This window comes from Shewanella sp. SM73 (assembly GCF_025653795.1).
Taxonomy (GTDB): Bacteria; Pseudomonadota; Gammaproteobacteria; order Enterobacterales; family Shewanellaceae; genus Shewanella; species Shewanella oncorhynchi.
This window is the reverse complement of sequence record NZ_JAKKRY010000002.1, coordinates 57,672-173,014: the sequence shown is the minus strand read 5'-3', so window position 1 is coordinate 173,014 and position 115,343 is coordinate 57,672. Positions and strand designations below refer to the sequence as shown.

92 protein-coding genes (2 of these 92 cut by a window edge) are annotated in these 115,343 nt (G+C 45.9%); 42 read left to right on the top strand and 50 right to left on the bottom strand.

Going from position 1 to position 115,343, the window contains the following annotated elements; translation table 11 throughout:
* Both L5M51_RS03945 and L5M51_RS03940 read left to right on the top strand, forming a co-directional pair.
* A protein-coding gene (locus tag L5M51_RS03945) for a TonB-dependent receptor (RefSeq protein ID WP_263171697.1) crosses the window boundary here: on the top strand, positions 1-1,233 show its 3' portion. 729 nt of this gene lie to the left of the window's left edge; 1,233 of the gene's 1,962 nt are visible here — the last part of the coding sequence; its start codon lies beyond the left edge, outside the window; it ends in the stop codon at positions 1,231-1,233.
* A 279-nt stretch (positions 1,234-1,512) separates the two neighbouring features.
* Positions 1,513-2,241 carry an HDOD domain-containing protein gene (locus L5M51_RS03940; RefSeq protein ID WP_105250172.1) on the top strand — a complete coding sequence of 243 codons (729 nt, stop codon included), beginning with the start codon at positions 1,513-1,515 and terminating at the stop codon, positions 2,239-2,241.
* Between the two features lie 80 nt (positions 2,242-2,321).
* On the opposite strand, the gene L5M51_RS03935 is transcribed toward L5M51_RS03940, so the two are convergent.
* A complete protein-coding gene (locus tag L5M51_RS03935; RefSeq protein WP_263171696.1) occupies positions 2,322-3,227 on the bottom strand; it encodes a LysR family transcriptional regulator in 906 nt (301 codons plus the stop codon).
* 200 nt (positions 3,228-3,427) lie between these two features.
* Between L5M51_RS03935 and metE the strand changes: the two genes are divergently transcribed.
* Complete coding sequence (metE, locus tag L5M51_RS03930) at positions 3,428-5,698, top strand: 5-methyltetrahydropteroyltriglutamate--homocysteine S-methyltransferase (RefSeq protein WP_263171695.1); 2,271 nt, start codon at positions 3,428-3,430, stop codon at positions 5,696-5,698.
* Positions 5,699-5,791: 93 nt separating this feature from the next.
* Here metE and queG read toward each other — a convergent pair whose 3' ends face one another.
* The gene (gene queG / locus L5M51_RS03925) at positions 5,792-6,994 is read right to left on the bottom strand and encodes a tRNA epoxyqueuosine(34) reductase QueG (RefSeq protein WP_263171694.1); all 1,203 of its coding nucleotides are present in this window, start codon (positions 6,992-6,994) and stop codon (positions 5,792-5,794) included.
* 174 nt (positions 6,995-7,168) lie between these two features.
* Here queG and L5M51_RS03920 point away from each other — a divergent pair, with 174 nt between their 5' ends.
* The gene (locus tag L5M51_RS03920) at positions 7,169-7,966 is read left to right on the top strand and encodes a substrate-binding periplasmic protein (RefSeq protein WP_263171692.1); all 798 of its coding nucleotides are present in this window, start codon (positions 7,169-7,171) and stop codon (positions 7,964-7,966) included.
* On the opposite strand, the gene L5M51_RS03915 is transcribed toward L5M51_RS03920, so the two are convergent.
* The gene (locus tag L5M51_RS03915; RefSeq protein ID WP_411569242.1) at positions 7,963-9,819 is read right to left on the bottom strand and encodes a diguanylate cyclase; all 1,857 of its coding nucleotides are present in this window, start codon (positions 9,817-9,819) and stop codon (positions 7,963-7,965) included. The two genes, L5M51_RS03920 and L5M51_RS03915, sit on opposite strands and share 4 nt — an antisense overlap.
* A 220-nt stretch (positions 9,820-10,039) precedes the next feature.
* On the opposite strand from L5M51_RS03915, the gene L5M51_RS03910 reads away from it, so the two are divergent.
* Together L5M51_RS03910 and L5M51_RS03905 are read left to right on the top strand one after the other, a co-directional pair.
* A complete protein-coding gene (locus tag L5M51_RS03910) occupies positions 10,040-10,564 on the top strand; it encodes a phosphatase PAP2 family protein (protein WP_113939058.1) in 525 nt (174 codons plus the stop codon).
* 31 nt (positions 10,565-10,595) lie between these two features.
* Entirely contained in the window at positions 10,596-11,030 is a 435-nt protein-coding gene (locus L5M51_RS03905; RefSeq protein WP_105250165.1) for a DUF3069 domain-containing protein, read from the top strand.
* Positions 11,031-11,162: 132 nt separating this feature from the next.
* On the opposite strand, the gene L5M51_RS03900 is transcribed toward L5M51_RS03905, so the two are convergent.
* The 4 genes from L5M51_RS03900 to L5M51_RS03885 form a co-directional block, all read right to left on the bottom strand.
* On the bottom strand, positions 11,163-12,851 hold the full coding sequence (locus L5M51_RS03900) for an NAD-dependent malic enzyme (protein ID WP_263171689.1): 1,689 nt from the start codon (positions 12,849-12,851) through the stop codon (positions 11,163-11,165).
* 269 nt (positions 12,852-13,120) lie between these two features.
* Positions 13,121-13,585, bottom strand: coding sequence for a DUF1456 family protein (locus L5M51_RS03895; RefSeq protein ID WP_168824742.1), 465 nt, complete (start codon positions 13,583-13,585; stop codon positions 13,121-13,123).
* A 140-nt stretch (positions 13,586-13,725) separates the two neighbouring features.
* Complete coding sequence (locus L5M51_RS03890; RefSeq protein ID WP_263171688.1) at positions 13,726-15,000, bottom strand: Nramp family divalent metal transporter; 1,275 nt, start codon at positions 14,998-15,000, stop codon at positions 13,726-13,728.
* A gap of 134 nt (positions 15,001-15,134) precedes the next feature.
* The gene (locus L5M51_RS03885; RefSeq protein WP_263171687.1) at positions 15,135-15,674 is read right to left on the bottom strand and encodes a PH domain-containing protein; all 540 of its coding nucleotides are present in this window, start codon (positions 15,672-15,674) and stop codon (positions 15,135-15,137) included.
* Positions 15,675-15,916: 242 nt separating this feature from the next.
* On the opposite strand from L5M51_RS03885, the gene L5M51_RS03880 reads away from it, so the two are divergent.
* On the top strand, positions 15,917-18,502 hold the full coding sequence (locus L5M51_RS03880; RefSeq protein ID WP_263171686.1) for a TonB-dependent receptor: 2,586 nt from the start codon (positions 15,917-15,919) through the stop codon (positions 18,500-18,502).
* A 128-nt stretch (positions 18,503-18,630) separates the two neighbouring features.
* On the opposite strand, the gene L5M51_RS03875 is transcribed toward L5M51_RS03880, so the two are convergent.
* The 5 genes from L5M51_RS03875 to L5M51_RS03855 form a co-directional block, all read right to left on the bottom strand.
* On the bottom strand, positions 18,631-19,131 hold the full coding sequence (locus tag L5M51_RS03875; protein WP_168824748.1) for a DUF4447 family protein: 501 nt from the start codon (positions 19,129-19,131) through the stop codon (positions 18,631-18,633).
* Positions 19,132-19,161: 30 nt separating this feature from the next.
* Entirely contained in the window at positions 19,162-19,569 is a 408-nt protein-coding gene (locus L5M51_RS03870; RefSeq protein WP_113939053.1) for an SMI1/KNR4 family protein, read from the bottom strand.
* Positions 19,570-19,742: 173 nt separating this feature from the next.
* Positions 19,743-20,528: a RelA/SpoT domain-containing protein gene (locus L5M51_RS03865; RefSeq protein WP_263171684.1), complete on the bottom strand. Its 786-nt coding sequence runs from the start codon at positions 20,526-20,528 to the stop codon at positions 19,743-19,745.
* A 205-nt stretch (positions 20,529-20,733) separates the two neighbouring features.
* Complete coding sequence (locus L5M51_RS03860) at positions 20,734-22,818, bottom strand: M13 family metallopeptidase (RefSeq protein WP_263171681.1); 2,085 nt, start codon at positions 22,816-22,818, stop codon at positions 20,734-20,736.
* 261 nt (positions 22,819-23,079) lie between these two features.
* The gene (locus L5M51_RS03855; RefSeq protein WP_263171678.1) at positions 23,080-23,634 is read right to left on the bottom strand and encodes a sugar O-acetyltransferase; all 555 of its coding nucleotides are present in this window, start codon (positions 23,632-23,634) and stop codon (positions 23,080-23,082) included.
* Between the two features lie 77 nt (positions 23,635-23,711).
* Here L5M51_RS03855 and rsuA point away from each other — a divergent pair, with 77 nt between their 5' ends.
* Positions 23,712-24,464 (top strand): 16S rRNA pseudouridine(516) synthase RsuA, encoded by a 753-nt coding sequence (gene rsuA / locus L5M51_RS03850; protein ID WP_263171674.1) that lies wholly within the window; start codon positions 23,712-23,714, stop codon positions 24,462-24,464.
* A 71-nt stretch (positions 24,465-24,535) separates the two neighbouring features.
* On the opposite strand, the gene L5M51_RS03845 is transcribed toward rsuA, so the two are convergent.
* From L5M51_RS03845 to L5M51_RS03835, 3 genes are read right to left on the bottom strand one after another with little or no spacing between them, the layout of a single operon-like run.
* Positions 24,536-25,492 carry a DUF4097 family beta strand repeat-containing protein gene (locus tag L5M51_RS03845; RefSeq protein ID WP_263171672.1) on the bottom strand — a complete coding sequence of 319 codons (957 nt, stop codon included), beginning with the start codon at positions 25,490-25,492 and terminating at the stop codon, positions 24,536-24,538.
* The gene (locus L5M51_RS03840; protein ID WP_105250153.1) at positions 25,489-26,073 is read right to left on the bottom strand and encodes an anti-sigma factor; all 585 of its coding nucleotides are present in this window, start codon (positions 26,071-26,073) and stop codon (positions 25,489-25,491) included. Before L5M51_RS03840 ends, L5M51_RS03845 begins: the two co-directional genes overlap by 4 nt.
* Entirely contained in the window at positions 26,073-26,606 is a 534-nt protein-coding gene (locus L5M51_RS03835) for an RNA polymerase sigma factor (RefSeq protein ID WP_105250152.1), read from the bottom strand. The genes L5M51_RS03840 and L5M51_RS03835 overlap by 1 nt, the downstream gene beginning before the upstream one ends.
* A 439-nt stretch (positions 26,607-27,045) precedes the next feature.
* Between L5M51_RS03835 and L5M51_RS03830 the strand changes: the two genes are divergently transcribed.
* A complete protein-coding gene (locus tag L5M51_RS03830) occupies positions 27,046-28,908 on the top strand; it encodes a methyl-accepting chemotaxis protein (protein WP_173496755.1) in 1,863 nt (620 codons plus the stop codon).
* 185 nt (positions 28,909-29,093) lie between these two features.
* On the opposite strand, the gene L5M51_RS03825 is transcribed toward L5M51_RS03830, so the two are convergent.
* The 3 genes from L5M51_RS03825 to lolB form a co-directional block, all read right to left on the bottom strand.
* Positions 29,094-30,041, bottom strand: coding sequence for a ribose-phosphate pyrophosphokinase (locus L5M51_RS03825; protein WP_006080255.1), 948 nt, complete (start codon positions 30,039-30,041; stop codon positions 29,094-29,096).
* 112 nt (positions 30,042-30,153) lie between these two features.
* On the bottom strand, positions 30,154-31,008 hold the full coding sequence (gene ispE / locus L5M51_RS03820; RefSeq protein WP_173242894.1) for a 4-(cytidine 5'-diphospho)-2-C-methyl-D-erythritol kinase: 855 nt from the start codon (positions 31,006-31,008) through the stop codon (positions 30,154-30,156).
* A 1-nt stretch (position 31,009) separates the two neighbouring features.
* Positions 31,010-31,654, bottom strand: a complete 645-nt coding sequence (lolB, locus tag L5M51_RS03815) for a lipoprotein insertase outer membrane protein LolB (RefSeq protein WP_173242897.1) — start codon at positions 31,652-31,654, stop codon at positions 31,010-31,012.
* A 253-nt stretch (positions 31,655-31,907) separates the two neighbouring features.
* Here lolB and hemA point away from each other — a divergent pair, with 253 nt between their 5' ends.
* Genes hemA through prmC form a run of 3 tightly spaced genes read left to right on the top strand, consistent with a single transcriptional unit; the run spans position 31,908 to position 35,115 of the window.
* Entirely contained in the window at positions 31,908-33,158 is a 1,251-nt protein-coding gene (hemA, locus tag L5M51_RS03810) for a glutamyl-tRNA reductase (protein ID WP_028761678.1), read from the top strand.
* A 14-nt stretch (positions 33,159-33,172) separates the two neighbouring features.
* Positions 33,173-34,264, top strand: a complete 1,092-nt coding sequence (gene prfA, locus L5M51_RS03805) for a peptide chain release factor 1 (protein ID WP_113939045.1) — start codon at positions 33,173-33,175, stop codon at positions 34,262-34,264.
* Positions 34,265-34,266: 2 nt separating this feature from the next.
* Complete coding sequence (prmC, locus tag L5M51_RS03800) at positions 34,267-35,115, top strand: peptide chain release factor N(5)-glutamine methyltransferase (RefSeq protein ID WP_113939044.1); 849 nt, start codon at positions 34,267-34,269, stop codon at positions 35,113-35,115.
* Between the two features lie 369 nt (positions 35,116-35,484).
* Here prmC and L5M51_RS03795 read toward each other — a convergent pair whose 3' ends face one another.
* Positions 35,485-36,036, bottom strand: a complete 552-nt coding sequence (locus tag L5M51_RS03795; RefSeq protein WP_173242900.1) for an outer membrane beta-barrel protein — start codon at positions 36,034-36,036, stop codon at positions 35,485-35,487.
* A gap of 651 nt (positions 36,037-36,687) precedes the next feature.
* On the opposite strand from L5M51_RS03795, the gene L5M51_RS03790 reads away from it, so the two are divergent.
* The 3 genes from L5M51_RS03790 (at position 36,688) to L5M51_RS03780 (ending at position 40,618) form a co-directional block, all read left to right on the top strand.
* Positions 36,688-37,575, top strand: a complete 888-nt coding sequence (locus tag L5M51_RS03790) for a pirin family protein (protein WP_113939042.1) — start codon at positions 36,688-36,690, stop codon at positions 37,573-37,575.
* 327 nt (positions 37,576-37,902) lie between these two features.
* Complete coding sequence (dbpA, locus tag L5M51_RS03785) at positions 37,903-39,279, top strand: ATP-dependent RNA helicase DbpA (RefSeq protein ID WP_113939253.1); 1,377 nt, start codon at positions 37,903-37,905, stop codon at positions 39,277-39,279.
* A gap of 289 nt (positions 39,280-39,568) precedes the next feature.
* On the top strand, positions 39,569-40,618 hold the full coding sequence (locus L5M51_RS03780) for a hypothetical protein (RefSeq protein WP_263171667.1): 1,050 nt from the start codon (positions 39,569-39,571) through the stop codon (positions 40,616-40,618).
* A 180-nt stretch (positions 40,619-40,798) separates the two neighbouring features.
* Here L5M51_RS03780 and L5M51_RS03775 read toward each other — a convergent pair whose 3' ends face one another.
* Positions 40,799-42,343: a DEAD/DEAH box helicase gene (locus tag L5M51_RS03775; RefSeq protein WP_113939041.1), complete on the bottom strand. Its 1,545-nt coding sequence runs from the start codon at positions 42,341-42,343 to the stop codon at positions 40,799-40,801.
* Positions 42,344-42,996: 653 nt separating this feature from the next.
* Here L5M51_RS03775 and L5M51_RS03770 point away from each other — a divergent pair.
* A complete protein-coding gene (locus tag L5M51_RS03770; RefSeq protein WP_173496758.1) occupies positions 42,997-44,043 on the top strand; it encodes a DUF3626 domain-containing protein in 1,047 nt (348 codons plus the stop codon).
* Between the two features lie 135 nt (positions 44,044-44,178).
* Here the strand turns inward: L5M51_RS03770 and L5M51_RS03765 are convergent, their stop codons facing one another.
* The gene (locus tag L5M51_RS03765) at positions 44,179-44,697 is read right to left on the bottom strand and encodes a type II secretion system protein (protein WP_263171664.1); all 519 of its coding nucleotides are present in this window, start codon (positions 44,695-44,697) and stop codon (positions 44,179-44,181) included.
* Positions 44,698-44,976: 279 nt separating this feature from the next.
* Here L5M51_RS03765 and cydD point away from each other — a divergent pair, with 279 nt between their 5' ends.
* The 3 genes from cydD (at position 44,977) to cyaB (ending at position 49,353) form a co-directional block, all read left to right on the top strand.
* Positions 44,977-46,926, top strand: a complete 1,950-nt coding sequence (gene cydD / locus L5M51_RS03760) for a heme ABC transporter permease/ATP-binding protein CydD (RefSeq protein ID WP_263171661.1) — start codon at positions 44,977-44,979, stop codon at positions 46,924-46,926.
* A complete protein-coding gene (cydC, locus tag L5M51_RS03755) occupies positions 46,923-48,674 on the top strand; it encodes a heme ABC transporter ATP-binding protein/permease CydC (RefSeq protein WP_168822540.1) in 1,752 nt (583 codons plus the stop codon). Before cydD ends, cydC begins: the two co-directional genes overlap by 4 nt.
* Positions 48,675-48,765: 91 nt before the next feature.
* The gene (gene cyaB / locus L5M51_RS03750) at positions 48,766-49,353 is read left to right on the top strand and encodes a class IV adenylate cyclase (RefSeq protein WP_168822542.1); all 588 of its coding nucleotides are present in this window, start codon (positions 48,766-48,768) and stop codon (positions 49,351-49,353) included.
* A gap of 318 nt (positions 49,354-49,671) precedes the next feature.
* Here the strand turns inward: cyaB and L5M51_RS03745 are convergent, their stop codons facing one another.
* The 6 genes from L5M51_RS03745 to L5M51_RS03720 all read right to left on the bottom strand — a co-directional run bounded on the left by L5M51_RS03745 (position 49,672) and on the right by L5M51_RS03720 (position 57,218).
* Positions 49,672-49,848, bottom strand: a complete 177-nt coding sequence (locus L5M51_RS03745) for a helix-turn-helix domain-containing protein (RefSeq protein WP_006082937.1) — start codon at positions 49,846-49,848, stop codon at positions 49,672-49,674.
* A 93-nt stretch (positions 49,849-49,941) separates the two neighbouring features.
* The gene (locus L5M51_RS03740) at positions 49,942-50,685 is read right to left on the bottom strand and encodes a DUF599 domain-containing protein (protein WP_131524297.1); all 744 of its coding nucleotides are present in this window, start codon (positions 50,683-50,685) and stop codon (positions 49,942-49,944) included.
* A gap of 308 nt (positions 50,686-50,993) precedes the next feature.
* Positions 50,994-54,188, bottom strand: a complete 3,195-nt coding sequence (gene putA, locus L5M51_RS03735; protein ID WP_263142682.1) for a bifunctional proline dehydrogenase/L-glutamate gamma-semialdehyde dehydrogenase PutA — start codon at positions 54,186-54,188, stop codon at positions 50,994-50,996.
* Positions 54,189-54,445: 257 nt separating this feature from the next.
* Positions 54,446-54,997, bottom strand: coding sequence for a TIGR04211 family SH3 domain-containing protein (locus L5M51_RS03730; protein ID WP_263171897.1), 552 nt, complete (start codon positions 54,995-54,997; stop codon positions 54,446-54,448).
* 224 nt (positions 54,998-55,221) lie between these two features.
* On the bottom strand, positions 55,222-56,511 hold the full coding sequence (locus L5M51_RS03725) for an inorganic phosphate transporter (RefSeq protein WP_113939029.1): 1,290 nt from the start codon (positions 56,509-56,511) through the stop codon (positions 55,222-55,224).
* A 26-nt stretch (positions 56,512-56,537) separates the two neighbouring features.
* Positions 56,538-57,218 carry a TIGR00153 family protein gene (locus tag L5M51_RS03720; RefSeq protein ID WP_105251552.1) on the bottom strand — a complete coding sequence of 227 codons (681 nt, stop codon included), beginning with the start codon at positions 57,216-57,218 and terminating at the stop codon, positions 56,538-56,540.
* Positions 57,219-57,449: 231 nt separating this feature from the next.
* Here L5M51_RS03720 and L5M51_RS03715 point away from each other — a divergent pair, with 231 nt between their 5' ends.
* The gene (locus L5M51_RS03715) at positions 57,450-58,946 is read left to right on the top strand and encodes an inorganic triphosphatase (protein ID WP_263171658.1); all 1,497 of its coding nucleotides are present in this window, start codon (positions 57,450-57,452) and stop codon (positions 58,944-58,946) included.
* 83 nt (positions 58,947-59,029) lie between these two features.
* On the opposite strand, the gene L5M51_RS03710 is transcribed toward L5M51_RS03715, so the two are convergent.
* The 8 genes from L5M51_RS03710 to L5M51_RS03675 form a co-directional block, all read right to left on the bottom strand.
* A complete protein-coding gene (locus tag L5M51_RS03710) occupies positions 59,030-59,854 on the bottom strand; it encodes an ion transporter (protein WP_105253058.1) in 825 nt (274 codons plus the stop codon).
* A 155-nt stretch (positions 59,855-60,009) separates the two neighbouring features.
* Positions 60,010-60,339: a hypothetical protein gene (locus L5M51_RS03705; RefSeq protein WP_028761837.1), complete on the bottom strand. Its 330-nt coding sequence runs from the start codon at positions 60,337-60,339 to the stop codon at positions 60,010-60,012.
* Positions 60,340-60,440: 101 nt separating this feature from the next.
* The gene (locus tag L5M51_RS03700; protein WP_028761836.1) at positions 60,441-61,094 is read right to left on the bottom strand and encodes a hypothetical protein; all 654 of its coding nucleotides are present in this window, start codon (positions 61,092-61,094) and stop codon (positions 60,441-60,443) included.
* A gap of 164 nt (positions 61,095-61,258) precedes the next feature.
* The gene (locus L5M51_RS03695; RefSeq protein WP_028761835.1) at positions 61,259-61,948 is read right to left on the bottom strand and encodes a PspA/IM30 family protein; all 690 of its coding nucleotides are present in this window, start codon (positions 61,946-61,948) and stop codon (positions 61,259-61,261) included.
* An 11-nt stretch (positions 61,949-61,959) separates the two neighbouring features.
* Positions 61,960-62,373: a YjfI family protein gene (locus L5M51_RS03690; RefSeq protein ID WP_105251554.1), complete on the bottom strand. Its 414-nt coding sequence runs from the start codon at positions 62,371-62,373 to the stop codon at positions 61,960-61,962.
* Positions 62,374-62,451: 78 nt separating this feature from the next.
* Positions 62,452-64,176, bottom strand: a complete 1,725-nt coding sequence (locus tag L5M51_RS03685; protein ID WP_263171656.1) for a polyamine aminopropyltransferase — start codon at positions 64,174-64,176, stop codon at positions 62,452-62,454.
* Between the two features lie 4 nt (positions 64,177-64,180).
* Positions 64,181-65,080, bottom strand: coding sequence for a DUF350 domain-containing protein (locus L5M51_RS03680; protein WP_113939026.1), 900 nt, complete (start codon positions 65,078-65,080; stop codon positions 64,181-64,183).
* A gap of 13 nt (positions 65,081-65,093) precedes the next feature.
* Entirely contained in the window at positions 65,094-66,065 is a 972-nt protein-coding gene (locus tag L5M51_RS03675) for a hypothetical protein (protein WP_105251557.1), read from the bottom strand.
* Positions 66,066-66,303: 238 nt separating this feature from the next.
* Between L5M51_RS03675 and glnE the strand changes: the two genes are divergently transcribed.
* Positions 66,304-69,159 carry a bifunctional [glutamate--ammonia ligase]-adenylyl-L-tyrosine phosphorylase/[glutamate--ammonia-ligase] adenylyltransferase gene (glnE, locus tag L5M51_RS03670; protein ID WP_263171654.1) on the top strand — a complete coding sequence of 952 codons (2,856 nt, stop codon included), beginning with the start codon at positions 66,304-66,306 and terminating at the stop codon, positions 69,157-69,159.
* Positions 69,160-69,276: 117 nt separating this feature from the next.
* Complete coding sequence (locus L5M51_RS03665) at positions 69,277-70,248, top strand: sensor domain-containing diguanylate cyclase (RefSeq protein ID WP_263171653.1); 972 nt, start codon at positions 69,277-69,279, stop codon at positions 70,246-70,248.
* 77 nt (positions 70,249-70,325) lie between these two features.
* Here L5M51_RS03665 and L5M51_RS03660 read toward each other — a convergent pair whose 3' ends face one another.
* Positions 70,326-71,285, bottom strand: a complete 960-nt coding sequence (locus L5M51_RS03660; protein ID WP_263171651.1) for a sodium-dependent bicarbonate transport family permease — start codon at positions 71,283-71,285, stop codon at positions 70,326-70,328.
* A 138-nt stretch (positions 71,286-71,423) separates the two neighbouring features.
* Between L5M51_RS03660 and L5M51_RS03655 the strand changes: the two genes are divergently transcribed.
* Positions 71,424-72,422, top strand: a complete 999-nt coding sequence (locus L5M51_RS03655; protein ID WP_263171649.1) for a LysR family transcriptional regulator — start codon at positions 71,424-71,426, stop codon at positions 72,420-72,422.
* A gap of 123 nt (positions 72,423-72,545) precedes the next feature.
* Here L5M51_RS03655 and L5M51_RS03650 read toward each other — a convergent pair whose 3' ends face one another.
* Together L5M51_RS03650 and zapE are read right to left on the bottom strand one after the other, a co-directional pair.
* Positions 72,546-74,171 carry a methyl-accepting chemotaxis protein gene (locus L5M51_RS03650; protein WP_168822572.1) on the bottom strand — a complete coding sequence of 542 codons (1,626 nt, stop codon included), beginning with the start codon at positions 74,169-74,171 and terminating at the stop codon, positions 72,546-72,548.
* Between the two features lie 582 nt (positions 74,172-74,753).
* Positions 74,754-76,040 carry a cell division protein ZapE gene (zapE, locus tag L5M51_RS03645; RefSeq protein WP_263171646.1) on the bottom strand — a complete coding sequence of 429 codons (1,287 nt, stop codon included), beginning with the start codon at positions 76,038-76,040 and terminating at the stop codon, positions 74,754-74,756.
* Positions 76,041-76,327: 287 nt separating this feature from the next.
* Here zapE and L5M51_RS03640 point away from each other — a divergent pair, with 287 nt between their 5' ends.
* Positions 76,328-77,125: a polymer-forming cytoskeletal protein gene (locus L5M51_RS03640; RefSeq protein ID WP_263171896.1), complete on the top strand. Its 798-nt coding sequence runs from the start codon at positions 76,328-76,330 to the stop codon at positions 77,123-77,125.
* Positions 77,126-77,169: 44 nt separating this feature from the next.
* Here L5M51_RS03640 and L5M51_RS03635 read toward each other — a convergent pair whose 3' ends face one another.
* Together L5M51_RS03635 and L5M51_RS03630 are read right to left on the bottom strand one after the other, a co-directional pair.
* Entirely contained in the window at positions 77,170-78,735 is a 1,566-nt protein-coding gene (locus L5M51_RS03635; protein ID WP_263171644.1) for a M16 family metallopeptidase, read from the bottom strand.
* Entirely contained in the window at positions 78,732-80,150 is a 1,419-nt protein-coding gene (locus L5M51_RS03630; protein ID WP_263171643.1) for a M16 family metallopeptidase, read from the bottom strand. Before L5M51_RS03630 ends, L5M51_RS03635 begins: the two co-directional genes overlap by 4 nt.
* Before the next feature lie 216 nt (positions 80,151-80,366).
* Between L5M51_RS03630 and L5M51_RS03625 the strand changes: the two genes are divergently transcribed.
* Complete coding sequence (locus L5M51_RS03625) at positions 80,367-81,194, top strand: M14 family metallocarboxypeptidase (protein WP_105251567.1); 828 nt, start codon at positions 80,367-80,369, stop codon at positions 81,192-81,194.
* Positions 81,195-81,286: 92 nt separating this feature from the next.
* Here L5M51_RS03625 and L5M51_RS03620 read toward each other — a convergent pair whose 3' ends face one another.
* The gene (locus L5M51_RS03620) at positions 81,287-82,201 is read right to left on the bottom strand and encodes a L,D-transpeptidase family protein (RefSeq protein WP_263171642.1); all 915 of its coding nucleotides are present in this window, start codon (positions 82,199-82,201) and stop codon (positions 81,287-81,289) included.
* 895 nt (positions 82,202-83,096) lie between these two features.
* Here L5M51_RS03620 and L5M51_RS03615 point away from each other — a divergent pair.
* Entirely contained in the window at positions 83,097-84,827 is a 1,731-nt protein-coding gene (locus L5M51_RS03615) for a potassium/proton antiporter (protein ID WP_105251569.1), read from the top strand.
* 91 nt (positions 84,828-84,918) lie between these two features.
* Here L5M51_RS03615 and L5M51_RS03610 read toward each other — a convergent pair whose 3' ends face one another.
* Positions 84,919-85,845: an LpxL/LpxP family Kdo(2)-lipid IV(A) lauroyl/palmitoleoyl acyltransferase gene (locus tag L5M51_RS03610; RefSeq protein ID WP_263171641.1), complete on the bottom strand. Its 927-nt coding sequence runs from the start codon at positions 85,843-85,845 to the stop codon at positions 84,919-84,921.
* A gap of 103 nt (positions 85,846-85,948) precedes the next feature.
* Between L5M51_RS03610 and hldE the strand changes: the two genes are divergently transcribed.
* The 4 genes from hldE (at position 85,949) to L5M51_RS03590 (ending at position 89,587) form a co-directional block, all read left to right on the top strand.
* On the top strand, positions 85,949-87,379 hold the full coding sequence (hldE, locus tag L5M51_RS03605; RefSeq protein WP_028761811.1) for a bifunctional D-glycero-beta-D-manno-heptose-7-phosphate kinase/D-glycero-beta-D-manno-heptose 1-phosphate adenylyltransferase HldE: 1,431 nt from the start codon (positions 85,949-85,951) through the stop codon (positions 87,377-87,379).
* Positions 87,376-88,203 (top strand): hypothetical protein, encoded by an 828-nt coding sequence (locus L5M51_RS03600; RefSeq protein ID WP_263171639.1) that lies wholly within the window; start codon positions 87,376-87,378, stop codon positions 88,201-88,203. The genes hldE and L5M51_RS03600 overlap by 4 nt, the downstream gene beginning before the upstream one ends.
* A gap of 151 nt (positions 88,204-88,354) precedes the next feature.
* The gene (locus tag L5M51_RS03595; protein ID WP_006082899.1) at positions 88,355-88,834 is read left to right on the top strand and encodes a TetR family transcriptional regulator; all 480 of its coding nucleotides are present in this window, start codon (positions 88,355-88,357) and stop codon (positions 88,832-88,834) included.
* Between the two features lie 168 nt (positions 88,835-89,002).
* The gene (locus tag L5M51_RS03590) at positions 89,003-89,587 is read left to right on the top strand and encodes a hypothetical protein (protein ID WP_131524277.1); all 585 of its coding nucleotides are present in this window, start codon (positions 89,003-89,005) and stop codon (positions 89,585-89,587) included.
* A 196-nt stretch (positions 89,588-89,783) separates the two neighbouring features.
* Here L5M51_RS03590 and L5M51_RS03585 read toward each other — a convergent pair whose 3' ends face one another.
* The 3 genes from L5M51_RS03585 to L5M51_RS03575 all read right to left on the bottom strand — a co-directional run bounded on the left by L5M51_RS03585 (position 89,784) and on the right by L5M51_RS03575 (position 93,408).
* Entirely contained in the window at positions 89,784-90,164 is a 381-nt protein-coding gene (locus L5M51_RS03585) for a hypothetical protein (protein ID WP_263161552.1), read from the bottom strand.
* Positions 90,165-90,385: 221 nt separating this feature from the next.
* Positions 90,386-91,870: a Re/Si-specific NAD(P)(+) transhydrogenase subunit beta gene (gene pntB, locus L5M51_RS03580; RefSeq protein WP_105251576.1), complete on the bottom strand. Its 1,485-nt coding sequence runs from the start codon at positions 91,868-91,870 to the stop codon at positions 90,386-90,388.
* Between the two features lie 11 nt (positions 91,871-91,881).
* Positions 91,882-93,408 (bottom strand): Re/Si-specific NAD(P)(+) transhydrogenase subunit alpha, encoded by a 1,527-nt coding sequence (locus tag L5M51_RS03575; protein ID WP_263171637.1) that lies wholly within the window; start codon positions 93,406-93,408, stop codon positions 91,882-91,884.
* A 419-nt stretch (positions 93,409-93,827) separates the two neighbouring features.
* Here L5M51_RS03575 and L5M51_RS03570 point away from each other — a divergent pair, with 419 nt between their 5' ends.
* From L5M51_RS03570 to L5M51_RS03550, 5 genes are all read left to right on the top strand, one after another.
* Positions 93,828-95,627: an assimilatory sulfite reductase (NADPH) flavoprotein subunit gene (locus L5M51_RS03570; RefSeq protein ID WP_263171636.1), complete on the top strand. Its 1,800-nt coding sequence runs from the start codon at positions 93,828-93,830 to the stop codon at positions 95,625-95,627.
* 99 nt (positions 95,628-95,726) lie between these two features.
* Positions 95,727-97,424: an assimilatory sulfite reductase (NADPH) hemoprotein subunit gene (gene cysI / locus L5M51_RS03565; RefSeq protein ID WP_263171634.1), complete on the top strand. Its 1,698-nt coding sequence runs from the start codon at positions 95,727-95,729 to the stop codon at positions 97,422-97,424.
* Complete coding sequence (locus tag L5M51_RS03560; RefSeq protein ID WP_263171630.1) at positions 97,417-98,199, top strand: phosphoadenylyl-sulfate reductase; 783 nt, start codon at positions 97,417-97,419, stop codon at positions 98,197-98,199. The genes cysI and L5M51_RS03560 overlap by 8 nt, the downstream gene beginning before the upstream one ends.
* 757 nt (positions 98,200-98,956) lie before the next feature.
* Positions 98,957-99,742, top strand: coding sequence for a monofunctional biosynthetic peptidoglycan transglycosylase (mtgA, locus tag L5M51_RS03555; RefSeq protein ID WP_105251581.1), 786 nt, complete (start codon positions 98,957-98,959; stop codon positions 99,740-99,742).
* Between the two features lie 402 nt (positions 99,743-100,144).
* Positions 100,145-101,881 (top strand): hypothetical protein, encoded by a 1,737-nt coding sequence (locus L5M51_RS03550; protein ID WP_263171628.1) that lies wholly within the window; start codon positions 100,145-100,147, stop codon positions 101,879-101,881.
* 61 nt (positions 101,882-101,942) lie between these two features.
* Here L5M51_RS03550 and L5M51_RS03545 read toward each other — a convergent pair whose 3' ends face one another.
* Together L5M51_RS03545 and L5M51_RS03540 are read right to left on the bottom strand one after the other, a co-directional pair.
* Positions 101,943-103,499 carry a S41 family peptidase gene (locus L5M51_RS03545; protein WP_263171627.1) on the bottom strand — a complete coding sequence of 519 codons (1,557 nt, stop codon included), beginning with the start codon at positions 103,497-103,499 and terminating at the stop codon, positions 101,943-101,945.
* Between the two features lie 233 nt (positions 103,500-103,732).
* Positions 103,733-104,617 carry a phospholipase A gene (locus L5M51_RS03540; protein WP_113939007.1) on the bottom strand — a complete coding sequence of 295 codons (885 nt, stop codon included), beginning with the start codon at positions 104,615-104,617 and terminating at the stop codon, positions 103,733-103,735.
* Positions 104,618-105,059: 442 nt separating this feature from the next.
* Between L5M51_RS03540 and cobA the strand changes: the two genes are divergently transcribed.
* The 5 genes from cobA to cysC all read left to right on the top strand — a co-directional run bounded on the left by cobA (position 105,060) and on the right by cysC (position 110,840).
* Positions 105,060-105,905 (top strand): uroporphyrinogen-III C-methyltransferase, encoded by an 846-nt coding sequence (gene cobA, locus L5M51_RS03535; protein WP_263171625.1) that lies wholly within the window; start codon positions 105,060-105,062, stop codon positions 105,903-105,905.
* A 91-nt stretch (positions 105,906-105,996) separates the two neighbouring features.
* Positions 105,997-106,905 (top strand): sulfate adenylyltransferase subunit CysD, encoded by a 909-nt coding sequence (cysD, locus tag L5M51_RS03530; RefSeq protein WP_263171624.1) that lies wholly within the window; start codon positions 105,997-105,999, stop codon positions 106,903-106,905.
* A gap of 82 nt (positions 106,906-106,987) precedes the next feature.
* Positions 106,988-108,430 carry a sulfate adenylyltransferase subunit CysN gene (gene cysN, locus L5M51_RS03525; protein ID WP_263171895.1) on the top strand — a complete coding sequence of 481 codons (1,443 nt, stop codon included), beginning with the start codon at positions 106,988-106,990 and terminating at the stop codon, positions 108,428-108,430.
* Positions 108,431-108,433: 3 nt separating this feature from the next.
* Complete coding sequence (locus L5M51_RS03520) at positions 108,434-110,158, top strand: SLC13 family permease (protein ID WP_263171623.1); 1,725 nt, start codon at positions 108,434-108,436, stop codon at positions 110,156-110,158.
* Between the two features lie 64 nt (positions 110,159-110,222).
* On the top strand, positions 110,223-110,840 hold the full coding sequence (gene cysC / locus L5M51_RS03515; RefSeq protein WP_105251589.1) for an adenylyl-sulfate kinase: 618 nt from the start codon (positions 110,223-110,225) through the stop codon (positions 110,838-110,840).
* A 102-nt stretch (positions 110,841-110,942) separates the two neighbouring features.
* Here cysC and L5M51_RS03510 read toward each other — a convergent pair whose 3' ends face one another.
* Positions 110,943-111,782 (bottom strand): TIGR03899 family protein, encoded by an 840-nt coding sequence (locus tag L5M51_RS03510; RefSeq protein WP_028761753.1) that lies wholly within the window; start codon positions 111,780-111,782, stop codon positions 110,943-110,945.
* Positions 111,783-111,926: 144 nt separating this feature from the next.
* Entirely contained in the window at positions 111,927-113,135 is a 1,209-nt protein-coding gene (locus L5M51_RS03505; RefSeq protein ID WP_168822615.1) for an MFS transporter, read from the bottom strand.
* A gap of 476 nt (positions 113,136-113,611) precedes the next feature.
* Here L5M51_RS03505 and hemG point away from each other — a divergent pair, with 476 nt between their 5' ends.
* Positions 113,612-114,133: a menaquinone-dependent protoporphyrinogen IX dehydrogenase gene (hemG, locus tag L5M51_RS03500; RefSeq protein WP_212599409.1), complete on the top strand. Its 522-nt coding sequence runs from the start codon at positions 113,612-113,614 to the stop codon at positions 114,131-114,133.
* A 107-nt stretch (positions 114,134-114,240) separates the two neighbouring features.
* The gene (locus L5M51_RS03495) at positions 114,241-114,768 is read left to right on the top strand and encodes a cytochrome b/b6 domain-containing protein (protein ID WP_263171894.1); all 528 of its coding nucleotides are present in this window, start codon (positions 114,241-114,243) and stop codon (positions 114,766-114,768) included.
* A gap of 106 nt (positions 114,769-114,874) precedes the next feature.
* Here the strand turns inward: L5M51_RS03495 and L5M51_RS03490 are convergent, their stop codons facing one another.
* Positions 114,875-115,343, bottom strand: the 3' portion of a protein-coding gene (locus L5M51_RS03490) for a DsbA family protein (RefSeq protein ID WP_263171622.1). 287 nt of this gene lie beyond the right edge of the window; 469 of the gene's 756 nt are visible here — the last part of the coding sequence; the start codon falls outside the window, past its right edge — the gene reads right to left on this strand; it ends in the stop codon at positions 114,875-114,877.

Here is a 115,343-nt window from a genome sequence, read left to right as displayed (position 1 = left end):
CGTGAAAATCCGGGCTCGCTTACTGAAAAGCAATTTAAAGACGATCCCCGTGCTTCATCAAATAAGGTAGAGTATGCCCACGAGATGACCACTGCGGCGCGAACGGGTTACCAGCATCAGTTTAATCAAAACTGGGCGCTGGCGGCGGATTTAGATTACAGCGATACCTTAGTGTCTTCTCTTAATTGGGGGGCGAACAGCCATAACACACGCTCACTGTTAATGTTTAGCCCTAAAGCGTTAGCGAATTACAGTACGCGTCAAGGCGAGCTAAACCTAGTTACTGGCTTAGATATCAGCCGTGGCAAGGCTGATTTTGACACTATGGCGCGCAGTAATGTGCAGCAAATGCAAAGCGCCTATCTACAAGCTACAGTGCCTTTAAGCCATACTTTAAGTTACGTTGTGGGTGGCCGTTATGCGCGTGTGACCGACGAGTTAGTCGATGGCAATGTCTATCCTAATGGCATGGATTTAGACGAAAATGCCCACGCATTCGAACTGGGTTTAAATTACCGCCCAACTGCGGAGCACAGACTCTATGTGCGCGCTGATGATAACTTCCGTTTTGCCAAAGTGGATGAGCAAGCTTATACATCGCCGGGCGTATTTGGCTTAAAGCCGCAAACAGGCCGTTCCTATGAGGCGGGTTGGGATTGGGCTGTCGCTAGTCAAACCCTGCGAGTCAGCCTATATCGTCTCGATTTAGAGGATGAAATTGTTTATGACTCGAGTGCAGTTAAACCCATAGGTGGAAATTTCAACGGTGCAAACGTAAATGCCGACGCTTCTCGTCGTTATGGCGCGGGTGCCGATTGGGATTGGCAGATCACTAAAGCGCTGCAACTCGGGCTAGAGTATAACTATACCGACGCCGAATTTACCGATGGTGCTAACGATGGCAAAGAGCTGTCTTGGGTGGCAAAACATACTGGGCGCGGTTATGTCAGCATGGATTTTGCTGAGCATTTCCAAGTATTTGCCGAAGCTATCTACACGGGGGATCGTTTTATCGAAGGCGATAACGCTAATCAAGGTGATAAGCTAGCAAGTTACGTGCTTGGTAATTTAGCCTTGAATTATAATCGTGATGCTTGGCTTGCCAGTCTGCGTATCGATAATGTATTCGATAAAGATTATGTCAGTGCAGGTTATTACGGTGGCGATTGGGGGGATAGTTACTATTCTGGTCGAGGCCGTGATATTCGTTTCACTGTGGGCTACCGCTTCTAAATATTAATGAGCTATTTAATAACAAAGCCAGACTCAGTCTGGCTTTTTATTTTTTACGTTGAGTTCAAAGAATAAATTTTAAAATAGGTATAGTCTTGAATATCGTTTTAGTAGAGTGGTTTAATTGTCGTTATCTATAGTGTTAGCGGACAGTCATTACTAAATAGGAGTAATTTATATTTTACTCTGCTGTTTATGGCTGAAATTCTTAGTATTTTAGGTATGATGTGAGCTGTAACCGAATCATCTTATTGTTAATAAACAGGTGTAAAGTGTCTTATGACTGATCTTGAGCAACAGGTTTTTACTCAAGTTAGAGCTATCATAGCGAACGAAGAGCAAGTGATTGGCCGCCGAGGAATTCTAATTCCACTCAAAAAAGCGATCCTTGCTGAAGGCGACATTCGTAATGTGATTGACATTATCTCGAGCGATCCCGCATTGGCAGCGCACATGCTTATGCGCAGTAATTCCGCGCAGGCTGCTGTAGTGGAAAATCACAAAACTCGCTCGTTGAAAGAAGCTTTGATCCGCTTAGGTCAAGTTAATATCTATCGCTACGCCTTTACGTTCTATTTAAAAGAACGCCTCGATGAACTGCCACAGCCCTATAAAAAGTTGGTCCAAGGTTATTGGAAGCTGACTGAAGATATTGCAACGGATGCGGTAGATAGCTTAGCGGATATGGAAGGTGTGGAGGTTGATGCTGACGAAGTGCAAACCTTAGCTCTGTTCAGTGTGTTCGGCCAAATTATCGCACTGACCGCATTTGCCTATTTAAATGCTAATGCCGAACAGTCATTTCCTTTAAGTGTGATTAAGTCATTGATTGATAATCAACAACAGACCTTAACCATCGAAGCGTTCGAGGCGTTAGATCTCGATCAGGATCTGCGTCAAGAATTTATGATCGCCCATAATTTGCGTCAGACCCGTAATCCTAATTCATCAGGGTTGATACTGCGCCGTGTCTTGTCTATGCGTGGATTGTTGATGAATCCGCTGTAATTTGTCGATGCTATGAAATAGTCATTTGACTCAATAAACAAGCCTGCATTCGCAGGCTTTTTTACTCAATGTCACCCGCATTAATTCGTCTTCTGCTGGCGGGATAAACCTTCCCTCGCCACCAGTTGTAACCAATTTTGGATCAATGCAGAGTTAGCACTGTGGCGGCGATAGGCACCAAATAGCGGTCGTTTCAGACCTTCTTGGCCGAGTTTTACCGTAGCGAGACTCAGTCCATGTCCTTCATTAATCGACCAACTTGGCAGTGCGGCTATGCCGTCTTTACAGGCGATGCGTTGCAATAACATCATGGTTAAATCACAGGTTTTTTGCTCGCCTGCCTCTATGCCCGCAGGTTCTAAAAAGTGGCGATAAATATCTAAACGTGTCAACGGCACTGGATAACTGATAATAGGCAAGTGTGCTAATTGCTTAGGGGTGACATAGGCTTCTTTTGCTAGAGGATGATCTTTTGCAACCACTAGCTTCACTTCAAAATCAAACAAATGCTGGTAGGCGAGTGAATGCCCAGGCACAGGATCTGAGGTTAATACAATATCCAGTTCACCTATTTCTAAGGCATTGAGCGAGTCGAATAGGTGACGGCTCGACAAGTCTAACTCGGCTGCCGGATGATCTTGCCTAAATTGCTCCATTACAGGCATTAACCAGCGAAAACAGCTATGGCACTCAATGCCGACACGCAACTGATTGGTTTCGGTTTCCAGCCCATTCTTCAAATCTGTCTCGGTTTCTAACACCTTAGGCAAAATCTCTTCGGCCAGATGCAGCAGGCGTGCACCTTCTTGGGTGAATGACAGTGGCTTACTCTTACGCACAAAAATGGGCGAGTTAATCCTTTGCTCCAACTCCTTAATTTGGTGTGAGAGGGCGGATTGAGTGACAAAACGTTTTTTGGCTGCGCCCGCCAAACTGCCGCTTTCTTTCAGGGCCATTAATGTTCGCAGGTGTCTTAGTTCGATCATGTTCACTCCAAGTGAATTTCGCTCATGTTGTGCTTGAAATCAATTCGGTTGCTGGGATAGAGACTAACACAATAAACTTCTAGACGTCCAGACGCCCATTGTTATTTATCAAGGCTGAAGTGCTGAAAAGTGCCAAGAGAAAACAATCTGGTGGGTGCAAGTGCCGAATGTGGCTTATCTCAAATAAAGGAAGATAGAGTATGCAATTAAATAGTCTTGGGTTTCCCCGTATTGGGCGTCGTCGTGAATTGAAATTTGCCTTAGAAAAATACTGGCGTGGTGAGAGCACTCAAGCGGAATTACGTGAAGTGGCGAGTGAACTTCGCCGTACCCATTGGCAGTGGCAAGCTGCTGCTGGCATTGAGCAAGTTCCCGTAGGTGATTTTGCCTTTTATGATCAAGTGCTGACCTTAAGCGCGACTTTAAATGCCATTCCTGAGCGCCATCGTGGTGAAGGGGCAATCGAACTAGATACTTTATTCCGTGTTGCCCGCGGCAGAGCGCCAACGGGTCAAGATGCGCCAGCCTCTGAAATGACCAAGTATTTCAATACTAACTATCACTATCTGGTACCTGAGCTCAGCCAAAACCAAGAGTTTTCGATTGCCTATGAGCAGTTCTTTGATGAAGTCAGCGAAGCGCAGTCCTTAGGTTATAAAGCAAAACCTGTGCTACTCGGCCCTGTTAGCTACTTGTTCCTTGCTAAAACCGTGGGCCAAGAGTTTGATAAGTTAAGCTTATTACCCAATTTATTAGCTGCTTATGCTGACATTTTGGCGCGTTTTGCTGCTCAGGGAGTGCATTGGGTACAGCTCGATGAGCCCATTCTCGCATTGGAATTGGATGGCGAATGGCAAGCGGCGATCACTGAGGCGTATCAAGCCCTCAGCATTACGAAGGTGAAGATCCTTCTTACCAGTTATTACGGCGGTATCGCACACCATCAAGCGCTGGTATCGGCCTTGCCGGTCGCGGGGTTGCATGTCGATTTAGTCACAGCGCCGGATCAATTGGCAGTCTTTGCCAATGCGCTTGGTCAAGATCAAATTCTGTCGGCGGGTGTGGTCAATGGCCGCAACGTGTGGGCGGCAGAGGTGGATTTGATTGCCGAACGTATAGGCGCGGTTGCCCGTGATCTCGGAGATCGCTTGTGGATCGGTACTTCTTGCTCACTCCTGCACAGCCCTGTGGATTTAGAGGTGGAAGCCACGCTTGAGCCCGCGCTGCGTCAACAACTCGCGTTTGCGAAGCAGAAATTACTCGAACTGGCCAATGTGCGCCAATTGCTACTGGCACCTGAATCGGTCGCGGCAAAAGAGATTGTGCAAACCTGTTTGGCGCGCCGTGAGGCGAAAGCGCAGGCCGCCGACAGTCAAGTGATTGCCCGCGTTGCCGCGTTGACATCTGCCGATTATGAGCGCGTCAGTGATTTCAGCGTACGCCAAGCAGTGCAGCAGCAGAAATACCGTTTACCTCTGTTGCCGACCACCACCATTGGCTCCTTCCCACAAACACCAGCAATCCGTGGACTACGCAGTCGTTGGCGCAAGGGCGATCTGAGTGATGCACAATATACAGAGCAATTACAACAAGTCACCCGCGATACTATCGACCGCCAGCTTAAACTCGGTATCGATGTACTGGTTCATGGTGAGGCCGAGCGCAACGATATGGTGGAATATTTTGGTGAGCAGCTTGCGGGCGTTGGCTTTACCAAAAATGGTTGGGTGCAAAGTTATGGTTCACGCTGTGTTAAGCCACCGTTGATCTATGGTGATGTTAGTCGTCCAAATGCGATGACGGTTGATTGGGCCGAGTTTGCCCAAAGTCTCACCGACAAGCCTGTAAAAGGCATGCTGACTGGCCCTGTGACGATTCTGCATTGGTCATTCGCCCGTGAAGATATCGGCCGCGATGTGATTGCGACTCAGCTGGCGCTGGCGATTCGTGATGAAGTGGTGGCATTACAAAATGCCGGTATTGGCATTATACAAATCGATGAGCCCGCCTTCCGTGAAGGTCTGCCATTAAAACAAAGTGAGTGGCAAACCTATTTAGATTGGGCGGTTAATGCCTTTAAACTCAGCGCTGCTGGCGTGACTGATGAGACTCAAATCCACACCCACATGTGTTACAGCGAGTTTAACGACACGATTGCTGCGATTGCCGCCATGGATGCCGATGTGATTACTATCGAGACTTCGCGTTCACGGATGGAGTTACTCAACGCCTTTGAAGATTTTGAATATCCAAATGAAATTGGCCCAGGAGTGTATGACATTCATTCGCCAAACACCCCAAGTGTGGAGGCCATGGTGCACTTAATCGAGAAAGCGGCGCAAAAAGTGCCCGTACGTCAGCTATGGGTTAATCCAGATTGCGGCCTAAAAACCCGTACTTGGGATGAAGTTGAACCCGCACTGAAAAACATGGTCGATGCCACGCGAGAACTACGTCGCCGCCTTGGTTAATATTATGCTTGAGTGAAATATTTTTTTACTGCGTTTATTGAGTTAGTAACAGCGGATGCTTATGCATCCGTTGTTTATTGCTTGCCGATTGACTTAAGCATCTCGCGGTAAGCCTTTTTCGATAATGCGCACCATGCGCTCGGTTTTGCGGCGGGCTTTTTGTTGTTCAGTTGTGGTGCTTTCAGCAAGGCGCGATTGCTGGGCATTAAGCGCCCATTCAATATGCTCACGCACTATCTCATCGATATCTTCGCTGTGATTGCGGGCGTTAAGTGCGGCAATAATGCTTGGGCTTGCGGGAGCGTTACCCAGTGCTACTGCAATATTACGTAGCCAACGTTTATGTCCAATGCGACGAATGGCGCTGCCTTCAGTTTGTTTAAGAAACTCGGCCTCGCTCCAAGCAAAAAGGCTGAGAAGGTCAGGTTGCTTTAACTGCGGACGAATATGAAAGTCAGTTTCTTCAGTCAGCGGCGCTTGGCGATTGATGGGACACGCGAGTTGGCAATCATCGCAGCCATAGATGCGATTGCCCATGAGTGGCCTAAATTCTTCGGGAATAGCGCCCTGCAGTTCAATGGTGAGATAGGAAATACAGCGTCTGCCATCGACCACATAAGGTTCTACGATTGCACCCGTTGGGCAGGAGGTGATGCAGGCGACACAAGTGTTACAGCCTTCTTGAATGGGAATATCCACAGGTAGAGGCAAATTGATCAGTAGTTCACCTAAAAAGAACCAACTGCCAGCCTCATGGTTGAGTATGAGTGAGTGTTTACCTGTCCAGCCTATGCCGGCTTTTTCGGCTAAGGGGCGCTCAAGTACTGGCGCTGAGTCAACAAAGGGGCGAAAGTCAGCTGCATCGAAACCGAGAGCAACTAACTCCGCACTGATTTGATCTCCGAGCTTTTTAAGCCGAGCGCGGATCAACTTGTGGTAGTCGCGACCTCCTGCATAACGGGAAATATAACCTAAGTTGGGATCGGTGAGATTCGTTGCAAAGCCAGCTTCGGGTGGTAAATAGTCCATCCGTACGGAGATCACCCGCACTGTGCCCGGATGCAGTTCTTGCGGGCGAGCGCGCATCATGCCATGGGTAGCCATATAGGCCATTTCGCCATGAAAACCTTTGTCTAGCCATGCTTGGAGTTTGGCTTCTTCAGCGGTTAAATCCGTATCGCAAATGCCAACCTGCGCAAATCCGAGTGCTTTTCCCCACGTTTTAATTTGCAGAGCGAGCCGCGACAGCATGCTGGCATAGGATTGGCTGGGGGTTTGATTGGCTAAAGTTGACATGAATTGATGGCAGCGAGGCTCTTGGCTAGGTGGCAATATGATAGCAGTTTTCACTTATTGAGGACGAGTTTACTCAGAAGGGGGCGTGAGGCGATATTTTCTTTGGGGTATTTGTTTATTTGCAGTTGGGATTGAGTCTATGATTAGGTCTAATGTTTATCGTTTGGTATTCGTATGCTGAGTGCGTTTCCCCTTAGGGCGTGTTTTCTTGCGATGAGCTTATTAGGCCTGATGCCTAATCTTGTTTTTGCGGCGCCTGACAAGTTGAAATTGGTGACCGAAGCTTGGCCTCCCATGAGTTACGAGCAAAATGGTGTGCCGCAAGGTTTTGCGGTGGACTTAGTCAATACTTTGCAATCAAGACTGGGTCAGAGTGAAAAAATTGATGTGTTACCTTGGGCTCGGGCGTATTCGATTGCCAATACCTCAGCGAACGTTTTACTTTTTGCTACGTCAATTAATGATGAGCGAGCTGAGCAGTTTGATTTTATCGGTCCTATTGCGACCAGCAAAATTGCATTGTACGCAAGGGCGGCAGATCCCATCGCTCTCGATCAACTTGCTGAACTTCAATCGACAGATATTGTGGGGGTTTATCGGGAATCGGCGGGTGCGCAGTTGCTACAACAAGCGGGCGTGGATAATTTGCTGGTGGCGAGTTTTCCACAGCAATCGGCGAAACAGTTGCTGTTTTCTCGAATTCGTTTTTGGTGCCAGGCGGATCTTGCGGTAAAGCAGATACTCGAAGAAGTGGATGCGAGTGAGACAGATATCCGCCAAGTGTTTGTAGTATCGGAGATTAATCTCTATTTAGCTTTTTCTAAAGGGACATCGGCGGCAACCGTTATCAGTTGGCAAACAGAGCTTGAGAAAATGAAAGACTCAGGTGAATTTAGTCGTTTGTATCAGACATGGTTTGGCACTTTGCCACCGCCATTACAACATCAAGTGTTTTGGCATAAGGCCGTTTAATTCTCTCTTAAAGCCTCATTCTTGGCTGATTTCACACAATTTCTGCCCGCATTTTTAGCCTCATAAAGAGCATTGTCGGCCCGCTTTAGCAAGGTGGCAAAATCTTTATCTTGATATGCATCTTCAGTATTATTTTGTGGTTCTAAAGTGGCGACACCAGCGCTAACGGTCAATTTGAGTTCTGCTGGTAAATTCTGTGCGCTAAGGCAGCTAATATGGTTCTGCAATTGATGCGCCAGCGCTAACGCACCTGTGGCATCAGTGTTAGGCAATAGGATTAAAAACTCTTCACCACCGATGCGGCCAACGAGGTCTTTATTACCCGATAAGGCTCGGCCTGCATTTGCAATGGTCATAAGGGCGCGATCGCCTAATTCATGGCCGAAGCTATCGTTGATTTTTTTGAAGTGATCCGCATCAAAAATAATTACTGAAAAAGGGCTTTGATGTTTTAAGGCTTGCTGAAAATATTTCGCGGCTTGGGCATAAATATGCCGACGATTAGGGAGTTTGGTAAGGTAATCCGTGAGGGCAATAACTTGCAGTTGGCGATTTCTATGTACTTGTTTATAAGCGAATATAGACACTATCGTCAGGATAAAGCCCGCTAGTAATAGGATAATGTGTTGCAGTGATTTGTTCTTTTCGAGTAGCGCGAGCTCTTGTTCTTTAAGGTTTTGGTTTTCAATCAAGCGTTGATTTTCAGATTCAATCCGACTGGTATCAAACTTGACCTTTAATTCTGTCGTATGATGGGAGAGAGAATTGCCATCGACTTTTTTTGTTAGGGTAACAAATTCTTGCAGCGCTCCGTAGGCGGCAGATAAATCATTCATCGCCACATATATGTTACTTTTAAGCTGCAGCAGTTGAGTGAGTCCCCGATTATTCTGCAGAGTGCGAAAGGCTTTTTCCCCTTGCTCAAGTTCGGTAAGCGCCTCTTTATAGCGAGCTTGTTGAAACTTTATATCGGCCATAAAAAGCTTCATGAAGCTGTAATCGGTCAGATCTTTTTCATTAATAACAGTATCGGCTTCGATTAAATACTTTTCGGCTTCGTTTAGACGATTGAGTTTGATTAAGCTGTAGGCAATATTCGTTGCCATAGTTGCTGCCACTTTTTCCTGCTGATGTTCCTTGAAGTATTGATAACTTACTAAGAAATTATCTACGGCCTGTTGATGTTCACCGAGTTCATCTAAGGCAAGGCCAATGTCCGAGTTGACATACATTGCCTGTTCTTGGTTATTGTTTTTTAGATAGAGAGCTTTGAGTTTGGTGTAATAGCGGATTGCACTTTGGGGATCGCCATAACGTCTAAAACTGGTAGCAACATCGGCAAGGTTAATGTTAGCCCAACCGCTTAAATTGAGTGATTCATAGAGATCTTGTGCAGTGACGAGATCGTCTAATGCCGCAGAAAAATCGCCAATATAAGAGTAAAGTGCGCCGCGAATGCTGCGCGAGTCGGCGATTAGCTTAAGGTCTTCATGCTCATAGGCACGTTTAACACTGAGATTATAGCCTTCCATCGCGCCATCCATATCACCACTTAATTGCAGAAACCAAGAGCGGCAGAGCGTGAGGTCGGTAATGAAATGGGGGGAGGCGGTTGGCGGAATATTGCTCAGTGCTTGGTTAGTATTTTTAAGTGCCAGTGCAATAGCTGTGTCGTTTTCTGTATTCTGATCCCAGCATTTAAGCAGTTGCAGCTTTTCATGACGGGTGACATCGTCAGTCGAAATTAGTTTGCTTAATAACACTAGATTGCTTTCGATTTCTTCACGGGTCATAGGGACGCCGCTTTCAAATCTTGCAAATATTTTATCAACCTGAGTCTTTTCTTCTGCCATAGCGTTGCTGAGCGGCAGTAGAAGCAGCAATAAGGAGAATGATAAATACCTAAGTTGATGTAGCAAAAAAGATTCCTGTTCGCATTAAAATCAATAGCTAATTATTAGCTTAGCATAACTTGTTTGTTCATTTTTAATATAGATGTATAGCAATTTTGCATTCGGTTAATGATCAAGGTATAAACTCCGCCTTGGTTATTATCCCACAAAGGAATCACCCTTGAAGAAATTACTCTGTGCTGCATTATTCATGATGAGTGGCACTAGTTGGGCAGGCTCAGATTTAGAAACCTCTGGCGATGTATTGCATTTATTATTACCCGCTACTGCGATGGGTGCGACCTTGTTTTATGAAGAGGGTTATGATGGTAGTTGGCAGTTAATTCAGGCAGCGGTGTCGAGTCGGTTAATTGTTGAAGGTCTTAAGTATGGTGTGAGTAAAGACAGGCCAGACGATAGTGGCGATGATTCGTTTCCATCGGGTCATACCTCAGACAGCTTTATGGCGGCGACGTTTATTCAGCAGCGCTATGGTTGGCAATATGGTTTACCTGCCTATGTTGCCGCATCTTATGTTGGCTATACCCGAGTGGCGAGTGACCAACATTACCTCGAGGATGTGTTAGCTGGCGCGGCGATTGGCGCGCTAGCGGGTTGGTATTTTACTCAACCCTATGAGGGGATTACAGTTACGCCGATTGCGGGTAACGGCGTTTATGGTTTATATGTGAGTGGCCAGTTTTAAGTCTATTTTTGGGATGCGAATCGAGATTTTTATGAGTGAATTATCAGCTGTTTACCGTGAAACTGCCGAGCAGATTTCTTACAATGTTGCGAATAAAGTGTTACCAATGGCGAAATTACCGGGTGACTTATTAGCAGCGTACCAAGGTTTGTGTGCCGAACTGTTGGAAGACAGGGAAGGTAAATTTAGCCAAGCTTGGGCATCTTTACCTGCCAGTGCGCGTAATCTAATGGAACAAGCCGCATTCCACGGTTTCTATATCGCGAATGCTTGGTTGCAATTGAGTCGTGTCGCCCAAGAAATTTCTGAGCAAGCCGATACCGATAGTGCAATCCAAGAGCAAGAATATAATGGCATTTTTACGCGTTTAGCCGATGAATCGCTCAAAGAAAGCCTACGTAAGTTGAAGAAAGCGCGTACCGATCGCGCTTTGCTCAATAGCTTTAAACAGGTGATGGCGCCTTAGTTTTTATTGAAATAAGCGCTGAGTCTGAAAATCAAAAAGCCCGTCACTTTGCAATGACGGGCTTTTTGTTGGCACAAACGCTTAGCTAAAGCTGCTTTGCCACGACTTAAGTCGCGGCAACGCTATCTATGCTTAGAACGAAGTGCGTTTGTAACGGCGATATTCTGGACTCCAGAAATTGCCTTCAATCGACTGCTGTAAGATCTCATCGCTCATTGGCAGCGTTAACCCTTGTTCAACTGCGACTTTACCTACGGCGAAAGCAATATGCTTACTCACCGCATGGATATCTTCCAGTTTAGGCAGTAGTGGACCTGTACCATTGATTGCCAGTGGCGAACATTCGGCAAGTGCGCGACTTGAAGCCATTAGCATGGCATCGGATACGTGACGTGCGCCAGAAGCTAATACGCCTAAGCCAATACCTGGGAAGATAAAGCTGTTGTTGCACTGGGCAATTTCATAGGTTTCACCATCGACAACCACAGGCTCGAATGGGCTGCCCGTAGCGACGAGTGCTTGACCTGAGGTCCAATGCAAAATGTCCTTCGGTGTCGCTTCTACGCGGCTGGTGGGGTTCGACATAGGGAAAATAATCGGGCGAGCACAATGGCTGTGCATAGCGCGGATGATTTCTTCGGTGAAGAGACCCGGAACGCCAGATACCCCAATCAGCACTGTCGGCTTGGCGTTGTTAACCACATCGAGCAGTGAAATATTGTCGCTGAAATTGCTCCAATTTTGGATGTTGGTGCATTTCTGCGCCAATTTTTGCTGGAATGGCAACAGGTTAGGCATGTTGTCCAGCAATAAGCCCCAACGGTCAACCATACACACTTGAGTGCGAGCTTGCTCGTCGCTGATCCCTTCAGACACCATTTGTGCCACGATAGCTTCGGCAATACCGCAACCGGCACTACCAGCACCGAGGAAGGCGATACGTTGTTGATTCAATTCAGTGCCGGCAGCCTTACACGCGGCGAGCAAGCAACCAACGGCAACCGCAGCAGTGCCTTGAATATCATCGTTAAAGCAGCAATAGCGATCCTTATAACGCTCTAGGATCGGCATGGCATTCTTTTGGGCAAAGTCTTCGAACTGGATCAAAGTGTCTGGCCAACGCACATGTACAGCTTGCATAAAGGCTTCGATAAACTCGGCATATTCTTCGCCACCGATGCGTGGATGGCGCCAACCCATATACATAGGATCTTCTAACAACTGCGGATTATCTGTGCCTACATCTAAGGTAATAGGCAGGGTATAAGCCGGACTGATACCGCCACAGCTAGTGTAGAGTGACAGCTTACCGATAGGGATCCCCATGCCGCCAATACCTTGATCGCCAAGGCCTAAAATACGTTCACCATCAGTGACTACGATAATTTTAACTTTTTGACGAGTCGAGTTATTGAGGATGTCATCGATCCTATCTTTGTTTGGATAGGAGATAAACAAACCACGGTTGCGGCGATAGTTTTTCGAGAAACGTTCACAAGCTAAACCTACCGTCGGCGTATAGATGATGGGCATCATCTCGCTGATGTTATTTTGCACTAAACGATAAAATAAGGTCTCGTTTGTGTCTTGGATATTACGTAGGTAAATATGCTTGTCTAAGTCGTTATTGAAACTTCTAAATTGATCGTAGGCGCGAGAAGCCTGCTCCTCAATCGTTTCAATGGCATAGGGGACTAAGCCTTCGAGGTTAAAGAAAATACGCTCTTCTTCAGAAAATGCACTGCCCTTGTTAATCAGTGGGGCTTCAAGAATGGCAGGTCCTGCAAACGGAAGATAGAGGGGGCGTTTATTATCGTCCATGGGTAACCTTTTGAGTTATTGTTTAAGTGGTCAATACGTGCTGTAAGTCACGTAAGGTTATCATGAAATGTGATCTTTGTTGTCCGTGGAACGAGGTATTTGTGGTTTTTTTTGCAGCAGTAAAAAAGTCAGCTGTTTTAAACAGGATTTCTGAGGTTGTTGAGATGGAATTGTTAAGGTCTTGTTTATATCCAAACAAGCTCAGGTGTAGATAAAAACGGATATAAAAAAACGCAGCCTAAGCTGCGTTTTATGTCATAAGTTTAGCGTTATACGCCGCGATACTTAAGTGATAAGCCGCGGATAAAGTTACGCAGTATTTGATCGCCACACTCTTTAAAATTCTTGTGGTCTGGATTGCGGAACAGGGCGCTTAGCTCTGATTTTGACATTTGCACTTCGGCTAAAGCCAAAGCTGCTACTATGTCTTCTTCACGCATTTCGAGGGCAACTCTCAGTTTTTTAAAGATGAGGTTGTTGTTTAAACGTGAAACGGGCGCTGGAATTTCTGCACCTTCACGTAGACCGCGCTTCTCTATGATAAGACCATCTAAAAACTGACATAAGGTCGTGTCGTTACAAGCTTTATAACCTTCTTCCTCTTCTTTACGTAGAAGATCAATCATCTCTTCGACAGGCACTTCTCTTCCAGCTTTAGCAAAAATTTTAATCATTTTTGCATTGCTAAAATCAAACACGAAGCGCAAACGGCGCAAAATATCATTATTAATCATGGTCATCTCTTGGCGCGGCTGCGCTGTCTGGTTTAAGAGCCCGCATTATATACCCAAACCACCTTAATTGCAGAATTCAGCGGGAATTTAATGGCAGTTAGTTAAGGCCATTTATTGCTCCGGCATAAACATTCTGGCAATTAACCTTTAATGATGTTGTACCAATAGATAAACAGTGCCGCGAAAATCAGTAGATAAATCAGGCCAAACCAAGAGAGTAGTTTCATCTTAGCGCCGTATCTATCGGCCTCGGGGAGCTGTTTGCTGGTCATTAAGCGGTAATTTAACCAAGCAAAAATGACTGTGGTCATAAAGGCCAAGATCATCACAAACTCGAGTAACGGTAAGAGTGCACCTTTAAAGAAGAGGAGCAGCAATAAGCCAAAGGCACTGATGGCGAGCATGATCCCTGTGAGACGTTTGTCTGAACTGGCCTTTGAGGTGAGTAACTGCCAGCCCATATCTAAGGTACGGCTATAGCCATCAATCACTGTAACTGTTGTGCTGAAAATACACAGAAATGCCACAATACCAATAAGATAACGACTCTCGCCGCCCATCACTTGGCTGTAAAGATTAATCAATTGATTAGCAAACTGCGCGCCGGAATCTGAAAAGTGTTCGCCACTGCCGTGCATCACTAAAGCGCCCAAGGACAAAAACACGATCGCGAGGATCGCGGTGATGATGTAGCCTAAGTTAAAGTCGAGCAGTGCCTGCGCTTTCGTGACCGTCTGGCTTTTTTGTTTTTCGAGCAACCAGAGAGAATTCCAAGCGCTGACTTCAATCGGTGCTGGCATCCAACCCATCATGGCGACCAAAAATCCCACATGGGCCCATTGCCAAGGTGAAGGAGAGACAAAATTGCTCGCTAATGGTTGAGCGTGATCCCAAGCCAAGGCCACGGCAATTAAGGTGGTTAAGGTTAGGGCGAACATGATGATCTTAGTGAGTCTATCAAGCAGTTGATAATGGCCTAAAATCAGTAAAGCCAATGAACTCAGCAATACCAGTAGGGCTAACCAATCGATGGGGAGCGGAATAAATTGGGTCAACATAGCGGCGGTTAACATGCACACCCCTGCTGTACTGGCAATGGCGGCGATCACATTGAGCCCAGTAAACAGCAGTAAGTAACCTCGGCCCTGTTTTTGGTAGCCGTGCAGTAGACTCTCCCCTGTGGCAGCTGTGTAGCGTGCGCCAGCTGCAAAGAAGGGATACTTAAGTAAATTTACCCCAAGAATAACCCAAGCCAGTTGCCAACCAAATTCGGCGCCCGCCCGAGTCGAGGCGACTAAATGGGATGCGCCAATCGCCGCGGCAGCCATAAGAACACCTGGGCCCATGGCTTTAATGCCGAGAGTTAGGTGTGTCATCCAAGAGGATGAAGGAGAAGTTACTGAAGATTCTGTCATGTCGTTATTAAAAATGCCTGTTGAAAATTAATCTGGGGAATCGAATAAGCCCTCATGCTAAAGCCGCGCTAACGCTAAGTGAGTGGCTCAACATTAAAGGTAAAGTGATTGAACTAAAAGTCGTTTTATTCAATTTATCTGTTTAATTTTTGGCTGAGTAAAGTTTCAATGCGTTTTAAGCTTGCAGCCATTTCGACTACGATTTGTAATAGCGTATTATCTGGCTGTGCCGATGGGATTGTTGGGTGCAAGGGTTGGGTAAGCCGTTCTTTTTGTTCTAATACGCGGGCTCTAAATCGAGGCGCATCGACTATGCCGACTAAGCTTATCAATGCGCCTGCGCCCGATTGCCCTGCGGTTTCTACCGTGAGTTTATGCAGACCAAATAGGCGCATAATTGGGCCTTGGATCAATGCCATATCGGTAATTTTGTCCAAAGGCACTGTGTTTTCAGTACGAGTTAATATGCCCCTCCTGACAATAAGTTTATTGCTGGTGAGCTCGGCACTCATATTGCGAATATAGCGGCGAGTCCCCCAGAGCCCGATTGGAAACCAAAGTAATAACAAGGGAATACCTATTATGCTTAGGCTGAAATAGGCGGCGCCTGAAAGCAACCAATACCAACCTAAATGGGTTTCAAACTCTGCTTGATAAATAATCTTGTCTTCCATATTTCTTCCTTTAATTCTGATATTCAAATACTGCGACTTGTCTTGTAGGTTGAATTTTTAGTGCTTAGACCTTCTTTGATTCTCGTATGAGGAAAATACACTGCCTCAAATGTAACAAAAGCTTAACTTTTATTTCTCTGCCATTGACTTTGGTTTGTAACTCATTACCTTGTGTATTGTTAATTTAGGGTTTTCTTATTGTTAAAATAATTTTAATGAGATAAATAAAACAAGGGAAATGTATGAACAGACCTCAGATTCTACCCAGTGCTTGTGCAATCGCAATTGCTATGGCATATGCGCCAACAGTGGCCCATGCTGCCGATAAAGGTGCAGAAAAAGTTGAACGTATTGAAGTAACGGGTTCCCGTATTAAACGTACCGATATTGAAGGCCCTTCCCCTATTCAATCGATCAGTAAAGACGATATTGCCAATATGGGATTTGATAACCTGCAGCAATTACTTGAACGCATGCCTGCCAATGGTGCTGGCGCGTTTTCTACCCGAGGAAACAGCCAAGATTCAACCGCCAACGGCGGCGCATCTATCAGCCTACGTGGTTTAGGCCCAGACGCGACCTTAGTGTTAATTAACGGTCGTCGTGTTGCGGCGAGTGCTTTTGCCGAAGGTATCACTAATTCCTTTGTTGATATCAATAATATTCCGGTATCAGCTATTGAACGTATCGACATACTGAAGGACGGTGCATCGGCTATTTATGGTTCTGATGCGATCGCGGGTGTGGTTAACATTGTTCTGAAAAAAGATATTGAAGGCATTGAGGTCAATCTTGGCTACGGTGATGCTTCAGGCACTGGCTACGATGAAACGACAGCGAATATGGTGTGGGGGATGAAGTCCGATAAGGGCAGTGCTTCCGTTATCCTCGACTATTTCAAAAATGATACTTTAGCTGCGACTGATTTAGGACGTTTTGGTGTTTCAAATCAATCACCTTATGGTGGTGAAGATTTTCGTTCTTCCCGTGGTTTTCCTGGGTATTTCTATGTTGATGGTGTTAAAACTATCGATCCTGCTTGTCCTGCTGATAGTGCAACCGCGAGTGGAAGTTGTTTATTTGAGTACGGCTCATACAATTTTGTTGCGCCGGCTGCGGAGCGCGTAGGGGCTATTGGCCAATTTGACTATCATTTTAATGATGATTTAACAGCATTTTTAGAGTTAGCGGCGCAGCACAATACCTCAATCGCAGGTGGAGCACCGACACCACTTGACGAGGATGCTGGTTTAACTGTACCTGGATCTCACCCGAATAATCCTTGGGGGAAAGATATTGAAATTGGTCGCTTCCGTACGGTTGATGCGGGGGCGCGACGTTGGGATATTGAATCTGATAGTTTACGTTTAGTTGCTGGTTTACGTGGTGTAGTAAAAGAGTGGGATTGGGAAGCTTCTGTTCAAAAAGGTCGCAGTGAGTCGACTCAAACGGGTGATCGCAGCCAAGGCTGGGTAAGAACAGATTATTTGCAACGTGAAATTGATGCGGGTCGTTACAATCCTTTCGGCGGCACGATGAACTCACAAGAGGTCATTGACGCTATTACCACCAGTTTAGTACGCCAAGGTTTGTCAAACATGACATCTTATGCGGCTAACATATCTGGTCAAGCATTTACCTTGGCTGGTCGCGACATTATGATGGCGGCGGGAGCTGAATATCGCGAAGAAGATGTCAGTGATGTGCCCGATGAGCAATTCCAACGTGGATTGATTTTTGGTACTGAAGCTGTCTCTGCGGCAGCATCCCGTGAGCAATATGCCGCTTATATGGAATTATCTATTCCAGTCACGGATAACTTCGAGTTGCAACTCGCTGGTCGATATGATCATTACAGCGATTTTGGTTCAACGACTAACCCTAAAGTTGCCTTTCAATGGGGAGTGACCGACGAGTTAACGGCGCGTGCGTCTTGGTCAACAGGCTTCCGTGCACCCTCGTTAGCGCAGATAGGTCTTGGTCCATCTCGCGAAAGTAGTTTCTTTGTCGATACTTACCGTTGCGCTGCCGATAATGTTGATTGTGAAGCCTTAGATTACAACACTGAATTTGAAGGTAACTCTGAGCTGGATGCTGAAGAATCCGAAACTTGGAACGTCGGTATGATCTGGGCGCCGAGTCAGACGTTTGATGTGGGTTTTGATATCTTTAGCATCACGCAAGACAACAAAATTGATAAACAGCCATTAGGCGATATCTATACTGCAAATTGTAACGATCAAAATAGCACTGTGTGCGAGCGCTTAGCGCCACAGCTAGGTCAAACTTTAGGACCGATCAGTATTATCCATTCAAGCTTTATCAACTTAAGCTCTCAAGATGTACAAGGGATGGATGTCTCTAGTCATTATGGTTTTGAGTTAGATAGCTATGGGGATTTGAAGTTTGGCTTAGAGTACAGCTACTTACATAATTTTGAGAAAGATGGTCTGGATTACACGGGGGAGTATAAGTTTCCTCAACATCGCTGGTTACTCACCACTAACTGGACTATGGATAATTTTGCCGCCAATATTAATTTGAGTTACATCGGTGAATTTGAAGATACCCCAGATCTCAATTTCGATGGTGTACTTGATTTTGAAAGTAATAAGTCTCGTATGATCGACTCTCAATTATTGGTCGACATGTCTGGTACTTATCGCTTCAATGAAATGTTCAAGCTGACACTAGGCGTGAACAACGTATTTGATGAAGAGCCACCATTTGCTATCGGTGACGGTGATACGGATCTCTACGGCTATGTTATTTCAGTACATAATCCTATGGGCCGCTACATTTACACTAAATTCACGATGAACTTCTAACTACCGCTTAGCGTCATTTCATTCGGAATGGTGCGTCATTTATGATGGGTGGTGTGATCTCTAATAAAAAAGGCCAATAATGATATTGGCCTTTATTTTTATAGGGTTAAAACTTGTGACGGTTGAGTTTATAACTGAGTCGCTGCCCACTTTGCGCGACTTTCGCGGCTTTCACTCATTTTGGTCGGTTCACGGAAGGCTTTGTAGGCCTCCACGTCGAGAGCCACTAGGCTGACGTCGACTTCTAGGACCAGTTTGCACTCTTTCTTAATGCGCCAAGCTGCCGTGTTGTACAGCTCAGTAAAAGGCAGTGAACTTAAGAATTCGGGGTTGTATTGTGTGTAAACCGCTTGAGTGGGGTAGACCACGAAGGCTAAGTGACGCTTAGGTTCTTTCTTAAATAGTTCTTCGATACCATCGCAGGTGTTGAGCACTTGCATCTCAATGATGTCATCAATATCAAGCAGTTTCTTTTGCGCCAGATCAGGTGCCAGTTGTTCACCGCTTTCCCAGGCGAGTACATCGGCTTCGCTATGGTTAGTCAGAGCACCAACTTGAGCCGCGCTTAAGCTGAGTGACTGGCGTAAGTAGCTCATTTCGATGGCATTCAAGCCAATGTTCTTAGACATAATCGTGTTCTCAATGCAATAAAAGTAAAATTAGTATTTGATCTTTAACCAGATTTCTTCAACCCATTCCCAAAACGACTCCCAATAGATATCGGTAAAGTCGCCGTTTTTCCAGAAATGTACTTGACCATCTTGGTCGATACAGTAAAAAGCATCACCTTGCTGACAAATGGCAATCATGTCCCTTGGCATACCGATGGACCACGCATAGCAAGTCACTTCGGGCAGGTAGGTGTGCGAGTAGGGATCCGATGCTGTTACTGGCTCTATCGTGCCGTAAATCACATCACTGGCATACAGCAGGTATTCTTTTAGCTCCCTTGGCAATGAAATCAGGATTTGCTCTTCGACTTCGACGAGCTGCTCAAATGTGGGTAATTCGAGTGGTACAGGAACAGTTTCGCTGCGTTCTTGGAGTTGCTCAATAATGTCGTGCATGGCATTTCCTGCTGATAGGGCTATGGCGCGGGATTATATACTTAAAAAGACGTTCGATGCGAGAGAGTGCATTTTTCAGCTTATTTTTAATATGTTTTTTCAGGCACTGTAAAATATAAAAAAAGGCGCTGGCACCTTTACAGATAACCAGCGCAAGAGTGGAAGCTTTTTAGTTAAGCGACTGAGGCTCTTAATAAACTGGCTTCATCAACCCGTTTATAGTTAAGCCATGCCTTGTGGTACAACTTATGTGATTCTTGACGTAATTGGGCAATCTGCGCGAGTTCAAACTCACTTAGTGAACGTTGTTGTTTACGAGCATTGGCCTCAATCCTTTGTACTTTTTCATATACCTTGTGTTCAGGACCATTTTTGATATCAGCGATATCCTGTAGGTGTAACTGCACTTCAGCAATCATGCCTGATTGGGGTAAGCGTACCAGTAGATTGAGATCGCGATAGCCGGAGGCTTTAGGTTCGGCAAAGCGGTTTTTTTGTTTCACAACTTGGGTGTGCTCATTCAAAGTTTGGTAGGCCTGCATCAGATCTTGAATGCTGTCGGTCACAATACTTGCCCTTGCAAGGTCGGTAATTTGGCTGGCATCACCGTTAAATTTTGTGGCCACTTTATCGGCTGCTCTTTGGTAACTCTTTACTGGCGGAACAATCACTTGTGCCTGTGAATAATGGGCAATCTTGGTGAGTAATTGAGCGAGCTCAGCTTGTGCATCATAGGCTTGGTGATGGAGCACGGATAAGTCATTCGAGGATTGATGAGGCGCATCGAAGGTCTGACTGCTGAGTGCATATAGACCTTGTAGGTCATGGCTTGATGCCTGTTTTGCACTGTAATTACCACGTTCTGCTTTACTGTCACTGATGTCGAGAGGATTTGCTACACCAGCGCGGCTCGATAATAAGAGTAGAAAAATAAAAAAGGTACGAAATAACTTAGTCATGCGGCCTACTTCCTTATGGGTGAGTTATTCAGGTCACGCATCCACCATAGGCTTCTATTGCTTAATTAAAGCTGAACCAACCATGAAGACTTGTTCATCTTGCGCATGGGGCTCAGTGGTTTAAGGAAATAAAAATGGCGCCACCTGTAACAGTGAGCGCCATTGTTGGTCAGCTTATGCCGCTGAACAGTGATTTAAATTTGGCTTACCAAATTTTTACGCGTTTCTCTGGTGCGATATACATGGCATCGCCAGGTTTTACATCATATGTAGTGTAGAACTCAGGCATGTTAGATAGTGCACCCAGTGCGCGGAATTCCGCAGGTGAGTGTGGATCGGTCGCTACGCGGTTACGCATGGCTTCTTCTTTGGCTTTTGCGCGCCAAATTTGCGTGAAGCCTATGAAGAAACGTTGATCGCCCGTTAAGCCATCGATAACGGGTGCATCTTTACCGTTAAGCGATTTCTTATAAGCACGATAAGCGATAGTCACACCTGACAAGTCACCAATGTTCTCGCCTAAGGTTAAGCTGCCGTTGACATGCAGATCATCAAACACTGCATAACCATCGTACTGTGCGATTAGTGCTTTGCCGCGAGCAGAGAACTCTTTCAAGTCTTGCTCTGTCCACCAATCACGCATGTTGCCTTCGCCATCGAATTTAGCGCCTTGGTCGTCAAAACCGTGGCCCATTTCGTGGCCGATTACCGCACCAATACCACCGTAGTTGACTGCATCGTCAGCCGCCAAATTGAAGAAGGGTGGTTGCAGAATTGCAGCAGGAAACACGATTTCATTCATGGTTGGGTTGTAGTAAGCGTTAACCGTTTGTGGCGTCATGTGCCATTCGTCTTTATCGATTGGCGCGCCCAGTTTGGCTAATGATTTAGCATGTTCAACTTCGCTGGCACGCATAGCGTTACCGACTAAGTCGTCTGCCTTGATGGTCAGCTTACTGTAATCTTCCCATTTGTTCGGGTAACCGATTTTCGGGTTGAATTTTGCTAATTTATCCGCAGCAGCCACTTTAGTGCTGTCGCTCATCCAAGTTAATTCTTTGATGCTGTCGCCGTAAGCACCACGCAGGTTTTCAACCAGTGCTTGCATACGGTCTTTGGCTTCTGGAGTGAAGTGACGTTTGACATACACTTTACCCACAACTTCACCAAGAACGCCATTGACGGCTGCAACGCCACGCTTCCAACGAGGTTCTTGTTCTTCTTGACCATTTAAGGTTTTAGAGAAGAAAGCGAAGTTTTCATTGTCTAACGCTTCACTTAGATTGCTCGCCGCGTGCGTCAGCACTTGCCATTGCATATAGGTTTTCCAAGTGGCTAACTCAGTCGTTTTTAAAACTTCGTTTAACCCTTGGATATAGCTAGGTTGGTTAACTATGATATCGGTTTGCTTGTCAGCGCCAAGAGCGGCTAAGTAGCCTGCCCAATCGATATCCGGTGCCAGTGTTGGCAGATCTTTGACTTGATATAGATTGTAGGTCTTAGTGCTGTCGCGGTTTTCAACCACATCCCAGTGCTTGGCAGCAATCGCCGTTTCTAAGGCTAAAATAGCTTCAGCACTGGCTTTAGGGTTAGCAAGACCCGCAAGGGTAAACATTTTTTCGATATGGGAGACATATGCCTTACGGATATTAACGAAGCGTTCTGATTCGTTAAAGTAGTAGTCTTTCTCTGGCAGGCTTAGGCCATATTGATAGAGATGCGTTGCGTAACGGCTAGAGTTTTTCGCATCGATATCGATATAAAATGCTATTGGGGTACCCGCGCCAGCGATTTGGCTGTGGGCGAAGTACTTCACTAATTCCTTCTTATCTTTTAAGGCATTAATAGCATCAAATTCGCCTTGGATTGGTGTGACTCCCAGTTTATTGAGTGTCTCAGTATCCATAAATGAACGATATAAATCGGCCACTTTTTGCTCGTCTGTACCAGCGGCGAGATTGGGTGTTGCAGCCACTTCTTCGATAATGGCTTTTACGTCGTCACGTGATTTTTCACGTAAATCGTAGAAAGCGCCAATGCTAGTGCGATCGGCTGGGATCTCAGTGTTTTTTAGCCAAGTGCCGTTAACGTATTTATAGAAATCGTCTTGTGGACGAATCGCTTTATCAAAATTAGCAAATTCAATTCCAGAACCTAGTGCTTGAGTCACTGCCGCTGCGGTGGCTGTTTTAGCAGTTTCAGGTGCTTTAACTTCGGCAGCCTTGTCATTACAGGCAGTCAGGCCTGCGATAAGTGAGGCACACAGTCCCCCAATGAGTACTTTTCTCATGTTGTTTCCTTCGAGTTTATTATTGTGCCCATTATTGGGGCTGTTATTTTGGCAAAATGGGATTGCTTCAGGCGCAATGAACTATGTTAATGCCTTACTAGGAATCGAAACAAGGTCATTACAGTGTTTATCGTGGATTTATCTTGAGTGATATGTAACTAAAGGTTACCAGTTAGCATATTTAAGTCAGTAGCTGCAAAGTTACCGTATGCAGGCCTTTTCAGGTAAGCGAGCACTTCGATTTATCATTTTAAAATAGGGTTAATTCAGTTGCCTAATTAGTTTTGCAGGGTTACCTGCAACCACTGTTTTGGCTGCGACATTTTTAGTCACTACGGCGCCAGCACCGATGACGGCATCATCACCAATATTGATTCCTGGCATTATGATTGCGCCGCCGCCAATCCATACCCGTTTACCGATGTGAATCGCTTTAGCGGTTTCCAAACCTGAGCAACGTAGCTCGGCATCAAGTGGGTGACTTGAGGTATAAAACTGTACATTGGGGCCAATCATAGTCTGTTCATCAATAAAAATGGGGGCATTATCCTGCAAGGTGACATTCACATTAATGAACACTCTGTCAGCAAGAGTAAGATTGATGCCATAACTGATAAAAATCGGCGTGGAGATAGTTGCGACTGGCGATTTAAGGGGCAGAAGTTGTTGGCAGAGTTGTGTGTACTCAGTGCTATTTTGAGCAATCGTTTGATTTAATTGTCGATTCAGTCGCTGCTGTTGTGCTCTTAAACTTAAGAGTTCGCTGTCAAGACAATCATATTCTTGGCCTGTGATCATCTTTTGGAATTCAGTCATAGCATCTTTCCCTATGGTGATTGCTGTCAATGCGTAAGGGCTAAATAGAAACACAGCTCACGTTGAGCAGCAATTCTTTGCCCTTTGAACTGGTCGGCTTCATAATACGGCAGTTTTCTTTATTGAAGTTGAGTATTAACGTGCGTTTAGACAAATTTATCTGTGAGAGTACCTCGCTGACTCGCTCATTAGCGAAAAAAGCCCTGCACCGCGGTGATATTACTTGTGATGGCTTAGTCGTTAAAGACTCGGGTTTTAAAGTGACTGAAGGTATGTGTGTTTGCCTTGAAGGCGAGCCGATTGTCTTAGTGGGCGAGCGTTATTTAATGCTTAACAAACCGGTAGACACTATTTGCTCGACGATAGATGAAACCTACCCTTCGGTATTGAGCTTAGTGGATGTGCCTAAGCCAGAAACTTTGCACATTGCTGGTCGTTTAGATGCCGATACTACAGGTCTCGTGTTGATTACCAGTGATGGCCAATGGTCGCATAAGATCACCTCACCGAAGAAAGAATGTGGCAAACGCTATTTAGTGCAACTCGCTGAGCCTGTGGATGCTAGTTTGATTGCGGTATTTGCCGCTGGCGTTGAATTGCGCGGTGAAGATGGTCTAACTAAGCCGGCGTTACTGGAGATTATTGATCCACAATTAGTGCGATTAACCATCACCGAAGGTAAGTATCATCAAGTGAAGCGTATGTTTGCCGCTGTGGGCAATCATGTGCAAGGATTGCATCGTGAAAGTGTAGGGCAAATTGAATTAGACCCCACCTTAGCACTGGGTGAATGGCGATATTTGACGGCTGAAGAGATAGCTTCAGTCTAACGAGTTTGATATAAAAAATGCCGCCCGAGTTTTGCTTTGGCGGCATTTTTATTTGTGCTAAATAGCTTTTATTACTGTTTCTTTAAAATCAGATTACCGCTGATGGTATTCATCTTCACGTTGGCAGCGCCAGAGCCTGTTTGGAATGATAACTCTGTGCTTGGTACATATTTTTGTTTTTGCGGTACATCTTGGGTTAAACCGTTGTTGATTTTTCCACCAGGACCCCCATCTAAGTTGAAGCTTGCATCGGGAACATCATTAAAGATCACGGTAATATCGCCACTCACACTTTCAAAATTTGCTTTGTTGAAGTTTTTAGCGAGTGACACTTGTGAATCTCCGCTGACGGTTCTGAGCTCGATTTCCTTGGTGACGCTAAAGTTAGCATTCACTTCACCTGAGACTTGTTCAATCGTGACTTTTTCTGCTTGAGTGTGGCTTTTTAAGTCACCGCTAACGAGGCGATAATTCATTTCTCCTTTACTGTCAGTGTCCTGAATCGTGCCGGATACGGTTTCTAATTTGATTTTTCCATCAAGTGCTTTGGTCGTGATATCGCCAGAGACTGTATGTAACTCAGGTTTACCACTTAAGTTGTTGGCGTTGATATTGCCGCTTACCGTATTCAAATCTAGTTCACCTTGAGTTTCGGCAACTTGCAGATTGGCAGAGATGGTATCTGCACTGAGTTTAACCGTCTTTGGGACTTTAATGGTGAGCTGTGATCCTTTGTCATTATTGCCATTATAGTGGCGAGGCATCTTGTCTTCGATATTGAGATTATTTCCCTGTTGCTCAAACACAAAGCCTTCGCTCAATTCATCTAATGTGCCAGTGACACTCACTTCACTCTTGTCCCATGTTTGAATGGTCACATCACCGCGTTGGACTTTGATCTGCAGTTGAGTGTCGCTGCTGACACTTAACTGTTTATCAACGCTTTGTGCTGCTAACACATTGCCCATTAAGCCTAAACAGAGTGTCGAAACCAATAGGCTAGCTTTAGTGAGATTGCGGTTACTCATAGGGTGTTTCCTTGTGTCGAGTTTCTAATGGGTAATTTTTGGCCCTGTTGTAATAGGTCGAGCTCACGCTGCTGCACCCAAAGCCACAGTTGCCAAAGTTGTTTATCGGTTGGATTCGCTTGTAAAGCTTGGTAAATCTGTGTTGCCGCGAGCCTTAGCTCAGTTAAACCTTGCTCAACGGGTGCGCTGAAGCTGCTCGTTTGCCACATTAGCGCATTTGGCGCCTGTTCTAGGTTGTCCACTTGCGCTTGGTGTGATGTTGCAATTTGGGTTAGTAATAAATGTAAGGCCGCATCCCCTGGTTGCTCTGGCATAGCTTGGTTCTGGGCAAGCTCTGTCTGCTGCATTATGAATGAGTTGAAATAGGGCAATTGGGTATATCCCAATGCCGCTAGAATAATAAACGAAGCCGCTATCGCCCAAGCGTGACTCTTCTGGGATTTGTACGTTTGGGCTATCAGCGTTTTATCCATGCGTTTTTCAATGCCTTGCCACAGATCATGTGTAGGCGACATCTCTTTGGGCGCGCTATTGATCAATTGCTCAAGCTGTTGTTCACGGGAAAGCGGCGTTAACGTCATTACAGCATCTCCTGTAGTAGTTGCTTAGCTCTATGGTATTGGGTCTTGCTGGTGCCGACGGCAATACCAAGTAAGTCAGCGATTTCATCATGTTGATAACCTTCGATTGCACAGAGTACGAAAACCATGCGAGCGCGTTCTGGCAGTTTGAAAATTAACTTATCTAATCCGCTATAGCTGCTATCAGAGCTTAAGGGCTCAGTTTCATGTTCCAGCGGAATAAATCGTGACCAAAAGGACTTTTGTTTACGAATGCTGCTCAATGCTTGATTGACACAAATACTGTGTAACCAAGTGGAAAACTGACTCTCACCTCGAAATTGTGGCAACTTCTGCCACACTAAAATAAAACACTCTTGGGTAATTTCTTCGGCCATAGCGCTATGGCCGCAAAGGCGCAGTGATAGGGCGTAAATACGTTGGTAATGGCTTTGATACAGCAACTTGAAGGCAGTTTTGTCTCCTTGGCTCGCTAAGGTGACCAGTTCAAAGTCAGACATTGAGCCATTGAGTGGGAGGATCCCTGCTGTCACTGTAATTTCCTGCCATAATGATTGAGTGTTGTAGTTTTGACGCAGTGGGCGCTACAAAAGGTTTGGAACCTTAAAAAATATATTTTATTTAGATCAATTATCCAGCGTAACATTTTTGTAATTTGTAGTAGAATTCGCCCGAAAAAGTACTGCTAAGCTAATGAAGTAATTCATTTTATATCAATTGATATTATGACACTTACATCTGCTTTGAGACGGTATATTTAACGTAATTAAAACGAAATACTTTGTAGTAACGGTAGGGTATCACCCTGAAGAACTAAGTTAAAAATAATGCGGTACTCACAGTATGGGAGCTTAAATCGACAAGCTATCAAAGTATTTGATGTGAACTTTTAATGTATTGCTATGTTTGCGCTGTTAAAGGCTTAATTTCCAGCTATCTTTTTAAGATAGATTATATATTCGGGGACTTTCTATGCTAATCCGCTCAAAGTTGTTACTCAGTGCTGCAGTGTCTATTTCGGCACTAATTGCCATGTTTGGATTACAACTCTATTCAAATTCGGTGAAATCGGAACTTTCTAACGCGGCTCAAAGTGTGCTTGATTTAGAGCGCGACGTCTTAATTTTGCGTAAAAATGAAAAGGACTTTTTCGCTCGCAAGGATTTGAAATATGTCGAGCTGCATAAGCAAAGCCACATGGCAATCGACAGTATTGTCCCTGAGTTAGAGAAAGTCTTTAAAGAATATGGGGTATCGACTGCCTCACTTGAAAGTTTTGACCGTAATTTAAATCAGTATCAAGCCGCTTTTTCTGAAGTGGTGCAGCTACAACAAGAGATTGGCTTAACACCTAAAACAGGTTTGTACGGTACGTTACGAGCTGCGGTGCATAACGTTGAAACGCTACTCAAGGAATTTGATCAGCCCGCACTCGAAGCCGCAATGCTGCAACTTAGGCGTAACGAAAAGGATTTTATGCTGCGTCGTGAGCTAAGTTATGTCGAAACCTTCGATACTAATATTAGTAAGTTTAATGACAAGCTTCATGCCTCGAGTATCGATATTGATACTCAACGAAAAATTGAAGAGCTTATTACTCAATATCAAAAGGATTTCAAAAGCTTAATTAATAAGGAACAGCAGCTTGGTTTGACCGAAAATGACGGTACTATGGCGCGAGTTTTAGCTGCAAACCAGCAAACTGAGAGCAGTACGAGTGACTTGAAAAACTTGGCTCTTAAGGCCATTGATGATGCTGAGAGTAGTAGTGTTAATGTCGGTATTACTGTGTTTATCTTTATTGCGTTACTACTATCAATCATTACCTACTTGATTATCCGCAGTATTATCGCGCCTGTTGAGCGTATCACGCAGATCATTTCTCGCATCGAGGTGAGTAAAGATCTGACATTGAGGTGCGATGCCTCCACCCAAGACGAACTTGGTGAAATTGCACAGCATTTCAATAGCATGGTGAGTAGCTTCCAACAGCTGATTGAGCAAGTGATTGAGTCGGTCGCAACGATTAACACTTCCTGTAAACGTGTTTCAGAAAATGCCATGCTCGCCTCCGAAGGTGTGGGCCAACAACTTAATGAGACCGACATGGTCGCAACAGCAATCACTGAGATGGGCGCAACGATTGAGGAAATCGCTAAAACAACCGAATTAGCGGCATCAAAAGCGGGTCAGACCCACGATAATGCCCAAAGTGGTCAATTAGAGGTTGAGCAAACGATACATAAAATCCAGTCACTTGCTGAGCAGTTGAATAGCTCTGCAGCGGTCGTTAATGAATTGGAACGTGACAGCGAGACTATCGGTAGCGTGTTAGATGTGATCCGCGGCATTGCTGAGCAGACTAACCTTTTAGCCTTGAACGCCGCGATTGAAGCGGCGCGTGCGGGTGAGCAGGGCCGTGGTTTTGCTGTGGTTGCCGATGAAGTGCGTAACTTAGCGATGCGGACGCAATCGTCAACCCAAGAGATTGCTAACATCATTCAAACGCTGCAGACGCGTACCCGATCGATTGTGCAATTGATGGAATCTAGCCAAAAACAAGGCGTTGAAAGCGCTGAACAAGCGGCAAGTGCTGGCGCTTTATTGAAGCTTATCAATAACGACGTGCGTAATATTATGGACATGAGCACTCAAATTGCGGCGGCTATTGAAGAGCAAAGTATGGTGGCGGCTGAAGTGAACAAGAACGTGGTGGTGATCCGCGATATCGCTGAGGAGTCATCCCATGCGGCAGATGCAAATGCGTCCGCATCGGATGAGCTTAAGGCGCAGGCTGAGTTCTTATTCCGTGCGGTGAGTAATTTTAAAATCTAATGTGTAGAAGCCAGTTTACATCTGATGATCAGAAGCTGGCTTAAAAAATACACTAACAAAAACGCACTCCGAGGAGTGCGTTTTTATGTCTGAGTGGTTAGCTCTGCAAGCTTAGTGATTCGTTAAAACAGTAAGCTGTGCATTGGAACCACTCAGATTAGTCAGAACGTTCAGTAACAGAACTATTAGTGACGGAACATGGCAGAAATAGACTCTTCGTTGCTTACGCGACGAATTGCCTCTGCCAGTACCGCAGACATAGTTAACTGAGTCACTTTAGCCACTTTCAACATTTCTGGGCTTAAAGGAACAGTGTCAGTCACAATCACTTCATCAATCACTGAGTTAGCGATATTTTCAGCCGCTTTGCCTGAGAAGACTGGGTGAGTTGCGTAAGCAAATACGCGGTTCGCACCATGTTCTTTTAAGGCTTCAGCCGCTTTACACAGAGTGCCGCCTGTGTCGATCATATCGTCAACGATAATGCAGTCACGACCTTGAACATCACCAATGATGTGCATAACTTGCGCAACGTTCGCTTGTGGGCGACGTTTATCAATGATCGCTAAATCAGAATCATCCAACAGTTTTGCTACTGCGCGAGCGCGAACAACACCACCGATGTCTGGAGAAACAACGACTGGATTATCTAAGTTCTTCGCTAACATATCTTCTAGCAGCACTGGGCTACCAAATACGTTATCAACAGGAACGTCGAAGAAACCTTGGATTTGCTCAGCGTGCAGGTCACAGGTCAGAACGCGGTCAACACCCACGCTAGACAGGAAATCGGCAACCACTTTTGCAGTAATAGGTACACGGGCGCTACGAACGCGACGGTCTTGACGAGCATAACCAAAGTAAGGAATAACAGCTGTGATACGGCCAGCAGATGCACGGCGCAGCGCGTCAACCATCACGATGAGTTCCATCAGGTTGTCGTTTGTCGGCGCACAAGTGGATTGGATGATGAACACATCGGCTCCACGTACATTTTCGTTAATTTGGACACTGATTTCACCATCGCTGAAACGACCAACCACTGCGTCTCCGAGTTTGCAAAATAGACGATCGGCTATCTTTTTAGCGAGACTGGGGGTGGCGTTCCCAGCAAAGAGCTTGATGTCGGGCACTGTATGAACCTCAGGCGTTTGCTTTATATTTTAGTGGCTAGAGTAACGACGATGTAGGGACGGGAGGAACCCGAGGCGTTATCGTTAAGTGGTTACTCTAGAAGAAAGTAGTTTAAGGGTGACTGAGTCGCGTGATGAGCGGCGAAAGATTCATCCCTTGTGCAACAAATCCTTGCATTTCAGACGGTAATTTCGCCAAGGCTGCGAGAGCTTGTTGCTTTTGTGTGAATTCCCCGAACACGCATGCGCCTGTTCCTGTCATTCTCGACGGCGCATATTCTAGCAGCCAGCCTAATGCCTTGGCAACTTGAGGGTATTTAGAAACGACTAGTTTTTGACAATCATTTGCCCAAGGTTGGTTCATTAGGGTATCTATGGCCAGTTTCGGGGTATCACGTGGTAAAAGTGGATCTTGGAATACTTCAGCGGTGGAAACATGGGCATCGGGTGCGATGATTAAGTACCAAGGCTCACTCGGATTTACCGCTTGCAAGCGTTCACCTACACCTTCGGCAAAAGCGGCGAAACCATGAATAAAAACAGGAATATCGGCACCCAATTTAAGGCCGATTTTAGCCAGTTCTTCGGTCGATAATTGGGTGTTCCATAACGTGTTCAGTGCCACTAAGGTGGTGGCAGCATCTGACGAGCCGCCACCTAAACCTCCGCCCATGGGTAGACGTTTATCCAACCAGATTTCGGCGCCGCCAGTAAAGCCTGTGATTTGTTGTAATGATTTTGCGGCTCGCAGAATTAAGTTATCGCTATCGGCGACAACATTAGAGATATTGGAGTGCAAAATCAGTTCTGCGGTTTCAGTGACCTTAAAATCGAGCATGTCACAGTAATCAATAAACTGAAATAAGGTTTGCAGTTCATGATAACCATCTGCGCGGCGACCATTCACGTGTAAGAATAAGTTAAGCTTGGCTGGTGCTGGCCAATGGCGTGAAATTGCTGCGGGCATGCTAAGGTTTCTCTTCGAGTATGATTGCAGGCTTGCCGAGGGCTTGCCATTGATTCAATTGTAGTTTGAGTTGTAAGTCACCACGCTCAAGCTTTAATTGATGGGGCACGTTGGCGCCGCTCTGGGATTGCCAACTTAAAAATGTGACCTGCCAAGGCGGTGGGGTTTGAGTGTTCGTGAGCTGTTTAGGTTTGCCTTGGCTATCGCTTTCAAGTACTTGATCATTCAGGCCAACTTGACCAGTGATCCACAAAGGTAAATCGGCCAAGGGGATGGACCAACCGCTGACGCGCTCGAGTAAACGCTGGGCATTATCGTCGCGAAAATCTTTGCCATCGATATGTAAATGGGCAGAGTTCGAGGTTGAATTAAGCGTCAACACAGTTGTACCTAGCATAGTCGTGAGTGTGAGTTCATCGCGATCTTCACTGTGGCGCCAGTAGATATTGGCACTGAGTTTATCGTCGGGAGTTTTTATCGCTAGTTTTCCCTGTAATTCCCAAGCTTTGGCTTGGCGCGCATCATTGACTGTGATTGGGCTTAAGTCAGTCATCGGCGGCAAGGTTTCACACCCCGCCAGCAAGAGTAGGGCGCTTAAGGTAAAACAAGAGAAAATGGTTTTTGTGAGGCGCTTCAAATTATTCATCTATGACTGATATACCAAAGTCCTTATGATACGAGGGCTTGGAAAGAATACCAATGCCAAACGTAAAATTTCCATCGGCGGTCACTTAGATTTGCTCCCTTGGGACAAATTTTGCCTTACCTATTATTGATAGAAAATTTAGGTAAGAAGTTAGACCTTTATTCGGTTTTGTTAAGCGTATTCTGTTTTTAGTTGGGCCAATTCAGTAGAATGCCCTTATTAAGAGAGTCGCCAAGAATCTAGAAAGAGTCAGATGAGCCTTGTAGCAATCGGTATTAACCATAAAACAGCCACGGTAGACCTGCGTGAGAAAGTCGCCTTCTCTCCGGACAAAATTCATGATGCTATGAAGAGTCTGGCCAGTCGTACACGCTCGGGTGAAGCCGTTATTGTCTCGACCTGTAATCGCACTGAGTTGTATTGCAACAACGGCGATGAGGCCGACATTATTGCGTGGCTTGAAGAGTATCACGGCCTAGATCATGAGGATGTAGCACCTTGTCTCTATAACTATCATGGTCAAGATGCCGTCAGGCATTTGATGCGCGTAGCCTCTGGGCTCGATTCTTTGATCCTTGGTGAGCCGCAGATTCTCGGTCAAGTAAAGCAAGCGTTCGTTAAGGCCAAAGAGGCTGGTACGGTTGCGCTAACCATAGATAGACTCTTTCAGAATACTTTTTCAGTCGCTAAGAAAGTCCGCACTGACACTGAAATTGGCGCCGCCGCAGTTTCAGTGGCATTTGCCGCGGTAAGCATGGCGAAACATATTTTCTCATCGATATCGACCACTAAAGTACTGTTGATTGGCGCAGGTGAAACTATAGAACTGGTTGCGAAGCATCTTAAAGACAACGGTGTGGCTTCAATGGTCGTAGCAAATCGGACGTTAGAACGTGCCCAAGGCATGTGTGAGGAGTTTGGCGCAACAGCAATTACACTGGCGCAGATACCAGATTATCTCCCAAAAGCCGATATCGTGATATCCTCTACCGCCAGCCCTCTGCCTATCTTAGGTAAAGGCATGGTCGAAAAAGCGCTAAAGCAGCGTCGCCATCAACCTATGTTATTGGTTGATATAGCAGTTCCCCGGGATATTGAGCCGGAAGTCGCCGATTTGGATGACGCGTTTCTGTATACAGTGGACGACCTGCATAGCATTATTGAACAGAATATGGCTTCTCGAAAAGAAGCCGCCGAGCAAGCTGAAGTAATTACTGAAGAACAATCTTTCCTATTTATGGATTGGATCCGTTCTTTAGAGTCGGTCGACAGTATTCGCGAGTATCGCAGCCAGAGCATGGCGGTAAAAGATGAGTTAGTGGAACGCGCCTTGAATAAATTAGCTCAGGGCTCAGACACTGAGCAGGTATTGATTGAACTAGCCAATCGCCTGACCAACAAACTTATCCACGCACCGACACAGGCCCTCACGGCAGCGAGTCGTCAGGGCGATTTGAATACTCTCGGTCAGTTAAGATCAGCGCTTGGATTAGATAAAAACTAAGGTTAGCGAGTTAAATGAAGGAATCCGTTATCCGCAAGCTGGAAGGCTTGCTCGAGCGCAATGAAGAAGTCATGGCTTTGCTGGGTGATGCTAGCGTCATTTCCGATCAAGACAGGTTTCGTGCGTTATCGAAAGAATATGCCCAGTTAGAAGACGTTGTTGCTGGCTTTAAAGCTTATCAGCAAGCGCAGGCCGATCTCGATTCTGCCAAAGAAATGCTGGAAGAAGACGATGCTGAAATGCGTGAAATGGCGCAGGAAGAGATGAAGGCCGCTAAGGCCAAACTCGAGCAGCTCGAAGACGAATTGCAAATTCTATTACTGCCAAAAGATCCTGACGACGATAAAAATGCCTTCGTTGAGATCCGCGCTGGTGCAGGCGGTGACGAAGCGGCTATTTTTGCCGGTGACTTATTCCGCATGTACAGCCGTTATGCTGAAGCGAATCGCTGGCAGATCGAAATCATGAGCTGTAACGAAGGCGAACATGGTGGCTTTAAAGAAGTGATCATGAAGGTCAGCGGTGAAGGCGTATACGGCAAACTTAAGTTTGAATCCGGCGGCCACCGTGTACAGCGTGTGCCAGAAACCGAATCCCAAGGACGTGTGCATACTTCAGCGGTTACTGTTGTGGTACTCCACGAAGTGCCTGAAGCTGAAGCGATTTCAATCAATCCAGCCGATCTGAAAGTCGATACTTATCGTTCATCAGGTGCGGGTGGTCAGCACGTTAACAAAACTGACTCAGCTATTCGAATCACCCATATTCCTACCGGGATCGTGGTGGAATGCCAAGATCAACGTTCGCAGCATAAGAACCGTGCCCAAGCCATGAGTGTACTGGCCGCACGTATTCAAGCTGTTGAAGACGAAAAACGCCGTAGCGCCGAAGAATCGACCCGTCGTAGTCTGGTTGCCAGTGGCGATCGCTCCGAACGTGTGCGTACTTATAACTTCCCGCAGGGCCGCGTGAGCGAACACCGCATCAACTTGACCTTATATCGCTTGAACGAAGTGATGGAAGGCGATCTCGATGCTATTTTATTGCCTCTGATGCAAGAGCATCAAGCCGATCAGTTAGCCGCACTGGCTGACGAGCAGGGGTAATTTTGTCAGATCAATCTAGCATAGCCGAAGCCCTGCAATGGGCTTATGTGCAGTTAGCATCAACCTCTGAATCCGCTCATCTGGATGCAGAGGTTTTGTTGTTATATTGCCTCAATAAAAGCCGCAGCTATTTGTATACTTGGCCTGAAAAATCCCTAACGGTTGAACAGTGGAAACGCTTCCAGCAAATGGTACAGAAACGCCAAAAAGGCGTACCTGTGGCACATATTGTCGGTGAGCGCGAATTTTGGTCGTTGCCTTTTATCGTCAACGACACCACTTTGATCCCGCGTCCTGATACTGAAATTTTGGTCGAAACCGCCTTGAACATGCCGCTTTCCACCTACGCCAAAGTGCTCGATTTAGGCACTGGCACTGGGGCAATTGCGCTGGCGTTGGCGTCTGAGCGTGAGTCATGGCAAATCACCGCGGTCGATAAAGTCGATGATGCCGTGGCTTTGGCTATCGCGAACCGCGAGAACTTAAAGCTGCCACAGGTCGAAATTCTCCAGAGTGACTGGTTCAGTGCCGTAAAGTCGCGGGACTTTGATTTAATCGTCTCAAATCCGCCCTATATTGATGAAGCTGACGAACACTTACACCAAGGTGACGTGCGTTTCGAGCCCCAAAGCGCGTTAACCGCCGCCGAGGAAGGCTTTGCCGATCTTTATTATATTGCCAACACTGCCCGAGATTACTTAAAGCCTAACGGCTATATCCTGCTCGAACATGGTTTTGAGCAGGCTGTGAAACTCAGAGCTAAGCTTATTGAACTGGGCTATGAGAATGTCGCCACAGTGCGAGACTTTGGCAGTAATGACAGATGCACTATGGGTAAATGGGCGGAGTAAGTTACTAAAAATAAATTCGATGACCCATAGAATAATGATGAGACTTTAGACTTATTAACTTGTCATCTCAAATATAACGCTATTGCCAATCTGCAATAGCGTTTTTTATGTATAGATATTTGCTTAAAATAGTGTCTTCAGTGAATATAAGATGACTATTCTTAGGAAATATAGTTATGGGATATAGTTTAATCAGCTGTGGAATGGGAAATTTTTCTTCAGCATTTGCTATAAATTTTATATAGCGTTAATAGAAATAACGTAATTAATTATGATAAAAATGGGTTTTCACTATAATTCTAAGTTAAATTTTTTATTGGGAACATAATGCCAGTATTTACTGGCATTATGGGTTTTAAATTTATAGCTTTAGAAACTGTAGCCTATTCCTACAGTGAAGCTCGTCATTTCAAATACTCCAGAATCCTGGTAGGCTAATGTTGTCATAATTTCGAAGCCATTATAAAAACGACAACGCCAACCTAATGCGGCATATAAGCCATAGCCATCGTCTGAATACTCCTCTATAGTTATAACATCATCACTACTATTTCCGTAGTCATTCAATTGATAATTAGCTTTAGATTGAGATAATCCGGCCTTAAATATCGCATTATGTCTTGCTGATATTTGGTATGTATATGTGCCAGCAAGCCGAGAGGAATAAGAGTTCTCCAACACGTAATCGTCAAAAACACCATGTATTGCTGCAGTAAAAGGCTCACTTTGAAATGGTGTGTAACCTACTTCAACTCCCCAATCTGGGGTGAATTGATAGCGATAGGCAAAGTCATAATGGGTAATCCCCCCATAGTCTTCTGTTGAGCCTAAACCCAAGCCTGCAGAGAAACCATGGGTTTCATCTGCGCTAGATGCTGTAGTGGAAATGAGTAAAGCTAAAAGTATAAATAAGCGTTTCATTGTACTTCCTGTAATCACATTAATCCATGAACGCTAAAAGTAACAGATTTGGTTGCTAATTGTAAACGTTTTGGTTTTTATTTATTTCGTATGGTCTCCCGATAAGTGGGCAGATGTCAGTAAGCTTATATTGAAACAAATGTAATAATTTATTATTTCTTCTTAGACTTCAGTAATTCACTATGTATTTTACTTGGTAAGCAGTAATTATTGTTAAATCCTCATTGTTTCTAAATGAACTAAATTAGATTTTTATAGTATTTTTTTGTGTTGGTTGTATTTGTATACAGTGTGCGGAAATACATTTTTAATGAATGGAAGTAATTTAATTCAGATTTAAGGTTTGATTTTTATGTACCATAATAATTAAAATTTTTTTATTAACGCTATTTTTGATCGCCACGAGTTCAAATCCGAAGTGCAAGATTTGGCAACTAAACCACTATTTTATTATCCAGTTAGAACACTAGGTTACTCGCTCCTTCCTGCATACCGTTCTATTTTTTCGAATGTTTAGGCCGTGATTTCGCGTTATTCTTTTGTAAATTTCCTTGTTATTCTGCCTCCATCAGCAAAGCGTTTGCGTCTTGAGTTAGCCGTATGATCTTGGCACTTCACGCACCGCTTTGCTCAACCGATAGGAGAGCAGCAATGAAAGTATTAAGTCAGTTTTCCGCCAAAGCCGCGATGGATGGCGATGGGGTCAATATTCGCCGTGTCGCCGATTTTGTGACGACTAAATTTGATCCTTTCTTGATGATCGACGAAATAAAATCCGATGATGAACAAGATTTTATTGGCGGCTTCCCCGCACATCCCCATCGCGGGATGGAGACGTTCACTTATATTCGTAAGGGCGGTTTTGAGCATCGCGACCAAATGGGTAATGTGAAGGCGATTCGTGCCGGCGATGTGCAGTGGATGAGTACCGGGTTCGGGGTAGTGCACTCTGAAATGCCGCTGGCCGATGCTGTTGATGGTCTGCATGGATTTCAAATTTGGGTCAATATGCCCGCCAAAGACAAGCTGCGTCCAGCTAAGTATCAAGATACTGCGGGTAGCGCGAGCGTTGAAGTGACCAATAACACGGGCGCTAGCTTAAAAGCCTTAGCGGGTGATTGGGGCTTTAAAGATCAACCGCTTATTAGTGCAGCTATTAAAGGATTAGCGGGCGAAGCAGCCATTGCTGATTTAAGTCTATCGCCAAATGCTGAGGCCACGCTCGATTTGTCTCAACATGAGTTTGTCGCCTTGTATTTGTACCAAGGTGACTTATATAAAAGCGATTCAAGCAAGGGTGAAGACTCACACTGGTCATCTGCTTCCAATCAACATCATCAGGGCGAGTTTTTAGTGCTCGATAGCCAAAGTGTGCTTAAGTTTAAAGCCGATGAGCGCGGCGCTGGGATGCTACTGTTTGCGGGTAAACCTATCCGTGAAAAAATCGTCCAGATGGGTCCCTTTGTGATGAACACCCAAGCGGAGATTCAGCAGGCGATTCGCGATTACCAAGAAGGGCGTTTCGGCCAGATCGCGTAATTTGTTAAATCTGCCGCACTGAGCTAATTCTAAATCCAAGCCTAAGCCCTGTATTCCTGCAGGGCTTTTTTGTTGCTGTTTACGCCTGCTATGTCTATTGCTTAAGGACTTGAGGCAAAAGCTGCGCTTTGTTGCTACAATAGCCGTGCTTTTGGGTTGAGCGAGCCTAGCGCTTAAATCTAAACTCAAGCTAGCCCAAAGCTAACCTGAATCTTGATAGACCAGTTAAATCGATAAGTAACGCAATTTCAGTAACCTAGCAGCCGCTTCGTTACCCACCACAGGATATTCACCTTGAGCAACTCTGATACTAAGCCTAATCCATCAATGGCTTTTTCGACTCTTAAGCTAAAACCCGAACTGCTTGAGAACCTTTCTTCTATGGGCTACAACGAGATGACGCCAATTCAGGCGCAAAGTTTGCCACCCATTTTAGCGGGGCAGGATGTGATAGGTCAGGGTAAAACTGGCTCGGGTAAAACGGCCGCCTTTGGCTTAGGGTTACTGAACAAGTTAGACGTTAAACGCTTTCGCATTCAAACCTTAGTGTTATGCCCAACCCGCGAGTTGGCCGACCAAGTGGCGCAGGAAATCCGCACCCTTGCCCGTGGTATTCATAACGTTAAAGTACTGACACTTTGCGGCGGTGTACCTATGGGACCACAGGTTGGCTCGCTGGAGCACGGTGCACACATTATTGTGGGTACGCCGGGTCGTATCGTCGATCACTTAGATCGCAATCGCTTAGATTTAAGCAATCTCAACATGTTAGTGCTCGATGAAGCCGATCGCATGTTAGAAATGGGCTTCCAACCCGCCCTCGATGCGATTATCGAACAAGCCCCGCGCGAGCGTCAGACGTTGCTATTCAGCGCGACGTTCCCTGAGCAAATTCAATCAATTGCCAAGCAAATCATGTATGATCCAAGCATGGTTAAAGTTGAAGGTAATCACGACAGCTTAAGCATCGCCCAGCATTTTTATCACTTAGACGATGACAAGGCGCGTATGCAAGCGCTGCAATTATTGTTGTTAGAACATAAGCCTGAAAGCGCAGTGGTGTTTTGTAATACAAAACGCGAAACCCAAAAAGTGGCCGATGAGCTTGAAGTCTTAGGCTTTAGCGTATTGGCTTTGCACGGCGATTTAGAGCAAAGAGACAGGGACGAAACCCTGCTGCAATTTGCTAATAAGAGTGCCTGTGTCTTAGTGGCGACCGACGTTGCCGCCCGTGGTTTAGATATCGATGCACTGGATGCCGTGTTTAACTATCACGTCGCCTATGACACCGAAGTGCACATTCACCGCATCGGTCGTACTGGCCGTGCGGGCAGTAAAGGCGCCGCTTATACCTTCTATAACGACCAAGACGGTTACAAAATTGCCTTGTTAGAAGAGTATTTAGAGCGCGAAATTACCAGCGAATCACTGCCATCAGAAAGTCTGCTCGGCAACAGGCCTGCAGCCCCAACCATGATCACTTTGCAGATCGATGGCGGTAAGAAGGAGAAACTGCGTCCAGGGGATATCTTAGGCGCGCTGACGGGCGAAAATGGTATCGAAGGCTCACAGGTGGGTAAAATCCAAGTGACCGATTACCGCGCCTATGTAGCCGTTAATCGTAAGGTTGCCAAAAAAGCACTGAACAAAATTACTGGCGGCCGCATTAAAGGGAAATCTTACCGCGCTTGGCCAATGAAGTAAGTTTGGCCTAGCTTGAGTTGAATCGTACCTCGATTTAATTCGCTCTATTTTTAAAGGGAATAAACTCAGGTTTATTCCCTTTTTTGTTGGGTTTTATAGCTGTAGTCACTACACCTTCGTGTCTACTTCACCTCGAATCTTATTGGGCGATTAAGTAACACTTTGTATTTGTCTGCTTAATTGATATGCCCCTCAGCTTGCCTGTGTTAGAAGTGATTCTGAGTAAAAAATAAATGAGCAGATAAACGGCTTTGTCAGGTGATAAGGCGTGCATTGGTTTGGAGTATTTATGTTTCGATGGACTATTTTACTAAGCATCTTTTTAAGCGCAGCGAGCGCTGCATCAATTCAGCCAGAGCCGCAACCGTTACAGCACTTCATCTACATTAACCATCGTGAGGCTAACGGAGAAAACATTCGTGCCGACAAGGCGCTGCGCGATCCCCGTTTTGGCGGTGCGCAGATTGTTTATACTTGGCGCTGTTTAGAGCCTAAGCAGGGCGAATATGATTTCAGCGCGATTAGGGCCGATATTGCGTATCTCGATTCGATAGGCAAAAAATTGTGGATCCAGCTGCAAGAGAAATCCTTTACGCCCAGAGTCAATGTGCCGCGTTATTTGCTCGATGATCCGATTTATCAAGGCGGTGTGTTGAAGCAAAGCATGTTGAGTGCACCAGAGCGTGATCCCAATAAACCGGTGACGGATGATGAGTATGGCTGGTCAGCCAAAATGTGGGAGCCCTCAGTGCGTGCGCGTTATCAGCAATTGGTGCGCCAGCTAGGCCAAGAGTTTGATGGGAAAATTGCGGGCATTAACTTTAGTGAAAGCTCAATTGATGTGGGGACTGAAAACGCCGATGGAACGACTACCTTCCCCAGTGATTTTAATCCTAAAGCCTATATCGATGCGATTGGCGAGAATATGCAGGTATTAGCTGAGTCATTTCAGCATTCAACCACTATGGTGTATTTGAACTTTTTGCCAGACGAATGGCTGCCATGGAATGACAAAGGCTATATGCGAGGCTTATTTGCGCAAGCCAAATCGCTCAACATGGGTGTGGGTGGCCCAGATCTGATGCCTTACCGTAAAAGTCATATGGCACAAAGTTATGCCTTTATTAAAGAGTACCCAGCGACACTGGTGAAAGGTATGGCGGTGCAAGACGGTAATTTGCGGCAGATTAATCCTAAAACGGGTAAAAAGAATACTGTGCCTGAGCTGTTGGATTTTGCGCAAAACTACCTAGGCTTAGACTACATTTTTTGGGTTGAAGATGAACCCTATTTTACGGATGAAGTCCTGCAGCAGTTGCCAGATACAAAGGCGAATTAACTTAGGTTGCCGTTTTAGGCTGTTTTTAAGGCAGTGATTGTTCAAAGCGTAGATAACGAGCTAAGCATCGATAAAGAAAAACTAAGACAAACAAAAACGCCCAATTCCATACGGAGTTGGGCGTTTCTGTTTAGGACTTAATACGGCTAAATCGCTAAGCAAGTTCGCTTAGCTTTTGCATTAATCCTGTGAGTGTCTTGGACGACTCGCACCATTATTTGGGCGACGGGTGTTTTTCTTTGGGCCATTGGCGTAAGGATTCTCACCCGCTTGGCCACGATTCTCGCCAGCACCTGAACGGCTTTCAGTTGGACGACTAGTGCCTGCGCTATTGGCTCGGCCATCGTTTGAACGTGGTGGACGAGGTTTGGCATCGGCACGGGGTGCGCTACTGGCTTCGCCGCTGTGTCTTGGGTTCTTGTCGTTTGGCTTGTGACCGCGCGCGACGTCACCGCTGCGTTGACCGTCTTTATGCTCGGCGCTTCTTGGGGCACCATCGCGTGAGCTAGGTTGGTTTGAGCTGCGGGTATTTCTACGGCTTGGTACTGATTTACCGCTACTTTTCCCACCGCCACCTAAACGTGATTCTGGCAATTCATGGTTAAAGCCTTCAACCATTTCTCGGTCTAATACGCGATTGATCAAACGCTCGATATCGTTCAGCAGTTTGATTTCTTCGTTGCTCACCAGTGACACGGCTTGACCCGATGCGCCAGCGCGGCCAGTACGGCCGATACGATGCACATAATCTTCTGGCACGTTTGGTAAGTCGAAGTTAACCACTTGTGGTAATTGGTCTATGTCCAAACCACGGGCAGCGATATCCGTCGCAACCAGTACGCGAGCTTGACCATTTTTAAAGTCGGCCAAGGCTTTAGTACGGGCGGTTTGGCTCTTGTTACCGTGGATAGCGGCGGCTTTGATACCTGCCTCTTCAAGGCTTTTCGCCAGACGGTTAGCGCCATGTTTAGTGCGCGAGAATACCAACACTTGTTGCCAATCGTTTTGCTTGATGAGTTGGATCAAGAGTGCCGATTTTTGGCTCTTATCAACTGGGCAAACCCATTGTTTTACTGTGGTCGCTGCTGCGTTACGTGGCGTGACCGAAATTTCGACTGGATCATTGACTAGGCCTTTGGCCAGCTCACGAATTTCATCGGAGAAGGTGGCCGAAAACATCAGGTTTTGACGTTGCTTAGGTAAAATGGCCAAAATCTTACGGATGTCGCGGATAAAGCCCATGTCGAGCATGCGGTCGGCTTCATCTAACACTAAGATCTCAAGCTGGCTGAATTTCACCGCTTTTTGATTATATAGATCCATCAATCGACCAGGCGTCGCGACTAATACATCGACACCGTGGCGCAATTTCGCGATTTGTGGATTGATAGGCACGCCACCAAATATCACCGCTGAGCGCAGTGGTAAATTCTTACCATAGGTTTCAACACTTTCTGCAACCTGAGCTGCCAATTCGCGTGTCGGAGTTAACACTAATGCGCGCACTTGGCCTGCTTGGGCACGGTTACCTTTACTTAGGAGTTCGAGCATAGGTAGGGTGAAACCTGCTGTTTTACCTGTTCCTGTTTGGGCGGCCGCCATCACATCTTTGCCTTGAAGCACAGCGGGAATTGCTTGAGCTTGGATTGGCGAAGGTGTGTCGTAGCCTTGTTCGGCAACGGCTTTAAGTATCGGGGCCGATAAGCCCAGGGAGGTAAAACTCATAGATTGGTCTCTTGTGGCAACACTGTGCTGCATTTATGGTCAATAGCCAGGTCTGCTGGCGGGCGTGCAGCTTACAGGATCAGGGCTTTAAGTGCCATCTAATAAAGGTTTTTGGGTTGGGTTTCATTCATATTGGCACATAAATCGCTTGTCGGCGGCTTTCACTCGGCCTCGCTTATCTTTTAGGCGCAAGTTTAGATGGCAGAGTTTGAGGTTATGGAAGTTAATTGATTTCAAGGAACAAGATGACTATTAGGCTTATTTCATCATATCAATTGAAGTCATAGGTATTTTTTTATCTAGAGTTAGAATGAGTTAGCGGTAGATCACGCTACAATAATGAGAGTGGTATAAACTAAAGTCGATTGGAGTAGAATTAATCAATGACGCAATTGGTTTAGCTATTTGTTCAGTTCGTGATTGATGTTATTTGCTGAATTTTTAACAATGAACCGAGCGAAAGAATTATTGAGTGTTTTCACAGTCACGTTTAACTGAGTCATTCATGTTTAACCGAGTCATTCATGTTTAACTTAGTTATTTAGATGGAGTGGCTTAAGAGCAGTTCTCTGCATGCTTGCGATTTATCTCACGTTTATTTTAGGATGAGGCATTGTGGGAACGGTTAAACGCCTCTCATTTATAGGTGGATTATGACAGCGATACAGCATATTGAACGCCTTGCACGAGGACGCAGTGAACAAGCCGTCGCTGTGATTAAAAATGTGCAGCAGATGTCAAATATCCCCATGCATGAGATGCAACTCGCGCTTAAACAATTGCTCAACTGTGGCCGAATTGCTCTGCATTTTCATCCCGATAGAATCGATAGCCGTGGTATGACTGTGGCCGAAGGTTTACTGCGCGATGGTCAATACCGCAGCCAGTTTGAGACCCATATTTCTAATGGTCAGTTGTCACCTGAGTTAGGTGGCCCACGGGATCATTGGGAAAATCAGCTTTTTGGGGATGTATACAAGGGCACTAAATCTCGGCCTAAATACGGTGCACTCGATCTGGGGATGTGGCAGGACGGTCCCGCCCCGCGCTTTGGTAGCTGCTATTTTCTGACTCATACGAGTGCGATGGCGCGCTCAACCTTTAGTTATCTCGACTCGTATCGTAATCCGAAAGAGAAGGGCACACTGTCATGTTTCGATGATATTTTAGCGGCGCTGCTGACTGAGAGTTTTGAGCGTCACTATGCCTTAGGCAAATCCGACTTTAAGCCGCTGAATGTGATCCATTATTTGGGGCATCAGCTCAATGCTTCCTTGCTGTCACGTTTCGAGCGGCCGCTATCGAATAATCTTGACCATTATATAGAGGCGCAGATCCATGGCGATGTTTCCCTCGATGAAGATATCGCCATGCTGGTGGCGGATCCCAGTTTTAAGGGTACTGATATTGGCGCAAGCTTAAGTAAAATTTGCGATAAATATGATATTGAGCTGCAATATCATGGTGGCTTTAGCCTGCATACGGCGCAGATCCCCAGTGATTTCCGTGGGCCAACTATGCCATCGCTGGCTAATCGGATTGCCATAGAAGACAGAGTTGATGCCCATGCCATAGGCGTGGCGGCGCGGGATTTATACCATTCCCCCCAGCATTGGCGTGAGCGCGGTAATCGTGCGCAAGTCGCCCATGAACTTAAGTTGCTCTGGCATGTACTAGTGAAATACGGTGGAGTGCAATAAGCGCGAACTCTTTAAAAATGCTTAATTGTAAACGTAAGCATTAACAACAAAATGAGTTTAGGGCGTAAATAAAACAGCGAGATAACATCAGGTTAACTCGCTGTTTTTCTATAGATATTTTATCGTTAAGGTCGCCTAGCAACCAGTGTCGACTTTTTTATAAGTGGGGACGCCCGTTGTCTCCCATTTATAGTCGATATAACAATTTGTCGCTTCGACTTGCGCTTCTGTGGGCGTGGCAAGGTTCAGTTTTTGCTTTGGTGTGGCGATAACTTCATAGGTGCCGTTGGTGGTGTAAATTCGATAGGACCACTCATTCACATTTAGCCCTGTCGCTTTAAAAATTTCTGGCGGAGTCGTGTAAGCCGTACTTGGCGTTATACCGCTGGTGCTGGCAGCCCAAGGCTGATAGTTTTCGCCACGGATTTCGTCGTAAACGACTCTATTCGTGGTGCCGCTGTGAGCAATTTCCGACTTTGATTTGAATAAAGTGACGGCGGATTTCATCGAAGCCAGTGCACCTGAGAGCTGACTCTTATAGGCATCTGATTGTAAATTAATGAATTTAGGTGCAGCTACTACGGCTAATACGCCAAGAATAATAATAACCACAACGAGTTCAATCAGGGTGAAACCAGCATTTTTATTTGGCATAGATAGAGGACATTTAATACAAAGAGCTTCATGCTACCTAAGTTTTTAAAATCAGGCTAGTACTAGGTAAAGTTCCGTTAACTCCTAGATTTATTTATCTTTAGCTCGTTTTTGTGAGTCCGCTAGCAAAAGTCTGTGATAGGGTTTCATCTGTTGTAGATGCCTGCGATACTGCGTCCCTATCGGAACTTTTTAGCTGTTGCAAGCCCCTTAAACTGAGTTGTTATCGATAGTCGATCCCCGCTACGAGTCGCTTAATTGTTTTCTTGTTGGAGCACCATGGATAAGTCGTTAGAAAAATCCCTTCTTGTTTGGCTTAAAGCCCAGAAAAAAGCCTGTGGCCTGTTCCTTAAATTGTCGTTATGGCTTGGGATGATAAGCGCCGTCGCTATGGTGGCGCAGGCTTATATTATCGCGACGATTCTGGATGGCGTGATCATAGGGCAAGTTATACCGCTAACTGACAATGCCCAAACGATCAGTTCCAGCGTGAGTATTGATACCTATATTCCTCATTTTATTGCGTTAATTGCCTTGATGTTACTGCGTGCCTTGCTGGCTTATGGGCGTGAGCGCGCCAGTTTTGAGGCGGGTAAGCGTCTACGTGGCCATATTCGCGCGGCAGTGATGGACAAGTTGACTAAGCTAGGTCCGGCATTTATTAAAGGTAAACCCGCAGGGAGTTGGGCCAGCATAGTCTTAGAGCAAGTCGAAGATTTACAAGATTTTTATGCCAGATATCTCCCACAAATCAGCCTTGCTGGTTTTATTCCCGTACTCATTTTAGCGGCGGTATTCCCGATTAACTGGGCGGCAGGCTTAATCCTGTTACTCACAGCGCCATTAATCCCTATGTTTATGATCTTAGTTGGCATGGGCGCTGCCGATGCTAATCGCAAAAACTTCAGTGCGCTTGCAAGATTGAGCGGCCATTTTATGGATAGATTAAAAGGCTTAAGCACGTTGAAACTTTTTCACCGTGGTGATGCCGAGCTTAAGGTGATCGCGAGTGCTTCAGAAGAGTTTCGTAGCCGCACTATGTCTGTGCTACGCATGGCCTTTTTAAGCTCAGCAGTCTTAGAGTTTTTTGCCGCGGTATCGATTGCAGTATTGGCGGTTTACTTTGGTTTCAGTTATTTAGGCCATTTGGATTTTGGCTATTATGGCGTCCATGCCAATATTAGTTCAAGTACAGATCCTGACATGGGCGGTATTCCTTTCAGCTTATTTACTGGGCTATTTATTCTGATTTTAGCTCCTGAGTTTTATCAACCGCTGCGCGACATGGGGACTCATTACCATGCTAAGGCGCAGGCTATAGGCGCGGCAGAAGCTTTGATTACCTTGCTCGAACATCCGGAACCTGAATTTGCCGGCCACGTCCGTATCAATAGCATAGAGACGCTGAGTGCCGACAATCTTGAGGTGTTCAGTATCGATGGCACGCGTTTACTTGGCCCGCTGAGTTTTGAGTTAAAAGAGGGTGAACGCTTAGCTTTAGTTGGCCCGAGTGGCGCGGGTAAAACCAGTTTACTCAACGCCTTATTGGGATTTTTACCCTACAAGGGCCATTTGTTGATTAATGGCCATGAGTTATCCGCATTAGACTTAGCCCATTGGCGACAGCATTTAGCTTGGCTTGGACAGGAACCGCAGTTATTTCACGGCACAGTGCGGGATAACGTTGCCTTAGCCGACCCCACTCTGCCCGACGATACGCTGTGGCACTTACTGGCTGAGGCCAATATCAGCGACTTTGTTAAGGCGCAGACATTGGGTTTAGATGCCCCAGTCGGTGAGCAATCTTCCGGTTTATCCGTTGGCCAAGCTCAACGTATTGCTTTAGCAAGGGCGCTTGGGCAGCAGGCGAGTTTGTTTGTTCTTGATGAACCCACAGCCAGTTTAGATAGCCAGAGTGAGCAGGCGGTGAGTTCTGCGCTGAATCGCGCCATGGCGGGTAAGATGTGCATTATGGTGACCCACAGATTAGATCAGTTAGATCAAATGGATACTATTCTTGTGCTCGATAAAGGCTTGATAGTGCAGCGGGGCGACTTTACCACTTTGTCTAACACACACGGCTTATTCCAAACTTTACTGCGTGAAAATGTTGAGTCCGTGGCGGATATTGAACTTGTACCGTTATCGGCAAGCGCAAGTGAGACGCAGCTTGATAGTGACGCTCCACTCGACATTGCCGCCGAGTCTACTAAAGGAGATGCCCAATGAAAGTGCTGATCCCCTTTATTCGATTGTTCTCGCGCCAGTGGCTAATGATGTCCGTGGGCTTGCTGCTGACCATTATTACTTTGATGGCTGGCATAGGTTTACTGTCACTTTCGGGCTGGTTTCTTTCCGCTACCGCGGTCGCGGGTTTGACAATAGTTACGGCACAGTCCTTTAACTTTTTCACTCCCGCTGGCGGGGTACGTTTCTTATCAATTGCCCGAACCGCTAGTCGTTATGGCGAGCGTTTAGCGACCCATGAGGCGACCTTTAAGTTGCTGACTGAACTTCGTGTTTGGGCGTGGCGTAAACTCTTGCCGCTAAGTGCTAAAAATCTGCAGGGGCTACGCCGTGGCGACATGCTCAATCGCTTGGTTGCCGATATCGATACCCTAGATCACCTTTACCTGCGACTGCTCACGCCTATGGCAGCATCCCTTCTGATGACGGGGCTCTTGTATCTGTTTCTTGCTTGGTTCGATGCCAAACTTGCCCTGAGTCTTTGCTTATTCTTAGTCGCTGTTTGGCTGGTGATGCCACTGCTATTTTATCGCCTTGGACACGCGCCAAGCCGAACTATGCTCGAGACCAAGCGTCATTATCGGGTGCAGTTGTTGGATATGTTGCAAGGCCAAGCCGAACTTAGCCTATTTGGCGCGAACGACAGATTCAGGCAGAAACTGAATGATGCTGAAATTGCACTTTTTCGTAGCCAAAGCGCGATGGCCAATATCACTGCTCTCAGCCAAGCCATGTTGATCCTCTCCACGGGCTCAGCCTTGATCATGATGCTTTATTTAGCCGCTCAAGGTGTGGGTGATGCCGTGCCGCCGGGGCCCATGTTTGCACTTATGGTGTTTGCGACTATGGCCTGCGTCGAGATGATGATGCCGATCGCGGGCGCGTTTCAGCATTTGTCAGGCTGCGTATTGGCCGCAACGCGAATTAATGAAATCACCGAACAAAAGGCCGATATTCAATTTGCTGTCGATACTGGCCTGAGGGCAAAATCTGGCGCATTACAGATTGAAGATATCCACTTTGGTTATCGAGACGATCAAAACGTGCTGCAAGGTTTGTCCCTTGAGATAAAAGCGGGGCAAAAAGTCGCGTTACTTGGGCCAACGGGTTGCGGTAAGTCGAGCTTATTGACGCTGATTACCCGAGAATGGCAAGCGCAGCAAGGGCACATCAAGCTCGATGGTCATGCACTTTCAGAGTACAGCGAGCGCGGTCTTAGGGATGCGATTACTGTGATTAGTCAACGCATCTATTTGTTTGCAGGTACTTTGCGGGAAAACTTAGTATTAGCCTTACCTGTTATCGAGGGCGAGAAACGCACGGCCCACGACGCACGCTTGATTGATGTGTTACAGCGGGTTGGACTTGGCGCTTTACTCACGGGTGATAAGCCGCTGGATATGTGGATTGGTGAAGGTGGACGTCAGCTTTCGGGTGGTGAGCAGCGCCGAATTGGTGTTGCTAGGGCGCTGCTGCGTGATGCGCCGCTGTTATTGCTCGATGAGCCAACAGAAGGGCTAGATAAACGCACCGAGCGGGAAATTTTAAGTTTACTGTTTGAATTTGCTCAGGATAAAACCTTGCTGATGATTAGCCATCGTTTAACGGCTATGGCGAAGATGGATCAAATTCATTTACTCGGTCAGGGGAAGATTATTGCGTCTGGTACTCACCAGAGCTTAATTGAAGACAGTGCAGAGTATCAGGCCTTGTACCAAAGACTCGCTTAAGGTTTTGGATTTAATCTTTTGGAATTAAGACGTTGGCGCTCAATATTATAAATAGCGATATATTTTACCCATTAAAAGCGGATATGAATCTATGAACCCTGCGATGCCGGAAGCATTAGCCCCACAAATTAATGCCCATTTTAATGGTAAGTTTGAGGTCGAGCTTAAATACCACTTACTGGATCGCCACGCTTTTTTCGCTGCCTTACAAATGAGAAATCCCGAGGTCATGCTCGAAGATAACCTTGAGCATGACTGTTACTTTGATCTGCCATCACAGTCACTTAAAGGTGAGCACAAGAGCTTGTGTATCCGTGAGATGCAGCCATCGGGGATAATGCTGTGGATAGTGAAAGGGCCAGAAAAAGACCGCTGTGAAGCCGTTAATATCACTGAAGCAACAAAAGCAAAAAGTATGCTGCAGACCTTAGGTTATGAATGCGTACTGGAAATTAAAAAGCGCCGCAGTATCTATTTTCTGGGTGAATTTCATCTAACAATCGATCATATCGAAGGTTTAGGGGATTTTGCTGAACTCGCGATTATGACCAATGATGAAACCCTGTTGCCTAAGTATGAAGTTCAATTGCAACAACTCGCCGTTGACTTAGGCCTAAGTGAAGTGCAGCGGGAGTGGTTATCCTATCGGCAGTTGCAGCAGGCTTTAAATAATAAGTAATGGTTCAATCTTTTGGATTAACAGCTTGAGGCTTAATAGCTTAAAGTTTCATCGCTTAAGTTTTATGGTTTACACCGCTAGATTTTGCCTAACCAATCCTTCGCAACAAACCGCTATGGCTAAGTTCAAATCCCTTTGAGCTTCACTGTCCATATCGCATTCACCGTTTGTTTTAACTCGCTATCGACGACTTAAACTTAAGCTGCGTACTTTAATTCGAGTATCACATTTCAATTCAAACCACCTTTACAAATTCAAATTCAAACGGCTTACATACTGATTATTCAGTTTTATTTGCCGTTAGTTACTTGATGCGTTTTAGCCTAAGCGTTGCGAAAAGGCGAGGTAGCGTTTAACTTCCGCTTCGGGGAATTTTAATTCGTCACCATCTTGAACACTTGAGAGTAAATTCTCCCGAGCGAAGCGTTTGATGGTCGCAGGTGTTTTATCTAGCATTTTGCACACTTCATCTAAGGTTAATAAGTTATCGCTCATGGCACTCTCCCAGTAATTCAATAGAAACACGACCCAAAGAGTATAGAACAATAATTCCAATCAAGATGACGCCAGCGGCCTAAACCGCCAAGGCTATGATTCTATTTTGTGGTTGCGGGCGGTTTCCCGCACTTGGCTCTCTATTTGGAGATGGCCTTTCGCTGCCGTGATCGCCAGAACGGCACGGGACTTGAATTCGCGGCGATATAAGGTTGCGACCACAAATAAGCTGGCCGAGATAAAGAGTATAGGGTGTACAAACCAGCACAATACCGCCATTGAAAAGTAATAGGCACGTAAACCATAGTTATAGGAGTGTGCCGCTTGATCTTGCACTGTCGCCATTTGTCTTGCATAAGCTTTGAGATTGTCATTTGAGCCATCGGTGTCCAGAGGACCCGCGCCTATCATCACGTTCACAAAGCCGTATTGGCGCATTGACCAAGTAAACTGGAAGAAGGCCATCACAAAAATGCCGACTAGTAGAGCTAACTTGACTTGCACCAGCGCATGATTCGGTGGCGTAGCAAAGGGAATCGTCGCAATAACACTTTCTAGTCGTTCAACTTGCGCAAATAAGGTCAGTACACCCGCAAGCACAAACAGCGTGGTCGATGCAAAAAAGGCAATATTGCGTTCTAAGTTTGCCAGTAGTGCCGCATCACCCACGCGCACACCGCGGGTCATCACCTCAAGCATCCAGTAAATTCTATGCTTATGCAGACCACGGGCAATACAGTCTGTATCTCTCGCCTTGCTACGGGCAAAGGCGGTGTAGCCAGCCCAAGAAACGATAAACCACACCAATGCAGAAATATCTAACAACGAAAATGTCATAGCCACCTAATTTTAAAGTCAAAAGTAGAAATCAAAAATCATCAAGTCTAATTAGAGTGTGATTATGAGGGCTTTTATCAACGATGTGCAATCCCCTACAAGTGCTTTAAAATCAAGTCGATTAAAAATTTGAACTCGTTCGCAATAGCCCGATATTAAGGGATAGATATTTCATTCTGAGGGTTGTGAAGAAATCTCTTTGAGAGGTAAAAATTAGCCAATAAAAAAGCCAGACTCAGTCTGGCTTTTTTATTGTTATCGCGATGGCTAAAGATGCATAGCGATATTCTAAAGCAAGTTCAGTGTACTTATTCTTCGCTATCACCCAGTGATAACAATGTCGCATTACCACCAATGGCGGTGATGTTGTTGGTGCGAGTCTTTTCAGTCACAAAACGGGTTAAGTAGTGTGGGCCACCGGCTTTAGGGCCTGTGCCTGACAGACCTTGACCGCCAAAAGGTTGTACGCCCACTACAGCGCCGATTTGGTTACGGTTGATGTAGACGTTACCGACATTCACTTTATCTGCAACTTCAAGGGCATGGCCTTCGTTACGGCTATGGATACCTAAGGTTAAGCCAAAGCCTGTGCTGTTGATTTCATCGATCACTTTGCCAAGATCTGCCGCTTTATAACGGATCACATGCAGGATTGGGCCAAAGTGTTCTTTCTCAAGCACTTTAATTGAATCGATTTCAACGGCGGTTGGCGACACAAAGTGACCATTCTCAGTACCAGCGGGCAGTGGCATTTGCTTGATAAGCTTACCGACTTGCTTGATATGGTCGATGTGGGCATCTAAGTTAGCTTTGGCGGTGGCGTCAATCACTGGGCCTACGTCGGTTTTGATTGAACTTGGGTTGCCAATCACCAATTCATCCATGGCGCCTTGCAGGACTTCGATCACGCGATCGGCGATGTCTTCTTGGAGGAAGAGCACGCGCAGTGCGGAGCAGCGTTGGCCTGCGCTGGTGAATGACGATGAAACCACATCGTTAACCACTTGCTCAGGTTGCGAGGTTGAGTCCACTACCATGGCATTTTGACCGCCAGTTTCGGCAATCAACGGAATAATCGCGCCATCACGGTTGGCCAGTGTACGGTTAATCAGTTTTGCTGTGCCAGTTGAACCGGTAAAGCATACGCCGCCGATACGTTCATCGGCCGTAATTGCGCTACCCACAGTCGCACCCGTACCGGGTAGGAATTGCAGAACCTCAACAGGAATACCTGCTTGGTGAGCAAGTTGTACTGCACGATAACCAATAATCGAGGTTTGCTCCGCAGGTTTCGCGATAACAGTGTTACCCGCCGCTAATGCCGCAGAGACTTGACCGAGGAAGATGGCCAATGGGAAGTTCCATGGGCTGATACACACGAATACGCCGCGGCCTTGGAGGAACAGTTCGTTCAGCTCTCCCGTTGGGCCAGGAAGCAGTTCAGGCTTCGCCATCATTTTCTTAGCTTGTACAGCGTAGTAACGACAGAAATCAACGGCTTCACGTACTTCGTCGATACCGTCTTGAATGCTCTTGCCTGCTTCACGGGTACACAGGGCGATCAATTCTTCGCGGTTTTCTTCTAATAAATCGGCCAATTTTTGTAGTGCAGATGCACGGGTTTCCACTGGTGTGCGTGCCCAAGAGGCAAATGCTGCTTCAGCAGACGCGACGGCTGCTTCGATTGCAGCTTTGTCGGCGAAGGCGACTTGACCTACGGTTTGGGTAGTGTCGTATGGGCTAACAACCGTTTTATGTTCGCCAGTTAAGGTTTTACCGTTAACCAGAGGGCCCGCTTGCCATTGGGTATTTTTAAACTGTTCTAGTGCCGCGAAAAATGGCTCAGATTCGGAAATGATGTTCATATTGAGTCCCTTGGAATTTTTGCGATCGCTACCGAAAATATCGGCAGGTAAAACGATTCTGTTGTTAGCCAGGGTTTTGTAACCCGTCAGTGTTGTTAGCGGATGTACCACTAATGACTCGATGGGGGTTTTAGGATCCACCAGTTTGTGGACGAACGAAGTATTCGCGCCGTTTTCCAGCAGGCGACGAACTAAGTAGGGCAGTAGATCTTTATGGGCACCGATGGGGGCATAAATACGTACCGCTTTAGCACCGGCTTCAGCCAGAATCGTGTCGTACAGCTCTTGTCCCATGCCGTGTAAGCGTTGGAACTCATGGTTACGATCGCCCGCCATATCGGAAATTGCCGCCACGGTTTGCGCATTGTGGCTAGCAAATTGTGGGTAGATAGCGCCGCGAGTCGCATCCGATAACAAGTAACGGGCGCAGGCGAGGTAAGAAACGTCAGTACCGGCTTTGCGAGTGTAGAGTGGATAAGCGGCTTCGCCAGCTTGTTGCGCCCACTTAAGTTCGCTATCCCAATAGGCGCCTTTAACTAAGCGAACTGGGATTTCATCCCCTTGATCTTTCGCTAGACGCGTTAACCAAACCAGTACGGGCAGGGCACGCTTAGAGTAGGCTTGTACGACTATGCCGAGTAATCCCCAGCCTTTAGTTGCTTCAGCATTAAACAGTTTTTGGAACAGTTTTAGTGATAACTCGAGGCGATCGACTTCTTCAGCATCGATAGATATACCGATATTTAAACCACGTGCCAGCTTAATCAGGCGAATCACTGTGTCGTACAGTTCAGTCAAGACGCGGTCTTCATTGGCCACTTCGTAACGTGGGTGCAATGCCGATAGCTTGATGGAGATTGTTGGGCGCGGTGATTCATTTTCGTTATAGCTTTGAGCACCGAGCTCAGTGATCGCATTGGCGTAATCGGTATAGTATTTCTCGGCATCTTTGCGAGTTAACGCCGCTTCGCCCAGCATGTCGTAGGAATGGGTATAACCTAACTTACGTTTGTCTTCGCTGTTTTTCAGGGCTTCTTTCATGTTGCGACCCAGCACGAACTGCTTACCCATGATCTTCATTGCTGCCATCATGGCTTGACGGATCACAGGCTCACCCAGACGATTCACTAAGCGGCTCAGCAAGTTGCTTGGGGTACCATCGAGTTTTTTATCGAGTTTAACGATTTTACCTGTGAGCATTAAGCCCCAGGTCGATGCGTTAACCAGTACTGAGTCACTCTTGCTCATGTGCTCATCCCACTTAGCGCCTGAAAGCTTATCTTCAATCAGCGCATCGGCAGTGGCCGCATCGGGAATTCGCAGTAAAGCTTCGGCTAAACACATCAGGATAATGCCTTCCTGTGTTTCTAAGCTGTACTGTTGCAGGAAGGCATCTATGCCGACCATCAAACCTTTTTTATCGAATTGACGAACCTTATTGACCAGTTCGTGGGCACGACGAGTGACGCGCTCTATGGCTTCATCACTTGAGGGAACTAGTTTGATCAGCTCTGACAAGTATTGTTCTTCATCGACAATGTAGTTGTCGCTGACTGCTTTGAACAGTTCGTCGAGATTGGCAGAATCGTAGCGGCCTGCCAGCACTTCACTCGCTTTGAACATAGTTATCGCTTCCATCTTGGCCGTTATTGGGGCGCTATTGTTGAAACAAATTGGGAGGCGCCAAACGCATTTGATATTTTGTATACAATATGAAGGTTTGCGCGCGCAGATTATACAACCAAAATGTGACGGACAACACTATAGCGTGAAAGATTGTGAAGTTTGTTTGATTAGCTTGTTAATAAGTCGATGTAACGCTTGATTGACAAAAAAGCCAGTGTTTGAAAACACTGGCTTTTGGAAGGTAAATTAAGACTTTTTGTGTGTCAGACTCACATCCAACGTTTTTTATTACGACGTTGTGGTCTAGGTAAATACACTAAAATAATGCCTAGGATTAAGCCCATGCCTGCGATTAATCCACCTTGGCGCCAAAGTTCAAAACGCTCGTCTTGAGCTGTGCGATCTACCGCATTTTTCAGTTGATCACGTTCTTGAGTCGTTTTAGCTAGGGTGGTTTCTAACTCGCTTAGTTTAGCCTTTAATTTGAGCAGTTCGCCGGCATGATTATCTGTTGAACTTGATACTTCTGCTAACTTAGCTTTGGCCTGTGCGAGTTCAGTTGTTAACGTAGGGACTTGCTCACGGAAACTTTGAGTCGAACTGATCAAGTTGGTTTGTACCCAACCTTCACGGCCTTTATGGTCGATTATTTTGGAGTAATCACCTTGAGTTTCGTTGAGCAGTGTCACAGGTTGACCCGCTTCAATTGATCCAACAATTCGAAACTCAGTACCAGGGCCACCTAAAAGATACAGAAACACGTTATCCGAGATGTAGCGGGATTGGCCTTCGGCCAGCAGGTTGGAAGACAGCAAGATCATTCCTACCAGAGTCAGGAGTCTAAACACTTTTGTATTCTCATCAACGAAATAGTCTGCACATGCTAGGGATTTGAGGCCTGTAATGCAAGAGGGAAGTCATAGACTTCCCTCAACTTTACGGCATCCATGCTATGACCATTCCAATTTAATTCAATCTTTCCTACGACCTTCTAGTCCTAGGCGCTAATACTGCTTAATGTCAGCAACACATTTAGCGAGACTTCTTAATTAAAAATACCTTTAATCATATAGAAGAAGATGATTGATAGGCCAGCACCTGCTGGTAAGGTCACAACCCAAGATACGACTATATTACGTACCACACCAATGTTAATCGCTGCGATACCACGGGCCATACCTACACCTAATACCGCACCCACTAAGGTTTGTGTGGTAGAAATAGGTAAACCAGTGCTAGAAGCAATAACTACAGTCGTTGCCGCGGCTAATTCTGCCGCAAAACCACGACTTGGCGTCAAGTGAGTGATGTTTTTTCCGATAGTTTGCATAACGCGCTGACCAAAAATCGCCAGACCCATCACAATACCTACGGCACCCAAAGGTAAAATCCACCAGACTAGAGGTGATTTCGCTGCAATCTCACCACCGCTATTGACGACAGAAACAACCGCCGCTAATGGACCAATCGCATTTGCTACATCGTTTGAACCATGGGCAAAAGCCATACAACAAGCAGTCAAAACCATCAGGATCGCAAACACTTTTTCAACGTTTTTGAACTGGGTTTGACGATCTGCTTTATCACTCATTTGTAAGCGTGAAATGGCGATTTTACCTAAGATACCAACTACAGCAGCAATAGCACCTGCGAGTAGGTAAGACTCGGTAACTGAGAAATGCAGACCAACATGGGATAAGCCTTTCATAATCGTCATTAATGACATGATGAAACCAGCAAATGCCATATAGAAAGGTACGAAACGCTTAGCATTACTCAATGGATCGTCAGTGTTGAAAATGAGTTTTTGAGTGCTTTGGAAGAGGATGAATGCCATAAAGCCCGAAATAGCGGGGGTTACGATCCAAGAGCCTACAATCCCGCCTACTTTATCCCATGAGACTGAATCTGCACCAACACCCACGGCGGCGAAGCCAATAATGGCACCGACGATGGAGTGAGTCGTTGATACTGGCCAGCCAAGAGCCGATGCGACGACAAGCCAAATACCTGCTGCCAACAATGATCCTATCATGCCGTAAACCAGCAATTCAGGAGTTGCAGTGAAATAGCTAGAATCAATAATACCGCTACGAATGGTATTGGTAACTTCGCCCCCAGCTAAAAATGCACCGGAAAACTCAAAGATCATTGCGATAATAATCGCTTGTTTAATTGTAATTGCGTTTGAACCTACAGAGGTTCCCATCGCATTGGCGACGTCATTCGCCCCAATACCCCATGCCATGAGAAAACCAAATGCAGCCGCAATGGCAATAAGCCACGGGCCATTGGTGACTAAGACGTTAGCCACCTCAATACCTGCATCAACCATATTGATACCTTGATAACCTTAATTTGTTAAACGCGAGCCAGCATAAGCTCAAGACGCGAACCGACGCGTTCGGCAAGATCTGCAAGACCACCGACCCATTCAATCGTTTTGTAGAGGAACATCACATCGACAGGATTCAATTCAGATTCCATAGCGAATAACTGACGGCGTAACTGAATTTGTAGATCGTCAGTATCTTCTTCGATGATATCGAGTTCATTGATCATTTTTGCCACTAAGTCGACTTCACGACCACGGAAACCTGTTTCTAACAGATCTTCGAGTTCATTAATGACTTGTTTTGCTAGTGCTACCGCATCGATACAGCGTTGTAGATAAGCAATAAATGGGACTTGCATGACCTGAGGGATTAACAGCTGACGGCCGATAACACGACCGGAAATATCTTTGGCTTTGTTGGCTATCTTGTCTTGTTGAGTTAAAAGTTCCAATAAATCTGTACGTTCTACTGGCATAAATAAACCGCTTGGCAGAGTAAGGCGGATTTCACGCTTCAGTGAATCTGCTTGCTTCTCGGCTAAACTAATTTGCTTACGTAATTGAACTGCACTGTCCCAGTTACCTGTGATAGTGGCTTCGAAAAAGGGGACGAGTAACGATGCGCAATCGTGTACTTTGTCCATGTGCTCTTGAAGAGGCTTAATTGGCGATTTTGCAAACACGCCCAAAATAGAGTTTACTGGCATTGCCGTTTACCTATTTAGATTGTTCCATTATTGGAAAAAGCGGGCGCATGTTAACCTATGCGTCCGCGTATTGAAACTGTGTTTTTTCAGAAAAAACGACAGGTTTATTCTAACGGGTTATATACCAACTGCAAAACCAAATCCTACGGGATTTTTATGACACATTTGTGACATTATGAACTAAAGATGACGCATCGATGAATATTTGATGACAAAATGAGCGGTTACGCAATGAATGCTGAGATTGAATTAAAACTGTTTTTCCTGCCGATATATCAAGAATCCCTGATAAATAAGTTAGATAGTCTCGATAATGCCGTACCTCAAGGTCAACGTCGTTTGGCGAATGGTTACTTCGACACCCCTGACTTGCAATTACGTCAGTGGGACATGGGATTGCGGGTGCGCGGTTACGATGCGCACCGAGAGCAGACCATAAAAACCGCAGGACAAGTCGTGGGCGGCATTCATTCGCGGCCCGAATACAATGTGACTATCCAATCCGATAGCCCAGACTTAAGTCTATTTCCTATCAACATTTGGCCCGCTGATGCCGATTTAGCAGCTACTCAAGCTCAGTTGACTTGTATATTTCACACCGATTTTTATCGTCGCGCTTGGCATGTTCAGATTGATAACAGCGTGGTCGAAGTTGCGTTAGACATAGGTGACATCACCGCAAATGGCCAGCAAGAAGCCCTGTGTGAGCTCGAGTTTGAACTCCTCAGTGGCGATACTGAGGCGCTACTTAAGCTAGCGATGCAAGTGGCGAGTGTGGTGCCAGTGCGTTTAGGTAAGGCCAGTAAAGCGCAGCGGGGCTATCGATTGGCGGGCAAGGCTAAGCCGCTCGATTTAAAAGCATTGGAATTTCTGCCACTGGCCGAGTCACACGATTCTTCTTCACAGGATTTAAGTGCAAACTGCCAAATCCTGCTTGAAACCGCCCTTGAGCGCTGGCAATTATTAGAGAGCATGATCGCAGAGGAAAGTGACCCTGAAGCCTGTGTGGCACTATGGTGGCGGATGCGCGCCTGTATTCGTTTGCTGCGAATGACCTTAAATCAGTTCGAATTATTGAATGTGACACTGTCTAGCCAATTTATGCTGATTGAAAAGCAGCTCGATTTTATTGAGCAGGCACAGGCGTTGACCGCCTTGCTTGGTAGCCAAAGAGGCTTATTTGCTAAACTTGGCCAACATGCCCAAGTTAAGGCGCGACTTCTGGCGCAACTGACAGAGATTAATCTGACGGGACGCTTACTCTCCTTATGGCAACAGATCGAATATGGTCAACTACAGCTGGCTATTGTTGAACTGTTGCTAAAGATGAGTGCTGGTGAAGTGGATATCACCCATCAGCCTAGCTTACGCCAGCATGCCGATCGTGCTCAGCAAGCTTCTTGGATGGCGATAATTGAGGTCATGCCACTCAATAGCGTCATGACAGCGGCGAATTATCTACAAGTGGCCACAGTGTTGGATGCGAGCATTCTTGTGGGTCATGCCTACGGCAGTTTATATGAGGCGAAATCACGGGACGCATTTCGTGCACCTTGGCAAGATCTCGCGCTTGGGATTAAAACTTTGGCTTGTTATCGCGCCTTACAGGATGCGAGTCGGGAGTTAGATATCAATTTAGCTGAGTGGCTGGAAGACAAGCAGCAGAGTTTGTTGTTTGCTATGGAATCGACACGCCGTAACGCGATGCAACAGCAGGTCTACTGGTAATATTACTTTTTATCGCTGATAAACGGAAAAGGCTCAATCTAATATAGATTGAGCCTTTTCATTAGTCCGTTTTCTCAACAAAGTCAGCTATTTTTTGTTTCGATAGCCTGCTTAAGTTCCGCAATTTGAGCCAGCATTTGCGCTTGATTTTGTTCTATTTTTTGTTGGTTCTCTTCCATTCTCGCTAACGCTAATTCAAGCTCTGATTTGATTTCGGCTTTATGCGCATCTTGGCGTTCTTGGCGTTCAGATTCATCTGGCGCGACAAATACCGATGCCATATAACCTGAAATCACCCCAAAAAAACTCACACCGCTGACAATGACCACGCCACCTATGATGTGGCCTGCTGTGCTTACAGGATAATAATCGCCGTAGCCGACGGTAGAGATAGTGACTAATGCCCACCAAATCGCTTGCTCAGCGGTCTGGATATTGGCGCCTTCGGTGCCGCTTTCGACAATGAGCATAATGACGGAAGCTAATGTCAGAATCGTCACCATAGCAACCAGTAAACTGGCTAAGGTGGCTTGTTTACGTTGTTTTACCAGTGGGAGCAACAGTGAGCGACTCATGCGGATCAGGCGTATTACCCGTAGGATTTGAAAAAGCCGTGCCATACGTAGGGCTTCAATTGCCGGAATACTGGCAATAAAATCAATCCAATGGTGTTTAATGAAAAAGCGTTTATCGCGAGCACGGATCAACCCAACAAAGAAGTTGATCATAAAAATCATACAAATACTGGTATCGACAAAGAAGAGTAAGCGGTAGGTTTCGCTATCTAAGCGGCCGAAGGTCATGACAAGTACTATGATCACCGACAGCAAGGACAATAGCATCATCGCCATTTCGAATGGAGAAGGAGTGCCAAGGGTGCGAAGCGACCATGGGGTTTTATCTGTCATGCCAAACATGATCCCTGTTAAGTGCGGCGAATATCACTACTAAAGTAAAAGACTTTAGGCTGTGAGTAAATTGACTGAGTTAATAAAAGGGCTATAAATCGATTAATCGCGCCAGCCAATGGTAAGAAGGGTTGGCGCTTGAGATCAGCGTTGCTTTAGGTTTCATCAACAAAGTGGACTAAATCGTCGAGTACACGACGTTTAATTTCTAGCTGTGAATCGGCACTTAAACCATATTTCTCTGCCAGTTGCACATAGTCATCTGCATTGAGTGACACGGTAAGACGCGGACGCGTTGGCCGTTTCGATACGCTAAGACCTAAAATAGTGCGAATTTGATCAGAAGGGCTAACGCCTGCATCTAACGCGGCTTTACGAATAGAGTATTGAAATTTTTCATCGAGATCGAAGGCAACCTGTGTCGCCTTAGCGGCTTGTTGGTTCTTTAACCATTGCTCGGGCAGAGGGTGTTTGGTTTTACTCATGGCGTATTACCTATTGCTATCAACCGTTTCTAGCGCTTATCTGTGAGATTGTATTGGGATTATTGATAAAGTGCGAGCACGCACTTTATCTTATTTTCGTGTTATTTCGCCGGCCAGTATTCCCGAATATCCGTTAGCGGGCGATATAGGGTCAAGACAACATCGGTATCACCCCCTTCGTAGACTTCCACTTCGACGGCGCAGCTTTCATTGTCATCAAGTAATAAATAGTACTCAAAGGGCTCACCTGTGGCGCCATTGGCATCCTGTGGCGGCTTTTGGCCACGATAATCCTGACGATGGAAATAGCCAAAAGCGGCAAAAGTCACTTGGTGGTATTGTTTTCCAAGCCATTGTTCAAGTTGTTCAGCTAAGTCGGCCGGTAATACTTGCGTAGTTAACTCGGCATGACCCGGTTCCTCGAACAGGGCGCTGAATTGCTCGAGATCGAATAATTGCTCCACTTGGGCGCGAGAAACCTTAATCGAAAAGGCGAGATAGGTTTCGTCGTCTTCTTCAATGCTCAAAAAGAGAGTATCACTACCATGTCCCTTGAGTAACCACTCGGAGTGTTGTTTACGTTCAGACTCGTAAGTATGTACGGCTTCGACTCTTAATTGTTGACCACGGAGTTGTGGTGGCAGGGCAAAACTATCATCAATTGAGATCATGTCGCCGACATTGAGCTGGGACGGGTGATTGAGCTCGCGCTGTGGCGGGGCTTTCTTACCAAAAATACTATTGAAAAATCCCATAGTGACTCCTGCTGACTATGCTCGCGTGCGGCCTCATATTGATTGGCTGCGGATATTCACGGGCAATAGTGGTCATTTTTATTTAATGAGGATGAAACAAAAAAATGCCGAGGTCAGTAGGGGGTGATGATCCCACTGAGACTCGGCATTCGGTCAATCATTGCTTAGCTTTTACGTGCTTTGATTCGATCTAGCACTGCATTTGCGTTTGACTTTTGCTCACCAATACCTGCTTCGGCTAGTTTGGCTTGCAACGACTTATCACTGTTTTCATCGGCTAAGGTTTCAGCCGCTTTTAAACGGTCGTCAAATTGTTGCTGACGTGCCTTGATACGTTCTAGTGAATCTTTAGCGTTCAGCAGCTTAGAGTTGCTAGACGCGAACGAGTCAGTAATGGTTGCCGTCGCTTTTTGGACGCTTTCGGTGGTTTTAACCATGCTCAACTGACGTTGATAATCAGACAATTGGCGTTCGGTTTTCTTCACTAAGTCTTTCAAGCGTGCAGCATGGGCGCTAAAGCTGTCGTTGGCGCTTTGTTGCTCAGACAACTCTTGGTCTAACTGAGCAATCTTTTCAGCAATTTCAATCGCTAAGGCTTCATTACCTTTGTCCAATGCTTGAGTCGCATAACCTTCGTGTTCTGCAATCGAACGTTTCAGACGGTCAATTTCACGGCTGGCTTGCATTTCTTTTGCCATGACATCGGTCAGTTCACGTTTAGCATTGGTTAAATGCTTTTCTGCATCACGGATTTCCTGTTCGAAAATACGGGTTGAGTTTGCGTCAACGATGCTTTGGCCAACTTCGGTGGCACCACCGCGAAACGCTGTTAAAATTTTATTCAGAATGCCCATTTTGTGGCTCCTTATTTCAGATAGTCGACCAATTCATCAATAACTTCTAAACAGTTATCAGATAAAACTGCTAATTCTTGCTCGATTTCGAGCATGCTAGATTGTAGTGATAGCGCACCGTAAACCACGTATTTGTCATCAATTTTTGCAAAAGCTGACAAGGGCATTGGAATGTTGAGCTCTAGCATGGTTTCAAACATTTCACTGCGACGTTCTTGATTTACTTCGTTCTCGCCCCACAGGTAGCTGATGCAAAGTACTTGGTTGTCCGTTACCGATACAAATACCGGGATTTCTTCACGGCCGACCACATTCACTTGCAACACTTCGACTTCACCATCGATTGGATAACAATCAAATTGAAAGCCAGTTTGGCTGTTGTTGCCAAGACTGTTGAGGTGGTTGGCAATGGTATGGATATTCATATTTGTCCTTATTGACATATTATGTCTGTGTTCAAAGATAGCACCGAGACATAATATGTCAAGTACTATCTCATCCTATTAAAAAAGATCCAGTCCTTGATTCTCGGACCAATCTTGCAAATGGTAGTGATACAGCTGCAATGAACCCAATTCATTGGGTTTTATGTTGGCGGCATCTTGATAAAAATTGGCTGGAAACTCAAAGGCGCCATCCACTAAACCTAAAGTGAGCCAGTCATCTTTGATGGGCAACTCAGTTAACTTCGCTAATCTGTGTTGTGCATCGAGCCCGCCTAAGGTTGCAATACTCCAGCCCCATTCGCCAAAACTGGGCACATTATGATGGTACTGCTTGACGTCAAATCCCGCCAATGCCAAGGTTTTTGCTACCGAAATAAAGGCCTTAGGGGCATGGTAAGGCGATGTTGACTGTACAGTCAGAGCGCCATCACTGCTCATAAGTTCCTTTAATTTACGGTAGAAATAGTCCGAATAGAGCTTATTAAGATCGGGATGGCTCGGATCGGGCAAGTCTACGATAATCGCATCGTATTTCACGCCTGTGGCAATCAGTTTATCGACACCATTAAATGCATCGTCGTTGATCACTGTGACACGGGGATCGTTCAGTGCATTGCCATTGAGCGCCAACATAGCGCGACTGAGACTATCGGGCATATCTGTATCGGGCGATTTAAATAATTGCACTAGGCCCACATCGAGATCGAGCAGCGTGACTTGTTCAGGCTCCCAGCGCAGTACTTGTTTGAGACCGAGTCCATCACCGCCGCCAATGATCAGCACTTTGTTGTGACGGGCACTGGCCGCGAGCGTAGGATGAACGAGAAACGTATGGTAGATGTGCTCGTCTATGCTAGAAAATTGTAAGCGACCATTGATGTATAAAGCATAAACGGGCGGCAGACCGTTACCGCGCAACCGCTCGGTGAAGGTCAGCTGTTGGAAACGTGTCGCCTTGGCGTAAACCACTTTGTCTTTATAGAGCAAATTATTGAATTCTTGCTCCCAGCGTGGGCCGTGGATTGCTAATACGAGTAAGACACCAGTCACGATAAAATGCCCACTCAAAAGCAGTTTAGGGCGGCGGATTTTAGGCCAGAATCGCCAAATAAACACAAAACCTGCCAATAGATTGAAACTGGCGGTTAAGGCGGCGGCGAGTTGGATATCGATGGCGAGCATAAAGCCAACCCAAATGGCGGCACCTATGCCTGCGCCTATGTAATCAGCTCCGTAAATGGTGCCCGCGTTATGCAGTAAATGCTCGTCGGAAAGGGATTGGCGAACCCTAGCAATCAGCGGGATTTCCATACCAATCATCAGGCCCAATAACACACCCCACACATAGGGTAAGTATTCGCTGAGTTTTTGCAGCGAGCTTATCATGCCACCTTCGGGCAGTTGATCTGGCGGTAAACCTAAGGTATTCGCAATGATTAATGGCAGTTGTTGACCAAAACCAATCACCGCTGCTGTGATTAAAATGGCGAGTGAGCCACAGAGTGCAACTGTAAGTTCTAAAATCACAAAACCGGTAAAGGCATCACGGATCTTACGCGCGGCGAAGGCACCTAGCCCCATGGAGACAATCATTAAGCCTATCATGGTGTAAATGGCGGCTTCTAATGCGCCTAAAATGCGGCCCGCATAGTGGGATAAAAGATATTCGTAGATCAGGCCGCAACCTGCTAATACGGCCATAATGCCCAATAAGAGAACATCATCGAACCAACCTAGGCGGCTAGGTTTAGCCGCCGAGGGAGTTAAGCTAATTTCTTGCATTCGATTAAGCCATCAGTGCCGTAAGAATAAGTGCGATAGCGATACTGATCGCCATTTCTACTGCGGCGATACCGATATTGTGTTGTCTTTCCACTTCATCGGCTAAATCGATACGGGCCAATACCAGTTTCTTCACGACGAACAGCAGTAAGGATAGCGCGATCAGCATAATGACTGAGAACACTAACCAACCGATCACGTTAGTCACATAAGCCGTTGGATTATAAATAATAAAGTGACTAGCGGCATTGAAGCTCAGTGCCATAGCAATCATGTAACCCGCATGGCGTAGCGCTAACGCTGTATGACCTTGGGCTAAGGCTTGCTGCATAGACGAGTCTTGGTTGCGGCTTGCGAAACGGTTTTCACGCCAGCGCGTGAGTAGCACTAACATCAACTGCGAAATCGCAAAGGCGCTGAAGATGGCAATGAAGGTATCGACCGTTAAATCTTCTGCCCACAGCAAGACGGAGCGAATGATAATGGCGGTAGCAATAGCAACGCTAGCATCGACAATAGCGACGGACACATTACCTTTGATGATTTGCTCGTTTTTATCAAACTCATTTAGCGCTATTTTATCGTGGAGAAAACGGCCGAGTTTAATCAGTACTAAACCGAATAAACCATAGCAGCTCATGCCAATCGCTTCGGTAAGATAAGAGTGTGCCGCAGCGCCTGTGATAGCGCCTGTAAGCACTATGCCTAGGGCGGCAACTGCGCCAGCGGTACTTATGCCAAAGGCAAAGTTATCCCGCTCTGCAAGCTCCTTACTGCTATTGACCTTTACACTCCAACCTTGCAAATAACGCATTAGCGTTAGCAAAATCACGGCTATGGTGAGATCGATAGCCAGAATGATGGCTAGCTCTGGTGTGATACCGAAATCCTGAAATAATGTCATTGGAAATCCTTAGTTACTTGCCCCGGCGCACACTGCGGGTCGTGCGATTGCTGGAATTGCGGAAACTGCTGTCTTTAGCATAGTTAGATCGAAACTTACTGTTCGAACTCTTGCTCGCACTTGTCGTGCTGGCCTTAGGTGCGCTGGTACTTTCACGGGATAACGCCGTGCCACCAGTTCGCGGTTTAGCATAAGGGCTGTCAAAGCGCTTGCCTTGTGAGTCGAAACGTTTTTTCGTTTGTTCGAAGGTCTTATTTTGCGCATCCGCTTGCTTGGGTGAGGTATAGCGATAACGACCTACGTCATTGTAATAGCTATAACCTCGGTTACCCGACCAACGATCGTAGGAAACTGGGCGATTGAAGACATTCGAAAACATCGAATACATGCCATACCAAGCCCAAAACGAAGTGCCGCTCGAGTCGGTTTGCCAGTTGCCGTAAGAGGGATTACCAACTAATTGACTGCCTGGACCAAAATCTTCACCGCCATTGGCTAATGTTGCGGCCTCACGGCTAATCGCATTTACGCGAGCCAGTTTGCCGTCGGACATATCGGCGACCACGTTGACGGGATCAGACAACATATCGTTAAACAGACTGGGATCTGCGGCTTGATAAAGATTTTCTGCTTCGGCCAGCTGTTGATCGAGATCAGCAAAGTTACTCGCCACTTTCGACTCATCTAAACGACGTTTTAGCGAGGTATACATGGGACCTTGAGTACCAGAATCCTTTGCTAATTCATCGAGTAAGGGTGCTAAATCGGGTTTCTGTTGCTTTAGCAGTGTCGTGTATTGTTTTAAGAGATTAGCGTTACGCAACTGGCCGTCATCGATCATCGTCGTGAGCGTAGCGAGTCGTTGCTGTGTGAGTTGTTGATACTTCGCGATTTTATCCGGTCTGTCATCGCCACAACCCGTCAGCGATAGCGAAACGGCTAAAAAAAGTATCGATGTGAGAACACGGGTTAGCATTCCTGCCATGTTTTCTCCAAAAGGTAATGAAATAAAACTCAAATACTTGCAGGCAATAATAATCCGCTTGCCCAATATGCCTGCCGCGCAGGTTATAGTACCCTTAAATGCCACAGATAAAAGTGTAAACCTTTATTTGTGTGTTACATCAGGTAGCTGCAAGTCTCGTCGAACATAACATGATGTGGCGTCAATCTATATCATTTACGACATAATATGTCGATAGCTAAATTTGTTAGGGATTATTATGACCATGCAAAAAGACAGTAATAAGTCATTGTCTATTCTTATTAATCAAACCGCTGAACGCAATTGGCTGCGATTAGAGGAAGCATGGTCCGAAGGACTTGCGCAATTAACGCCTGCTCAGCAGCAAGAACTCAAAACGGTTTTGGGACTCAGTGATTATGTGACGGCTCAACTATGCCGACATCCCGAGTGGATCGCTATGCTGTTTGCGGGCGAGTTAAGCCTGATTGATCGTAAAAACTTTGATGTTGATTTACATGAAGAACTGGCTAGCACGACCACTGAGGAGATGGCTAAAACCACCCTGCGACGGTTTCGTAACTATCAAATGGTGCGTTTAGCTTGGCGTGACTTTTTAGACTATGCCAGTTTAGAGGAATCCTTGCTTGATCTGTCGGCGCTCGCCGAAGCGTTAGTGATCTGCGCCCGCGATTGGCTCTATAAAGATATGTGCGCTCAATATGGCACGCCTATGGACAAAGAAGGGAATCCGCAACCGCTACTGATTTTAGGCATGGGTAAGTTAGGCGGCCGCGAGCTTAATTTCTCCTCCGATATCGATTTGATTTTCACGTTTCCTGAGCATGGCGAAACCGTCGGCGGTCGTCGCAGTTTAGACAATCAACAATTCTTTATCCGCATGGGGCAAAGGTTAGTGAACTTGCTCGATCAAGTCACTGTCGATGGTTTCGTGTTCCGCGTGGATATGCGTTTGCGTCCCTACGGTGAAAGTGGCCCCTTGGTGGTGAGTTTTAGCGGTCTTGAGGATTATTACCAAGAACAAGGACGAGACTGGGAGCGTTATGCCATGGTCAAGGCGCGTGCGCTCGGGCCTTGGAACCATTTCTCCGATGAACTACACAGCCTCCTGAGACCCTTTGTGTATCGCCGTTATATCGACTTTTCGGCAATTGAATCCCTGCGGAAAATGAAGCAACTCATCGCGCAAGAAGTGCGGCGCCGTCATTTGACCGACAATATTAAACTCGGTGCAGGCGGTATTCGTGAGGTCGAGTTCGTGGTGCAAAGTTTCCAATTGATCCGTGGCGGCCGTGAGCCTGCGTTGCGTCAGCAGAGTTTATTCGGTGCTATCGATACGCTTTACAGCTTAGGGCAGTTTGAATATTTGGCGGTGGATGAGCTTAAACACAGTTATTTACTGCTGCGCCGGGTTGAGAATCTGCTGCAAGCCATTGACGATAAACAAACCCAAACCTTACCGAATAATCCATTGGATTGGGCTCGATTGTGCCATGTACTCGATATGGCTAATGAGGTTGATTTACGCACTCATATTGAAGCGGCAATGAGCAAAATCCATCGTCATTTTAAAGCCACAGTGGGCGGCGAAGAAGGCGAAGAAAAAGCTGAACATTGGACGACGCAGCTGTGGAACATGCAAGACCTTGATGATGGGATCGCGTTGTTGGCCGAACAGCAAATTGATGATGACAAGCTGTGCCCTATGCTCAGCAGTTGGCGCGAAACAGTGACTAAGCGTTCGATTGGTCCACGCGGGCGAGAAACCTTAGATAAATTAATGCCAAGATTATTGGAAGAATTGATTAATCAACAGAGTCCATCGTCAGCTTTTGAGCCCGTGTCTAAGGTGCTGGAGCAGATTTTAACTCGCACCACTTACCTTGAGCTTTTGTGTGAAAACCCTGGTGCGCGGCAGCAGTTAGTGAGCTTGTGTTGCGCCAGTCCTTGGATTGCCGCGCAGTTGGCTAAATTTCCCATGTTGCTCGATGAGCTTATCGATCCGTCGCAGCTCTATGACACGACCTCCATCGACGATTATCCGAGCGAGCTGCGTCAGTACATGATGCGCGTGCCCGAGGATGATATGGAGCAGCAAATGGAAGCGCTGCGACAATTTAAGCTTTCACAACAACTTAAAATCGCCGCAGCCGATGTCACGGGTGTTTTACCCGTGATGCAAGTGAGCGATCACTTAACTTTTTTAGCCGAAGCTATTATCGAACAAGTGGTGATGCAGGCGTGGCAACAGGTTTCAGTGCGCCACGGCGTGCCCGCTCACCTTGAGGGCAGTGACACAGGCTTTGCCGTTGTCGGTTATGGCAAGCTCGGCGGGATTGAATTGGGTTACGGCTCCGATCTCGATTTAGTTTTCTTGTGTGAAAATAAAACAGAGAACGGCCTGACCAATGGTGATCGCCCGATTGAAGTTGGTCATTTTTACCTCAAACTCGCCCAGCGCATTCTGCATTTATTCTCGACTCGCACCACTTCGGGAGAGTTGTATGAAGTGGATATGCGCCTGCGTCCTTCTGGCGCCTCGGGTTTGATGGTCAGTGAGATTGAGCGTTTTGGCGAATACCAAGCTAATGAGGCGTGGACTTGGGAACATCAAGCTTTAGTGCGCTCGCGTTTTGTTTTTGGCGACAATAGTTTAGCGGTTAAATTCAGTCATATTCGCGCTTCAGTATTGGAAAAGCCCCGTGATAAAGCTGAGCTGCAAAAAGCGGTACGTGAGATGCGTCAGAAGATGCGCGATCACTTGCTTAAAGTCAGTGATGGCATGTTTGATTTAAAGCAGAGTCCAGGCGGGATTGCCGATATTGAGTTTATTGCCCAGTACTTAGTGCTGGCTAATGCCCACGAGTATCCAGAGCTAACGATTTGGTCCGACAATGTGCGGATTTTTGGGGTATTAGCTGAGCTTGAACTCTTGCCAATGATGAGTGCCCAGCATTTAACTCAGACCTATTGCTTACTGCGGGATGAAAATCATCGCCTGACTCTGCAACAAAAGGCGGGGCAGTTACCTGTGTTAGAGGTTGAGGAACATGCCGAGCGAGTGCTCAATATCTATCGCGCTGTGCTTGAATAGTACAGTCATCTATACAGTCATTTAAAGGGAGTAAGGCTGAAACGAATATCAGCCTTAACACCGCAAGAATGCACCATTTAGGCTAGAGTTTAATGAGAGCAGTTAGCAGAGAGCACCATGCAATTACCTACTATCCCTGAAAACGAGCTGCAACGTTTGGCCACGTTACGCGCACTCAATGTGCTCGACACTGATGCCGAAGAACGTTTCGATCGTATTACTCGGCTCACGCGCAGAATTTTCTCTTTGCCGATTTGTGTTGTGACCTTAGTGGATGCCGAGCGGCAGTGGTTTAAATCTCGCCAAGGATTGGAGGTGACTGAAACACCACGGGAAATCTCATTTTGTGGCCATGCAATCAATCAAGACGATATTTTTATCGTGAATGACGCCCTCAAAGATCCGCGCTTTAGTGACAATCCACTGGTGACTGAGCAGCCGCATATTCGCTTTTACGCCGGCTATCCCCTCACCATTCACGGGCAATATCGGGTGGGTACTTTGTGTTTAATCGGCACTGAACCGCGGGATTTTACGGCTGAAGACATTGAAACCTTAACGGATTTAGGACAAATGGTAGAGGCTGAATTACTCTCTATCGCGCAAAATACCTTAGATCCCTTGACGGCTATTTCGAATCGACGTGGTTTTGAATTACTGGCCCATCAGTCACTGGCGAGTTGTCGACGTACCGAATCTGAGGCGGCCTTAGTATTCTTCGATCTCGACTTTTTTAAGGAAGTGAATGACAGCTTTGGTCATCGCAAGGGCGATCAGGTGTTATATGATTTTGCCCATATCTTAATGACCGCTTTTAGGGAGTCGGATGTGATCGCAAGGCTTGGCGGCGATGAGTTTGTGGTGCTGCTAAGTTTTGTGCATAGAGATACAGTCAATCGGGTCATCGAGCGTTTTAAGCAGTTACTTGAGCAATATAATCAACAGCATCCTAAGCAACATAGATTGGCGACCAGCATAGGTATCGCCCATTGGACACCGGATTCAGATATGAGCTTGGAGGATCTGTTAGATTCCGCCGATAAAGCCATGTATCAGAATAAAGCCACACATCACAGTGATGCATCTTAAATTGTTTACGCTTATGCCAATGAAAAGGGAGACAATAATGTCTCCCTTTTCATTGGACTTTATTCGGCGAAGAAGTACTAAGCTGTAATGAGCGTTACCCAATGTTGATATAAGGGTAAGCCAATTAGCACGTTAACCGGAAATGTGATCCCAAGTGAGGCTAGCATAGCCAGACCTATATTGGCTTCGGGGATTGCGGCTCGAATGGCCGCTGGCGCTGCGATATAAGATGCGCTGGCACTTAATGCCGCTAACACTAAAATGCTGCCTGAAGGTAAGTCCAGCCAAACGCCTACACCAATACCACACCAAGCCAATACAAAGGGCGTTACGGCGGCGAACACTAATAAGCGCCATTGCTTAAGTGGTAGCGGTAAACACACTTTGGCCGTTACTAAGCCCATTTCCAGTAAAAATAATGCCAGTAAGGTTTTGAACCCTCCTAGTAACACAGGTGTAAGTGGCGCAAGTCCCGTTGGGCCGTAAAGCCAACCTATCACCACACCGCCAAGGAGTAATACAACGCCACGACTGGTTAAGGCTTCGTGTAACACGCTTGATTGATTTTCATTTTTGGGTGATGTTTCAATTGCTTTTTTGGCACTTAAGTATCTGTGTAACCAGAGCATTACGACAATAGCAGGTAGTTCCAGCAGCACGAGATATAGGGTCGTTTCTGGCCTTAAGATCAGCCCAGATTTTTCAACCATAGCCATCACCACCGCAAAGGTTCCCGCGCTGACGGAGCCGTAATGGGCGGCAATACTAATGGCATCGGTATGGCCAATGCGAACCAGCCGAGTTAGTACAGGGTATAAGGCCAAGGGGATAATCAAACCTAAGGCAACAACCGCTAACAGCTCAGTGATCACTAAGTTTTGAGTGTGACCGTGGAGCGCCATTCCGCCCTTTAAACCTAAGGTAAGCATTAACAGTATGGATAGGGTTTCGTAGATCGCGGGGGGGACTTTAAGATCTGATTTCACTAGGCCAGCTAACAGGCCTAAGGCGAAAAATGCAATGACAATATCGGGCATGGGTATCTCATTAAGTTTGACTTTTAAGCGGTACAAAACGCGCTTGTTTGTCGAGTGATCCTGATGGCTGGTGATTTTGGACCTAATTAGTTATATTGAAAAATAAATTGTTTACCACCTAGGTATAGATAATTGTCTATGGATAAGCGTTCGTCATCGACTCAGCTTAAATTGCGGCATTTGAGTTTTCGGTTACTGCAGGTGTATGTGCAAGTGGTGCGGTTAGGTAATATTTCCGCAGCGGCGAGGGCATTGCATTTAACTCAACCCACAGTGTCATTACAGCTAAAAAAACTGGCCGATGTGTTGGGCGAGCCATTACTCGAGAGTCGTGATGGCCGCATGTTACCGACCTTGATTGGTAATGAGTTGTACCGCGCAGCTTGCGATACCTTGAGTCGTTTTGAGGATTTCGATGCTTTTATGCAGCAGGCTAAAGGTGGCAGTGTCGGTCACATCAATATCGGTATTGTCACTACCGCCAAATACGTGTTACCACGAATTTTAGGGGCATTTTATCGGCAGTTTCCACAGGTTAAAGTGACCTTAAACATTGGTAACCGTGCCCATGTATTAGGTCGATTTGAACGTCAAGAAGATGATTTATACCTGTTCAGTCATCCTCCAAGTGGCGATAACGTGTTATCTGCACGCATCATTAAAAATCCGCTGCAACTGATTGCACCAAAGGAGCATTGGGCAGTGGGTCGTGAACAAGTGAATTTTAACGAGCTTAAGAATGAGCGTTTTATCGTGCGCGAACCGGGGTCAGCCACCCGCTTAATGTTCGAGTCTTGGTGCAGCGGACAAGGCATCACGCTCGGTGACACTATGCAAATCGAGAGTAATGAGGTGATACGCTTGAGCGTCGCGTCGGGCTTAGGTTTGTCGGTGATTTCGGCGCATACCTTGCAAGAAGGGCGCGAAAAACCTGCAATTCTAACTGTTACGGGGTTTCCGCTCGAAAGTAACTGGTATCTAGTTGGCCGTAAAGATCGCCGTTTGCCCTATGCCGCCATGCAACTGGTGGACTTTATGGCGGCGCATTTGGTCGAGTGTATCGAGCCAGAATGGGTTGCCACTGATATCAGTGAATTGGCTATGCACTTTAATCATGCACCGCAAACTCGGTCCTAGCACTCTTGAGTCTCGCTTGTATTATGGAAGCTTTATTAAACTAGATCATAGCGTTATGCATTGAGGGTAACTGTTGAACACATCTTGCGCCATTACCCTCAGATTCCATTATAAAGCGATACTCTAGACTTTAAATCGCGTCAGTAGATTGTTCAGTTCAACGGCGAGTCTTGAGAGTTCATGTGCCGAGGCACTGGTTTGCTGTGCCCCCGCAGCACTTTGGCTGGCAAGATCACTAATATTCACAATGTTTTTATCGACCTCGCGTGCGACTTTCGCTTGCTCTTCGGCGGCGCTTGCGATGACCATGTTGCTGTTATTCATCGTACTGATTTGGCGATTAATCGTGTTTAATGCATCCCCTGCTAATCTTGCGACTGAGAGTGCCTGCTCAGCCTTTTGGCCGCTGTGCTGCATCGATTGCACAGCCGTTTCGGTGCCATGCTGGATTTTGTTAATCATGTCTTCAATTTCACGGGTTGAGGACTGAGTGCGATGGGCTAGGGCACGAACTTCATCAGCAACAACCGCAAAACCACGGCCTGTATCGCCCGCTCGCGCCGCTTCAATGGCTGCGTTTAAGGCCAGTAAATTTGTTTGCTCAGCAATGGCGCGGATCACATCGAGAACTTTACCTATATCCCTCGCTTGAATCGCTAAGGTTTGAACAACCTGTGAACTTTGTGTCACATCCTGATTCATGTCGATAATGGCTGCGACTGTCTGATCTACCTGTTTTTTACCTAATTCGGTACTGCGGGCGGTTTCTTCAGAGGCTTCTGAAGCGAGCACCGCCGTATTGGCAACTTCATCTACTGCCGAACTCATTTCGGTAATCGCAGTTGCCGCTTGCTGAATTTCATCATTTTGTTGCTGTATGCCGCGGGAAGCATCTTCAGTGACTGAATTGAGTTCTTCGGCGGCGGAGGCGAGCTGGCTAGAGGAGTTTGCTATATGGGATAAAGTGTCGCGCAGGTTTTGCTGCATTTCAGCTAATGATTGCATCAGTTGACTGGTTTCATCTTTACCCTCTGTGCTGATTTTCTGCGTTAAATCCCCCCTTGCGACTGCCACTGAAATGCCTACAGCTTCCTTCATTGGCTGCACGATACTGCGAGTTAAAAATATTGCCACTACAAATGCAGCGATTAAGGAGCCCACTATCATAATGCTGTTTAGCCATTTACTCTCGTCGTAGGCTTGTGCAGTTATTTGACCTTGTTCCTTTGCATATTCAGTATTCAAGCTGCCAATGCTAATGAGCGTCTTTGTCATTTTTTCGGCTTGCACTATCATGACATCATCCATGATCCGTTTAGCTTCGGCTGCATCATTCGCCTGTAGCTTGCTGATCATCTCATCTTGATGCTTCAAATACAGATCAAGGCTGCCACTAAATTCTTGATAAAGCTCCTGCTCACCTGGCAGGCTAATTAAAGGCTCATAGTTTTTTTGATCCGTTTTAATACTCTGGCGGATTTGCCTTAATGTATCGAGTCCTTTGTTAAGTTCTGCTGCCGAATTTGCTAATAACAGGCGAAATGTAAACACCCTAGCGCGCATCACATTGAGGTTGATGCTCGACAGACTGACCAGCGTAGGTAGGGTATTATCTTCAATTTCTTCTGCAGTGGATCGCATGGATGACATCGTCTGTAATGACATGATTCCTTGAAGTAGCAACACAAGAGCAAGTAATCCAAACGCAGCAATTAATCGTGAGCCAATCTTAAATTGTCGTAACCACATAAGTTAATCGTCCCTGTATTTAAAATAGTTCCGTTTAAGGCAGTTCTTAATATTTTCTAGCGAATACTTCGAACTAAGTGTCATGGCGCTTATTCAGAATCATGAGTCTTTAGTTGATTGCATAAACTATAGATTATATTTTTCAGCTTTTATGTTGCAGGTTGTAAATTTGATCGATTTAAACCTATAGGCTGTAAATTAGAACAATTGAAACTAAGTTACACCGTACCTTAAAACTCAAGGTTAGCAACAGCTAGAAGCAAATTGAACGTAATGAGTCATTTAGTTGTGTGAATTGAATCGATTATGGCAGATGAGTTTTCTATTTTATGTATTTGATTTTTAATTATTATAATTTTTTTTGTTGTACTAGTTTGTCTATGATTGCAGATTTTCAATTTAGGTACTTATTCATCTTTCTAGGCTTGTATCTGCAAATAGCGTATTTGACTTGTTATATTCTGAATGCATGAATTATCTTGTCACTAATTGTTCCTCGAATTTTTATCGTGATGGCTAACTTCTTGCTTATCAATATTAGGGGTTTGGTCTAACTCAACAGAGCGATAAATCGCTAATGTTTTACGGCCATTCACTTCGACTCATTGCTATTAATCGACTGTAGGTGCGGCGGAATTCAAAACTGAGTGCGCCACCTTGATAGAGTTCACTCAGTGGCACGTCGCAGCTGAGATATAAGCTGACATTTTGATCATATAACTCATCAATTAAGCTGATAAAACGCCGTGCTGGGTCGTCGTTGGCCGCATAGGAGAGTTTGCGCTCGCCCGTGGCTGCGGCTTGGTTATCACCTGTACCGTCCTCTGTGCCGCGGGCACGGATCCAGCTTTTGATTTCCCCCCCTAATTTGGGAACGCCGCTTACCATTAAGATCTTAAATCGACTGGCTATTTCGATATAATCGAGCTGGGATCTCGGGCCGTCACATAGGGCATAAAAGTCGAACCAAGCGACTGAGTTGCCTGTTGGTGCTATAGCGGCGCGGATCACTGGAATTTCACGGTTGCAGATGGTGAGGCTAGCATTACTCATTCTGCTATCACTAATGCCAATAGCGCTCATATTGGGTGTATTTGGCGTTAACCTATTCACTAGCTTGTCAAAAATCTGCTCAAAATCGAGTGTTCCGGTAATGCCTATATTGCGGGAAATCGAGGAATTAACTTCAGCGCTATCAATGCCAATCTCGTTGTTTAATGAAGGATTGCTGGCGTGCATCCTATGGTCTTGGTTGCCATTGAGATGCAGCATTTGAGTGTGTGTTTGCAGCAGTTGGATGCAAGGTAAAAATCTGTGCCTAGCTAGGCCATTCTCATATAAGCGCTCTATGGGAATATTTGAGGTGACGACCAGCACCACACCTTGTTTGAATAGGCATTCAAAGAGCCCAGCGAGTATCATGGCATCTCCAATGTCCGAGACAAAAAACTCATCGAAACACAGCACCTTGCACTCTTTTGCGAGATTTTTAGCTATGAGAGTTAACGGATCTCGTTTACCCGAATGTTCGCGTAATGCTTGGTGAATCCGCGCCATAAATCGGTGAAAATGCAGTCTTAACTTACCTTCACTCGGCAAGCAATCGAAAAACAAATCCATCAGAAACGTTTTGCCCCGACCCACATCGCCCCACAGATACAGACCTTTGATTGCTTGTTTGTTGATAAGGGGAAACTGTGCTGAATATGGTCGTAGCATCAACTGCTTAAATAGCGCATCGAGCGCCAACACCGCCTGTTGCTGCGCGGGATCGTCAATGAGATCTATGCTCACCTTGGCGCGATACGCTTCAAGTGGTGTCACGATTGGGGTTATCGATTGCGAGCTAGCGGAGTTTGAATGTGCCATGTCGGGGTCTCGTTGGCGGTTTGTTTTCGGTGTTTGTTGCAGTAGATCCTGCGCTCTTTAGGCTTAATTTAGTGCGATATCAGCACTCACCTTTTTGAGGCATCCTGTTACTCATATTCAGGTACTCGGGAGCCATATGGCAAGATGCGCAGGGTAACATAGTCGCTGACGTGACTTAAGTCCCGCTCTGAAGCTTAGGTTAAATACTAAGCGAAACCAGTGCTTTATTCTCGAGGACTTTTACCATAACATCTTTGTCACAAAAATAATGATATGGAATGAATCCTATGGCGAGTAAGGGCAATGGCATTACGGTTATCAGTGCACAAACCTTGATTGAGGGCGACATTCAGTTAGAGAGCGCGGCATTCATTGCGGGTAAATTGCAGGGCAAGATTAGATCAGCAGGACAAATTAAGATCGAACTTGGCGGCGAAATATCTGGTGAAGTCAGTTGTCATGAGCTGCGGGTTTGCGGCGTATTTCGCGGAAGAGTCTGTTGTAATAAGTTGATTATTACCAGTTCTGGTGTGGTTGACGGTGAAGTCGCCAGTCATCAGATGGAGATTTACGAAGGTGGGCAGTTTATTGGTCAGCGTATTAAAGGTCCTGAACTCGATGCCTTGCCGGACATGCTACAAGCACTCGCGCCAATAGCTCAACGCTCGGATGCGCATTTATATGCCAGTGAAAGCACTTTGCTAAGAGGTGATAATCTGGCGATTCGCCCTTGGCTGTATGTTGCAGTGGCAACTGTCGTCATAGCGTTAGGTTTTAGTTTTGGACCCGAGCAATTGCGTGAGTGGTTACCTAATCTTAGTGACAGCACGTTGAAAACTGAGGTGTCTCCGGCAATCGAGGGGTCTAAGGCCGTAAATGGTATGGCTCCTGATCAACCTGCTACGCCAAATAGCGCGAATGCCGACAATATGGCGGTATTACCGGCAGCGGATCCTGATCCGCAGGCCATGCAGCAGGATTCGGCGATGGAAGATTTACAACAAATGGAACAAGGCCATGAACAGATGACGCAGGGGGATAATGGCGCACCGCCTGCCAGCGACAATGCGACCAATAAGCTCTAATCTGTCGATCGCGCATTTGAATCTTTTAGAAGGATTATTTGGCTTTAGTTGTCAGTTCGGCCAACCTTGACCCTTTCAAACTGCCACTCTGGTAGCTTGGTTTTTAAGTCAGGAAGAATTCGAGCAACATCGCCCCGCAAGATAATCAATGGCTCACCGCTAAACGCCCCGTTGGCTAACTGCTGCAGCCTTTCGGGCGTTAGAGCTTGCAACTCTGCATTCAGCTTTTGCACATCAACTTGAGTTAATCCTGTCGCGACTTGGTGGATATATTGGTTTTCACGTTGAATGCTGTTGTCTTGGCTGAGCAAATCTTCACCGATCAAATAGGTTTTAAGTGCATCGATTTCACCTTGGCTAGCACCTTGCGTCTTAACGAGTGCGAGGTGATCGAGTATGCCCACCACAAACGCGCCTGTGTGTTCTATGGCTGTACTGCCGTAAAATTTGATACTGCTGGAGAGCGGTGCATTGGCGCACTGGCCATAAATGCCATAGGTGAGGCCGCGTTTTTCCCGTAAATCATAGTAGAGTCTGCCCGAAAAACTGCGGCCCATGAGTGCGGATAAACTGCGACAGCTTAAGGCGACTTCCTGTGGGTTCAGTTGCTGCTGAGTTGATGCATCACTTAGGACATGATCTATGGCATAACCTAGGCGGACTTGGGTTTGCACGCTGCCAGGCGCATCAATAAGGTAAATTCTCTTGATTTGCTGAGGCTTTACTGTCTCTAGTTTATCCACTTTCGGCACTGAATTAGGCAATAATGGCCACAGTTTAAGGCTAGCTTGAAGGTCAAATTTAGCGTTATTTGCCAAAGAGTTGGGTAGAAAAAGATGCCACTGTGCTTGTGTTACCGCCTGCTGTTGGATTTGTTGCAGTTGCCTTAGGCTGAGCGAATCGAACAATGCATTATTATTGATCACTCTATTGTAGGGATGTTCAGGGCCGAGCAGTTTATCGCGCCACACTTTATCTATCTCGGCGCCACTAAAGGCGTTTAAGTGTTTATTGAGCTTGAGTTGACGGCGAATATTGTCGACATCGACGGGGGCGGTTGTCGCATCAACAAAGGCATCTGGCTGCCAAAATTGCAGTAGTAAGCCGTAGATATGGTTAACATCGTCGGGGCAAGTGAGGCTTAAATTAATGCTGTGCAAGCTGACACGCATATTGAAAGTCTCAAGACAGGGATCTGCGCGGCTAATGGCAAGTGCGCGGGCTTTTTCTTGAAAGGCAATCTGTAAAATATCAGGATTATTGAAGGGAACTTGCGGGCTCACAGCCGCTAAACTGACCCTCTTACTCACACTACTATTCATTTGAACTGAGGCAAGGCGATGTAACTGATAGGGTAAATCCAATTCGGTATGGACTTCATCGGTAAAAATTTCATCCGTTACTGGGATAATGACGCCGCTTTTGGGTAAATGATTGTTCAAAGAGCTAGGCAAAGAATGGGCTAAAGAGTTTGGTGTTTCAAAATGGGCCAAACTCGGCGGTTCGCTCGGCGTGAAGACGATTTGCGTCTGCTGGCAGGCGTTTAGTGATAAAGCCACAGCGCAGAACATTAAGCCTTGTAGCTGCTTTGACATTGTCTGAGTCGTCATAATACCGCATCCTCTAAACTGTCACTCATATCGTTAGGCAGCCATTCCAGTAGCGTTTTACCCCAGCGAATATACCAAGGTGGCAGTAGGTCGACTCGGACATAATCTTGGTTGAAATACCGTTTTGCGACGCTTTGGATATCGTCGGCCGTGACTGCGTTGATCCGTTGCCACTGCGCGGTAAAGGGATGGTCTTTATCTTGAGCCGACGTTGCGGAAAGCTTGATGGCTAAGGCCTGTGTGTCATCCAGTTGTTGTAATTGATTGTTTAACCACACTTGTTTAAGTGTGCAAAGACTTGTTTCATCCAGAGCATCTTGCTGCGTTTGTGCCACAAGTCCCAATACTTTTTGCACTAAGGCATCGAGTGAGGTCCGTGCCCGTGGAACCAAGACGATATTCGCTATGCCGTGATTTTCTAACTCAAAGGGCAGGGAGTAGCTGAGCATTTGTTCGGGATTATGCAGACTGAGTTTAGCGAGTGCACTGGCGGTGTTTTGAAATAAATAGCCTTCTAGCAGCCGAATTGCCGCCGCATCGGGGTGATCTTTACCTACGGTATGCCAAGCAAGCAGTAATCCAGGCCAAGGTCCGCGCTCATCCACTAACTCAGCATGTACTTGTTTAGGCTGGATTGTTAACTCAGAAAATTTAGGTTCAGCAATCGTTGGCCTAGACCAAGCCGCAAAATTTTGCTCAATCCATTGTTGGGTTTGTGGGCTTAGTTTGCCTACAAGGGAAAGCTGCATCGCATCGGGACGATAATAAGCACGGTGAAAGGCCGTTAGGCTTTCTGGTGTGGCTTGCAAGATATCTTCGCGACTGCCAATAATACCGTGACCGTAGGGAGTGCCTTTTACTTGCTCGAGTAAAAACGTCATCGCGCTGCGGATATAGGGCTGATTATCTATGGTTTGTGCCATTTCCTGCAGTACGGTTTCCTGCTGATTTTTAACCGTAGTGGCATTAAGGCTAGGGCGGATAAAGCGATCGGCTTCGAGATATAAGCCCAGTTCTAATGCTTGGTTTGGCAGCGTCACATAGTAGTTGGTGTAGTCAAAATGCGTGCTGGCATTAAAACGTGCACCTAAAGCACTGAACTGCTGAGCATAGGTATCGCCGGGGGCATTTTCACTCCCTTTAAACAACATGTGCTCAAACAGATGGGCGTAACCGCTCTGACCTTGGGCTTCGTTGCGGGCGCCTAAATTAAATTGGCTGGCGACTGTGACTGTCTGTTTATTTGCCATGGGCTGTAATCGCACTGTTAGGCCATTTTGTAGCGTATAGGTCTCTATATTCGCTTCGAGCGCATATAAGGCTTGCGCATCTTGCTCGGCGCGGCATTGGGCCTGTAGCGTATGACTGAAAACACTGGCCGAAAGGGCGATAAAAAAGGTGATTTGAGTGTTCATAAGTGCGTCCTGCCGAGCTTATTTTTTAATTCGTTAAATGTCTTACTCAAGCTGGATACCATTAACGACAGGCAATTGATACATTCGCAGGTATCGATACAGATTGCACCACTGTCGACGACTGCTCGGATTTCATCGAAATCAGTTGAATAGCATTCAGTTTTTGAAAAGAACTGCTATGATGGCACAGTTCTTTTTCTGGCATAAGTACAAGATATGGTAAGCAGATCTCCGTTCGAATCCTTTCAGTGGAAAAGCGATATTTTTAACTGTGAAAGCACTGATATTGATAATTTCTATCTGCTGCTTGAGCAGGAAATGACCCGTTTGGGCATGGTTGAGAAAACATTGGGTGAAGTGGGTAAATACGATGTTAGCTTGTATCAGTCACCGGCCGCTAAGTCAGGCTTACCTTCTTTATTGATCAGCACAGGATTTCATGGCGAAGAATCTGCAGGCCCATGGGGTTTGTTGCATTTTTTGAGTGAAGCTTCAGCAGACCTATTTGAACGGGTGAACTTGAGTTTATTGCCTCTCGTCAATCCTACTGGATTCAGTCGTGGTCATAGATTTAATAAATACGGCGAAAACCCAAATCGTGGTTTTGTATTTGAGAACGGTAAACCTAAAGCGAATGAACATACATCGGTTGAAGGTAAGCTATTGTTAGAACACGCACAGTTACTGCTTGCTGCGAGTCGAGACGGTATTTTAACTTGCCATGAAGATGTCTTGAGTCGTGAAGCCTATGTGTATTCTTTTGAGCCAAGCCAAGTGCCAGGACGTTTTAGTCTCGATCTGCGCGATACTTTAGGTGGTTATTTCCCGATTGCGGTAGACGGTGAGATTGATGGGTGTCCTGTTAAGGATGGTTTGATCTTCAATCATTTTGATACGTCTTTTGAAGCTTGTTTAGTACGAAGTGGTGCTCGTGTCGGTGCTTGTACTGAAACGCCTGCGTTGCAAAACTTCGATCAACGCGTATTAGCAAACAGTGCTGCTATGACTCACTTCTTGGCCCTGTGTGCACCTTTATGTGATTGATATGTTAGTCTATTACGTTAGTGAATAGCCTGACATGACAAAAAAATACCCGCAGATTGCGGGTATTTTTTTAGGTGGTATTCGCCAGTGAATTATTGATTAATTCGCATTGGCACACCAGTACGTTCATCGAGTAGCTTCTTGATCACAGAAGAATCAGTGTCAGCTTTAGCGATAAACTTAGCGATCTCTTTTGGCAGTGATATCGCAACGGGCTCATTTGATTCAAACTCCGCCACAGTGCGAGACAATGGTTGATGCACGGCTAAGTAGCGTTTACCGTCTGGCTCTTCGGTTGCTTTAATCGGCTGGTTCACAAATTGTACCCGGGTTCCCACTGGTACAGTCTTGAATAGATGCTCGATATCTTCATGGCGTAAACGCACACAACCTTGACTGACACGCAAACCGATACCGAAACTCGCGTTAGTACCGTGAATCGCATACAAGTTGCCGATATACAGCGCATACAGTCCCATAGGGTTATCTGGACCGGCTGGCCATACCGCTGGCAGGATTTCACCTTTAGCAGCATATTCTTTACGAATGCGCGGTGTGGGTGTCCAAGTTGGGTTCGCACGCTTGCGTTGTACAGTGGTCACCCAGTTTTCTGGTGTGTCTTTACCAATTTGGCCAATACCAATAGGCAATACTTCAACAGTCTTTTTGCCTTTTGGATAGTAATACAACCGCATTTCAGCCACGTTGATCACTATGCCTTCACGGGGAGCGTTTGGCAGGATCAATTGCAATGGAATGATCAATTTGCTACCTGGTTTTGGCAGAAATGGATCCACACCTGGGTTAGCTTCGAGTAAGTTACTGAGACCAAGTTGGTATTTGGCTGCGATATCTTCGAGAGTGTGTTTACCCTCTGGAACCGTATAATACTGGTTCTCGCCAATTAGCCTGCTTTGGGCGGCTGGTAAAGGATATTCCGTTGCTAAAGCGGACAGACTAGGGAAAACCAAAGTCAATAATAAAGCTGTGGTGCGAAGCATACTCATAAGCGGATACTACGATTCCTGTTAATAAAAAAGCGTGTTTAACGCAGCTTTCTCTCTTAAAACGAGAGCGGCAATTTGACGAGCAAAATGCACTGGCGCGCGAAGCTCGCATCCTTCCTTATTTTGGACATTATTTCAACTGAAATATGATCAGTACGGCGTATTTATCGCTTAATTTTTTGTTTTAACGGTTTTCCTTGGCGGCGTCAATTGTCAGTATTTAGTCTTGTCGTTAAAACCTGTTGTACTCAATTGTCTTGTGTATGCCTTCCTGCTTGATCTGCTTGATGAAAAATATTTGTAGTGTTAACCAATCTAAAACGTGTCTGTTTGAATGGCGAGCATGTATGGCGTTACTGGAACTGAATTGATTTGTTTTGGGAAAACAGTGTGCGGTCCTTTTCTGACAAGGCTATTGCTCATCGGATAAAGTGAGTTTAAATCATCTCATTGGCAAATAAATGGAGTTAAAACAATTAGCTTAAGAATAATGTTCAAATATTCACCTTTTACACGACATTATTTTATCTGGCACTAAATTGGCTATGATACCGTTAGTTTATACAGGTTTGTGAGCTGAGTTTTGCTTGAATGATTTGAGTTTACGTTCAGTTTGTTATTTTTAACTATTTGATATTCATTTATTTTAATGCTTATTAAGTCGTGTGGCGATGTTCTGCTATCCTTTAGATTTTACGTTAGCCTTTATCTAAAGGTTAATAGAAAGTTGGTTTTATGACATTTTTTATGTAGATGATTGAAATTTAATATTTAACGCTCCAATAATTCGATATTTTTGTGCTAATATAAAATCATAAAATTGTGAGTTGAGTCATTTTTAACCTCGGTGATTTGTCTATCGTTTAACTAAACAACCTGTATTAAGGAGGCGTTTGTGGATGCAGATTCCATCAATAGTTTTTTTCTGATTGGCGCCTTGCTTACAGCAGTGAGTGTTTTACTTAGTCCTATGTCTTCCCGTTTGGGCATCCCTATTTTATTGATTTTCCTCGCTGTGGGTATTTTGGCTGGCGAAGATGGCCTTGGTGGAATCCAGTTTGATGATTATTCAACTTCCTATTTAGTCAGTAACTTAGCCTTAGCGATTATTTTACTCGATGGCGGTATGCGCACCCGCGTTGCCAGTTTTAGGGTGGCGCTATGGCCTGCATTATCGTTGGCGACTTTTGGCGTTGCCATTACGACCAGTATTACCGGCATGATGGCCGCATGGTTGTTCGACTTGCATTGGTTGCAAGGTTTGCTGGTGGGCGCGATTGTGGGCTCGACCGATGCCGCTGCGGTATTTTCCCTGCTTAAAGGGCGTAGCCTTAACGAGCGGGTTGGTGCGACCTTAGAAATTGAGTCCGGTAGTAACGATCCCATGGCGGTATTTTTAACCGTAACCTTGATTGCCATTCTTGCCAATGTCGACAGTGAGTTGTCCTTCAGCTTTATGCTTATTAGCTTTATTAAGCAATTTGGTCTGGGGATCTGTTTAGGTTTAGGCGGCGGCTGGATGCTGTGGAAGCTCGTCAATTTAAGCAAGTTAGCTGATGGTCTGTACTCTATTTTAGTTTTAAGCGGTGGTCTGATTATTTATGCTGCGTCCAACAAACTGGGTGGTAGCGGTATTTTGTCGATTTACTTAGTGGGTCTGTTCCTCGGCAATAAGCCAACCCGTGGCCGTCATGCGATTTTGAACGTACTGGATGGTATGACTTGGGTCAGTCAAATCGGCATGTTCCTCGTATTAGGGTTATTGCTTACCCCTTCAGATTTAGTCGATATCATGATCCCAGGTTTTGCTCTGGCATTCGGAATGATTTTATTTGCTCGCCCTGTCGCCGTATGGATCAGTCTATTGCCCTTTAAGAGCTTTAGCAGTCGCGACCGCTGGTTTATTTCTTGGGTGGGGTTACGCGGCGCTGTGCCTATCATCTTAGCTGTATTCCCTATGATGGCGGGCTTACCGGGTGCTCAGTTGTACTTCAACTTAGCCTTCTTCGTTGTATTAGTGTCGTTGCTGGTTCAAGGTGCATCTTTGACCACTGCAGCGCGTTTAGCTAAGGTGGAACTGCCCCCAAAGCCGTTACCCGTTTCGCGCTCGGGAGTTGAAATTTACCCGAGCAGCGAATGGGAAGTTTTTGTCTATCGTTTGAGTGAAAGTAAGTGGTGTATTGGTGAGCCACTAAAGCGCTTGGCTATGCCAGATGGGACACGGATTGCGGCGGTATTTAGGGATGACACTTTGCTGCATCCATCGGGTAGCACTCGTCTCGAGGCGGGCGATATACTCTGTGTGCTGGGTCAGGAGAAAAGTTTAGAAGCCTTGAGTAACCTCTTTAGCCAAGCGCCAGAAAATAAAGAAGTACAACGATTCTTCGGTGATTTCTTTATTGAAACAGACGTTAAGCTTGCGGATCTCGCGCCTATTTATGGTTTGAGTTTAGATAATCTCGCTGATGATATGACAGTCGCAGACCTTGTGGTATCTCAGCTTGGCGCCAATCCTGTACTTGGGGATCAGTTCCACTGGCAGTCGTTGCATTGGGTGGTGGCGGGGTTGTATGAAGGTAAAGTCACTAACGTAGGTATTCGTTTACCGACTGAGAATGCGCTCTAATCCTATGTGCTAGATGGTCCTTACTATCGAAAGTTACCATAAAAAATGCCAGCTTATTTGCTGGCATTTTTGTATTCAAAGCTAATTGAGCTTATTGATATAAAGATTTGTCCGTTGGATCGGGACGGGTCTTAAAGCGGCGATGTAACCACATATATTGGGCGCGGTTTTTATCTATGATGGATTCGATAATCTTGTTACCGCGAATCGCGTCGGCTAATTCATCTTCGCCGGGGAAATTATCCAGCGGTGGCATCACTTCAATTCGATAGCCTTTATCATCTGTAGTACGTTCCACAAAAAAAGGCAGGACTTTAGCTTTGCCGAGTTTAGCTAACGTGGTGGCACCGGTAATCGTTGCCGCATCTGGCATGGCATAAAATGGGATAAATACCGCGCTTGATCGGCCAAAGTCTTGATCGGCCGTGTACCAAATCACATCGGGATTGCGTAGGCAGCGTATCATTTGGCGCAAGTCGCGTTTAGAAACGAGACCTTTATTCGAGCGTAAACGGCCTTTGACCTGCAGGTATTCCATCACTGGATTATTGTGTGGGCGATAAACCCCCACGCCGGGTTGGAATTGGCCGAAGATACGTGCGCCCATTTCCAGCGGCAAACAATGCACGGCAAAGAGGATAACTCCGTGGCCAGCATTTAACGTGTCTTGTACGTGTTCTTCGCCTTTGATACTCATGTGCTGCTGCACTTTTTCATCGGGCCACCACCATGCATTGATGGTATCGAAAATGGCTTTGCCCGTTTCTTCAAAGTTACGCGTGAGTAAATCTTCTCGCTGTGCTTCCGTCATTTCAGGGAAACAGAGGGTCAAGTTACGGCGCGCTGTGTGGGTGCGGCCAGCTGCGAATTTCATTACTAAGCGACCGAATCCCTTCCCCAGCGCCATCTGCCAAGGAAGCGGTAGAAGCTGAGTTAAACGCATCAAAAATACGCCAAACCACATGGGCCAATGCTTAGGATGATATAAAGAAGATGAAAACTCGGCTTTCTCGACCACAAAAATACTCACTACTTTTGAAAATTACTGCTCATTCTAACTCAATTTTTGCTGAAAATTAGGTACAATCACGGTTTAATTTCTGCATAAAGATAAGAGCACTATGAAGGTTTCTCTGCCAGCATTTGAAAAAGCCAGAGTGTTAGTCGTCGGCGATGTGATGTTAGACCGCTATTGGGTTGGCCCTACGGGACGTATCTCTCCTGAAGCCCCCGTACCTGTGGTGAAGATTAATCAAGTCGAAGACAGACCCGGCGGCGCGGCCAACGTGGCGCTCAATATCGCGACCTTAGGGGGGCAAGTCCAACTTGCCGGGCTCGTCGGCCAAGATGATACTGCCCATGCCCTAACGCTCGGTGTGCAAACTTTAGGGGTTGAACCCCAATGGTTAAGTATTGCTGATAAACCAACCATCACTAAGCTGCGGGTGTTATCACGTAATCAGCAGCTTATCCGCCTCGATTTCGAAGAAGCCTTCGACAAGGCCGATAGCGTGCGTTTATTGAAACAATCCGAGGCCTTACTCGATTCTGTCGATGTCGTGGTGTTGTCCGACTATGCAAAGGGCGCTATCGATCAGCCGCGAGATTTTATTGCATTAGCGCGTTCGAAAGGTGTGATGGTATTAGTCGATCCTAAGGGCAGTGACTTTGGTCGTTATCATGGTGCGTCACTCATTACCCCAAATATGAGCGAGTTTGAAGCTGTTGTTGGCACTGTGACCTCTGAAGCCGACCTGCTGGAAAAAGCCCGTGGCTTACTCAAGCAACATCATTTTGATGCCATTTTAGTGACCCGCTCTGAAAAGGGCATGACCTTAGTGACCGCTAATGCGCCTGAGTTGCACATTCCTACCGTTGCCCGTGAAGTCTATGATGTGACGGGTGCTGGCGATACTGTGATTTCAGCCTTAGCAACCTCATTAGCCGCGGGCGCCGATTTACCGCAAGCTTGTGCGATTGCGAATACCGCCGCTGGCGTTGTGGTAGGTAAACTTGGCACTTCTACCGTGAGCCGCATTGAGCTTATCGAAGCTTTAGCTTTGCACCATGGAGAATCGGGTTTTGGGGTGGTGAGTGAAGATCAACTGGCCTACGCCTTAGAGCAAGCCAAATTGCGCGGTGAACGTGTGGTGATGACTAATGGTTGCTTTGATATTTTACATGCGGGCCACGTGAGCTATCTTAAACAGGCGAAAGCTTTGGGCGATCGTTTGATCGTCGCGGTAAACGATGATGCCTCGGTTAAACGCCTCAAGGGTGAAGGCCGTCCAGTTAATCAGGTTGATCGTCGTATGGCTGTGCTCGCTGGCTTAGCTTCTGTCGATTGGGTTGTGCCTTTTAGTGAAGATACGCCGCAGCGCATCATTACTCGATTGCTGCCAAATCTGCTGGTCAAAGGTGGTGATTATAAGCTTGAGGATATTGCTGGTGGCGCTGAAGTGATTGCCGCCGGTGGCCAAGTGCAAGTGCTGGGCTTTGAGGATGGTATTTCAACCACGGCGATTATACAAAATATTATGGCGAATCAGTGAGCTTAGTCGCTCTGGCATTCGCATCTAGCCTGACTTGGACGCCCATTGCCGATAAGCAGGCTTTGATTTGCTCTTTACCAGAGCTTGGCACTTGCTTGGCATTATTGCCAGAGCAAGTGTTGGTGCAGCTTCCTGCAACACTCGAACAATTTAGGCTTGATTTAGGCCGCAGAAGTGCCATGGTCATGCCCGTCGATGACAATAAGATTGCGGGCCTAGTCTTAGTGAATGAGCTGCTGACACCACAAGTACAGTTAGCCAGTGTCGATATGGTGACCTATCAATTACCTTTGCTTGAACAGCCGCAATTAACCCTATGGCATGAGCTCGGTCATTTGGAGAACCTTGCTCTGCAAGGCTCTGTGTTACCGACTCACTTGAGTGCATATCAACATGAATGGCTAGCTGACATTTATTTGGTTTGGCGTATCGCACGGGAGAAAAATGATTTTGCCTTGGCGTGGCAGCAATACCACAGACGCAACCTTGATGCATTAACAAGTCCGCAATATTTGTCGCATTGGAGCTCGCCAATATTGATACAAGTGTTGCATCGATACGATGTTGCTCAAGTGGCTAAATTTGCCGAGTATCGGGACTTTTTAACGAATTTTTACCCTAAAGCCGAGCAATTAGAGCCGAGATTATTAGGTGAGTATTCGAGCTTAATGCAACGCACTTTTGGCGCGAGTGTATTGCAACCCCTTCCTGAATATCTATTTTGGCGAAAAGCTGATCTTGGACACTATCTCCAACCGACGTTCGTTTTACTCATGGGCGAAGAAAAAGCACATAACTGGTTGGTACAAAATTCAATGTTATGAATGTGTTAATTAAATCAGTGGTGAAGCCTGTTTTAAACTGAACCCTAGCTGAACAAAAGTGAAATACGCTGGTTACGGCCCAGTGAACAGCAGTAATCCCTGAGCGGCTTTGGTAAGCTTTCCCCCTAAAAATAAGAGGGGAGACATTACTATGGCTAAGCGCTCGCGAGTACAAACTGAGCAAACCATAAATCAAATTATGGATGAAGCGTTAAGACAAATTTTGACTATCGGCTTTGAGACTATGTCTTATACTACGTTATCTGAAGCAACGGGTATTAGTCGCACAGGTATTAGTCACCATTTTCCACGCAAAAGCGATTTTCTTGTTCGTTTAGATAGTCGTATCGGCAATCTATTTGTTGCTGCGCTGGATTTTTCTAGCCAAGAGGCATTGGAAACATCCTGGATGCAGGCAATGCAGGAAGAGCATTACCGCGCAGTATTAAGACTGTTCTTTAGTCTTTGTGGTGGTGCGAATAATGAAATTACCCTCTTTAGAGCGGTGAGTACAGCGCGTCAGCAAGCGATTGCTGAGTTAGGCTTAGCGGGCGATCGCACGATCAACCATTTATTAGGCCGTACAGCTGTGATGTTGCTATCCAATTTTGATGTGGCAAAAGCAGCATAATAGACTGACCAATGAATATAAAAATGGAGCCTAATGGCTCCTTTTTTGTGGGTAAAAATCGTGATTTGTACTGAGGTAAGTCATACCCCAATAGTGTAGGATGACCACTCAATAATGATTTAAGTTAGTGATATTGCCTTGTACTCTTGATTTGACAGGATAAAACATATGGACATGACACCCATCTCTAATGAGGCTGATATGCCTAAACGCACCATTAAGCTTGATAACACTGAGCTTATCAAAACCAGTTTTTGGGTGAGTCAGATTTTTATAATCATTGCGACTGTTGTTGGCGTGTATTTAGCCGCGCAAGAAGGGTTGTCACAGGCAATTAAATTTGATGCCCTGAGCAATATGCAGAATAACTATCATCTGCGTCATGCCCTATATGACGAAGTGAGTGACAATGTTGAAATCTTGAGTCATTACGCTGACACAGTTGAGACTGTGAGTAGTAATAGTTTAGTGAAAATGCATCCGCAGATGGGATTATTTGTCTGGGATAACATGCGCTATTCTGCCAATGCGCTAGAAACACCGAGTGATATTTTGTCTGATATTCGTCGTTTGTATTTAGAGTCTGAGAAGATCATTAGCAATATTGAAACCCGTCACTATAGCGTTTCTTACGGTAAGGATCAGTTGCAAAATGTATTGAGTAAAATCAAAGAAGATACTTTGCCAAAACTCAAAACGAATTATGAAACCCTGTCAAAAGAGCTTAAAGATAACGATATTGCCGTCGACTAACGTATCTTGGCTTAGCTCCCCCCCAAACATCAGGGGTCATTCTTATCCCTGATGTTTGAATCCATTGATGAATTCAGTGTTGCTGACAACACCTTTGCCTGATCTGCTTTAGTCCCCATTATTTTATGGCACTTAAGCTAACGATGAATCTAGTCAGATTTTCTCCGTCGGTATTTGTCATCAAAACCTTGTTGAGTTAGCTTAATTCCTGTCGATAGGCTTGAGTTAATTTTTGCTGTTGTAGATAGATGCGAATCGCCAAGAAGGTTAATGCGGCAGCAATCACGGCACTGATTGCGTGGTGGAAGACTAAGTGACTTATCAGGAATGTGGGCAAGTCTTCAAAGCTATCGATAAGGAAAAGCTTAGTGATTAAGCCGATATAGACGAGAAGATGCAGGGCCGCGCCAGTGATAAAGAGTCGTTTAAATTTATCAATCAGTTTGATATCTAACTTGATATTAAACCATCGACAAAATAGGTACCCACTCAGGCCGATGGTAATCGATATCCAGCCAAGCCCGAGTAATGAGGTTTTGATTAATACGGCAGATAGGATAAACAGCCCAAGCAACATTTATAATTTCCTTAAACCAGCTTTAGATTTAACTTACTGTTTTAGCTTACATTAAGCGTATCAGCATTGTGGGCAGATAAGCCTCGCATCATATTGGCGCAGAGACTAACTTAATAGGCTTAAAAAAATGTGAAAAGAAAGGGAGCCAGTGGCTCCCTTCATTTCTTTAGAATAGTGTTTATCGCCTAAGCGATTTCTACTCTGTTGATATTAAATCAAACTCAAAGTGCCTTTAAAATGGCTTCAACACTGGCCTTAGCATCCCCAAACAGCATTTGGGTATTTTCTTTGAAGAACAGCGGGTTTTGCACGCCGGCATAACCTGTGTTCATCGAACGTTTAAAGCCAATCACGTTTTGCGCTTTCCACACTTCCAGCACTGGCATACCTGCGATTGGACTGCCAGGGTCTTCCATTGCCGCGGGGTTAACCGTGTCGTTGGCGCCGATAACGAGCACGACATCTGTGTCTTTAAAGTCTTCGTTGATTTCGTCCATTTCGAGCACGATATCGTAGGGGACTTTCGCTTCAGCGAGCAGTACGTTCATATGGCCTGGTAATCGACCAGCAACTGGATGGATACCAAAACGCACTTTCACGCCGCGATCACGTAGTTTTTGAGTGATTTCCGCAACAGGATATTGCGCCTGCGCCACTGCCATACCGTAACCCGGAGTGATGATGACTGAAGTGGCATTTTTCAGCATATCCGCCACATCTTCGGCGTTGGTTTCACGGTATTCACCCATTTCTTCATCGGCAGTCGAGGCCACACCATCTGTGCCAAAGCCGCCCGCGATAACTGAAATAAATGAGCGATTCATGGCCTTACACATGATGTAAGACAGAATAGCACCCGATGAACCCACTAACGCGCCGACCACAATCAAGAGGTCGTTCGACAACATAAAGCCTGCTGCTGCCGCTGCCCAACCTGAGTAGGAGTTCAGCATAGACACAACCACTGGCATATCCGCGCCGCCAATGGATGCCACTAAATGCCAGCCAAAGGCGAAAGCAATCAAGGTCATCAACAGCAGTGCTGGCATAGTGCCGCCTGTCTGTACGAAGTATACCAACAGGGCGAAAGACACTAGCACTGCGACTAGGTTTAGCTTGTGGCGATGTGGCAGCATCAGAGGTTTAGATGAAATCAGTCCGCGTAACTTACAAAAGGCAACGATAGAACCCGTAAAGGTCACCGCACCGATGAAGATCCCGAGGAAGACTTCGACTAAGTGAATGTTAAGCATAGCGCCAGTGAGGTGCTCTTTGCTGGCGGTCTTCACCGCTTCACTTAGCGCATCTTGTACTGCGGCGAGGGTCGTATTGATATCACCACCGACAGCCACCACGACTTGTGAGACTTCCTGTGGGTGTAAGTCGATAAAGCTGTTAAAGCCAACCAATACCGCGGCCATACCCACAAAGCTGTGCAAGATGGCAACCAGTTCAGGCATTTCAGTCATTTCGACTTTTAGTGCTAAACGGATACCAATCGCGCCGCCAATCACCATAGCGATTAAGATCCACGCAATTCCGTTAGTATCGGGGTTGAAAATGGTAGCCAGTAGGGCGATTGCCATACCTAAGATACCGAATAAATTGCCGTGTTTTGCCGTCTCTTGCTTCGACAGTCCCGCGAGACTGAAGATGAAGAGAATGGCGGCAATAATGTAAGCTGCTGTTACCAGTCCTTGAGACACGTTAAACCCCCTTAATCCTTACGGAACATCTTCAGCATGCGCTGAGTGACGGTAAAGCCACCGAAGATGTTAATACTGGCGATCAGCACGGCGATAAACGCCAGTACAGTGACCAAAGTTGAACCCTGACCGATTTGCAGTAGGGCGCCGACCACGATAATGCCCGAAATCGCGTTAGTGACTGACATTAAAGGCGTATGCAGTGAGTGAGATACGTTCCATACCACGTAATAGCCAACAACGCAGGACAGCAAGAATACTGTGAAATGCGACAGGAACTCTGGTGGTGCTACCGATGCCACCGCAGCAAATCCTGCAACGCCTAAGGCGGCGAGCACGTATTTGAGCTTAGATGGCGCCTTTGGGGGGGTATTTTTAGGCTCGATTTTCGCCGCTGGTTTTGCTGGCGCCGCAGAAACCGAAATCGGTGGCGGCGGGAAGGTCACTTCACCTTCTTTAATCACTGTCATATTGCGCATGACTACATCATCAAAGTTGATGCAGGCTGTGCCGTCCTTTTCTTTACACATTAACTTCATCAGGTTGACTAAGTTAGTGCCGTAAAGCTGTGAGGATTGCGCCGGTAGACGACCGGGAAGGTCGGTATAACCAATCACTTTTACGCCGTTAGGAGTAACAAACAGCTCACCCGATTGCGTGTATTCGCAGTTACCACCCGTCGCAGCGGCTAAATCGACGATCACTGAGCCGCTCTTCATGCTATCGACCATGGCTTTGGTGATGAGCTTAGGCGCTGGACGACCAGGAATTAGCGCTGTGGTGATGATGATGTCGACTTCTTTGGCTTGCTCGGCAAACAGTGCCATTTCGGCGGCAATAAATTCATCCGACATGGTTTTAGCATAACCGTCCGATGAACCACCTTCCTCGTTACCAAAATCCAGTTTAAGGAATTGGCCGCCCATAGATTCGATTTGCTCGGCCACTTCTAAGCGGGTATCGAAGGCGCGCACTATGGCGCCAAGCGATCCAGCTGTACCAATGGCGGCAAGGCCAGCTACACCAGCACCAATGACTAACACTTTGGCGGGCGGTACTTTACCAGCAGCGGTAATTTGGCCAGTAAAGAAACGGCCAAATTGATGTGCGGCTTCAACAACGGCGCGATATCCACCAATGTTTGCCATAGAGGAGAGGGCATCAAGTGACTGGGCACGGGAGATGCGTGGCACCATGTCCATTGCCATCACGTTGATCTTACGTTTAGATAACTTCGCAACCAGCTCAGGGTTTTGTGCGGGCCAAATAAAGCTGACGATAGTCGCCCCGTCTTTGATTTGTTCAATTTCGGCGTCGCTTGGCGCATTGACCTTAAAGATCAGATCGGCTTGCCAAACGTTTGTTGTCACCTTCGCGCCCGCAGCTTCAAAAGCTGCATCATCGAAACTTGACAGTTGACCCGCATTGGCCTCAATAACAACTTCAAAGCCGAGTTTTTTAAGCTGCTCAACGGTGGCTGGGGTCGCGGCGACCCTAGTTTCACCGGCGAGACTTTCTCTCGGTATTCCAATCTGCATGACTACTCCCTGATGGTTTATATAATCGTTCCGCCTGCTGTTCTTCCTTCATCGTACTCAACTGCAAAATCTGTCGTCACCAGCGTTTATTCGGCGGGTGATTCGAGTCAGTTAGGGCATTCAATCTAGGATGGACACTTTTTGTTTTTAAAACAAACTATTCTGTGGGCAACAGAAATTATTGTTCGACAGGCTCATGACCATTGTGGCAATACTTTAGCTTGGCACAAGTGCATATTTCTCAAGCAGGCCGTTTCTGCACTGGTCGGATCAAAAACTTTTAACCAGTGCACACTTTTGTAGCTTAAATTTTGCACTTTGTATATTCCAAAATGGAATTAAAAATCCTATTTTATTCTTTTTTGCTTTTCTTAAACCGCGATAAGCTTGTGGACATTACACTGTCATAGGGCCGTCTCATGTTGTTAAAAGAACTTTCATCGCTGGCTTCGCCATTGTCTCAAGGACAAGTCGAGAAGCTAAAACAACTCACTTCTGAGTTAAGTGCTGTGCAATTGGCCTGGGTGAGTGGCTATCTTGCTGCCACAGCTAATGCGGGCCAATTAGCGCCCGTCGCGCAAACGCAAACGGCTCAAACTGTGACTATTCTCTATGGCAGCCAAACGGGTAATGGCCGTGGTGTCGCTAAAGCGCTCGCCGATAAGGCGCAGGCGCAAGGTTATGCGGTCAATCTGGCTTCAATGGGCGAATACAATGTTCGCCAATTAAAGCAAGAAGCTGTGCTTTTATTGGTGGTCAGCACCCATGGTGAAGGTGAAGCGCCGGATGATGCGATTGAATTACACAAGTTTTTAGCATCGAAACGTGCCCCTAAGTTAGACAATTTACATTACTCAGTGCTGGCGCTGGGGGATTCTAGCTATGAATTTTTCTGCCAAACCGGTAAAGACTTCGATGCCCGCCTAGCGGCACTCGGTGCTAAATCACTATTACCTTTAATTGAATGTGATGTGGATTATGAAGCTGCCGCGGGCCAGTGGCACGCCGATGTATTAGAGGCCGTTAAGCCGCTAATCGAAACCTCGTCCGCCAGTGTGGTATCCATCGGCACCGCTAAAGCGATTGGCGAAAGTGAATTTACTAAGCAAAACCCCTATAGCGCCGAAGTGCTTGTGAGCCAAAAAATTACCGGCCGCGGTTCAGACCGAGATGTGCGCCATGTTGAAATCGACCTTGGCGACTCAGGCTTAACCTATCAAGCGGGTGATGCCCTTGGTGTGTGGTTTAGTAATAACGAAGTCTTAGTCGATGAAGTCTTAGCGGGTTTGTCGTTGGCCGCCGATGAGTTAGTGACCCTAGGCACAGAATCTTTGACCCTTAAGCAAGCTTTGCTTGAGAAGAAAGAGCTGACTCAGTTGTATCCTGGATTAGTCAAAGCATGGGCCGAACTGAGCGGCAGCGCTGAGCTGCTGGCATTGAGCGAAGATAAAGAACAAGTGCGCCACTTTATCCTTAAGCATCAATTTGCGGATTTAGTCGCCCAGTATCCGTTAACAAATAGCGCTGTCACGTTAAGCGCGGCAAGATTGCTTGAGTTACTGCGCCCATTAACCCCAAGACTTTACTCTATCGCCTCAAGCCAAAGTGAAGTGGAAACCGAAGTCCATTTAACCGTAGCGTTAGTGGAAGATGAGCGTCACGGCGCGGCCCGTTTTGGCGGCGCGTCACACTTCTTAGCCTCTGCGCAGGAAGGCACTCAGGTTAAGGTTTATGTTGAGTCGAATAAGCATTTCCGTTTACCCGAGAATCCAGACACACCAGTTATTATGGTTGGCCCAGGTACAGGTGTTGCGCCGTTTCGTGCCTTTATGCAGGAGCGCGTGGCCCAAGGGATCCAAGGTGATAGCTGGTTATTCTTCGGCAATCCACACTTTGAGCAGGATTTCTTGTATCAAACTGAGTGGCAACAGTATTTGAAAAATGGCGATTTAAGCCGTATCGACGTGGCGTTCTCGCGCGATCAAGCCCATAAAGTTTATGTGCAGCACCGTATTAAAGAACAAGGCCAAGCCCTGTGGCAATGGTTGCAAAACGGCGCGCATCTGTACATTTGTGGTGATGCTGAACGTATGGCCAAAGATGTTCACCAAGCCTTGATTGAGGTGGCTGTTGAAGTCGGTGGTTTGAATCCCGAAGCTGCCGAAGCCTATTTTGAAACACTGCGCAGCGATAAGCGTTACCAAAAAGACGTGTATTAATCTCAACCGTTGCGCATATAAGAAACGCATAAGAATAGCCAAAGCTGCACACGTGATGACCTGTGCAGTCAGCGAACCGAATTTGAAGAGGCAGTTGCCATGAGTGAGCAAAAGTTAGCGTTAAACGAATACCTAAAGACCGACAGTGATTACCTGCGCGGTACGATTAAAGAAGGCTTAGATTCTGCGGTAACCGGCAGTTTCAGTGACGGCGATCAGCAGTTGATCAAATTCCACGGCTTCTATCAACAGGACGATCGCGATTTACGTAACGAACGTAAAGAGCAAAAACTTGAGCCTCTATATAGCTTTATGTTGCGTGCCCGTGTACCTGGCGGTATTTGTTCTCCACAGCAATGGTTAGGCGTAGACAAAATTGCGTCGACCTTAACCAGCTCAAACAGCATACGTTTAACGACCCGTCAAACCTTCCAATACCATGGTATTCCTAAACGTAACTTGAAGACCATTATTCAAGACTTAGATCGTGAAGCGCTGGATTCGATTGCCGCTTGTGGTGACGTTAACCGTAACGTGATGTGTAATCCTAATCCGGTGGAATCGAAACTGCACGAGCAAGCCTATGCGGTGGCGAAACAACTGTCAGATCATCTGTTGCCACACACTCGTGCCTACGCCGAAATTTGGTTAGATGAAGAAAAGCTACTTTCGACCGAAGATGAAACCGTTGAACCTGTATATGGCAAAACTTATCTGCCACGTAAGTTCAAAATGGCGGTTGCGGTTCCTCCCGATAACGATGTTGACGTTTACACTAACGATTTAGGCTTTATCGCCGTTGCTGAAAACGGTGAGTTGGTTGGCTTTAACTTAACCGCGGGCGGCGGCATGGGCTCGACCCATGGCGAGGTGGAGACTTTCCCACGTCTGGCTGACGATTTTGGTTTTATCAAAACTGACGACGTGATGAAGTTTGCCGAAGCTGTCATGACAGTGCAACGCGACTGGGGTAATCGTGTTAACCGTAAACGTTCACGCCTTAAATACACTATCGTCGACCATGGCTATGAGCAGTTTAAAGCCGAAGTCGAACTGCGTGCTGGGGTGAAGTTTGAGCCTAAGCGTGATGTTGTGATTGGCGACCGCGGCGACCGTTATGGTTGGGTCGAAGGCGTTGACGGTAAATGGCATTTAACTTTATTTATCGAAAGCGGCCGCATTAAAGATTTACCGGGCCAAACCCTGCAAACGGGACTGCGTGAAATAGCTAAGATCCACAAAGGCGATTTCCGCATGACCTCGAATCAAAACATGATCATCGCAGGCGTCGCAGCGGAAGATAAAGCTACCATTGAAGGTTTAGCCCGTAAACATGGTCTGCTGGGCCAAGTGTTGACGCAAACCCGCGGTCACTCGATTGCCTGTGTGGCGTTGCCGACATGCCCATTAGCGATGGCGGAAGCCGAGCGTTATTTCCCTGAGTTTATCGATCATATCGATGCGCTGCAGGCAAAACACGGCATTAGCGAGCAAGCTATTGTGGTGCGGATGACGGGTTGTCCAAATGGTTGTGCCCGCCCATTTGCCGCTGAAATTGGCCTTGTGGGTAAAGCGCCGGGCCGTTATAACTTGTACTTAGGTGCAAGTTTTGAAGGGACTCGTTTGAACAAAATGCATAAAGAAAATATCCAAGAGGCGGACATTCTCGCCGAATTGGATACCCTGTTTGGCCGCTATGCCGTAGAGCGTGATGCAGGCGAAACCTTTGGTAACTTCACCGTCCGCGTGGGCGTAGTGAAGGCGGTGATCGATGCCGCTAAGGATTTTCATGGCTGATATTGAGCAAAAAACCAGTGATAAAGTGCCGACTGTGGTCAGCGCTGCCGAACTCAAGGCATTATTGAGTGCGCCTAAGGCAGAGCAAGCGATAGAGCTTGAACGTATTAATCAGTTCTTAGGTGGATTAAGCGCACAAGAGCGAGTGCTATGGGGCTTAACTTATTTGCCCGGTAATCATGCGCTGTCCTCAAGTTTTGGGATCCAAGCCGCTGTAATGCTGCATATGGTGAGTCAGGCACAGGCGAATATTCCGGTTATTCTCACGGATACGGGTTATTTATTCCCTGAGACTTATCAGTTTATCGACGAGCTGACAGAGCGTTTATCACTGAATTTAAAAGTGTACCAAGCCGTGATGACATCGGCATGGCAAGAGGCGCGCTTTGGCCAGTTGTGGGAGCAAGGGGTAAACGGACTAGAGCAATACAACCGGTTAAACAAAGTTGAGCCTATGCAACGCGCTTTAGCCGAGCTTGAGGTAGGCACTTGGTTTGCAGGGCTGAGACGTAGCCAAGCCAGTACCCGTGAGGCGTTGCCGATACTGGCGATTCATGGCACGCGCTTTAAGCTACTGCCAATTATCGAGTGGTCGAATAAAGATGTTCACCTCTATCTGACGCAATTTGACTTGCCGTACCATCCACTTTGGGACCAAGGCTATGTTTCTGTGGGGGATACCCATTCGAGTAAACCACTCGAATTAGGCATGACAGAGGAAGAAACTCGCTTTAATGGCCTACAACGTGAGTGTGGTCTGCACTACGAAATCTAGTCATTTTATTGATTTTAAATATTAAACGCCTCAACTTAGTTTGGGGCGTTTTTTTATCATTTTAAGATAAGTGGGATTGAATTTAATACTCTGGACTGTCGAGGAAGCTAAGTGATGTCATTTAAGCGTCATTTAACTAAGATAGATTGATATTCATAGAGTTAGTTTGCATTCATTTTTAAATGCTAAAAATGTTGTACATTTTTACTCACAGAGTTATGCACATTGGTTAAGCCTGCGCTATATTTTGAAGTTCCCGTAGATGGTTTTGAAGCGTTTTACTGCGTTAATTGGCATGATTCATGTCTTTTATGAGGTTAAGTTGTTGTATATCGGTATTTATGGGCTGGGTTTGCTGTGTATCGATATGGCTTAATTGGATGCAGTGAAAGCGTTGAAAACCTGACTCGCACCTGCGAGTATCAAGCAGTTTGATTGACTTGCTAGCTCTCGTTAATCAGCCATCATTACCTCGGTCAGCTGTCGTCAAAGCTGCCGAGGTCAAGTTAAGTCGACCCCAGTCAATCTCCAATAGTGATTTGTTCTTGTTATGGTTATTTCTCAACCTATCTTTGATTATCGAGTAAGATATCCTTGGTGTTTCCTTTACTCTCGTAGCATGATCAGCTTGCAACTCGCGTAAAGCTTTAGAATATTTTCTGTAAGCCTAGGTTGCCCCAAAGAATCCTTGCAATGGGATGGCTTGACTGGATAGATGAGAAACAAGAAATGAGAGTGTGTGGATGAGATGGTATAAATGACGGCCCCTTTATATGCGATGCGAGATCATGTCAGGCGTCCAAGTGTTAACAAGTCGAGTGACCCAGCACCTCAGAGACGAAAGCGTGGTTTTCGTCGTTTATTGTCTTGGTTATTTAAGGGATTAGTTTGGGCATTTATTTGCTCAATTTTATTAGTGATCCTACTACGATTCGTCGATCCTCCTATGTGGACTTGGCGTATCGAGCGTGCCTTATTTCCACCTGCTCCTATCGGTGAGATCAGGCATCAATGGCGCGATTTAGCGCAAATTTCTCCCGAATTACAATTGGCTGTGATTGCTGCGGAAGATCAACGTTTTGTTGAGCATACTGGATTCGATTTAGCCGCGATAAGTTCGGCGCTGAAATACAACCAAAAAGGCACCAAAGTCCGTGGGGCAAGTACCTTAAGTCAGCAGGCGGCGAAAAACCTTTTTATGTGGTCGAGTCGCAGTTTCTTTCGTAAGGGATTGGAGGCTTGGTTTACGTTATTGATGGAGTTGACTTGGGATAAGTCGCGTATTCTTGAAGTGTATTTAAATATTGTAGAATTTGGTCCAGGCATTTATGGCGCCGAAGCGGCATCAAAGCATTATTTTGGAAAGTCAGCGGCAAAACTCACCCAATACGAGGCCTCATTACTCGCAGCCATTTTACCCAATCCTTGGCGCTATAAGGTGTCTCCACCGTCATCCTATGTGCAGCAGCGCTCAGCTTGGATCCGTAAGCAAATGCGCCAGCTAGGTGATGTCACGCTTAAAAAAGTCCACGAAGCACGATGACGCTCTGGTGAGTTAGTTTGAGTGAGATGAGCTTAATTTGTCATTGAGTTCTTTGCTTAATCGTCGATGACTTTGAGATGTTTTATTACCGAATTGAAATAAGATTGGAGTTATGTTTAATAAACGTTAATTCTAATGCGTTTTTAATGCTGCGAACTCCTATCCTGTTCGCTTCTGTGTCGGTTTAATGTTAAATTATCGGGAAAATTTTATACCTTAGTTTCGCTTAGCCTAAGCATTTTAAACTGGGTTTGTATTGCGTAGGGCTGAGTCGTTGCGTTTTCTGATTTTGCATTATCTGCATAAGGGATATGTAAGAGCGGATAAATATTTAAATACCTAAGGTGAGTTCTTTAGGTATTGTTTTCATAAAATTGAATGTCATTAAATGGAGTTTCTTAAATGAAAAAGATTGTGATTGCCGCGGCAATTATTGCAGCAGGTGCTGGTGGTTATTGGTATATGCAGAATGGCGCGGGTTCTAGTGCTTCTGCTAATCCTTTGCTCGACTATGTGCCTGCCGATACGCCGATATTTTCGGGCCAGTTAAAACCCTTCCCGTTAAAAGCGTATTTACAGTCTATTTCTGGAAATTATCAGCAATATCCAAGTAATACGCTTGATGAACTCGGTGTGCAGGATAGCCCTATGGGCAAGTTCTTCGTTAGCATTTATCAGCAGTATATGGATGGGATGAAAGATCCTGCCTTACTGTTAAAAACCTTCGGTTTCCCCGATGAAGTTAAACCTTATATTTATACTTTAGGTGCTTTGCCAGTATTAAAGATTGATGTTAATCAGGCCGAAGCATTTTGGGCTGTATTAGATAAAGCCGAAAAAGACAGTGGTGTAACCCACGAAATTCGTAAAGTGGGCGATGTTGATTATCGCGCTTATGCACTATCGGATGAAAGCTCAGCAGAAAAAGCTGAACTGTTATTTGCCCAGAAAGATGGCATATTAACGATGACTTTCAGCACCTCTATTACCGAGCCTGAGTTATTAGAAATGGCATTTGGTATTAAGAAGGCGCCGCAGTCATTAGCCGCTTCTGGCATATTAGAAGATATTATTAAGACCCATGGTTTTAAAGATGACAGTATTAGCTTTATTAACCATGTGGAAATTGTAAAGGCATTGACCTCTGCAGATAGCAATATGCTAGCTAAGCAACTGACTCAATTTTTTGCTGATGAAAGCGAGGGTGAAGATCCATTAGCTCAAATCAGAACACCAGAATGTCGTACCGAACTGACAGCGATTGCCGTTAACTGGCCGCGTACCGTTGCTGGTTTAACGGCGTTTTCTGTGACTGAAAAAGAAAGCCATATGGCGGCTTCATTTGTTGTCGAAACGAAGAATCAACCTATTCTTGCGGCAATGCAAAAGATGCGTGGTTTTATTCCATCGCATCTGGCGGATATCGACAGCACTATCTTCTCCATGGGTATAGGTTTAGATATCAATGAAATTACCCCTTCATTAACGGCTATTTGGGATGATCTGCAAAAGCCGCAACTGACCTGTGCACCATTGGCAGAGTTGCAGGCTGAGTTGAGCCAACAGAGCCCAGCTATGCTAGGCATGTTCACTGGTATGGCTAACGGTGTGAAAGGCATGAGCGTTTCATTGCTCGATTTTAAAATGAGCACACAAGATCAAGAGCCTAAGTTAGAAAGTTTAGATGCTTTAGTCAGCCTCAGCGCCGAAAACCCATCCATGTTGTTCAATATGGTCAAACCTTTCGCCCCTATGCTGGCTGAAGTGCAATTAGCCGATAACGGCGATGCTACTGATTTATCTCCAATATTGATGTTGCCTCCAGAGTTAGGTGTTAAGCCAATGCTGGCGATTAAAGGTCAACATTTAGTGGTGTATAGCGGTGATAAAGGCTTAGCTTTAGCCAACAAATTAGCAGGCGAGAAACTGTCAGCGAATGGCATGTACAGCTTGTCTGCTGATTACGGCAAGATGTTTACGCCAGTGCTAACACTGTTAGAAATGAGCGGTGAGCCGATCCCTGAAGAAATGCAAATGCTTAAAGATTACAACATGCGAGTTCAAATGAGCTTCGATGTGAATAAGCAAGGCTTGGTCATAGGTTCAGTCGCCAATTCTAAAGCGACTGAAAAGAAGTAATGCGTTAGTAAACTCATATTTGTTTGAAATGAGCCAGCAGATTGCTGGCTCTTTTTTTGGCTTAATTTAGCTTAGCTTGAGCCAACTTAGTGTGCTGTGCTGGCAGAACAAGTTGCGCTTTGGGCTTGGCGGAGCGCATTAAACTAACGAGCCCTTGCCATTGAATATCACTGTTCTGAGGGAGCAAAATATCCGGTTCAGTCCCAATACCGGACAGGAGTCTCCCCTGTGCATCATAGGTTAACGAACTGCTGAATCTTATGTTTAATCCACTGTTTGGCAGTTTGAAATGATACTGACGTGCAAAGTCGCCTGAGGTTTTTTCACCAATCAAATTTGCCCTAGACCAAGATTTAGTACGATAGGCAATCCACTCGCATTCTTGGCGACAATGGGGACTCACGAGTAGCGCTAAGCGATTTCGCCCTTCAGGAGCCACCGCAGGCTTAGTGCGAACATACCAAGGGCTGAATTTCTCTTTATCGACAGAGGGTAAGTTACGGGTGAGAGATTTGAGCCTAGGAGGACTGTACTCTAACGCATCCAGAGGCATAAAATTGAGCGGCTGTAGATAATCATTTCTCAGCTCTGGTGAGCGGCGATAGTGCGCAAATCCCATCACATTAGGTGCTAAAGTGTTATTTAAATCCGCATCTTGATATCGCGACAGCATAGTCAATAATTTCGGACTAAAGCCACTGGCATCACGTAAATCAATGATCAGTAATGGATGTGTCATGCCTTTGAGCAGTTCTTGCTGTTGTTCTTTATCTAATTCAAAGGCGTAGAGATCGCTGATCTTAAGTTTGACCGTCGTATTGTTGACCGTCTCTAATTGATTTGGCATGTCTTGAAATTCGGTGCGCTCAAATTGAGATAATTGGTTAATAAATTCGAGCACATTAATATCTTGAGTCTCGTCTTTTTCATTGATAGTTGCTAATTGAACTTGCGGTTTATGGCTTGGCAGGGCGAGAGTCACCTGCTGGCTTTGCAGATCATCATTAATTAGCGTAATAACCACATAGGGCTTTATGCTGAGTCCTAAGTCTTCGCGCAGTAGGTTAAGTTTTTTCAGCCAAGGTAACTGCATTTCTTGACTCTGTTTTGCCGGCTCAGGTAAGTAGGCTTGGCTGGTCGCTACCCATTTGCTCATAGGTAAACCATCGATATGAGTGATAAAGGGAAAGTCGTTGTTGACTGGATTATTATCGTTATCCAAGGCTAACCATTGGTCGTTGACTGGCCTTAGCATTAACGGGAGATCGCCGCTTTGAGCATCGAAGTTATGCACTTGAGCGCCTGGATCTTTGAGGGTATTGAGTAATTTAGTGACTTCAGCAGCAAAGCGATCATTGGGAGTAATATCTTGATACTGTTCAACAATAAGGCTAGCCATAAATTTAAGCTGCGGGTTGGCTTTGTCGGCCGTTAAGGCATAAAACGCTGAGTGTTGCTCGATTTGATCCAATAAGGCATAGAGATCTTGGCGTACCTCTTGTGCATTCAGCACTGGTGCAGCGCTATCTTTTGGCACAGCGAAAAACGCGAGCTTAAGTAAGCTCGCGAAAATAATGACACTGAGTAGCATGACTATGCTGCGGTAGCTAAAACTCATATTCCTCCATGATGTTAAGGCGCTGCTTCAGGGCACAAAAAGGTGTGCGACTATCGGCTTAAATGCCATTCGGATCAATGTAAATCGTCCTGCTCTGCCCTAAACTCAGGTCCATCTGAGCAATTTAGCAGCAGGTTTGGTAGATTAGCAGCAAATTATGGTCGATTTTTGTACTTAGTCACTTTATATACCCAAACAATCTTAAATAGCGGGATCAAGTGGGTATATCTTTCTTAAAGAATATCGTTGAGTGAAATTCCGATACCAATACGTTGATTATGATAGTTGTAATCGATTAGGCTTTCGCCATAACCATTAAAGTATTGAGTATAAAAGCGTAAGTTGCCGACGATAGGATGACTCCAAGTCAGTTCTGCTGAGCCTCTGTCGATATCTTCTAGATTCGTTTTAACGGTTAAAGTGAATCTATGTTCATCAATACCATAAACGCCAATAAACTCTGCTTTACCTATATAGTCATCAATATTCGGGTTATCGTCGCCGCTGGCTTTATATGGATCTGTTTTTTCATCTTCAGGAATACGCCACCACACTTTGGTGGAGAAGGCGAGTGGGCCTGCATCAAAAATCATAGTGGCATAGAGGCGATTCCAGCTGCGGGAAAGTGGCCCTGCTTTACCATTCGATTGATGTACGGCACCAAACCCCCAAAAGGAATTGGTCACACTGCCAATTTTCCAATCGTTATTAAACAGCATAAAGACTTCAGGTTCGTGATTGGTTTCCCTAAAAGGTGATGAAGTGTCTTTGTTATAAACCTGCCAATAGGATTGATTGGTGTAAGCAAAAAATAAATGGCCATTATCACCAAACACATTGTACCAAATAGGAAATTTAAAACTGATTTGGAACTTAGCCTCAAACTCATCTAATGAATAGGGGTTGAGTATTGCATCTTCGGTGAAAGGTGCCATGTTGGGATCTGGGCTGTAGGTGACTGGTAAAAGGTAATTCACTTTATGTGGCGTAATCACAAAAGGTAGATCCGCCGTGGCAAGTTCATCTTTTACTCTTCCTTTTACTAATGATTCTTCGGCATTTATGTCCGTACAGGCTAATAGCCCTGCCAATGCAATACCTGAGTAAAGTGGTTTCATCTGCCCTCCTTGATGTGTTTATTTATTTGTCAGTCGTACTCAACAAAGATAGTTATTTCCAGCTTAACATTAGAAAGTGAATTTATGGTTATGGAAAAATCCTGTGTCACTTAATGACAAATCTTGTAGTCAGCCATTTTTAGTCACATAGAGATATATTTAGGTAGAATTTTTGGCAATAACATAGTCCCAAAATCATGCACTTAGCGGACAGAAATTAATTTGATGCAATTAGCTTAATCTTATTAAGTCATTTTTATTTCAATGGGTTAACCTGGATTTAGGGCATTTTTGATTTTGAAACCTAAGGTTTTCCCCACTTTAAGTGAGTGGTCACTCATTCTTTTATATCTAAATGATATAAAAACTAATAATTATCTATTTATTATGGAATATAAGACGCGCTATATTTCTACAGACTAAAGTGATCTTGGGGATTCTGATGGAAATTTTCTCTTTACCGGGCCAAGCGGCCAAAGGCAAAGTCTGGCTGGTGGGTGCCGGCCCCGGCGACGTTGAGCTATTGACGTTAAAGGCATGGCGCATCCTTAAAACCGCTGATGCAGTGCTATACGACGCTTTAGTCAGCCAAGATATCCTCGATCTTATTCCCAAAGACGCTGAGAAGATTGCCGTAGGTAAACGTGCGGGCAAGCATAGCGCCGCACAGGACGAGATTAATCAGTTACTCGTCACTAAAGCCTACACTCGTAAAAATGTGGTGCGCCTTAAAGGTGGCGATCCTTTTATTTTCGGTCGCGGGGGTGAAGAGTTACAAACCTTAGTTGAAGCTGGGGTTGAGTTTGAAGTCGTTCCCGGCATTACCGCTGCCAGCGGCACGTCAGCCTATGCGGGAATTCCCCTAACCCACAGAGACCATGCCCAAGGCGTCACTTTTATCACTGGTCATTGTCAGTTAGAGAGTCGCCCTATGGATTGGCAAGGTTATGCTAATCCTAACAATACCTTAGTCGTGTATATGGGGATTCTGAACGCAGGCATTATTCGCCAAGGTTTAGTCGATGCGGGCCGAAGCCCTGAAACACCCGTGGCGATAGTGTCAAAGGCAACCACTAAAGAGCAACGTCGTTTTATCGGCCGTTTAGGTGAGCTTGAACAGCTTGCCGCCGATCCAGAATTACAAATGCCAGCTTTGATGATCATAGGTGAAGTTGTCACGCTGAGTGACACCTTGCATTGGTTCAAACCTGAAGCGATTGAATCGACTCAAGCCAGTGATGAGCTGACTCAATCGGTTAGAGTCTCGGCCGTCGCGTCGATAAACTAAGCCGCAAACAGTTAAAGCTATTAAGCAGTTAAACAAATTGAGCTAATCCATGCTGTGGTAACACGGCGAATTTAAGGTAACGGAGAATAGTATGGCCGGGCGTGAACTAAGCCACTTACAACAACTGGAAGCTGAGAGCATTCAGATCATTCGTGAAGTTGCAGCCGAATTCGATAATCCTGTGATGTTGTATTCCATCGGGAAAGATTCTTCCGTTATGTTGCATTTAGCACGTAAAGCCTTTTATCCAGGCAAGATCCCATTCCCGCTGCTGCATGTCGATACAGGTTGGAAATTCAAAGAGATGATCGCGTTTCGTGATGCGCAGGCAAAGAAATTTGGCTTCGAGTTACTGACGCACATCAATCCAGAAGGTTTGGCGCAGGGAATTAACCCCTTCGACCATGGCAGTGCAAAACACACTGACATCATGAAAACCCAAGGTTTAAAGCAAGCACTTAACCAATACGGTTTCGATGCGGCTTTCGGTGGGGCTCGCCGCGATGAAGAAAAATCTCGCGCCAAAGAGCGCGTGTATTCCTTCCGCGACCGTCACCACAGATGGGACCCTAAAAACCAACGTCCAGAATTATGGCGTACCTATAACGGCGCAGTGAACAAGGGCGAAAGTATTCGCGTGTTCCCATTATCTAACTGGACTGAGCTGGATATTTGGCAATATATTTATCAAGAAAACATTGAGTTAGTGCCTTTGTACTTTGCTGCTAAACGTCAAGTGGTTGAGCGCGGTGGTCAGTTAATCATGGCTGATGACGAGCGGATGAAGTTAGCCGAGGGCGAGCAGATTAAAGAAGCAGTGGTGCGTTTTAGAACCTTAGGTTGCTACCCACTCACGGCCGCCATGTATTCTGAGGCCGACAGTCTAGAAAAGATTATTGAAGAAATGCTGTTAACCCGTTCGAGCGAACGTCAGGGCCGATTGATCGACTCAGATCAAAGTGCCTCTATGGAGCAGAAGAAGCGTCAAGGCTACTTCTAATCTCGGCAAGGTTAACCCTATTTCGCGAAGGTGGCGCTAATCAGCGCGACCTTCAGCCAAGCAGATCAAGAGTGAGAATATGATGGACAAAGCGGTCAATAAAACCAATCTCATGGCGGCAGAAATTACCCTCCATGGTGTGAAAGAATATCTAGCCCTGCAGCAGCACAAAGGCTTACTGCGCTTTTTAACCTGTGGCAGTGTCGACGATGGTAAAAGTACCTTAATCGGCCGTCTGTTACACGACAGCGCGCAGATCTATGAAGATCAATTAGCGAGCCTCAAGAGCGACAGCGCCAAGATGGGCACCACAGGTGAAGCCATTGACTTAGCCTTACTGGTGGATGGCCTACAAGCTGAGCGCGAGCAGGGCATCACTATCGATGTGGCTTATCGTTATTTTTCAAGTGATAAGCGCAAGTTCATCATCGCCGATACGCCAGGGCATGAGCAGTACACTCGCAACATGGCAACGGGTGCATCGACCTGTGATTTAGCGGTGATTTTAGTCGATGCCCGCTACGGCGTGCAGACTCAGACTAAGCGCCATGCGTTTATCGCGTCATTACTGGGGATTCGTCACTTTGTTGTTGCTATTAATAAAATGGATTTGCTTGGGTTTGACGAGCAAGTATTCAACCGTATTCGTGCCGATTTTACGGATTTCGTTAAAGATTTCGGCAACCTCGATATCCACTTTGTGCCGTTATCGGCGCTTAATGGTGACAACGTGGTTGAGCGCAGCACTCAAAGCGACTGGTATCAAGGCGGTACACTGCTTGAACTGTTAGAAACCATTGATACTCAGCGTGAACTCAGCTCATTGCCTGTGCGTTTCCCTGTGCAATATGTGTCGCGCCCTCACTTAGATTTTCGCGGTTTTGCGGGCACTTTAGCCTCTGGCATCATTAATGTCGGCGACGAGTTAGTCGCTTTGCCATCGGGCAAACGCAGCAAGGTTGAACGTATTGTGACCTTCGATGGCGACATACAAGAAGCGGTTGCAGGCCAAGCTGTGACTATCACGCTGGAAGATGAAATTGATATTTCCCGTGGCGATTTACTGGCAAGACCGGATTCTGCGCCAGCCGTTGCTAACGTGATCAGCGCTGATATAGTGTGGATGGATGAAAAGCCATTACAACTCGGTCAGTTATACGACATCAAAGTGGCTGGTAAGAAGACGCAAGCCTCTGTGACTGCTATCGATTATGTGGTTGACGTTAACACCTTAGCGCGCAGTGCGACGGACACTCTTGGGTTAAACGCGATTGCGCGTGTGACCTTAGAGCTGACCGAAGACATAGTGTTTGATGCATATTCGTTAGTACGCGATACCGGCGGAATGATCTTAATCGACCGCCTGAGTAATGCGACGGTTGCCGCGGTTATGGTGGTGTCGGGTCAACATGTTAACAAGCAAACAGCGTCACAATTTAGTGCCTTTGAAGTCGAGTTTAATGCCTTAGTGCGTAAACACTTCCCCCATTGGCAAGCGATAGATATCACTAAGCTTGGAGCTTAATTCGTGAGTGACTTGTGGCTATTAGCGATTATTTTGATAGGGCTTGTGGCTGGCTTAATTAGTGGCCGTATCAATCCAGCGGTATTGTTTTTATTTGCATTTTTGCTCTGTTATTTGCTTGGCATGGTTGCGCTCGATACCGCATTAACAAGCTTTACCAATATTGGCTTAGTCACGTTGGTCCTGTTGGTGTTGGCCGCGACGGCGTTAGAAAAAACGTCCCTGCTGGGAAAGTTGAGTCAAGTCATAGGCAATAGTTCTTTGCCTATGACAATGGCAAAGCTCGGTTTTTCGACGGCTTTGCTGTCGTCATTTACCAATAACACTGCGGTCGTGGCATCACTGATTGGTGTTGTGCGCCGCAATCAGGCTCACGCGCCGGCTAAGTTATTATTGCCGTTAAATTATGCGGCAATTTTAGGTGGCACACTGACCCTGATTGGTACCTCGACCAACTTGATTGTGAACTCCTTTGTAGAAAACGCCGGCTTACCCGCCTTAGGCTTCTTCGAGTTTACGCCAGTTGCAGTGGTGATCGTCGTCGCAGGCATCTTGTTACTGACCTTACTGGCGAACATTCTGCCCGACAGACGGGAAGAATCAGGTGAAGAAGCGCTGCCATATTTGCTCGAAGCCCATGTGGCGAAAGGTTCGTCCTTGGTCGGTCGCAGTGTGGTGGATAACAAACTTAGGGCACTAAAAAAGTTATATCTGGTTGAATTAGAACGCAGTGGCATTTGTATTTGCCCTGTGCCGCCCCAGTTAGTGTTGCAAGCGGACGATGTGCTGCGCTTTAGTGGCGCGGTGGAATCGGTTGAGTTATTGCACCAATTCGATGGTTTAGATTGGTTTGGTAAACATCAAGCCAAAGGACAAAATTTAGTTGAAGCTGTACTCGCACCGTCGTCCAGTTTAGTGGGTAGTTCATTGAAAGCATCGCGTTTTCGTGAGCAATTTGATGCGGCTGTGATGGCCATTCGCCGCGGAAATCATCCGCTGAAGGGTGGACTCGGTGACATTATTCTGCAACCCGGTGATGTGTTGTTATTGACGCCAGGTGATGGTTTTAGCAATAGCGCAAAGCTGAGTTCAGAGTTTGCAGCGATCAGTGGCTTAGATTTGAATGTGCGTCTAGACAGTCGTCGTGGTCGTTGGGTATTGCTGGGCTTTGCGGCAACGATCATCCTGAGTGTCACTGGCATATTACCCTTGGCTAAAAGTTTAGTGATATTGCTGCTCAGTTATTTTGCCATAGGCGCAGTCACACTGGCTGAGCTTAAACGCCGTTTCCCATTGGAATTAGTGGTGATAGTGGGGAGTGCGTTAGGGCTTGCCAACTTGATGATGAGTACAGGCCTTGCGAACAGTTTAGCCCAAGGATTACTCTCAGTTATTAACGGTTATGGGGTATTTGGCGCTTTTGTCGGCGTGTATTTAATGACTTTATTGCTGACTGAACTGGTGACCAATAACGCAGCGGCGGCGCTGGCGTTCCCTATTGCTTACGCGATTGCGCTTAATTACGGTGTCGATGCAAGGCCCTTTATTATGGCCGTTGTCTTTGGTGCCAGCGCGAGCTTTATTTCACCCTACGGCTATCAGACCAATTTGATGGTATTTAATGCGGGTAATTATCGCTTCAGTGACTTTGTCCGCCTTGGATTGCCGTTATCTGTGCTGTATTCCCTGATAGTGATATTTATGGTGCCGATCATCTTTCCATTTTAGTGATTAGCTTGAGTTTATTGCCCTTATGTTAGCGGTTAGTCAACATGGGGATTGAGGAGTTTTTATGACAAATATCGTGTGGCATCAACATCCTGTAGACCAAGCCGCCAGAGCCGAGCAGAAAGGCCAAAACCCAGTACTACTTTGGTTTACCGGACTTTCTGGCGCGGGCAAGTCAACACTGGCGGGTGCATTAGAGCGGGCGTTATTTGAGGCGGGATTCCACACTTATTTGCTCGATGGTGATAATGTGCGCCATGGTCTGTGTAAAGATTTAGGGTTTACGGTTGAAGACCGTGATGAGAACCTGCGTCGTGTGGGCGAAGTGGCTAAATTGATGGTGGATGCGGGGCTTGTGGTGTTATCGGCCTTTATTTCCCCGACCCGTGAAGAACGTGATGGTATTCGTGCCCGTTTTCCTGCGGGGCAGTTTATTGAAGTGCATGTAGCGACGCCTTTGAGCGTGTGCGAGCAGCGTGACCCTAAGGGGTTATATGTGAAAGCGCGCAGTGGCGAAATTAGCAATTTCACTGGTATTTCATCACCCTATGAAGCGCCATTAGCCGCCGAGTTAACCATAGATACCAGCAAAGGCGATTTAGTGACTCAAGTGCGTGCATTAATCGATTATTTAACGGCGATCAATGTCATTAATGCCGATAAGGCAAAAGCGCTAGCTTAACATTTAGCCCTTATCTTGCTTAAAAGGAGCCTTTAGGCTCCTTTGTTATTTCTGGGTTTTACTGCTTATACCATTGATTCATAATTTTTTATGGCGTGAGCATTATTCTATTTTAAAGTCTTTAGCAAACAAGAGCTGCAGAGCCTTCAAGTATTCTTGATCCGGCTTAGGTTGCACGAGTTGGGCGAGTTCATCACCAATCGGTGTTAAGCGATAATAGCTAAAAAGCAGATTACCGCTCTTGGGCGTAAGCTTCATTTGTATGCCTTGCAGGGCAAATTGAATTGGTGTTTTGTTATTGAGTAGGCCGGTTTCGAACTCACTGCTGTGAAGTATTCCCGCATCGACTAAGGTCAAAATACTGGAATAAGGTAGCCCAAACTGGGATAAGCCTAAATTGACTGAGGTGGTTTTACGGAAATACTGGCCAATCCCACCCGACAAGCGGTAGCCACTGATGAGTTTTAGGCGCTGCTCGTTATTCACCTTAGCCGCCATGCCAAGGGCTTTTTCTAGAATTTGTGCTTCCCTGTGAGTCAGTTGCTTGAGCAGCGCTAGGGTACGTAGACTGAAGTTGCCCGGATTGACTATCTCGCTCGACAATATCCGAGCCCACAAATCTTGCATCTTACGGTTATGGATTTGTTCCGCCATCAAGAAAAATTGATGGCTCCAATCGGGATCAAGATCGACCCCAGTGACATCTGAGTGGGTATAACTGAGGGCTAAGGCAAAAATGGTTTCCACATTGGCCTGATATTCGCTCGATAACTTGCGTGCTCTATGTTGAGCTCGCTCGGCAATTGAGGCGTTCGCAGGGCGATATTCTTGCTCACTGGCGAGCCCTAATTGGCGACCAAGTAGCAGGGCTTTTTTGCGAGCGGATACCTCGGATGCTGACTCGCCTTCTTCTGCCAACAGTAAAATATCTGAATCCTTCATCGCGTTATTAATCCTTGAGCCTGCACTGTGGTTGAGGTGTGGGCTTAGTGAACTCTTACATTCGGTTGTAGCTCACTTTAGATGTTCATCTCTTTAGTTTGAGCATCTCGTTAAGCCAATTCTTTGGTTCGTTATTATGCCGTTTTATTTAACGACTTTAGCGATTGATTTCGCACTTTTAGTTGGCCAAGACCATAAGGTTTCATTACCCGGTTCAGGATGGCGCGGAACATTCAGCGCTAGTATTAACGAACATACGGCAAAGCCCGCCCCTATGTAAAATACAAAGGCGGGATCGGTTAACCATAATAAGCCCAAAAGCACAGGAATAATCACTGCGGCTATGTGGTTTATGGTGAAACTGACTGACATAGTGGCGGCAATGTCTTTGCTGTCGGCGATTTTTTGAAAATAGGTTTTCATCGCAATTGCCATCGCAAAAAGTAAATGATCGATAACGTAGAGTGCTGCCGCCATATGGGCTTGTTCGACTAGGGCATAGCTGATAAAGACTAAGATGAGTCCAATATATTCCACAGTAAGCGCATTACGCTCACCAATACGTCCAATCAAACGACCAATAGCAGGCGCAAACAGTAGATTAACGGCATAGTTGATTAAGAACAGCGCAGTGATTTCACTGACGCTATAACCAAACTTTTCAACCATCATAAAGCCCGCAAATACCATAAAAATTTGCCGCCTCGCACCTGAAAAAAAGGTGAGCAGGTAATAGAGCCAATAGCGTTTACGCAGTATGATTTTTTTGTGTTGTATTTCCGTTGTCTCAAACTTGGGGTAATACCATGTTATGGTTAGCACAATGATGAGACCTAATACGCCTATAATCAAATACATATGCAGGTAGTCTAGCTTCAACCAAGTCATTACTAGCCAAATGCTGGCATAACCGACTAAAGCGGCCGCCGAACGCCACGCCAGTGCTTTACCCATAAAACCCGCCGCGTCTTTTTTATCGACCCATTGCAGCGTTAGCGATTGGTTGATGGTTTCAAAATAGTGAAACCCGACAGACATCAACACAGTCGTAAGATATAGGCCTATGACCTGAGGAAAGAAACCTGTTACCGCTACGCCGATACATAAAATGGCGAGCGAGAGCAGGGCGAAGGCTTGTTCTCGAATGAGCAGCAGCACAAAAATTGCCGTAAAAGCTAAGAAGCCGGGGATTTCGCGCAGGCTTTGTAACATGCCGATTTCAGCACCAGTGAATTGGGCTTTCTCAATCACGAAGTTGTTGAGCAATGCCTGCCAAACGGCAAACACGAGCGACATAACAAAGGTCATCCACAGCAAGAGTGCTTTAGGATCTTTTGCTTGAATAGCTTTCATGGATAAGGGACTCAGGCGATAAGTGTTCAAATGCTAATGCTTTTTTCTTAGGTTGGCTATATAAGGTGTGACTTATCCCTTTCAATTTTGTAACAATGTTTAGGCGAATTAACTCCCTAGGTTACAAAGACGCTAAAGCGAGAATATACCTAAGGCGTTATTTTTGTGAGGCAGTTAAAACTACCGCATATACTTGGGGTGTTTGGCGCTAAGCCCGTGATCTATTTCATGTAAATTGGCGGGTAAATCACCTAGTATGAAATATCATAATTGTCATTTTACTTTTGCATACCAAGTTAAATTCCACTGGAATGCCAATGACTCTGGGTGTCCATTGCTACTTTTAGCGCATTTAGTCTGAGCGTTGTGATGTCATTTGATATGCCGAACGGGCATAGAGAGTCGAAATTAAGTCGCCTGCACCGTCTTTTCTAGGCCGCTTATTGTTATTTTGCTTGGGATTAATCGAGGCTAAATTGAAAAGAATTCTTATCATTTACTCTAGTGTTCACGGCCAGACCCAAAAGATTGCTAAAAAGCTCGCACAGCAGTTAACGGCTTTGGGGAATGAAGTGGTTACTGCCGATATCAAGGCCGCTCCAGTGCTCACTGAGTTCGACAAAATCATCATAGGCGCCAGTATTCGCCATGGTAAACATAACCCAAGTTTGTACGAGTTTATTGAAAAGCATCAAGCCGTATTGACGGATAAGGTCAGTGGTTTTTTCTCTGTCAGCTTAGTGGCACGTAAACCCGAGAAAAACACCCCAGAGACCAATCCTTACATGCAGGCATTTTTAAGTAAAACCACTTGGCGGCCACAATTGCTGCGCGTTTTTGGGGGTAACTTGAATTACCAAGGCTATAACGCTTTAGATAGAAATATTATCCGTTTCATCATGTGGTTAACGAAAGGACCTACGGACCCTGTTACCAATGTTGAATACACGGATTGGCAGAAAGTGACTGAGTTTGGTGAGCAGATCCACAACGCTTAAGCTTGATATCAAATTTCGGTGCTTCATTTAGCCCTATTCTATTCGCGCCCTGAAAGCGGTATGTATGCCTTAGTCACAAGGGCAAAGGAGCATTAAATATGAGCAGTATGATGACTAAACTTCGCTCCTTATGCCGAGTCATTATGGCGCAACTGCATGTTTGGATTGTCGTGTCGACGAGCCTGCTCGTGTGTGCCAGTCCGTGGATTTTTATGGGCCGACGGATACCCGATAACGCCAGTTTTTGGGATTATTTGCATGTATATTTAGGTTTAGCGTGCACTGTGCTTGGGATTCTTTTTTTACTCAGCAATACCTTGCGTTGCAAGTGGCACCAATACTTTGGCTGGTTGGCGGGCGATTGGACACAGTTAAAGCAAGATATTGTTGGACTTGCTAAAGGCAAATTCCCCGTCGCTGGTGGCAAAGGGCTGTTTAGTGCCATAGAAGGTATCGGCATGCTGTTGCTAGTGGCTACAGGGGTTACGGGCCTAGTTTGGTTTATCGTTCAAGGGACGCCAACGGCACTGACATGGCGTGGTTATCATCAAGTCTTTGCGCAGGCTTTTATTGGTTTCTTGATCCTACATCTCGTCTTGGCTGCGAGCCATATTCTTGATTTTATTCGGCAATAAACTTCAGAACCCATATTGAGCGCTTATAACAATCACTTGGATTGAACATGCATAAAAATGGCCTCCTAATTTGGAGGCCATTTTTTATTCCAACGATTGTTTTGAATTAGCTAAGACGTTGCTGACGGGTCACACCAATTGCGGCGGCGAAGACTAGAAATAACCAGCCTAGACTGCCACCCGATGAGGTTTTAGCGGGGGCGGCATCTTTCTCAACAGCAAGGTAGTTAATTAACCCAACTAACTCATCTAAGGTTTTGATACTGTTTAAATTTACCGCATATTTATCGTTCACGATAAAGGCGGGTACGCTGTCGATTTTGAATTCATTCTGCTGGGTGCGCCACAGGGAAAGCTTTTCATTAGTGCTTTTGCTATCGGCTAATTCATCGTATTTAGCAGCATCGACACCAAATTGGGCGAAGACTTTTTTGATGTCATCACGGCTGTTAATTTGCGGCTCGTGCTGATGGCCTGGTGCACTGTGATCGTGGCCGTTTGCGCCCTCAGCACCTTGGATTGCGGTAAACATGGCATGGGTTAAGGCGTCTTTGTTATCAACGCTTTGGATCACG

Excerpts from the sequence above, each read along its gene's own strand:
- L5M51_RS03940 (WP_105250172.1), top strand. The coding sequence starts at position 1,513 with ATGACTGATCTTGAGCAACAGGTTTTTACTCAAGTTAGAGCTATCATA.
- L5M51_RS03935 (WP_263171696.1), bottom strand. The coding sequence starts at position 3,227 with ATGATCGAACTAAGACACCTGCGAACATTAATGGCCCTGAAAGAAAGC.
- metE (WP_263171695.1), top strand. The coding sequence starts at position 3,428 with ATGCAATTAAATAGTCTTGGGTTTCCCCGTATTGGGCGTCGTCGTGAA.
- queG (WP_263171694.1), bottom strand. The coding sequence starts at position 6,994 with ATGTCAACTTTAGCCAATCAAACCCCCAGCCAATCCTATGCCAGCATG.
- L5M51_RS03920 (WP_263171692.1), top strand. The coding sequence starts at position 7,169 with ATGCTGAGTGCGTTTCCCCTTAGGGCGTGTTTTCTTGCGATGAGCTTA.
- L5M51_RS03915 (WP_411569242.1), bottom strand. The coding sequence starts at position 9,819 with ATGGCAGAAGAAAAGACTCAGGTTGATAAAATATTTGCAAGATTTGAA.
- L5M51_RS03905 (WP_105250165.1), top strand. The coding sequence starts at position 10,596 with ATGAGTGAATTATCAGCTGTTTACCGTGAAACTGCCGAGCAGATTTCT.
- L5M51_RS03900 (WP_263171689.1), bottom strand. The coding sequence starts at position 12,851 with ATGGACGATAATAAACGCCCCCTCTATCTTCCGTTTGCAGGACCTGCC.
- L5M51_RS03895 (WP_168824742.1), bottom strand. The coding sequence starts at position 13,585 with ATGATTAATAATGATATTTTGCGCCGTTTGCGCTTCGTGTTTGATTTT.
- L5M51_RS03890 (WP_263171688.1), bottom strand. The coding sequence starts at position 15,000 with ATGACAGAATCTTCAGTAACTTCTCCTTCATCCTCTTGGATGACACAC.
- L5M51_RS03885 (WP_263171687.1), bottom strand. The coding sequence starts at position 15,674 with ATGGAAGACAAGATTATTTATCAAGCAGAGTTTGAAACCCATTTAGGT.
- L5M51_RS03880 (WP_263171686.1), top strand. The coding sequence starts at position 15,917 with ATGAACAGACCTCAGATTCTACCCAGTGCTTGTGCAATCGCAATTGCT.
- L5M51_RS03875 (WP_168824748.1), bottom strand. The coding sequence starts at position 19,131 with ATGTCTAAGAACATTGGCTTGAATGCCATCGAAATGAGCTACTTACGC.
- L5M51_RS03870 (WP_113939053.1), bottom strand. The coding sequence starts at position 19,569 with ATGCACGACATTATTGAGCAACTCCAAGAACGCAGCGAAACTGTTCCT.
- L5M51_RS03865 (WP_263171684.1), bottom strand. The coding sequence starts at position 20,528 with ATGACTAAGTTATTTCGTACCTTTTTTATTTTTCTACTCTTATTATCG.
- L5M51_RS03860 (WP_263171681.1), bottom strand. The coding sequence starts at position 22,818 with ATGAGAAAAGTACTCATTGGGGGACTGTGTGCCTCACTTATCGCAGGC.
- L5M51_RS03855 (WP_263171678.1), bottom strand. The coding sequence starts at position 23,634 with ATGACTGAATTCCAAAAGATGATCACAGGCCAAGAATATGATTGTCTT.
- L5M51_RS03845 (WP_263171672.1), bottom strand. The coding sequence starts at position 25,492 with ATGAGTAACCGCAATCTCACTAAAGCTAGCCTATTGGTTTCGACACTC.
- L5M51_RS03840 (WP_105250153.1), bottom strand. The coding sequence starts at position 26,073 with ATGACGTTAACGCCGCTTTCCCGTGAACAACAGCTTGAGCAATTGATC.
- L5M51_RS03830 (WP_173496755.1), top strand. The coding sequence starts at position 27,046 with ATGCTAATCCGCTCAAAGTTGTTACTCAGTGCTGCAGTGTCTATTTCG.
- ispE (WP_173242894.1), bottom strand. The coding sequence starts at position 31,008 with ATGCCCGCAGCAATTTCACGCCATTGGCCAGCACCAGCCAAGCTTAAC.
- lolB (WP_173242897.1), bottom strand. The coding sequence starts at position 31,654 with ATGAATAATTTGAAGCGCCTCACAAAAACCATTTTCTCTTGTTTTACC.
- hemA (WP_028761678.1), top strand. The coding sequence starts at position 31,908 with ATGAGCCTTGTAGCAATCGGTATTAACCATAAAACAGCCACGGTAGAC.
- prfA (WP_113939045.1), top strand. The coding sequence starts at position 33,173 with ATGAAGGAATCCGTTATCCGCAAGCTGGAAGGCTTGCTCGAGCGCAAT.
- L5M51_RS03795 (WP_173242900.1), bottom strand. The coding sequence starts at position 36,036 with ATGAAACGCTTATTTATACTTTTAGCTTTACTCATTTCCACTACAGCA.
- L5M51_RS03790 (WP_113939042.1), top strand. The coding sequence starts at position 36,688 with ATGAAAGTATTAAGTCAGTTTTCCGCCAAAGCCGCGATGGATGGCGAT.
- dbpA (WP_113939253.1), top strand. The coding sequence starts at position 37,903 with ATGGCTTTTTCGACTCTTAAGCTAAAACCCGAACTGCTTGAGAACCTT.
- L5M51_RS03780 (WP_263171667.1), top strand. The coding sequence starts at position 39,569 with ATGTTTCGATGGACTATTTTACTAAGCATCTTTTTAAGCGCAGCGAGC.
- L5M51_RS03775 (WP_113939041.1), bottom strand. The coding sequence starts at position 42,343 with ATGAGTTTTACCTCCCTGGGCTTATCGGCCCCGATACTTAAAGCCGTT.
- L5M51_RS03770 (WP_173496758.1), top strand. The coding sequence starts at position 42,997 with ATGACAGCGATACAGCATATTGAACGCCTTGCACGAGGACGCAGTGAA.
- L5M51_RS03765 (WP_263171664.1), bottom strand. The coding sequence starts at position 44,697 with ATGCCAAATAAAAATGCTGGTTTCACCCTGATTGAACTCGTTGTGGTT.
- cydD (WP_263171661.1), top strand. The coding sequence starts at position 44,977 with ATGGATAAGTCGTTAGAAAAATCCCTTCTTGTTTGGCTTAAAGCCCAG.
- cydC (WP_168822540.1), top strand. The coding sequence starts at position 46,923 with ATGAAAGTGCTGATCCCCTTTATTCGATTGTTCTCGCGCCAGTGGCTA.
- cyaB (WP_168822542.1), top strand. The coding sequence starts at position 48,766 with ATGAACCCTGCGATGCCGGAAGCATTAGCCCCACAAATTAATGCCCAT.
- L5M51_RS03745 (WP_006082937.1), bottom strand. The coding sequence starts at position 49,848 with ATGAGCGATAACTTATTAACCTTAGATGAAGTGTGCAAAATGCTAGAT.
- L5M51_RS03740 (WP_131524297.1), bottom strand. The coding sequence starts at position 50,685 with ATGACATTTTCGTTGTTAGATATTTCTGCATTGGTGTGGTTTATCGTT.
- putA (WP_263142682.1), bottom strand. The coding sequence starts at position 54,188 with ATGGAAGCGATAACTATGTTCAAAGCGAGTGAAGTGCTGGCAGGCCGC.
- L5M51_RS03730 (WP_263171897.1), bottom strand. The coding sequence starts at position 54,997 with ATGATCTTGCTGTCTTCCAACCTGCTGGCCGAAGGCCAATCCCGCTAC.
- L5M51_RS03725 (WP_113939029.1), bottom strand. The coding sequence starts at position 56,511 with ATGGTTGATGCAGGTATTGAGGTGGCTAACGTCTTAGTCACCAATGGC.
- L5M51_RS03720 (WP_105251552.1), bottom strand. The coding sequence starts at position 57,218 with ATGCCAGTAAACTCTATTTTGGGCGTGTTTGCAAAATCGCCAATTAAG.
- L5M51_RS03715 (WP_263171658.1), top strand. The coding sequence starts at position 57,450 with ATGAATGCTGAGATTGAATTAAAACTGTTTTTCCTGCCGATATATCAA.
- L5M51_RS03710 (WP_105253058.1), bottom strand. The coding sequence starts at position 59,854 with ATGACAGATAAAACCCCATGGTCGCTTCGCACCCTTGGCACTCCTTCT.
- L5M51_RS03705 (WP_028761837.1), bottom strand. The coding sequence starts at position 60,339 with ATGAGTAAAACCAAACACCCTCTGCCCGAGCAATGGTTAAAGAACCAA.
- L5M51_RS03700 (WP_028761836.1), bottom strand. The coding sequence starts at position 61,094 with ATGGGATTTTTCAATAGTATTTTTGGTAAGAAAGCCCCGCCACAGCGC.
- L5M51_RS03695 (WP_028761835.1), bottom strand. The coding sequence starts at position 61,948 with ATGGGCATTCTGAATAAAATTTTAACAGCGTTTCGCGGTGGTGCCACC.
- L5M51_RS03690 (WP_105251554.1), bottom strand. The coding sequence starts at position 62,373 with ATGAATATCCATACCATTGCCAACCACCTCAACAGTCTTGGCAACAAC.
- L5M51_RS03685 (WP_263171656.1), bottom strand. The coding sequence starts at position 64,176 with ATGCAAGAAATTAGCTTAACTCCCTCGGCGGCTAAACCTAGCCGCCTA.
- L5M51_RS03680 (WP_113939026.1), bottom strand. The coding sequence starts at position 65,080 with ATGACATTATTTCAGGATTTCGGTATCACACCAGAGCTAGCCATCATT.
- L5M51_RS03675 (WP_105251557.1), bottom strand. The coding sequence starts at position 66,065 with ATGGCAGGAATGCTAACCCGTGTTCTCACATCGATACTTTTTTTAGCC.
- glnE (WP_263171654.1), top strand. The coding sequence starts at position 66,304 with ATGACCATGCAAAAAGACAGTAATAAGTCATTGTCTATTCTTATTAAT.
- L5M51_RS03665 (WP_263171653.1), top strand. The coding sequence starts at position 69,277 with ATGCAATTACCTACTATCCCTGAAAACGAGCTGCAACGTTTGGCCACG.
- L5M51_RS03660 (WP_263171651.1), bottom strand. The coding sequence starts at position 71,285 with ATGCCCGATATTGTCATTGCATTTTTCGCCTTAGGCCTGTTAGCTGGC.
- L5M51_RS03655 (WP_263171649.1), top strand. The coding sequence starts at position 71,424 with ATGGATAAGCGTTCGTCATCGACTCAGCTTAAATTGCGGCATTTGAGT.
- L5M51_RS03650 (WP_168822572.1), bottom strand. The coding sequence starts at position 74,171 with ATGTGGTTACGACAATTTAAGATTGGCTCACGATTAATTGCTGCGTTT.
- zapE (WP_263171646.1), bottom strand. The coding sequence starts at position 76,040 with ATGGCACATTCAAACTCCGCTAGCTCGCAATCGATAACCCCAATCGTG.
- L5M51_RS03640 (WP_263171896.1), top strand. The coding sequence starts at position 76,328 with ATGGCGAGTAAGGGCAATGGCATTACGGTTATCAGTGCACAAACCTTG.
- L5M51_RS03635 (WP_263171644.1), bottom strand. The coding sequence starts at position 78,735 with ATGACGACTCAGACAATGTCAAAGCAGCTACAAGGCTTAATGTTCTGC.
- L5M51_RS03630 (WP_263171643.1), bottom strand. The coding sequence starts at position 80,150 with ATGAACACTCAAATCACCTTTTTTATCGCCCTTTCGGCCAGTGTTTTC.
- L5M51_RS03625 (WP_105251567.1), top strand. The coding sequence starts at position 80,367 with ATGGTAAGCAGATCTCCGTTCGAATCCTTTCAGTGGAAAAGCGATATT.
- L5M51_RS03620 (WP_263171642.1), bottom strand. The coding sequence starts at position 82,201 with ATGAGTATGCTTCGCACCACAGCTTTATTATTGACTTTGGTTTTCCCT.
- hldE (WP_028761811.1), top strand. The coding sequence starts at position 85,949 with ATGAAGGTTTCTCTGCCAGCATTTGAAAAAGCCAGAGTGTTAGTCGTC.
- L5M51_RS03595 (WP_006082899.1), top strand. The coding sequence starts at position 88,355 with ATGGCTAAGCGCTCGCGAGTACAAACTGAGCAAACCATAAATCAAATT.
- L5M51_RS03590 (WP_131524277.1), top strand. The coding sequence starts at position 89,003 with ATGGACATGACACCCATCTCTAATGAGGCTGATATGCCTAAACGCACC.
- L5M51_RS03585 (WP_263161552.1), bottom strand. The coding sequence starts at position 90,164 with ATGTTGCTTGGGCTGTTTATCCTATCTGCCGTATTAATCAAAACCTCA.
- L5M51_RS03575 (WP_263171637.1), bottom strand. The coding sequence starts at position 93,408 with ATGCAGATTGGAATACCGAGAGAAAGTCTCGCCGGTGAAACTAGGGTC.
- L5M51_RS03570 (WP_263171636.1), top strand. The coding sequence starts at position 93,828 with ATGTTGTTAAAAGAACTTTCATCGCTGGCTTCGCCATTGTCTCAAGGA.
- cysI (WP_263171634.1), top strand. The coding sequence starts at position 95,727 with ATGAGTGAGCAAAAGTTAGCGTTAAACGAATACCTAAAGACCGACAGT.
- L5M51_RS03560 (WP_263171630.1), top strand. The coding sequence starts at position 97,417 with ATGGCTGATATTGAGCAAAAAACCAGTGATAAAGTGCCGACTGTGGTC.
- mtgA (WP_105251581.1), top strand. The coding sequence starts at position 98,957 with ATGACGGCCCCTTTATATGCGATGCGAGATCATGTCAGGCGTCCAAGT.
- L5M51_RS03550 (WP_263171628.1), top strand. The coding sequence starts at position 100,145 with ATGAAAAAGATTGTGATTGCCGCGGCAATTATTGCAGCAGGTGCTGGT.
- L5M51_RS03545 (WP_263171627.1), bottom strand. The coding sequence starts at position 103,499 with ATGAGTTTTAGCTACCGCAGCATAGTCATGCTACTCAGTGTCATTATT.
- L5M51_RS03540 (WP_113939007.1), bottom strand. The coding sequence starts at position 104,617 with ATGAAACCACTTTACTCAGGTATTGCATTGGCAGGGCTATTAGCCTGT.
- cobA (WP_263171625.1), top strand. The coding sequence starts at position 105,060 with ATGGAAATTTTCTCTTTACCGGGCCAAGCGGCCAAAGGCAAAGTCTGG.
- cysD (WP_263171624.1), top strand. The coding sequence starts at position 105,997 with ATGGCCGGGCGTGAACTAAGCCACTTACAACAACTGGAAGCTGAGAGC.
- cysN (WP_263171895.1), top strand. The coding sequence starts at position 106,988 with ATGGACAAAGCGGTCAATAAAACCAATCTCATGGCGGCAGAAATTACC.
- cysC (WP_105251589.1), top strand. The coding sequence starts at position 110,223 with ATGACAAATATCGTGTGGCATCAACATCCTGTAGACCAAGCCGCCAGA.
- L5M51_RS03510 (WP_028761753.1), bottom strand. The coding sequence starts at position 111,782 with ATGAAGGATTCAGATATTTTACTGTTGGCAGAAGAAGGCGAGTCAGCA.
- L5M51_RS03505 (WP_168822615.1), bottom strand. The coding sequence starts at position 113,135 with ATGAAAGCTATTCAAGCAAAAGATCCTAAAGCACTCTTGCTGTGGATG.
- L5M51_RS03495 (WP_263171894.1), top strand. The coding sequence starts at position 114,241 with ATGATGACTAAACTTCGCTCCTTATGCCGAGTCATTATGGCGCAACTG.